Below are 113,166 nucleotides of genomic sequence, written 5' to 3'. Positions count from 1 at the left end.
CGCCGCGCATGACGCTCATCAAACCGCCGCCCGCGTCCGATCCGTCTTCGGACTGACGCTTGGTCTGGGTCACTTCGAACCGTCCGGCAGGCTGATCGCCCCCTTGCGCATCTTCCAACGCCTCGAAGGCGGCCACGATCTCGTCGCGCAGCGCGCGGAACCACTCCGATGCGCGGGTCTTGCGGTCGTCGAACGTGTCTTTCATCTGGTGCCCTCCCCGGATGGTCTGAAATCCGTCCGGCCTGCTTAGCACTCAGGCCAAGCCCCTGTCATCCGGCAAACCGCATTCCCGGAACACGCATGCTTCGCGGCCTATTTCATCATGGATTTCCGAGCGATCTTGGCGTAGGATCATCCAAACGCCGCATCAGACGGCACCCCGAGGCAGAATGAGCAGGCTTCGTGAAAACTGTTAGATTAGCGACCGCCCTCATGGGGCTGATCCTTTGTGTCGTGCTGGGGCTGACCGCGCCCGCACGCGCCGCGCCTTATGCCGCCATGGTGATGGATGCCCGCACCGGCGAGGTGCTGCATTCCCGCAATGCCGACACGCGCCTGCACCCCGCCTCTCTGACCAAGATGATGACGCTCTACATCGCGTTCGAAGCGGTACGCCTGGGCGAGATCGGCCTTGATACCGAGGTGTTGATTTCGGCCAATGCCGATGCCGAACCGCCCTCGCATCTTGGCCTGCGCGCCGGCACGACGATACGGTTTCGCTACCTGATCCGGGCGGCGGCGATCCGATCCGCCAACGACGCCGCAACCGCGATCGCCGAGGCGTTGGAAGGGTCCGAAGCCGCCTTCGCACGCCGCATGAACCGCACCGCGCGAGCGTTGGGCATGACGCGCACCACGTTTCGCAACGCCCACGGCCTGACCAGCGACGGCCACCTGTCGACCGCGCGGGACATGACGATTCTGGGGCGGCGGCTGATTTACGACTATCCGCAGTATTACAACATCTTCTCCCGCCGCGAGGATGACGCCGGGATCGCCACCGTGCGCAACACGAACCGCGCCGTGCTCAACGCCTATGCCGGCGCGGACGGGATCAAGACCGGCTACACGCGCGCGGCGGGCTTCAACCTTGTAGCATCGGCGCAGCGCGGGCAGGAACGGATCATCGCGACGGTGTTCGGCGGTCGCTCGGCCGCATGGCGCAACCAGCGGATCATGGAGCTTCTCGACATGGGATTCGAGCGGGCGCCCAGCCGTGCCACGGTGCGCACGCCGCCCCTTCCCAGCTATCCCGATGCGCCAAGCAGCGGCGGTGTTCGCGCCTCGGGCGCCGTCGCGCGCAGCCTGCGGCCAATTCCCCGGCCTGCCCCTGTCGCCCCGGCCCCCGAACCCTCGCCGGAATTGCTCGCGGCGATTGGAGAGGCCGTGGGAGAAGCGTTGACCGAGATCGAAACGGCGGCAGAAACCGCCCCGCCCGGCGTGCCCCCGACCCCGCGCCCCGAGCCGCAGGCGACCGCCATCGTGCCGCCCCGCCCCGAACCGATCGCGCCCGAGGTTGTCACGCGCGCCTCCTCGACCGGCAGCCGCCTTTATGGCGTTTCGCTGGGGCGTCAGCCGTCCCATCATGCCGCCGAGCGCCTCTTGCTGCGTACCGCCTTGGCCGAGCTTGGCACCTTCGACGACGCCTTGCGCCGCGTGGTGCAACGCTCAGGCGGCTACGAGGCACGGTTTGCCGGCATGACCGAGGATCAGGCCGCGCGCGCCTGCGCCCGGTTGTCGGCCCGCAACCTCGCCTGCGAGACATTCGGGCCGTAACCAGCCGCAAACGGGCGGATGCAGGAATGTCGACTCGGGGCGCGCTCAGTCCTTCGGGTGGTCGTCGTAATCGTCCGACAGGATCCGGTTCGCATCGCCCTCGGGGTCGTCGAACTGGCCGCGCTTCAGCATCCAGAAGAAGAAGCCGAGCCCCAGCAGCCCGAGAAACAGGCTGACCGGGATCAGAAGGCCGAGAATATCCATTCCGCGTTACCTCAACCGCAGCGCGTTGAGCGAGACCGTGATCGAGGAGGACGACATCGCCAGCGCCGCGATCAACGGGGTGGCAAGCCCGGCCACGGCCAGCGGAACCGCCAGCACGTTGTAGACCGTCGCGATGGTGAAATTCTCACGAATCCGCTTGGCGGCCGAGACGGAGGTCGTCACCGCGTCCCCTATGGGCGCAAGGCTGCGGCCCATCAGCACCATGTCCGAGGCCGTGCGCGCGGCATCCAGCGCCGAGGCGGGCGAGATCGAGACATGGGCCGCGGCCAAGGCCGCCGTGTCGTTCAACCCGTCGCCCACCATCAGCACCTTGGCGCCGTCCGCGGCGAGGTCGGCCACCATCGCGGCTTTCTCTTCGGGCAGGGCCTCGGCGATCACCTCGTCGATGCCGATCCGCTGGGCAAAGCGTTCCACCGCGCCGCGCGTATCGCCCGAAATCAGGATCACGCGTTTGCCCCCGGCCTTCAGCGCGGCCACCGTTTCCTCGGCCCCCTCGCGCAGGGTGTCGGTGAAGGGCAGCGTCACGGGCGCATCGTCGCCGATTTTCAGGAAGGTCGCGGTGACATCGGGCGCCTCGGCCCCCAGCCACGCGGCGCGCCCAAGGCGCACGGTCTGCCCCTTCCAGATGGCCTCGACCCCGTAACCCGGCTTCTCGGTCACATCGGTCAGGTTCGCGGGGCGCAGGCCGCGCTGGCGCAGCGCGGTCGAAAGGGCCTCGGCCAGCGGGTGCGACGACGCCTCAGCCAGACCAAGCGCCACGCGCAGATCCGCCTCGCGCAGATCGTCGAGGCCCACAGGCTCCGGCGCACCGGTGGTCAGCGTCCCGGTCTTGTCGAAGACGACCGTATCGGCCTCGGCCAGCCGCTCAAGCGCGGTGCCATTCTTGATTAGCAGACCCTTGCGGAAGAGCCGGCCAGAGGCTGCCGTCGTCACCGCCGGCACCGCAAGGCCAAGGGCACAGGGGCACGTGATGATGAGAACCGCCGCCGCGATGTTCAGCGAGACCCGCAAATCCTGCGTGCCGATGAACCAGCCCACGGCCGCCACCGCCGACAGGATATGCACCCCCGGCGCGTAGAGTTTCGCAGCCTGATCGGCGAGCGAGTTGTAATTCGACCGCCCCGACTCGGCCACGGCGACAAGGTCGGCGATCCGATGCAGCGACGTGTCCCGACCGGCGGCGCGCACCTCGACCATCAGGGGGCCGGTCAGGTTGACCTCGCCCGCGCTGACCTCGCACCCCGGTCCGGCATAAACCGGCAGGCTTTCCCCGGTCATCAACGAACGGTCGAGCTCCGATTGGCCCTCGGTCACGATGCCGTCGACCGGAATGCGGCCGCCCGGCTTCACCCGGACGATATCGCCCACCGCAAGGTCCGAGGCGGCAACGGTTTCCTCGGACCCGTCGGCCAGAACCCGCAACGCGCGCGGCACTTCCAGCGCGGCCAGTTCCTGCGCCGCCGACCGGGCCGAAGCCCGCGTGCGGTGATCGAGGTAGCGCCCCGCCAAAAGGAAGGTGCACAGCGCGATCGCCGCGTCGAAATAGGCGTGTTCACCCGACTGCGTCGTCTCGTACAGCGATGTGCCCACCGCCAGCAGGATCGCCAGCGTGATCGGCACGTCCATGTTCAGCCGCCCGCCCCGCAGCGCGGACCAGGCCGACACGTAGAAAGGACGCCCGGAAAAGATCACGGCGGGAATCGCGATCCCGGCGGAAATCCAGTGCATCATGTCGCGCGTGACGCCTTCGGCCCCGGCCCATACGGCCACGGACAAAAGCATCACGTTCATCATCGCGAAGAACGCGACGGCCAGGCGCATCAGCAGGTCGCGCCCGGCCCGGTCGGCAGCGGTCGTGGCCAGCACGCCGGGGTCGAGCTCATGCGCCTCGTAGCCCGCCGCCTCCAGCACCTGCGTCAGGTCATCCGCCGTCACGCCGGCCTCTGCCTCCACCGCCGCGCGGCGCAGGGTCAGGTTCACGCGAGCGTCCTTGACGCCCGGTGTCGCGCGCAGCGCTTTTTCCACCCCCGAGATACAGCCCGCACAATGGATGCCCGGCAGCGACAGCATCAGAGTCGCATCCTCGGGCAGATCGGCCAGATGCTCGGCGGCGGGCGCGACGTTACAGGCCGGGCAAGCGCCCGGCCGACCCCGTTCCTCGGCATGATCGAAGGTGGCGGTCATCGCCTCCCCTTTCTTCAGTCGCGCAGCGAGAAGGTGATGTTGTGCCGGTACTCGGCCCCGTTGCGGGCCGTTCCCGTCAGCCGCAGGCGCCAGCGTCCCTCGGACACCTCGACCGGGGCCTGCAACACGCCGTTCGGCCCGCGCTCGAAGGCCAGTTGCTGGTCTTCAAGCTGGTTGGTGGGCCGGGTCAGCAGCGCGTCAAGCTCGGCGGGGTAAACCGGACGCCCGGTTTCATCGACAAGCGTGAGGGTCAGGAGGTCGCCCTCCACCTCGACCGAGGCATTCCATCCCAGCTCTTCCTGCGCGAACCGGCGATCGTCAAAGGTCTGGCTGTCGGCATAGCTGGAACTGACCTCCATCCCCGGAAAGGTCGAGATCGCGTTCCAGGCCATGAACAGGTTCACGCCGATGATCAGGCCGAACCCGACGACGAAGATGGCCAGCACCTTGCGCCCGGTCAGCTGGCCCTTGGTGGAGCCGCCCTGGGCCTCGACTTGATCGGTCATTGCGTATCCCTCCCGAAGAACGTGGTGTCTTCAAACGTCCGCGTGTTCGTCGACAGATCCTCGATCCAAAGACGGAAATCCGTGCGTTCGGTCGAGGCCACATCGCTGCCAGCCGGCGCGGTGACATAGACCCGCACGAGTTGCGTCGAGTCGATCGGCACCTCGACAATCCCGGTGTCGGACCCTTCCACCTCGATCTCGAACGGCGCCCCTTCGCCCAGGGTGACGCTGAAATCCGACGTCTCATGGGTCATGTTGCGGATCCGCACGTCATAGGTGTTCCGGATCGATCCATCCGACAATGTCACATATTGCGGGTTTCGCACAGGCGCGACGGTCATGTCGATATCCGTCCGGATGAACAGCAGGACGGTCAGGCCGATCCCGATGGCGGACCACAGCACGGTGTAGATGATCGTGCGAAGCCGGAAGATGTGCTTCCAGACGGAAATCTTTTCCTTGCCGGCGCGTTCGTTGGCCTCGTCCGTCAGGGCCATGTAGTCGATCAGGCCGCGCGGCTTGCCGATCTTGTCCATGATGTCGTCGCAGGCATCGATGCAAAGCGCACAGGTGATGCATTCCAGCTGCTGGCCGTCGCGGATGTCGATCCCGACAGGGCAGACGTTCACGCAGGCCATGCAGTCGATGCAATCGCCCAATTCGGTGTTTTCCTGCCCCTTGCGGTGTTTGCCGCGCGGCTCGCCGCGCCAGTCGCGATAGGCAACGGTAATCGTCTGTTCGTCCATCATTGCGGCCTGGATGCGCGGCCAGGGGCACATGTAGATGCAGACCTGTTCGCGCATGAAGCCACCGAACACGAAGGTCGTGGCCGTCAGGATGCCGATGGTGGCATAGGCGACATACGGTGCCTGGAACGTCACCAGATCGCCCAGAAGGGTCGGCGCATCCGCGAAATAGAAGACCCACGCCCCGCCGGTCGCCACAGCGATCAGAAGCCACGCGATATACTTGGTGATCCGCAGACGGAATTTCTTGAAGTTCCATTCCTGCTTCCACAGCCGCAGGCGTGCGTTGCGGTCGCCCTCGATCCATCGTTCGACGGTGAAGAACAGGTCCGTCCAGACGGTCTGCGGGCAGGTATAGCCGCACCAGACGCGCCCCAGCGCCGAGGTGAATAGGAACAGGCCAAGGCCCGCCATGATCAGAAGGCCCGCGACGAAGTAGAATTCATGCGGCCAGATCTCGATCCAGAAGAAGAAGAAGCGCCGGTTGGCAAGGTCGATCAGAACCGCCTGGTCCGGCAGGCTGGGGCCGCGGTCCCAGCGAATCCATGGCGTCAGGTAATAGATCCCCAGCGTCACGACCATGATGATCCATTTCAGGTTCCGAAAGCGGCCCTTCACACGCTTGGGAAATACTGGCTCACGGGCGGCATAGAGCTTTTGCGGCTCTTCTGTGGCACTCATCTTCGAAATCCTTGGGGTATGGTCGTTCGGTCCTGCGCTTGGCCGGTTCTACTTCCGGTAGTGGCGCGGTCTCCTTGACGTGGATCAAGCATACCTCAGCATACAGGCGAAAAGGTTGGCGAGGCCAACGGATGTTCTGCGACCCATGCGCCCAGTGCGACGAAATGAGCACCAGGCAAACGGGTGCCGCAGGGGGGGCTCGCTCCGAATGTGGCGGTCGCTGCAACGGGCAATCGGGCCGCCCCGAGCCCTCGCTCAGCCGTTGATGGACAACTGAAACGCGCGCGATCCCCTCGCAAACGCGGGGAAATCCGAAAAATCCTAGGAAATGTTTGGAGACGCGCTAATCTCTGGGCTATCCTTGACCCGACTTCGCGCCGGCAATTTGCACAGAACGACCGTGCAGACTGCTGTAGTGTCGGGGAAAAGGGAGGCACCGGTCCCGTAGGAAACGCGCGAACAGGACCGGGACCGGTGCCGATCCGGCGACCGGGAGGGGCCACCGGAACTTGTGGGTGATGGCCTTATTGGCCACCACCGAGAGAGTGGACATACACGGCTACCGAGCGGACCTCGGCCTCGCTCAAGCGCCCCGCCTCGGTCGCATCTTCCGACCAGGTGGGCATGACGCCGAAGCGTGAGTAGCGCACTGTATGTTCGATGGCCTCTTCAGAACCACCGTAAAGCCAGATGGCATCCGTCAGGTTGGGCGCGCCCATGAACTGGTCGCCCGTGCCTTCGTCGGTATGACAGGCGGCACAGTTGTAGAGGAAGACTTCCTCACCGGCAGCGGCCAGCTCAGCGTCATGTTCCTGCCCGGAGATGTTGCGAACATACTGCACCACCTGGGCGATCTCCTCGTCCGAGAGCAGACCCTCGAAGGCCGTCATCTCGGAATACCGTGCGTCTGGGTCATCCTCGTTCCGGATACCATGACTGATCGTGTAGTGAATCTCCTCGATCGTACCGCCCCAGAGCCAGTCGTCGTCCAGGAGGTTCGGGTAACCCGAGGCCTGAACACCGGCAGCACCAGAGCCATGACACTGCGAACACCAAGTCGCGAACGTGGCCGCCCCGCCTTGGATAGCGTAGTTATAGAGGTCGGGATTCGCGGTTGCGTTGATCTCGGTCAAATCGACTTCGGTAATGCGCTGACGAATGTCGGCATTCATCGCGTCGAAACGCTCAATATCCTCGGCGACCTCGGTCCGGGTCGAAAAGCCCAGGATGCCGGGCGTCGCGCCCTGCACCAACGGCCAGGCCGGGTACAGAACGGTGTAGCCGATCCCCCAGACGATGCAGCCATAGAAGGTCCACAGCCACCAGCGCGGCAGGGGATTGTTGAACTCCTTGATACCGTCCCAGGTGTGGCCCGTGGTATCGGGATCACCCTCTTGCAGGATCTGCTCTTCGGGATGTCTGTTCTTGTCTTCGGTCATTGCCGCGCCTCCTCGTAATGGGCGGTGGCTGCCGGGGTCGTGTCACCCGCCGGCCGGTCGTCGTGGCGGAAAGGGATATTCGCGGTGTCGCGATGGATCTTGCGGCTGCCGGGTCGCAGCGTGAACAAGATCACCGCGAGGAAGGCCAGGAGCATGAAGAGCATGCCCCAGGACCCCGCGAAGACCCGCATGATGGTATAGGTATCTTCCATCTACGGGTCCCTCCTCAGCGGCTTGCGTCGGCTTCGAAGGTCGAGAAATCGACCAGCGTGCCGAGCATCTGGAGATAGGCCACCAGCGCGTCCATCTCGGTGACGACAGGGTTGCCGTCGAAATCGCGCTGTTGCGCACCGGGATACCGCTCGACCACACCCGAGTCGCCAAAATCGGTCGCCTGTTCGACGAAGTCCAGTTCGGCCATCTCGATCATCTCGTCGGTGTAGGGCACACCAACGAAACGATGGGTTTCCATCAGGTCCGCGATATAGGTCGGCTCGATCGGCGTCTCGGCGAGGAACGCGTAGGGCGGCATCACCGATTCCGGCACGACCGACTGCGGATCCATCAGGTGATCCACGTGCCATGCATCCGAGTAGCGGCCGCCGACGCGGGCGAGGTCGGGCCCCGTCCGCTTCGAACCCCACTGGAACGGATGGTCGTACTGGCTCTCTGCCGCCAGGGAGTAGTGGCCATAGCGCTCGACCTCGTCCCGCATGGGACGGATCATCTGGCTGTGACACACGTAACAACCCTCGCGGATGTAGATCTCGCGGCCCGCCAGTTCGAGGGGCGAGTAGGGGCGCATGCCCTCCACGTCCTCGATCGTGTTCTCAAGGTAGAACAGCGGTGCGATTTCCACGATCCCCCCGATCGTGACGACCAGAAAGCTGAGCGCCAGAAGGAGGGTCGCGTTGGTTTCAATCTTCTTGTGACCGTCGAATGCAGCCATTGTCTGGTCCCTCCTTATTCAGCCGGTGCCGCAACGGTGGTGTCTTGCTTGGCGACACCTTTCCGAACGGTCATCCACAGGTTGTAGGCCATGATGATTGCACCGGTGAGGTACATCACACCGCCCAGGCCACGCACGACGTACATCGGGAACTTGGCGTCCACGGTGTCGGCGAAGGAGTTCACGAGGAAGCCCTGCGCGTCGACTTCGCGCCACATCAGGCCTTCCATGATCCCCGTCACCCACATCGAGGCCGCGTAGAGCACGATGCCGATGGTGGCGAGCCAGTAGTGCCAGCTGACCATGCGCAGGCTGTAGAGGGCCTGACGGTTCCACAGTTTCGGGAACAGGTAGTAGAGCATCCCGAAGGTGATCATGCCGTTCCAGCCCAGCGCGCCCGAATGCACGTGACCGATCGTCCAGTCGGTGTAGTGCGACAGCGAGTTCACCGCGCGGATCGACATCATCGGACCTTCGAAGGTCGACATGCCGTAGAAGGCGACCGAGGTGACCATCATCCGCAGGACCGGGTCCGTGCGCAGCTTGTCCCAGGCCCCCGACAGCGTCATCAGGCCGTTGATCATGCCGCCCCAGCTGGGCATCCACAGAACGATCGAGAACACCATGCCCAAGGTCGAGGCCCAGTCAGGCAGCGCGGTGTAGTGCAGGTGGTGCGGACCGGCCCAGATATACAGGAAGATCAGCGCCCAGAAGTGGATGATCGACAGCTTGTAGGAATAGACCGGGCGTTCGGCCTGCTTGGGAATGAAGTAATACATCATGCCCAGGAAGCCGGCGGTCAGGAAGAAGCCCACGGCGTTATGGCCGTACCACCACTGCGTCATGGCATCCTGAACGCCCGAGAAGAGCGAGACCGACCGCGACCCGAAGATCGACACCGGCACGGCCAGGTTGTTCACGACATGCAGCATCGCCACGGTGACGATGAAGGACAGGAAGAACCAGTTGGCGACGTAGATATGCGGCTCGCGGCGCTTCATCAGCGTGCCGACGAAGAGCAGCAGGTACGCCACCCAGACAACGACCAGCCACAGGTCGATATACCATTCCGGCTCGGCGTATTCACGCGACTGCGACCCGCCCAGGATGTAGCTGGTGGCCGCGAGCACGATGAAGAACTGGTAGCCCCAGAACACGAACCAGGCGAGCCCGCCGCCCCACATGCGCGCGGCGGAGGTCCGCTGCACCACGTAGAAGGACGCGGCCAGCAGGCCGGTGCCCCCGAAGGCGAAGATCACCGCCGAGGTGTGAAGCGGCCGCAGGCGACCGAAGTTCAGGTAGGGTTGCGCCCAGTCGAAATTGAGCTGCGGAAAGGCCAGCTGGAAGGCGATGAACACCCCCACCAGAAAGCCCACCACGGCCCAGAACGCCGTCATGATGGCCGCGGCCTTGACCGGACCGTCCATGTATTCGTTCTGGTTGACGAACCTGGGTTCGCCCGTGCGGCGCAACTGCCACAAGAAAAGGCCACCGGCGGTGACCATGACCAGGATGGCATGGATCATATAGAGCATGTCCCTGGCGTAGCTGGCCGCGATCGCGGCACAAACCGCGACGAGGCCAAGGATCAGCAGCTTCACATAATCAAGCATTGATCGTCCCTTCGTGATGCCCCGGTTCGGATTCACCTGTAGCGATTCGGCAAAGCCGTCCGGAGCTGTTCCATCTGACCCCCAAATCGCGGATAGGGCGAGTAGGGGCATTGATCCATGTCAATGATAGACCAGACACGCGACGGTTGATGCAGGTCAATGTGGCGCAGCGTATGCAGTCGTATCCCTTTCTCAACTGGAAGCGAGGAGGGTCTGATGGCCTACAAGAGCATTCTCACCGTTTTGACGGATGATACCGAGGTGAACGCGGTTCTGGACGCCGTGATTCCATTTGCCGCCGACGCCAAGGCGCATCTGGACGTTCTGTGCCTCGGGATCGACCGGACGCAGACAGGCTATTATTTTGCTGGCGCTACGGCGCTCATGCATGACGAAACGCTGGCCCAGGCCCAGGCCGAGGCCAAGCGCATTGAGGAGGCCGCGCGCGACCGCCTTGGCCGCTCGGATATTTCCTGGGGCGTCGAGGCGCTGGTCGCGCAATCGGCCTCGGTCACGCCTGTCGTCGCCCGGCGCGCCCGCTTTGCCGATCTCGTGATGCTGCCCAAACCCTACGGCCCTGACCTGCCGTCGGATGCTCCCGTTCTGGTTGAATCAGCCATGTTCCAAGGGCAGGCCCCGGTGATCGTCATCGCGGATGGAAAACCCGCCACGCTCAACCCGAAGAAGATCGTCGTGGCGTGGAACGAATCGAACGAGGCGATGGCCGCGATTCGCCGTGCGATGCCGATGCTGGTGGCGGCCGACCTGGTGAACATTTGCATCATCGCGCCCGAGCGTCACGGGTCCGAAACGACCGATCCGGGCGACGAACTGTCCAAGATGCTCAGCCGCCATGGCGCCACCTGCGAGGTGTCCCTGCTGCCGCAGACCCTGCCCCGTGTGTCCGAGGTGCTGAAGCGCCACGTCGCGGATCAGAACGCCGACCTGCTGGTGATGGGGGCTTACGGCCATTCCCGCTTCCGCGAGGCGATCCTCGGCGGCGCCACCCGCAACATGCTGGAGCATTGCGAGGTGCCGGTGCTGATGGCGCACTGACACCAGCGCCGCACCATTCCGAAACGAAAACGCCCCGCCGATCGGCGGGGCGTTTTTCGTCGCGGATCGAAGAACCGTCGTCAGTCCAGAACGCCACCGTCCGAGTCGTCGCCGGTCTCGTCCATCAGAACCTCGAAATCGGGGATCACGATGTGACGCTTGCCTTCCAGCCGGATCACGCCGTCCCGCTTCAGGCCCGACATCTGGCGGCTTACGGTTTCCAGCGTCAGGCCAAGGTAATCGGCCATCGCCTCGCGGGTCAGCGGCAGGTCGAAGGCGACCTCCCCCACCCCGACGGTATTCTGAAAGCTCGGCTCGCGCCGCGCGATGATCGTCAGGAAGCTGGCGATCTTCTCGCGCGCGGTCTTGCGGCCCAGCAGGAGCATCCATTCCCGCGCCGCGTCCAGTTCGTCCAGCGTCATTTCCAGCAGGCGCTGGCTGACATGCGGCGTTGTGTCCAACATTTCGAGGAAGGGCACCCGACGGAAACAGCACAATTGCACATCCGTCGTCGCGGTCACGTCGTAATGCGCGGCCTCGCGATTCGGTCGCCCGAGAAAGTCCGACGGCAACAGAAGCCCGACCATCTGGCGGCGGCCATCCTCCATCGTCTGCGTCAGCGATGCGACGCCATGCACGACCGAGGCCACGAAATCCATCTTGTCGCCCGCCCAGACGATCGTCTGCCCAGCTTCGTAACTTCTGTAATATTTGATGGACTCAAGCTTTTCGAGTTCATCGCTCTCGCACCGTGCGCATACGGCCCGGTGCCGGATCGGGCACTCGGCGCATTGTTCCTGCGGGAAAGAGATCTGAGGCTTTGACATGGCGGGGTCCTCTCGGACGAGTGAGTAAGCCCGCTTGATCTGCGTCAAGGCGATGGGCGCGTTCCATCCTTACGCGTAGCCTAATGGAACATCTTACGCAACTTCGACGCCTCGGTCTGTTCGATGCTAAGGTGCCGCGCTACACAAGTTATCCGCCGGCGACCAAGTTCTCGAACGATGTCAGCAGCGACGTCTTCCGCAGCTGGGTGGAGAGCATTCCCACCGGCAGCGAGATCTCCGTCTATCTGCATGTCCCCTTCTGCCGCAGGCTGTGCTGGTTCTGCGCCTGCCGCACGCAGGGGGTGCGCAACGACGATCCCGTCATCGCTTATGTGAATACCCTCAAGCAGGAAATCGCGACCGTTGCCTCGATCCTGCCCAAGGGCGTCCGCATCGCGCGGCTGCATTGGGGCGGCGGAACACCGACGCTTCTGTCGGCGGACATGATGACCGATCTGGCCGAAACGCTTCTGTCGCAGATCCCGCTGGCAGAGGGCGCCGAGTTCTCGGTCGAAATCGACCCGAACGAGATCGACAAGCCGCGCATGGCCGCGCTGGCGGCCGCCGGGATGAACCGCGCCTCGATCGGCGTTCAGGATTTCGACCCCGAGATCCAGAAGATCATCGGCCGCATCCAGGGCTACGATGTCACGCGTGAAGCCGTCGAAGGCCTGCGCGAGCATGGCATCCACTCGCTGAACACCGATATCCTCTATGGTCTGCCGCACCAGACGCCCGAGCGAATCTCGGAAAGTGTTCAGATGCTTCTGTCGCTGTCGCCCGACCGGGTGGCGCTTTACGGCTATGCCCACGTCCCGTGGATGGCCAAGCGGCAGGCGATGATCCCGACCGAGGCCCTACCCTCGCCCGAGGAACGGCTGCAACTTTTCGATACCGCCCGCCGCCTGTTCATGTGGGACGGCTATGACGAGATCGGCATCGACCATTTCGCCAAGCCGACCGATTCCATGGGCAAGGCCGCGAAATCCGGCCATCTGCGCCGGAACTTCCAGGGCTACACCGACGATACCTGCGACACCCTGCTTTCGCTGGGCGCCTCGGCCATCTCGCGCTTCCCGCAAGGTTACGCGCAGAACGCCGCCTCGACCGCCGCCTACCAGAAGGCCGTGCGCGCGGGCGAACTTGGCACCGGCCGCGGGCACATCTTCAAGGGTGAAGACACGCTGCGCGCTCGCATGATCGAGATGCTGATGTGCGATTTCCGGATCGACACCGCAGAGCTCGAAGCGGAGTTCGGCCCGGTCGCGGCCAAGGCCGAGAAACTCTACCGCGAAGCCGCGGATGCCTTTGGCAAGATGGTGCGCATCACCGAGGACGGGTTCGAGATCCCGCCCGAGGGACGCCCGTTGTCGCGCATGATCGCGCGCATCTTCGACGAATACGAAATGCGCGCCGAAGGGCACTCCTCGGCCATCTGAGGCGAGACGAGTCTCCACATGAAAGACGCCGGACCAATGGTCCGGCGTTTTCCTTTGCGGCACATAGGTATCGGTCAGGGGCGTCAGGCCGCGCTTTCCGGCAGGTCTCCAAACGCCGCGCGCATCAGGTCGCGCGTGTAGGCCGTCTGCGGGTTCGAGAACAGCGCCTCGGCATCGCCCGCTTCGACCACGTCACCCTGCTTCATCACGATGACCTTGTGGCTCAGCGCGCGCACGACCTTCAGGTCATGGCTGATGAAGAGGTAGGCAAGGTCGTGATCCTTCTGCAACCGCCGCAGCAGGTCCACGATCTGCGTCTGCACCGTCATGTCGAGCGCGCTGGTCGGCTCGTCCAGAACCACCAGCCTGGGCCGCAGGATCATCGCGCGGGCAATCGCGATCCGCTGCCGCTGCCCGCCCGAAAACTCGTGCGGGTAGCGATCCATCATCGACGGGTCGAGCCCCACCTCGGTCAGGATCTCGGCCACCCGGCGGTCCTGTTCGGCCTTGGAGACACCATGCACCGTCAGCCCCTCGGCCACGATCTGCGCGATTGTCATGCGTGGGCTGAGGCTCCCGTAAGGGTCCTGGAAAACCACCTGCATGTTGTGCCGGATGGGCCGCAAATCCCGCGACTTCTGGCCCTGGATATTGCGCCCCATGAACACGACCGGCCCATCGGACGAGATCAGCCGCAGGATCGCCAAGGCCAGCGTCGTCTTGCCGGACCCGCTTTCGCCCACGATGCCCAGCGTCTCGCCCGCGCGCACGCTGATGGTCGCCGCGTTCACCGCCTTCACATGGCCGACCGTCCGGCGCAGAAACCCGCGCTGGATCGGGAACCAGACGCGCAGGTCCTTCGTCTCGACAATCTTCTCGGCGTGTTCGGGCACCGGGTCGGGCGTGCCCGTCGGCTCGGCAGCCAGCAGCTTCTGCGTATAGGGATGCTGCGGGTTGGCGAAGATTTCCTCCGTCCGCCCCTGCTCGACGATCTCGCCGCCCTGCATGACGCAGACCCGGTCCGCGATCCGCCGGACAATGCCAAGGTCATGGGTGATGAACAAAAGGCTCATCCCCATGTCGCGCTTCAGCTCGGCCAGCAGTTCCAGGATCTGCGCCTGGATCGTCACGTCGAGCGCCGTGGTCGGCTCATCCGCCACCAGCAGGTCGGGGCCATTGGCCAGCGCCATGGCGATCATAACGCGCTGCCGCTGCCCACCCGACAGCTGGTGCGGATAGGCGCCCAGCCGGGTTTCCGGGTCGCGGATGCCCACCTTGGTCAGCAACTCGATGATCCGCGCGCGCGCGGCCTCTCCGCTCAGCCCCTGGTGCAGGGCAAGGCTCTCGGCGATCTGCTTTTCCAGCGTGTGCAGCGGGTTCAGCGAGGTCATCGGCTCCTGGAAGATGAAGCTGATATCGTCGCCCCTTATGTCGCGGAGCCGGTCCTCGGGCGCGCCGACCATTTCCTCGCCGTTGTATTTCACCGATCCCGTGATCTCGGCCGAGTCGGGCAGCAGGTCGACCGTGGACAGCGCCGTCACCGACTTGCCAGATCCGCTTTCGCCCACCAGCGCCACCGTCTCGCCCCGGTCGATGCTGAAGGACACGCCCCGCACGGCGCGCGTCTCGGCCTCCCCCTGCCGGAAGGTCACGTTCAGGTTTCGGACGTCCAGCACGCTCATGAAAAGGTCTTCCTCGGGTCGAACGCGTCGCGCACGCCTTCGAAGATGAAGACCAGGAGCGACAGCATGATCGCGAAGGTGAAGAACGCGGTGAAGCCCAGCCACGGCGCGTTCAGGTTGTTCTTGGCCTGAAGCGTCATCTCGCCCAGCGACGGCGCCGAGGACGGCAGCCCGAAGCCAAGGAAATCGAGGCTCGCCAAGCCGCCGATCGTGCCCGTGACGATGAAGGGCAGGAAGGTCAGCGTCGCCACCATCGCGTTGGGCAGGACGTGGCGGAACATGATCGTGCCACTGCCCACGCCCAAAGCGCGCGCCGCGCGAACATATTCGAAATTCCGCGCGCGCAGGAATTCGGCGCGCACCACACCCACCAGCCCCGTCCAGCCGAACAGCACCATCAGGAACACGAGCAGCCAGAAATTCATCGTGAAAATGGCCGATATGATGATGATGATGTAGAGGCTGGGGGTGGAGTTCCAGATCTCGATGATCCGCTGGAACAGCAGGTCCACCACCCCGCCGAAGAACCCCTGCACCGCGCCAGCCGCGATCCCGATGACCGAGGTCAGGAAGGTCACGACCAGCGCGAAACTGACCGACAGGCGGAAGCCATAGATAACGCGGGCCAGCACGTCGCGCGCCGTGTCATCGGTGCCGAGCCAGTGGTTCGCGTCGGGCGGCGAGGGCGCGGCGCGGCCCAGATCGTTCACCGTGTTGTAACTGTACGGGATCAGCGGCCACAGCAGCCATCCCCGCTCCACCGGCTCGCCGGAAAACGCCCCCGTCTCCTGCACTTCCTCGATCACGCCTTCGGGGTCGTCCCAGCAATCCTCAAGCCCGCCAGACACGATCAGGCATTGCACCTCGACATCGCGGTAGACGGCCTCGGTCCGGAAATCGCCGCCGAATTCCGTCTCGGGGTAGAAGTTGAGGATCGGCGTGTAATAGCCGCCGCGGTACTGCACCAGAAGGGGTTTGTCGTTGGCGATCAACTCGGCGAACAGCGACAGGCCATACAGCACGAAAAAGATCATCAGCGACCAATAGGCCCGGCGGTTCGCCTTGAAGTTCTGCCAGCGGCGGCGGTTCAGCGGCGACAGCCACCCCCGGCGCGGGCGCGGCGTCAGCAGCGGCGGCGTCGGCCGCAGCCCCGGCTCGGGATCGAGGCGGGGGCGCGCGGGATCGGGCGGCGGGATATCGTCGGGCATCGCCATCGCTCAGGTCTCCCGCGTCTCGAAGTCGATACGGGGATCGATCCAGACATACATCAGGTCCGACAGGATGTTCACGACCAGCCCGATCAGGCCGAAGACGAACAGGGTGCCGAAGATCACCGGGTAATCCCGGCTGACCGCCGCCTCGAAGGCCAGCCGCCCCAACCCGTCGAGGCTGAAGATCGTCTCAATGATCAGCGAGCCGCCAAAGAACACGCCCACGAACACCGCCGGGAAGCCCGCGATCACGATCAGCATGGCATTGCGGAACACATGGCCATACAGCACCCGCCCCTCGCGCAGGCCCTTGGCCTTGGCGGTCATCACGTATTGCTTCTTGATCTCTTCGAGGAAGGAATTCTTCGTCAGAAGCGTCAGCGTCGCGAAGGCCGAGATGGTCGAGGCCAGCACCGGCAGCGTGATGTGCCAGAAATAGTCGCCCACCTTGCCGATCAGGCTCAGGTCCTCGAAATTGTCAGACGTCAGGCCGCGCAGCGGGAAGATCTGGAAATAGCTCCCCCCGGCCAGCAGCACCAACAGCAGGATGGCGAACAGGAAGCCCGGGATCGCGTAGGCCACGATGATCAACCCGCTGGTCCAGGTGTCGAACTTGGTGCCGTCGCGCACCGCCTTGCGGATGCCCAGCGGGATCGACACGAGATAGGCGATGACGGTCGACCACAGGCCCAGCGTGATCGACACGGGCAGTTTCTCGATCACCAGATCCACCACGCTGATCGACCGGAAATAGCTCTCGCCGAAGTCGAAGCGCATGTAATCCCACATCATCATCACGAAGCGTTCGGGCCACGCGATATCCTCGGCGACGCATTCGGGCGCGGCCACGTCCGGTTCCCCGGCAAAGCCCTCCTCGCAGACCACGCGGGCAAAGTTGAACTGCACCCGCAGATCATCGAGGAATTGTGGCGGCAGGCCCCGCGCGCCCTGGTAATCGCCCTCGACCTCGATGCCGCCCGCCTCGGAGCCACCGCCCGAAATCCCGGCAAAGACATCGCCCTCGCCTTCTAGCTGGGCCAGCACCTGCTCGATCGGGCCGCCCGGCACGAATTGCGTCAGCGCAAAGTTCACCACCATGATCCCGAGCAGTGTCGGGATCATCAGCAGCAGTCGTCTGAGGATATAGGCGCCCATGGGGTCTTAGAACGCGCCCTGCGCGCGCAGGTCCGCCTCTGCCTCGGGGTCGATCCACCAGAAGTCGAGGAAGCCCAGCGAATAGGGCGGCAGTTCCTCGGGGTAGCGGTACATGTCGTAATAGGCGACCCAGTGCTGGTTGTTGTACCATTGCGGCACGCGGATCACGTGGGCGCGCAGCACACGGTCCAGCGCGCGCACGGCGACTTCCATCTCGTCCTGCGTCTCGGCGTTCACGACCACCTCGACCAGTGCATCGACACCGTCGTCGGCCAGCCCCGGCACGTTGAACAGGCTTTCATCCGCACCGATGCTGCCGAAATATTGCCGCAGGCCCGACCCCGGCTCGTAATCCATCGGGAAATGGTCGGTGACGATATCGAAATCGCCGTCGCGCTGCCGCTGGCTGAGCTGGGCATTGTCGACCCGGTTCAGCCGCGCATTCACGCCGATGGCGCGCAGGTTCTCGACATAAGGGTTGATGATCCGGTCAAACAGCGGACCCGAGTTCAGGAACTCCACGTCCAGCGTCTCGCCCGCCGCGTTGCGCAGCAAGCCGTCATCGCCCGGCACCCAGCCCGCCTCTTCTAGAAGCGCCGTGGCCCGGCGCGCCTGACGGCGATCCAGCGTGCGGTCCGGGTTCGACGGCGGCGTGGCAAAGGCCTCCTCGGCGAAGACGCGTTCGGGCAGAAGGTCACGCAGCGGCTCCAGCACGGCCAGTTCCTCGTCGGATGGCAGGCCGGACGCCTCCAGATGCGTGTTCTCCCAGAAACTGTCGATATGGGAATAGAGGCCGTAGAACAGCGTCTGGTTTGTCCATTCGAAATTGAACATCAGCGCGATGGCTTCGCGCACGCGCACATCCTGAAACTGCGGACGGCGCAGGTTGATCATGAAGGACTGGCCGCTGGCGATGGTGCCATCGGGCAATTCCTCGCGCAGGACGATGCCCTGATCGAGCTTGGGGAAGTCGTAATTGTTGGCCCAGGCCTGGCTGCTGCTTTCCTGCCGGAAGGTGTAATTGCCGGCGGTGAAGCCTTCGAAGGCGGCGATCGCGTCACCGTAATACTCGATGCGGATCGAATCGTAGTTGTGGCGGCCCTGGTTTATCCACAGGTCCTCGCCCCAATAGTCGCGGTTGCGCGCGTAGACCACGCGCTGGCCCGGGTCGACCTCGCCCAGCACGTAGGGGCCGGACCCCACCAGCGGCTCCAGCCGGCTGTCTTCGAAATCCAGCCCGCTGGCCTCGTGGCTGGCGCGGCTGAAGATGGGCAGGCCGCCCGCCGCCTCGATCCGCCCGCGCACCGGCGCGTCCGGGTTGAAATCGAACCGGATGCGCCGCTCGTCCAGCACCTCGGCCGAGGCGATGGTCAGGGGCAGCGTCGCGCGGAAACTGGGCAGCCCCTCGTCGCGCAGGATCTCGTAGGAAAACAGCGCATCATCCGCCGTGACCGGCGTGCCGTCCGAAAACCGGGCCTCTTCGCGGATGGTGAAGATCACGTAGGACCGATCCTCGGGGAAGGCCATGCTCTCGCAAAGCAGGCAATAGGACGATCCGATCTCGTCCGCCGTCCCCTCCAGCATCGATTCGAAGAAGACCGAGGACAGAACCGCCGGGCGGCCGATCCGGGTATAGGGATGCAGCGAATCGAACGAGCCGGACGACCAGGCAAAGGACATCTCCCCGCCCTGCGGCGCGTCGGGATTCACGTAATCCAGATGCGCGGCATCGGGGCCATAGCGCAACTCGCCAAAGGTGGACACGCCGTAGGTCTCGGTCACGCCGTCGTCCTGCGCGATGCCGGGCCATGCGGCCAGCGCCCAGATCAGCGCGGCACCGGCCAGGGGCAGCGCCGCGCCCATGCGCAAAACGGCAGAGCCCTGTCCAGGCGTCGTCACGGCGGCATCGGCGGGTCGGCGTCGTTGCATCTGCATCTCCGTTGTCATCGGCTGCTGCCCCCTTGATGTGGGTCGATCAAGGTTAGTGACCACCCCCGACGGGGTTCAAGACGAGAATGCGTGATCTCGGGTGATCACGACAAAAAACAAAGCCGCCCCCAAAAGGGGACGGCTCTGCAAATACAATTCTCGGGCGCTGCTGTTGCCGTTCACTCGGTCGTGGCAAGATAGGCGATCAGGTTCGCACGATCCTCGATATCGCGCATACCGGCATAGGACATGGCCGTTCCCTGCGCATAAGCGCGCGGGTTCGCGATGAAGTTGGAGATGTTTTCCGGTGTCCACGCCCCCTCAAGCGCCAGAAGGGCGTCGGAGTAGTTGAAACCGTCAACGCTGTGCTTGGGCCGGTCGACAACACCGTTCAGGTGCGGACCCACACCATCGGTGCCATTCAACGCGTGGCAGGCTTGGCACTGGCGCCAAAGCCGTTCGCCTGCGGCAGCATCCGCCGTCGCATAAACATCGGCGAAGGCCACTTCGATGACCTCTTCCTCTTCCGCCTCGGAATCAGCGTCCTCGGTGATCAGCACGTAGCCTTGGACCTCGTCGTCGCCGCCCACGTGATACAGGCTTTCAGCAGCCCAGCCGCCCAGCAAAAAGAACAACAGGGCGCCGCAGAGCGCGCCAAAGGCCTTGGTCAGAGTCATCGTGTCGAACATGGATCTTCCCATTCAGGTCGCGGTTTCGGGCGTATGTATGGTGTTTCCTTGGTCCGAGGCAAGGTGTAGGGAGCGCGACGAAACGCCCTTTGCACGAAAAAGACCGGGTTTTGACGCCATGACCAATCGCATCGCCTTCCAGGGAGAGCCCGGAGCCTACTCTCACCAGGCCTGTCATGCCGCGCGCCCCGGTCTCGAAGCCCTGCCCTGCGCCAGTTTCGAAGACGTGATCGATGCCGTGCGCGAGGGCCGCGCCGAACAGGCCATGTTGCCGGTCGAGAACACGACCTATGGCCGCGTCGCCGACATTCATCGCCTGTTGCCCGAATCCGGCCTGCATATCGTGGACGAGGCCTTCGTCCGCGTGCACATCAACCTGCTGGCCGTGCCGGGCGCCGAGGTTTCGGACATCAAGGAGGCGTGGAGCCACCTTGTCCTGCTGCCGCAATGTGCGCGCTTCCTGCGCGATCACGGCATCAAGGGCCGGGTCAGCCCCGACAACGCCCGCGCAGCGCGCGACGTCGCAGATTGGGGCGACAAGTCCAAGGCGGCGCTGGCCTCGGAACTGGCGGGCGAGATATATGGCCTCGACGTGCTGGCCCGTCATATCGAGGATCACGACACCAACACCACGCGCTTCCTGATCATGGCGCGGGAACCCGACATGACACGCCGGGCCGATCACATGATGACGACCTTCGTCTTCCGCGTCCGCAACATCCCCGCCGCGCTTTACAAGGCGATGGGCGGGTTTGCCACGAACGGCGTGAACATGACCAAGCTGGAAAGCTACATGGTCGACGGCTCCTTCACGGCGACGCAGTTCTACGCCGATATCGAGGGACACCCCGACGACCGCAACGTGCAGCTTGCCCTGGAAGAGCTGGAGTATTTCACCTCCATGCTCGAAATCCTCGGCACCTACCCCGCGGACCCGATGCGCGACTGATCGCGCGAGACGCCGAGCAGCGCTGAAAAATTTCCTGTCGTTAAGGAAATCTTGACGCACCCATGCGACACCACCCGTCATGCATCACATGATCGGGCAGGCGAGGGCCGGACGCCCAAGGCGCGCGCTGCACGCCTTGGGGCATCCACCGGACGCGCCCTTGCACAGCGCCCGGTTCAGGCGCACAGATATGGCGCGCAACCGGATTTGCCCCGATGAACCCCCTACGCGGAATTGCCCTCAAGATCGCTTCGGTCTGTGTCTTCGTGACCATGGCCAGCCTCATCAAGGCGGCCTCGGACACGGTGCCGCCGGGCCAGGCGGTGTTCTTCCGCTCGGTCTTTGCGATCCCGGTGATTCTGGTCTGGCTGGCCAGCAGGAGCGAGTTGCCCCGTGGCCTTTATACCAAGAACCCGATGGGCCATTTCTGGCGTGGGCTGGTGGGCACAAGCGCCATGGGCCTGGGCTTTGCCGGTCTCGGCCTTCTGCCCCTGCCCGAGGTGACGGCGATCGGCTATGCCGCGCCGATTCTCGTCGTGGTCTTCGCGGCGATGTTCCTCGGCGAAAAGGTGCGCCTGTTCCGCCTGTCGATGGTCGCGCTGGGGATGAGCGGGGTGCTGATCGTGCTGTCGCCGCGCCTGTCGGTCGATGCGGCCTCGGTCGACCCGTCGCAGACGCTTGGCGCGATCGTGGTTCTGATGGGGGCGGTCTTCGCGGCGCTGGCGCAGGTCTTCGTCCGCAAGCTGGTGCAGACCGAGGGGACGGCCGCCATCGTCTTCTGGTTCTCGGTCACCTCGGCCTGCCTGTCGCTGCTGACCCTGCCCTGGGGCTGGGCATGGCCGACGCCGGGCGTGGCGGCGATGCTGGTCGGCGCAGGGCTGTTCGGCGGCTTGGGCCAGATCCTTCTGACCTCCTCCTACCGCCACGCCGACGCCTCGCTGATCGCGCCGTTCGAATACAGCTCCATGCTGCTTGCGCTGGCCGTGGGCTACACCGTGTTCGGAGAGGTGCCGACCGTGACCATGCTGGCCGGGGCCGCACTGATCGTCACCGCCGGGGTCGCCATCATCCTGCGCGAACGGCACCTGGGCCTGGAACGGGCGCGCCAGCGCAAGGCCAACACGCCCGGCGCGTGAACTCAGGCCTGCTGGCTGCGCTGCATCTTGCGCCAGGTCGCCTCGGCCGCGTTGCCCTGCCGCGCAAGGATCGCCTGCAATTTCTGCATCACCTTGCCCCGCGCCAGCTTCATCGTCTGCAGCAACAGGCGGGCCGACAGCGTATTGGCGGACAGCTCCATGACCGAGGTCACGCGTGTCACCTCGGGCGACAGCGCGACGAAGGTCAGGTCATAGACGCAATCCATGCCCCCGATCTGGCTGGTGACAACACAGGTGTCCTCGGGGTCGAAGGTCGTGATCTCGGCGGCAATCACGCGGGTCTTGCCACGCACCGGCACCTCGCCGCGCCACTTGGCACCCTTCGCAGGCTCGGACCAATCGCCGATCCGGACGAGATCGGCCCCGCGCCCCTTCGCTTCACTCTCGAACTGGAAAAAATCCACGAAGCGAGACCAAACCACCTGCATCGGTGCGTCCACGTCTTCGGAAACCTTGAACTTCATCTGGTCACTCCTTCACCCACCCCGACACACCCCGCCGGGCGCTGTCACGCGTCCTTTTTCGACTGTTCTGCCCACCATGCAACAAGGTCAAGAGGGTCGACCCGTCGCGACGTGCCCGCAGCACCGCTCAATCCAGCCGGTCCGACAGCCAGTGCTCCAGCAGGAAATGCGCGATCGCGCCCTTGCGGGCGGGGGCGATTTCCGGGTGACGCCCCGCGAAGACCTCCAGCATCTCCGAACGGGAGACCCAGCGCGCGTCTTCCAATTCCTCTGGGTCGATCGTGATCTCGCGGCTCAGCGCCTCGCCCCGGCATCCCATCATCAGCGACGCCGGGAACGGCCAAGGCTGGCTCGACAGGTAGGACACCCGCCCCACCTTGATCCCGGCCTCTTCCATCACCTCGCGCCGGACCGCGCCTTCGACGGTCTCGCCCGGTTCGATGAAACCGGCCAGCAGCGAATACATCCGCTCGGGCCAACCGGGAGAGCGGCCAACCAGCACGCGCTCGCCATCGGTGATCAGCATGATGACGACCGGATCGGTGCGCGGGAAATGCCGTGCGCCGCAGCTTGGGCACGCCCTGTGCCATCCGGCCTCGGCCATCTCCGAGGCCGCCCCGCACCGCGAACAGAACGGGTGGGTGCGATGCCATTCCAACAGGCCCCGCGCGGTGGCGACCAGTTCCGCGTCGCGCACCGACAGGCCGGTCATCATGCGGCGCAATTCCGCAAAGCCCGCGCCGGTCTTTTCCTCGGACGGGTGGCGCTGGACGGTGTTGTCGACAAAACCGCCGATCTGGTCTTCATCCACGTCCGCCGGCACCCAACCCGAGATATCGACGGCGAAAAGCGGGCCGGCTGTCTCGTCCCGCCCAAGGAAAACCGGGGCCTCCCTGGCCTTGGCCAGCGTCGGATGGCCCATGGGGCGAAACGCCGGCGAGACCGCGCCCGTCTCGAAATCCCCCTCCAGCATGGGTTTGCCGCGCCAGAGCGGCAGCACACCAGCCCCATCCTTCAGCGCCTTTTTCAGCGCCGCCTCGTCGCGCCGCATCTCGGCTGCCCGGTCCAGGCCCGAGCTTGCAAAAAGAACCGTCTCCGCCCGTTTCATGGCCTGTCCCCGCCCCGCCCACCAGCACCTGACGTTGGGTGTGGCGACAGAGTCACATCATTGAAATTAGACGCCTTTTCCGTCACTTCGCGTCTGGCGGCCCTGTTTTCCACCGGCGCAGCCTCCGCATACTGGCAGAGGGGAAGAACGGGGACAACATGACCCTTCGCTCGAACATATCAGGCGAAGCGACGGACGGCGCGGTGCAGGTGCACCTGCGCGTGCTGGCGACCAGCGACCTGCACGCGCATCTTTTGCCGTTCGATTACTATCGCGACCAGCCCGATCCGGCCGTGGGCCTGATGCGCGTGGCCGAGCGGATCGTGGCCGAGCGCGCGGGGGCCGCGAATACCCTGCTTCTGGACAATGGCGATACGCTCCAAGGCGCGCCATTGGGCGATGCGTGGCTGGATGACCTCCGCCCCACGGGGCGCGCGCATCCCATGTTCGCCGCGATGAACGCGCTGGGATACGACGCTGCGACCTTGGGCAACCACGATTTCGATTTCGGGCTGGAGGCCCTGGAAACCGCCCTTGGCACCGCGGAGTTTCCGGTCATCCTCGCCAATGTCCGTCGCCGTCAGGGCGCAACGCGCTGGCCCACCCGCGTGATCCTGACGCGGGACGTCGCCGATACCGCCGGAAACGCGCACGACCTGCGCATCGGCCTGGTCGGCGTTGCCCCCCCGCAAATCGCGAAATGGGGGCGGGCGCGGCTTGGCGACACGATCGAGGTCACCGACATCGCCGACACCGTCGCGGCCGAGGTTGCGGCGCTGCGCCGGGAGGGCGCGGACCTTGTCATCGTGCTGGCCCATTCCGGCCTTGGTGCGGACCAACCAGAACCCGGCATGGAAAACGCCGCCACGGTCGTCGCCGCCCTGCCCGGCGTCGATGCCGTGATCGCGGGCCACAGCCACCGCGTGTTCCCCGAGATCGAGACCGCCGGCGCGCGCATCGTCCAACCCGGCGCGTTCGGCTCGCATCTGGGCCGCATCGACCTGACCCTGACCCGCCAGAACGGCGCTTGGGCCGTCACCGGCAGCACCGCCCGCACGTTCCCGATCGCGGAGCGCCCCGGCATCGGCCTGCGCGGCGTTTTGCGTCGCCACCCTGGCCTGCGCCCGATCCTGTGGACCGATCATCGCGCCGTCCGGCACTACACCGACCGTCCCCTTGGCCAGACCGCCGTGCCGCTGGAGACCTTCTTCAGCTTTCTCGCGCCCTGCGCCGCGACCCAGATCGTGGCCGACGCCCAACGCCACGCCGCGCAAGAGCTTCTGGCCGACCGGCCCGACCTCTCCGGCCTGCCGCTCCTCTCTGCCGTTGCGCCGTTCAAATCCGGCGGGCGGGGCGGCCCCGGCAATTACACCGACATCCCCGCAGGCCCGCTGCGCCTGCGCAACGCGGCCGACCTCTACATCTACCCCAACCAGCTGTGCATCCTGCGCATGACCGGCGCGGGCATCGTCGCATGGCTGGAACGCACCGCCTCGCTCTTCCGTCAGATCACACCCTTAGGCCCGGACGCCGCGCCGCAACCGATGATCGACCACGCCTTCGCCGGGTACAATTTCGACCGGATCGAGGGGCTTGGCTACCGCTTCGACCTCAGCCAACCGTCCCGCACCAATGCCGAGGGGGACGAGATCTTTGACACGCCCGGACGGGTGCGCGACCTGTGCCATGCCGACGGACGCCCCGTTGTGCCAGAGGACACGTTCCTTGTGGTTACCAATTCCTACCGCGCAGCGGGGGGCGGCCATTTCCCGGTCTGCGCCGAGGCCGAAACGGTCGCCACCTCGCCAGCCACGGTGCGCGACGCGGTGATCGAGGCCATTGCGACGGCCAAGCACCCGATCACCCCGCGCCCGACGGATCACTTCGGCTTCACACCCCTGGGCAACACGCCCGTGCTGTTCGAGACCGGGCCGGACGCCGCCGCCCATGCCGAGCGGGCGCAGGCGCTTGGCCTGACCCCGCTTGGCCTGCAACCCAGCGGATTCTTCGGCTTCCGACTCGGCCTGTAGTCGGCCACATCGCGCATGCATAAAATTTCACCACTCCGCCCAAAATATTTGCAATGGGCGGCGGCATCCTCTTAGCCTTCCCCCTCACATGCCGGTTTCGTTGACGCCGCACCGCGCAGTCGCGTGAGTGAGGACGATTTAACGCCGGGCCGTTCCGGCCATCGAAGGAGGACAGCTTGCTGCACCGTGCCATTCCCGCCCTCGCCGCGACCCTGATCGCCGCGACCCCTGCCCTCGCGCAGGACACCGACATCGCCTTCGCGCTCGACTGGCGCTTCGAAGGGCCCTCCGCGCCCTACTTCCTCGCCATCGACAACGGCTACTTCGCCGAAGAGGGCATGGATGTCGAAATCACCGCGGGCCAGGGCTCGCTCGACGCCATTCCGAAGGTCGCCTCGGGCTCCTTCCCCTTCGGCTTCGCGGACATCAACGCGCTGATCTCGTTCCTCGACCAAAACCCCGGCGCGCCCGTCACCGCGATCTTCATGACCTATGACAGCCCGCCGTTTTCCATCGTGGGCCGCGTCAGCCAGGGCATCTCGGGCATCGAGGATCTCGAAGGCTCCGTCCTCGGCGCACCGCCGCCCGATGGCGCCTGGGCACAGTTCCCGATCCTTGCCGCCGTGAACGATATCGACGTGTCGACCATCACCGTCGAACCCGTCGGCTTCCCGACGCGCGAGCCGATGCTGGCCGAGGGCAACGTGGATGCCGTGACCGGCTTCAACTTCTCGTCCTATCTCTCGGCCCTGCGCCTTGGCGTGCCCGCCGATGACCTGACGACGATCATGTATTCCGATCACGGCGTGGCCCTCTACGGCAACGCGCTGATCGTGAACACCGATTTCGCCGCCGAGAACCCGGAAATGGTCACCGGCTTCATCACCGCCGTCGCGCGCGGCTGGGCCGATGCCATCGCCGATCCGGCCGCGGGCATCGCCGCCGTTCTGGAACGCAACCCGGCGGGTGACGCGGAGCTCGAACAGCAGCGCCTGGAACTGGCCATCGAGGGTAACGTCCTGACCGACTACGTCATCGAGAACGGCATGGGCAACGTTGACCCCGACCGCCTTGCCACGGCGATCGAGCAACTCGCCCTGACCTACGAGTTCCAGAACGAGCCCGACGCGTCGCTCTACTTCACCGACGCCTACCTGCCCGAGGGCGACGTGCTGATGGTTGCGCCCTGAGCGCGCTGACCTGAACACGACCCGCCGGGCCGGGCCATTGCGCGCCCGGCCCGGCGGACCCGCGTATGCACGGGGTGTGTACAGGATGTGTACAGGGTGTGACCCGCGGTTTTCGCCGCCCCTGTTCACCCTGCCCTTGCACAAACCCGAAAAGCGTTGATGCGCCGTTAACCACCCGAAAGCCCTGCCGATGACGTCCACCTCCGCCTCCTCCTACATGATCGAACTGCGCGAGGTGACCCATGCCTACCGCACCAAGGCAGGCCCCCTTCCCGTTCTCGACAACCTGACCGTCAAGATCCCCGAAAACAGCTTCTGCGCCGTGGTCGGCCCCTCGGGCTGCGGAAAATCCACGCTGACGCGGCTGGTGTCGGGCCTGATGCGCCCGAACGAGGGGCAGGTCTGGCTGCACAACAAGCTGGTGACCTCACCACGCCCGACCGTCGGCATGGCGTTCCAGAACCCGGTGCTGCTGGAGTGGCGCACCATCCTGCAAAACATCATGCTGCCCCTCGAAATCGTCAAAAGCCCCATGTCCAAGGCCGATGCGACCGAGCGCGCGCATCACCTGCTAGAATTGGTGGGCCTGACCGGCTTTGCCGACAAGCGGCCTTCCGAGCTGTCGGGCGGGATGCGCCAGCGCGCCAGCCTCTGCCGCTCGATCATCCACAAGCCCGACGTTCTGATCCTCGACGAACCCTTCGGCGCGCTGGATGCCTTCACCCGCGAGGACCTGTGGTGCACCATGCACGACCTGCGCGAGGAAGAGCCCTTCACCTGCCTTCTGATCACGCATGACCTGCGCGAAAGCGTGTTCCTGGCCGACCAGGTGATCGTCCTGTCCGGGCGCCCGGCGCACGCGCAATACGTGCTGGACGTGGATATCGAGGGCAAGCGCACGCTCGAAGATCTCTACACGCCCAAGGCCGTCGACATGCTGGCGATCCTGCGCCACCAGATCCAGGTGGCGCAGGGCCGCGCCGATGCCGCCGATGTTCCCGAGATGACCGCGGAGGCCAGCGCATGAACGACACAGCCCGCAAGATCCTGGCGCCCGTCATCACCATCATCCTCGTGCTCGGCCTGTGGGAATGGGCTGTCTGGTACAACGAGTTGCCGAATTACCGGATGGCCAGCCCCTCGGACCTGATCCCGGCCTTCACCCGCTACTGGGAACTGTTCCTCATCAAGAGTTGGGAGACGCTGTGGCGCACCGTGGTCGGCCTTGGCCTTGCCGTCGTCGTGGGCACGCTGATCGGCATGGTCATGGGCTTTTCCCGCGTTGCGCGCGAAGGGCTCTACCCCATCCTCGTGGGTTTCAACGCGATCCCCAAGGCGACCGTGGTGCCCATCGTCGCGCTGATCTTCGTCGGCCAGCACGACTTCAACACGATCCTGATCGCCTTCATGATCAGCTTCTTTCCCATCGCCGTCTCGGTCTCCATCGGCCTCAGCACCCTCGAACCGGAATATCGCGACATCCTGCGCAGCCTTGGTGCCTCGAACTTCACGATCTTCTGGAAAATCGCGCTTCCCAAAACCCTGCCTGAATTCTTCGGTGCCCTGAAGGTCGCCGTAACCCTCGCCTTCATCGGGACGAACTTGATGGAGATTGTCAGCCCGCATGGGCGTGGGCTGGGGGATTTGTTCGACTCGGGGCGGATCAGCGCGGATTACCCGCTGATGTTCGCGGTGCTCTTCGCGCTCGCCGCTTTGGGGATCTTCCTCTATTACATCGTGGTTTTCCTGGAGAAGATCTTCGCAGGCTGGGCCGAGCGACCGGCAGGGTGACAGCGGCGGGCCAGCGGCCCCTTGCGACTCTGCATCGTTTTCCCTATCTGACGCCTTGAGAGGTTGGCGCGGGCAAGCGCCTCGCCAACCTGGTCAGGTCCGGAAGGAAGCAGCCACAACGAGCCCCGCTTGGGTCGCTGTCCAGCCTCTCACCTCAACGCACCGCGCAAGCGGTGCGCATCGCCCGACAGGGTCGTTTCAAGAAAACGACCCCGCGCGGGCCACCTTCGCCATCAATCTACCGGTGCAGTCACCGGACCCGGCGCCTGATCGTCCGGCGGCGATCCCACGTAGGATGAGATCACCCCGGCGGCGATAAACGTCCCGATCAATGCCAACAAGAGCGCCGCCCACCAGCCGGGAACCCGCGCGATCCAGCGCAGCGCGCTGCCTTTCGGCAAACGGCGCGATGTCAGCCAGAGCGGCAACGCCACGAGCGCGGCGGCCAGTTGCCAGCCGAGAAAACCGGTCACCCGGTTCAAACCCCGCACGAAGCCGTCGCCCGTCGGCTCGGCCATCAGGGCCGACACCGACAGGCCCGCGGAGACAAGCCACACCGCCAAGAGGGCGGCAATGATGATGCGGTCACGGTCCATCGCATGTGACCTCCCGTGCATGATCGTATCAGCCGGGGCGCACTCAGGCGATGCCGTGGTCATCCACCTGCCCCGGATGGCGTTCCCCATGGACGCGGACGGGCGGACGCCCTAGGTTCGGACGACATCAACTCCAAGGGCCAGCATGAGCGACACAGCCGACACCGGTTACCAGGTTCTCGCGCGGAAATACCGCCCCGCGACCTTTGCAGATCTGATCGGTCAGGACGCGATGGTGCGCACGCTGAAAAACGCGTTCGAGGCCGACCGCATCGCGCAGGCCTTCATGCTGACGGGCATCCGGGGCACCGGCAAGACGACGACCGCGCGGATCATCGCAAAGGGGCTGAACTGCATCGGGCCGGACGGCACCGGCGGGCCAACGACCGACCCTTGCGGTGTTTGCGAGAACTGCAAGGCCATCGCCGAGGGCCGGCATGTCGACGTGATGGAGATGGACGCGGCCAGCCACACGGGCGTGCAGAACATCCGCGACGCGATCATCGAGACGGTCAGCTACCGCGCCGCGACCGCGCGCTACAAGATCTTCATCATCGACGAGGTTCACATGCTCTCGACCAGCGCGTTCAACGCGCTGCTCAAGACTTTGGAGGAACCGCCTGCCCACGTGAAATTCCTGTTCGCAACGACCGAGATCCGCAAGGTTCCGGTCACAGTCCTGTCCCGCTGCCAGCGCTTCGACCTGCGGCGGATCGAGCCCGAGGTGATGATCGCGCATCTGAAATCCATCGCGGCCAAGGAAAACGCCGAGATCGCCGAGGATGCGCTCGCACTGATCACGCGGGCCGCCGAAGGCTCGGTGCGCGACGCGATGAGCTTGCTGGACCAGGCGATTGCCCATGGCGCGGGTGAAACCACCGCCGACCAGGTGCGCGCGATGCTGGGGCTGGCCGACCGCGCCCGCGTGCTGGACCTGTTCGAGGCGATCATGGGCGGCGACGCACCCGGCGCGCTGAACGAGTTGGGCGCGCAATATGCCGCCGGGGCCGACCCGCTGGCCGTGCTGCGGGACCTTGCAGAAATCACGCATTGGCTGAGCGTCATCAAGATCACCTCCGAGGCCGCCGAGGACCCGACCCTCTCACCCGAAGAACGCAGCCGCGGCCGGGGCCTGGCCGACAAGCTGCCGATGCGGGTGCTGACGCGGATGTGGCAGATGCTCCTGAAGGCGCTGGACGAGGTGCGCCTTGCGCCCAACGCCATGATGGCCGCCGAGATGGCGATCATCCGCATGACGCATGTGGCCGACCTGCCCACGCCCGGCGATCTGGTCAAGAAACTGTCGGATACGCCGCCCCCCGCGCCCGGTGGTGGCGGCGGAATGCCGGGGGCCGGGCCGACCAATGGCGCCGCGCCTCGGGCGTACCACTCCGCCGCGCCGCAGGGGGGCGGTGTGCAGGCGGCGCTGAACCGCGCGCCCGGTCCGGACTTGTCGCTCTACCCGACCTGGGCAAGCGTCGTGGCCCTGCTGGAACAGGCGCGCGATCTGAAATTGCTGATCGAAGTGAAGACCTGTCTGCGCCTCGTCTCCTACGCGCCCGGACGGATCGAGCTGCAACCGACCGAGAACGCACCGCGCGACCTGATCCCGCGCCTGGGCCGCATGTTGCAGACCGCAACGGGCGCACGCTGGGGGATCTCGGTCGCCAGCGACGGCGGCGGCCCGACCATCGCGGAAGAGGCCGAGGCCGCGCAGCGCGCCATGGAGGCCGAGGTCACCGACCACCCGCTGATGCAGGCCGTTCTGTCGAAATTCCCCACCGCGAAGATTACCCAGATCCGCACCCATGCCGAGATCGCGCAGGCCGCCGCGACCGAGGCCCTGCCCGAGATGCCGGACGAGGACGACACCCCCGATGACTGGGACCCGTTCGAGGACGAATGAACGCAGCGCCCGATCCGCGTGACGCCTTGAGGCGGCACCGGCAAGGGCGTATCTGAAACCGAACCGCAATATGGAGTGTCCGACATGCTGAAGGGATTGGGCCAGCTGGGCGATATGGCCAAGCTGATGAAACAGGCGCAGGAAGTGCAGGGCAAGATGGCCGAGATGCAGGAGCAACTCGCCACCATGACCGTCACCGGCGAATCCGGCGCGGGCCTCGTGAAGGCGACCTCGACCTGCAAGGGCGAGTTGACCGCGCTCGATATCGACCCGTCGATCTTCAACGAGGACGACAAGGAAGTGGTCGAGGACCTGATCCTTGCCGCGATCAAGGACGCGCAGTCCAAGGCGCAGGAAAAGAGCCAGGAAGAAATGTCCAAGCTGACCGAGGGGCTCGGCCTGCCGGCGGACATGAAGATGCCGTTCTGAGGCGCGCTTGACCGACGCCCCCAAGGACATCGAAGCGCTGATCGAGGTGATGGCGCGGCTGCCCGGCCTGGGCCCGCGTTCCGCCCGGCGCGCGGTGCTGCACCTGATCAAGAAGCGCGGGCAGTTGATGCGCCCGTTGGCCGAGGCCATGACACGGGTGGCCGACACCGCCCGCGAATGCCTGAACTGCGGCAATATCGGCACGGCCGACCTTTGCCCGATCTGTTCCGATGAGCGTCGTGCAAACGGGCAGATCTGCGTGGTCGAGGACGTGGCGGACCTGTGGGCGATGGAACGGGGCGGGGCATTTCAGGGGCGTTATCACGTGCTGGGCGGGACACTTTCCGCGCTGGACGATATCGGCCCCGACGACCTTCGTATTCCCAAGCTGATCGACCGCGTGCGGGGCGAAGGCGCGACCGAGGTGATCCTCGCGCTGAACGCCACCGTCGATGGGCAGACGACCGCGCATTACATCGCTGGCGAGATCGAGGGCCTGGGCGTTTCCGTCACGTCTCTGGCACAAGGGGTGCCCATAGGCGGCGAGCTGGATTATCTGGACGACGGCACGATTTCCGCCGCGCTCAAGGCAAGAAAGACACTCTGACATGGACGCACCTTCCGGTTACGTCGCGCTGATGTGCCCCGCTTGTGGCGGCGGGCAGCTCTGGATCAGGGACGGGTTGATGAATTGCCGCCAGTGCGGGCACGAGGTGCGCGCCGAAGGCGGTGTTCATGCCCTCGCCCTTGGCAGCGCGCCACCGGCCGACACGCAGGCCGGCGACGTGGCACGGGCCTTTTTCCCGACCGAGGCGGCCCGGCGCAGCCATTTCCGTGACCTGCAGATGATCATCGAACAGGTCATGGGGCGCAGGCACCTGTCGGACGTGCTGGAGATCGGCGCGACCGGGGGCGCCTGGACAGCGGGCCTGTCGGCGTCGGATCGGGTGCGCAAGCTCTATGCGACGGAAACCTCCGCCGCCGCGCTGAACCACCTTGTGTCCATCGCCGCCGCGCCGGGGACCATCATCCTGCAATCTGGCGCGGAAACGCTCGATTTCGCAGCCGAGTCGCTGGACATGGTCGTGGGGCGCGCGACGCTGTGCCAATTGGGCGATCCCAACGCGATGCTGACCCGCATCCGCGGCTGGCTGAAACCCGGCGGCGCGGCGATCTTCCTCGAACCCTGCTTGCAGGGAAAGATCTGGGCGGCCTTCGCCATGGACCTGATCCGCCGCTTCGAAGAGGCCGGCGGCCCGAGTGACGAGGCGCCAGCCAGCGGGGGGTTCCTTGCGCGAAAACCGGCCGCGAAGAAAGGGCTCAGCCCCTTGGCGATGATGCGGCTTGAAGGCGGCGCGCGGCAGGTCTTGCAAGGCGCACAGGGGATCGGGCGCGGCGAGGATCGCGTGTTCGACATCTCTACACTCTGCGGGGTGGGATACGAGGCGGGCTTTGCCGAGTGTTTCCCGATCGATCAGCCACAGGACGAGGTCACGCCGCTGCGCCGTCTGAAAAACACGCTGGAAGGGCTGCTTGGCCACGAGAAAGGCGCGTTGGAGCGATATGCCCCGGTCTTCGAGGCGCTGGACGCGACGTTCGGCGCGCTGCACGAAACCGCCCCGGTCGCCCCGATGGTCTATTTCGTGTTCCGCGCCTGAGCAAAGGGCGGCGGCGTGCCCTGCGGCTAAGGCTTCAGCGCATGGGGCTGAAGATCGCCTGCTCCAGCGTGCAATCGCGGATCACGTCGTCGCCGCAGACGCGCGGCTCAAGCCCGCGCGTCAGGCAGATGCGCACCTCCTGCACGCGGCCCGCGCGGCAGGTCACGGTCAGCATGTCGGCGCTCAGATCCGGGTTCACTTCCAGGAACGCCTCTTCGATCACGCGGGCGGGCAGGCGCACTTCCCGATCCAGCCGGCGCAGCAGGTCGGGCCGTGTGACGCTGTCATAAGCCAGCCGCGACAGGCGGTAGTAATCCTCGGCATCCAGCCCGGTGCAGACGCCATGCTTGCGCCACTGGTGCCACGCCAGCCCCGAAGACCCCATGATATCGACCATCTCGCCGGTCATGCGGCGGGTGGGCATCGGTTCGACCGTGGGGCAATAGCTGGGCCACCCCGCCTCGTATTGCGGCCAGAGCCCGTGCAGCGTGAACCCGTAGCCCTGCCCCGCGTCGCATTGCGGGCTGCCGCGATCATCGCCCTCGATGGCGCACCAGGACGGGGTCCAGCTGAGCGACAGGACGTAGTAATCGAACTCTCCGGCCGGTTCCCCTTCGGCCCCGGCGGCAACCGGAAGCGCGGCAAGAAGCGCCGCCAACAAAACCCCACGCACGCGCATTCCCTCTTTTCTCTGGCCCGGTCTGGGCCTATATACGCTCCGATTTCCCTGAAATCGAGGAATTGCGGAGGCCCCTCCGCAGCCGCTTCAACGGCCCGTTCCTCGTGTATTCTGTCTCAAGGAGACGATCCGATGAACAAACCCATCATGGCCAAGGCCACCGCCGTCTGGCTCGTCGACAACACCACCCTCAGCTTCAAGCAGATCGGCGATTTCTGCGGCCTGCACGAGTTGGAGGTGCAGGGCATCGCGGATGGTGACGTGGCCACCGGCGTGAAGGGCTTCGACCCGCTGGTGAACAACCAGCTGACCCAGGAAGAGATCGACAAGGGCGAGGCCGACCCGACCTACAAGCTGAAGCTGAAGTTCAACGCCGCCGCCGTGGGCGAGGAAAAGCGCCGCGGCCCGCGCTACACGCCGCTGTCCAAGCGGCAGGACCGCCCGGCCTCGATCCTGTGGCTGGTCAAGTTCCACCCGGAACTGAGCGATGGCCAGATCTCCAAGCTGGTGGGGACGACCAAGCCGACGATCCAGGCGATTCGCGAGCGCACGCACTGGAACATCCAGAACATCCAGCCGATCGACCCGGTGGCGCTTGGCCTGTGCAAGCAGTCCGAACTGGATGCCGCCGTGCAGAAGGCCAACGCCAAGCGCGCCAAGGACGGCGATGTCATGACCGACGACGAGCGCCGCCGCCTGGTCTCGACCGAGCAGAGCCTTGCCGCCGATCCCGACGAGCCCAAGATCCCCAGCGCGATCTCGGGGCTGGAAACCTTCTCGCTCAGCGACAACACGGCCGACGACGAAGAGGACGAGACGGATCGCAAAAGCGCGATGGTGGATGCCGACAGCCTCTTCAACCTGCCCAACAGCAGTGACGACGACGAGGACGAGGACGACGATCAGCGCTGATCGCCTCGTCCCTCGCAGAACGAAAAACCCCCGACACAGTGCCGTGCCGGGGGTTTCTTTTTGGGTCCGGCGCGCGGCGACGACGCCTAGTGCGCGGCGATCGTGACGTTATCGAGCAGGGTGCGCCCGCCATCCACGGTCAGCACCTCGCCCGTGACGAAGCCCGCCCCGTCCGAGGCAAGGAACTGCACCGCGGCCGCGACTTCGCGCGCGCTGCCGATCCGGCCCATCGGCGTGCATTGCTTGATCTCTTCGCGCAGACCGTCGGTTTCGTTCAGGCTTTCTTTCAGGCTGGCCGACATGAGCGAGCCGAACGCCACGCCGTTCACCCGAATGCGGTGAGGGGCCAGTGCGACAGCGAGGCTGCGGGTGGCTTGGTCCAGCGCCGCGCAGGAAATCGAATACCCCATCAGGTCGGGGTGGGTGCGGCGCGCAGCGATGGAGGAGATGTTGATGATGGAGCCGATCGGCCCTTCCTCGACGCCATCGTCTTCGGCCTGCTGGATCATGCGCTTGGCCACTGCCTGGCTGAGGCGCAGCGCGGTGAACATGTTCTGTTCCAGAAGCGCGCCGACCGAACTGTCGGTCGGGTCCAGCGGGTCGGTCGTCAGGACCTGTCGGCTGGCATTGACCAGGATGTCGATCCTGTCGAAGGCGTCGATGGTCGCAGAAAGCAGGTTCGCCACGGTCAGTTTCTCGCGCAGGTCACCGGCGAAGTAGCGCACCTGCCCCTTGTCGTCTTCCACCGCGCCGCATTCATCGGCCAGCCGCGCCTCGTCACGGTCGGCGAACATCACGTTCGCACCGCGGTCGATGAAATGCCGGGCAATGGCCAGCCCGACACCGTTCGCCGCGCCGGTGATGACCGCGGTCTTGCCTTGGATCGAAAGGGACATGGGGTGCTCTCCGCTAGCGGGCCGCGCGCCGTGGCTTGGCGGCCTCGTAGATCTTGTAGCCTTCCAACTCGCCCAGCATCCGGCCCGTGCCGAAGCTGGCTTTCAGCGTATCTTCATAAGGCAGGTGGCGGTTGGCCACCATGAAGAATCGGCCCGAGGGCTTGAGCATCCGTGCAGCCGCGGCAATGAAGGCACGCCCAAGGCCCGGATCGGCCTTTCGCCCGACATGGAAGGGCGGGTTGCACAGGATCGCGTCATAGGGCTCATCGGGCTGGAACCGCGTGGCATCGGCCCAGAAAAAGCGCGCGCGGTCGTCGTCGACATTGACCTCGGCCGCCTCGAGCATCGCATGGTCGGCTTCGATCAGATCGAGACGTTCGATCCCCGCCTGTTCCGCCAGCACCTCGCCCGAGAGATAGCCCCAGCCGGCACCGAGATCGGCCACGCGCCCCTTGAGCGGTGGCACCAGCGCCACCAGAATCTCCGAGCCACGATCCGGTCTGTCCGCCGAGAAGCCCCCCGGCACGGTCAGGTAGCCTTGTTCGGTCTCGGTGGGTTCGGTGATCCAGTCCATCACGGCGTCCGGCAGGGTCTCGGGCCGGGTCAGCCAGACCAGCTTGCCATGCGATTTCGACAGGACACCGTCGATCTCGAGCACCGCGCGAAGCTGTTTCAGGGTTGCCTCGATGCCTTCGTCCTTCTGACCGTCGACCATCAGAACACCGCCGGGCGGCAGGGCGGTCAGCGCCTCGGCAATGGCCCCCAGCGTGGCGGCCCGGGCCTTGACGATCTGCACCAGCGCGGCGGCAAACTGGCGATCCTCGGGCAGATCGACCGCAACCTCCAGGCCGCGCGCGGCAAGACGGTCGTGGTCGGGGGCGAATCCCTGGACGCACACGACGTCGCCCAAGGCGGTGTAGTCAGCATCGCCACGGGCGCGCATGACCAGAACGGGGCCATCGGGCAGAATCACATCGCCTGCCTCGATCGCGAGGGTCCAACGGGGGTCTGTCATGGGGCGGGAAGGACCGGGGTCAGTCCTCTTTCTCCATCGTGCATTGCAGCGGGTGCTGGTTGCGCCGGGCAAAATCCATCACCTGCGCCACCTTGGTTTCCGCAATCTCGTAAGAAAAGACGCCGACGACCGCCACCCCCTTCTTGTGAACGGTCAGCATGATCTCGACAGCCTGGCTGTGACCGATGCCGAAAAACCGCTCGAGAACGTGCACGACGAATTCCATCGGCGTGTAATCATCGTTCAAAAGCAGCACCTTGTACATCGGCGGGCGCTGCGTCTTGGGCTTTGTCTTGGTGATGACTGTGGTCTCGCCGTCGTTCTCGGGCTTGTCCGTCATCATCTGCAAGGGTTGCATATGCTTCACGCCTCGGTCGGTTCATGGCCTGTCGCTTGGCCGCAATATATAAGCCGGTGAGCGATTCAGAAAAGAGGGGCCGAACATGGCATCCCCGCTGACCACCATCGGGTTCGACGCCGACGACACGCTTTGGCAGAACGAGCAGTTCTTTCGCATGACGCAGGCGCGCTTTGCCGACCTGCTGGCGGAGTATGTCGCGCCGGAACACCTGCACGCACGCCTGCTCGAGGCCGAGCGTCGCAACCTCGGCCATTATGGCTTCGGCATCAAGGGGTTCATGCTGTCGATGATCGAAACCGCCATCGAGGTGACCGAAAAACAGGTGCCCGCCAGCGTGATCGCCGAAATCCTCGCCGCCGGGCAGGAGATGCTGAGCCACCCGATCCACCTGTTGCCCCATGCTGAGGACGCCGTGCGCGCCCTGTCCGAGTCGCACCGCATCGTGCTGATCACCAAGGGCGACCTGCTGGACCAGGAGCGCAAGCTGGCGCAATCGGGGCTGGGCGAGATGTTCGACGCGGTCGAGATCGTATCGGACAAGCGCGCCACCACCTATCACGCCATCTTCGCGCGCCATGGCGACGGGGCAGAGCGCGCCATGATGATCGGCAATTCGATGAAATCCGACGTTCTGCCCGCGTTGGAGGTCGGGGCCTGGGGCGTGTTCGTCCCCCACGGCCTGACATGGGAGTTGGAACACGCCAGCGCCCCCGAGGATCACCCGCGCTACGCCGAACGCTCCGATCTGGGCGCCGTGGTGGACCTAGTGCGCGAGATCGAGACGCAAGGGTGAGGCGATGATCGACGCCCGCCTCCTGCCGCTGCAACGGCGGCTGATGGACCCGCCCGCGCGTTGGCTGGCCGCGCAAGGGGTGCGGGCAGACCAGGTCACGCTGGCCGGGTTCGCGGTCGGGCTGCTGGCCGTCGCGGCAGCGGCCTGGGGCCTGTTCTGGCTGGCCTTGCTGGGGCTTTTGCTGAACCGGCTGGCGGACGGGTTGGACGGGGCCATAGCGCGGGCCGGCACGGCGACGGATCGCGGTGCGTTTCTCGATATTACGCTCGATTTCGTGTTCTACGCCCTGTTCCCGCTGGGATTCGCCCTGGCGGACCCGGCGCAAAACGCGCTGCCTGCCGCAATCCTCATCGCCAGCTTCGTGGGCACGGGATCCTCCTTTCTCGCCTTTTCCGTCATCGCGGAACGGCGCGGGCTGACCGCTGCGGATTATCCGTCCAAGGGGATCTACTACCTCGGCGGCTTGACCGAGGGGTTCGAGACCATCGCGATCCTTGTCGCGTTTTGCCTGTTTCCCACGGCCTTCCCGACCCTTGCCTATCTTTTCGCGGCGGCCTGTTTCGTGACCATGGGCACGCGCTGGCTGATGGGCTATCGGCTGTTCTCCAGTGACCCGCAGGACGACGCATGAGCTATTCCATCCATATCGGCCCGAACATCCGCAAATCCCCCTATTTCGAAGCGACCGTTGCCGACGGGGTGCAGTCCTTCTCGGTCTACAACCACATGTTCATCCCCGGCCATTTCGGCGATCCGGCGGGCGAATATGACCGGCTGCTCAACGGTGTGGCGATGTGGGACGTGGCCGCGCAGCGGCAGGTGGAATTGCTGGGGCCGGACGCGGGAAAGCTGGCGCAACTGCTAACCCCGCGCGACCTGTCGAAAACGAAGATCGGGCAAGGGCGCTATGTCCCGCTTTGCGACCATGACGGCTGGCTGATCAACGATCCGGTGCTGCTGCCCTTGGCCGAGGATCGCGTGTGGCTCTCGATCGCCGACAGCGACATCGCGCTGTGGGCCAAGGCCATTGCGCGCGAGCGTGGGCTGGACGTGGAGGTGAGCGAGCCTGACGTTGCACCGCTGGCCATCCAGGGCCCCAAGGCGATGGATGTGGCCGAGGCGCTTTTCGGGGATTGGGTACGCTCCCTGCGGTATTTCCAGTTCCGCGAGACGGATCTCGACGGTATCCCGCTGGTCGTCGCGCGCTCTGGCTGGTCGAAACAGGGCGGGGTCGAGCTGTACCTGCGCGACAGCGCGCAGGGCACGCGGCTGTGGCAGATGGTGAAAGAGGCCGGCGCGCCCTGGGGCATCGGGCCGGGGGCACCGAACGATATCGAACGGCTGGAAAGCGGCCTGATCTCCTACGGCGCTGACATGCGGTGGCAGAGCCTGCCCGCCAACCCGTTCGAGATGGGGTTTGGCGCGATGGTCAACCTTGAGGCAGGGCACGAGTTCATCGGACGCGCGGCGCTGGAGCGGATCAAGGCCGAGGGCGTGACACGCCGTGTAACGGGTGTGGTCATCGATGGCGATCGCGTTACCGGCAACCAGCATCCCCTGCCCCTCATGCGAGACGCACAGCCCGTCGGCCATGTCAGCGAGATCGCCTATTCCCCGCGCCTGGCAAGGAATATTGGTATCGGGCTGGTGCGCGCCGATCTGGGCGACGGCACCGATGGGTTGAGTATTGCTTTGGACGGCGGACCGCGGGCGATCACCCTGACCGCCCTGCCCTTCATCGCGTAAGGCGGCTCACTTCACCTTCAGAACGATCTTGCCGATATGGCCCGAGCTTTCCATGCGGGCATGGGCCTCGGCGGCCTCGTCCAGCGTAAAGGTCGAGTCCATCACCGGCGCGATGCGGCCCGCGTCCAGCAAGGGCCAGACATGTTCGGCCAGTTGCGCGGCGATCTCGGCCTTGGCGGCGTCCGATTGCGGGCGCAGGGTCGATCCGGTGATCGTCAGGCGCTTGACCATGACGAGCGCGAAATTCAGTGCGACCTTCGGCCCTTGCAGGAACGCGATCTGCACGAGGCGTCCATCCTCGGCCAGCGTCTTGACGTTGCGCGGCAGGTAGTCGCCACCCACCATGTCGAGGATCAGGTTCGCGCCGCCCTCGGCCTTCAACACCTCGACGAAATCCTCGTCGCGGTAGTTGATCGCGCGTTCGGCCCCCAGCTTGGTGCAGGCGGCGCATTTCTCGTCCGAGCCAGCGGTCGCGAAGACCCGTGCGCCGAAATGACTGGCCAGTTGGATCGCCGTCGTCCCGATGCCGGAGGAGCCGCCGTGGACAAGGAACCGTTCGCCCGCCTTGAGGCCGCCGCGCATGAAGACGTTGGACCAGACGGTGAAAAAGGTTTCGCACAGCGCCGCCGCCTCGGCCATGCCCATGCCTTCGGGCACCGGCAGGGCGTGATCCTGATGCGTCACGACATATTCGGCATAGCCGCCCCCCGGCAGCAGGGCGCAGACGGCATCGCCCACCTTCCAGCGAGTCACGTCAGGGCCGACGGCGGCGATGCGGCCAGACGCTTCCAAGCCCGGCAAATCGGACGCCCCCGGCGGCGGGGCATATTGGCCCGCGCGTTGCAAGGCGTCGGGGCGGTTGACCCCCGCATGGTCCACCTCGATCAGGATCTGGCCGGCCTGCGGCACCGGGATGGGGCGCGTGCAGGGCTTCAGCACCTCGGGGCCGCCGGCTTCGGTGATTTCGATCGCGCGCATCATGTCGGTCATGTCTGGCCCCTCGCCGTTATCCGTTCCCCCTTTGATGGACGGTGGCGGGCGCGCATGCAATCCCGGCGGGGCGAGATCAACCGACGCGCCATGACATGAGACCGCCCGGCCAAGACCTGACCGGGCGTCTGAATGCAACGACGGGTGGGTTGGGTCAGCTTTCCCGCGCGTCGGGGGCGGTCCAGCTGCCGGGCATGTCGCGGGGCGCCATGCGGCTGGGCGCCTTGATCTGCGACGCAAGCCATTCGGGCCCGGCGAGGAACGGCTTGAGCAGCTTGTTCTCACGCACCTTCTTTTTCATCGTCTCGATCTGCATGACTTCGTCGATGCGGCGGTCAATGAAGGACCAGGTGGCGGAATGATCGACCGACTGGTCGCCCAGCCAGTAGAGAACCGTCGCGGAGTAAACCCCCGAGAGCGTTGCGCGCTTGGTGTACCAGTTCAGATCATCCGAGGAATCGCCAAGCGCGGTCCAGATCGCATCGGCGGTGTCCCAAAGCGCCTTGGCCCCGTCCGCGGCGTGCATCGGCAAGGCAAAGAGCGTCACACCCCGGCGCACGGTTTCCTTGTCGGCCTCGACCAGTTCAAGGCGCAGACGGATGGCATAGGCGACGCGGTCGCGAAAGCGCATGGCCGACAGGTCAGCCGCTTTCAGCGCCTTGACCATCGCGGCGTCGCCCCGCCGATGAAAGGCCAGTGCAAGATCCACCGCGCCGCGCGGAAACAGCGCTTCGGCCTCGGCCTTGTCCACACCGGCATCGGACACGGCGGCGCGGAAACTGGCCTCGGACCAGCCGTCGAAAGGCACGTGCATCAGCGCGGCATCGAGAATTCGGTCGACGGTTTCACTATTCGTGGCGGGCATGACGGGAACCTCTGCGCTGGGACATACGTTTGCTAGACAAGATAGGAGCGCTTTGCTATAGGGCCACCTCCTGCTTCAACATTCAACTTCAACTTAGAAAGGTGGTGACACCACGATGCAGGTCAGTGTTCGCGACAACAATGTCGATCAGGCACTCCGCGCCCTGAAGAAGAAACTTCAGCGCGAGGGCGTTTTTCGTGAAATGAAGCTCAAGCAGCATTACGAAAAGCCGTCGGAGAAGAAAGCACGCGAGAAGGCCGAGGCCATCCGCCGTGCCCGCAAGCTGGCGCGTAAAAAGGCCCAGCGCGAAGGTCTCCTCTGAGGCGATCGACAAGCGAGCCTGTGACGGGTTTTATCCCGTCAGGACAAAGTATAACCCCCGCGGCAAGGCCCCGGGGGTTTTTCATTTTTCAAGCTATGAAGCGCGGTGCGACGCTTACTCGGAGCCTTCCGCGATCTCGCGTGCCTGTTCCAGCCGGGCCGCTTGCGCGGCCTGTGCCTGCAACAGCTCCAGGTTGTCGTCGGAATCGTCATCCACGACGATCGATTCACGCACACCCGGGAGCAGCGCGAAATCGGCCATCAGGCGGGTCGGATACCAGCGGCGGCTGATCGATTCGAACCCCGGTGTCTGAGACAGGATCTCGGAGGTCGCATAGGCGCAGCGGGCCGAGCCGACCTGACCGTAAGCCTCGACCGCGTCGATGAGGTATGCGGCGATCTCGGGCGACACGTCGATTTCCTGCACATAGACATCGACCGTCTCGCGGGCGTGATAGTCCATGTAGAAATCGTAAAGCTGCGGCGTCATTCCATAGAGGACATCATTCCGCTCGGGCACGACGGGGTGATACCACGTGCCCGCCGGGTCGAAGAGCACGCGCTCGCTGGGGCCGTCGATCAGCAAGGCGGTGTGTCCACTGCGACCGGTGTCGTTATACACCATCGTCAGCAGCGTGACCGACGGGTTTCCCGGCGGCACGTATCGCGATTGGCTAACGAATTCCTCGGATGCGTAAACGCCCTCGTTCGCGGGCGCCTCGCACCCGGCAAGAGACGCGACCAAGGCCGAAGCAAGAATGAAACTGGATAAACGGCGCATGGTCTTCTCTCGGATCAGCGGGCGAAAATTGCCAGGAACACGACGATGAGTATCGCCACGATAGCGATGTTCACCGACATTTTCATGAAACCGGCGAAAGTCTTTTCCTGTTCGGTGATGTCCATCTCACCGCGCTTGTAGTCGTTGTCAGCCATATCTTTCTCCTCCCAAGGGCGGGATCCTGTTGCGCTTGTGGTTCGAATTACCGGATTCGAGCAGGCCTGTCAGCCCTGATGCGCCCGTGGTGCGGCGCCTTGCATCAGGATGTGAGGTGCCAAAGCCACGCCCCATCCGCGCGACGCTCGCGGCGCACCTCGCCCTGCGCCTGCAGGTGATTGAGATGGCCCACCGCCTCGACCAGTGCGAGGCCGTAGGTGCCTGCGTCGATCTTGCGTTTGAAAAGGGGCGGAAAACACTCGGCCGCCGTGCGCGGCGCCTCGGCCAGATGGTCGCGCAGGCGGCACAGCGCGCCGTGGTGATTGTCGATCAACTGCCGCATCCGGTCGGGAAGGCCGGTGAAGGGTAGCTTGTGGCCCGGCAACACCAGTTGATCGTCGGTCGCGTGGGGGGCCAGTGCCTCGCACGCAGCCATCCAGTCGCCCACCGGGTCGGCCTCGGGCTCTGTCGCGTAGACGCCGAGATTGGGCGAGATGGACGGCAAAAGCTGGTCGCCGCCGATCACCAGGGTCCCATCGGTAGACCAGAGCGTGGCGTGATCGGGCGCATGGCCCTGACCGAAGCGGATGATCCAGTCACGCCCGCCGAAGGCGAGGGTGTCCCCCTCGCGCAATTGCGTGAAGCCGAGCGGCATCGGGTAGACGATATCGGCGAAATTAAAGGGGCGTTCATTGCGTCGCTGTTCAAGGATCTGTGCATCCATCCCGGCGCCTTCCCAGAACGCGATCTGTTCCGGCGTCGCGCGGTCCTGTTCGTCAAGCGTCAGCATCCGGGCAAACAGCCACGCGGTGCGCGTGGTCAGAAGCTCTGCCCCTTGCTCCTGGAACCAGCCGGCAAGGCCCACGTGGTCGGGATGATGATGGGTCACAAGGACACGGGTGATCGGCGCGCCCTTGAGCGGGCCGGACAGCGCCGCCTGCCACCCGTCGCGGGTTTTCCGCGTGTTCAACCCGGTATCGACGATGGCCCAGCCCCCGTCCTCGCGAAAGGCGAAGACGTTGACATGGTCGAGGGCCATCGGCAGCGGAATGCGTAGCCAGAGAACCCCCTCGGCCAGTTCGATCGCCTCGCCCGGTTCGGGCGGGGTGTCCTGCGGGTACCGGATCACGCGACGAGGTCTTCTGCCGACAGGGCATAGAGGTCCGCGGCGCCCAGCCCTGCCTCGGCCAAAAGGCCCGGAACGGCGGCCATCTGGCGCGCCATGAAGCTTTGCGCCAGCCGCGTGCGCGACCCCTCCCCCTCGGCCAACGCTGCGCGCAAGTGATACAGGCCGCCCAGGGTCAGGGCGAAGGCATGCTGATAGGGCACGGCACCCGCGAACCTGTCGTTGAGGTCGAGCGCAACCATGCGCTCGGTCGCGGCGCGCAACTCGGCGGCGGTGGCGGCAAGGAGCTCTCCGCGCGCGCCGGCGGCTTTCGCCTCGGCCTCGATCTCGTCGATCAAGGCAAAGGCAGCAGCCCCGCCATCCATCATCTTGCGGCCCGTCAGGTCCATGGCCTGGATGCCGTTGGTCCCCTCGTAGATCGCGGCCACGCGTCCGTCGCGGTAGAATTGCGCCGCGCCCGTCTCCTCGATGAAGCCCATGCCGCCGTGCACCTGGATACCGGTATCGGCAACGGAAATGCCCGTGTCGGTGCCATAGGCCTTGCAGATCGGGGTCAGGAACGCGGCGCGGGCGGCCATCGCCCTGTCGCCGGTGGCATTGGCAAGGTCGATAGAAACCGCAAGGTCAAGCGCCAGGGCGCGCACGGCGAAGGTTTCGGCTTTCATCCCCGTCAGCATCCGCCGCACATCGGCGTGGTCGAGAATGGTGCCGGTGCCGTTCTCGATGGGCGAGCGCCCCTGCACGCGGTCGGCAGCATAGGCCAGCGCGTGCTGAGTGGCCGCCTCGGCGATCGAAAGCCCGTGGACCCCCACACCAAGCCGCGCGTTGTTCATCATGGTGAACATGGCCGCGATCCCGCCATGCGGCTCACCCACCAGCCAGCCGGTCGCGCCATCATACTGCATGACGCAGGTCGGGCTGCCATGCAGGCCCAGCTTGTGTTCGAGGCTGACCACCTTCAGCGAATTGGCCACGCCGGGGGTGCCATCGGCCTCGGGGATACGCTTGGGCACAAGGAACAGGCTGATGCCCTTTGTGCCCGGCTTTCCATCGGGCAGGCGTGCAAGGACAAGGTGGCAGACATTCTCGGTGAAATCGTTGTCACCCCAGGAGATGTAGATCTTCTGCCCGGTGATCGCGTAGGTGCCGTCGCCGTTAGGCTCCGCCTTGGTCTTGAGCGCCCCCACGTCGGACCCGGCCTGCGGCTCGGTCAGGTTCATGGTGCCGCACCATTCGCCCGAGGTCAGCTTGGGCAGATACAGCGCCTTGATCTCGTCGCTGGCGTGATGTTCCAGCGCCTCGATCTGGCCTTGGGTCATGAGGGGGTTCAGTTCCAAAGACAGGCAGGCCGAGCCCATCATCTCGTTCACCGCTGTCGCCACCGTCTGCGGCAGGCCAAGGCCGCCATAGGCCGGGTCAGCGGTGATCGCGGCAAACCCTGCCTCGGCAATGGCGCGGTAGCCGTCGGCAAAACCGGGCGACGTGCGCACGACACCGTTTTCCAGCTTGGCGGGGTGCAGATCGCCGGCGCGGTTGAGGGGCGCCAGAACCTCTTCGCAGATGCGGCCAGCTTCGGTCAGCAGGGCCGAGACGGTCTCGGGCGTGGCATCGGCAAAGCGCTCGGTCTCGGTCACGCGGGAATAGCCGACCACGTGATCGAGACAGAATGTGATTTCGGGCACAGGGGCGCGATAGGGCATGGTTCGTGATCCTCCCTCACGAAGTCATCGGTCATTCGGACGCGGGCAGCCTTTGCAGAGGCGTCTGTTTCGCGCTATCTGCCCCCGTCCCTTGGCTCGAGGTAGGGGGCGCAAGACCACCCTTTCAACCAATACGTTACGTCACGGATGAGCGCCAAGACCCCCACAAGATTGGAGCCTGACGAACCCGGCATCGCCGAGGCCGCGCGCCTTTTGCGCGAGGGCGGGCTGGTCGCCTTGCCGACCGAGACGGTCTATGGCCTCGCCGCAGATGCACGGAATGACCATGCGGTGGCGCGGATCTACGAGGCGAAGGGCCGGCCCAGTTTCAACCCGTTGATCGTGCATCTGCCGGATTTGGCGGCCGTCGAACAGATCGCCGAGTTGCCGGGCGCCGCGCGGGACCTTGCGGCCGCGTTCTGGCCGGGGCCGATGACGCTGGTCCTGCCGCTGCGCGAGGGGGCGGGCTTGTCCCCCCTTGTGACGGCGGGATTGCCCACAGTGGCTCTGCGCCTGCCCGCGCATCCAGCGATGCGTGCGGTTCTTGACGCCTTTGGCGGGCCGGTGGCCGCGCCCTCGGCCAATCCCTCGGGGCGGATCAGCGCAACTCGGGCCGAGCATGTGATCGCGGGGCTGGGCAACCGGGTCGACGCGGTGCTGGATGCCGGTCCCTGCGCCGTCGGGGTGGAATCGACCATCCTCGCCCCCGGCGAGACCGGCCTGCGCCTGCTGCGCGAAGGCGGCTTGACCCGCGAGGACGTGGAGGCCGTCGCGGGACCGGTGACCGAGGATGTCACGCCGGGCAAGGTCGAGGCCCCGGGCCAGTTGTCGAGCCACTACGCGCCGGGTGTTCCGGTCAGGTTGGGGGGCAACGCCGAGGCCGGAGAGGTCAGCATCGGGTTCGGCCCCAGCACGGCCGATCTGAACCTGTCGGCAACCGGCGACCTTGTCGAAGCGGCGGCGCGGCTTTTCGACATCCTGCACGAGGCGGATGCGCTGGCCACGGCGCGCGGGGCCGGGGCGATCCGTGTCGCCGATGTACCGGACGAAGGGCTGGGGCGTGCGATCAATGACCGTCTGCGCCGCGCGGCAGCGCCACGGGACTAGCACGAGAGGTCACGCGTGACCGGCCTCGGAGGACAGCATCAGCGGATGGACCCCGAGGCTTTGCAACGCGGCCTCCCATTTGCGGTCGATCGCCGTTGAGAAGATCAGGTCGGGCGTCGCCTCGGCCGTCAACCAACCGTTATCGGCGATCTCGGCTTCCAACTGGCCCGGCCCCCAGCCGGAATATCCCAAGGCCATGAGCGCCTTGAGCGGGCCGCGCCGATGCGCGATATCTTCAAGGATATCGACCGTCGCCGTCATGGCGAAGCGGTGATCCACGACCAGGCTTTCGTTCTTGGCCGAATGATAATCGGAGGTGTGCAGGACGAACCCGCGCCGCATCTCGACCGGGCCACCGAAACAGACCGGCATGTCGGGCGCCCCACCCGGCGGAACGATCTCGAGCTGTTCGAGCATCTCGGCAAAGGTCACCTCGGCCATGCGCTTGTTGACGATCAGACCCATCGCCCCCTCGGGGGAATGGCTGCACATGAAGACGACGCTGCCCGCAAACCGCGGGTCGCCCATGCCGGGCATGGCGATCAGGACCTTGCCGGTCAGATCCTCGGGAACGAGGGCGGGCGTGTTCAAAGGTTCCATATGCAGAGGATGGGGGTGTTGCAGATTCCATTCAAGCGTCGAGGCTTTCGCCAAAACGTGACTTTCCATTTCAGGCGCAACTACCTAGCTCAGGTGTCATGAAAAGATACATCGCCCCCCTTCTTGCCTCGGTCGCCGTTCTCGCCGGCGCCACGCTTGCGCCCCGGCCCGCCGGTGCCGAATTTCTTGGCCGATCCGCGGATGACGTGGTGCAGGTCACGCTGCTGGAGGGGTGGCGGATGGAAGACGGTCGTCACATGGCCGGCATTCGCATCGACCTCGCGCCCGGATGGAAAACCTACTGGCGCGCACCGGGCGAAGGCGGCGTGCCGACCGAATTGCGCCTGACCGAGGCGGACGGGATCACCGGCATGGCGATTCACTGGCCGCGCCCCGAGGTGTTCTTTTCCAACGGCATGCGGTCGATCGGCTATCGCGACGATGTTGTTCTGCCAGTCGAATTCGCGATCGCGGGCGACGGGCCGCACCGGATCGAAGGGCGGCTGGAGTTCGGGGTCTGCCTCGACGTGTGCATGCCTGTGTCGCTGGAGATCGCGGGCCAGTTCGAGGCCGACACCGCGCGCGACCCGATGATCGGCGCGGCCCTGTCCGACCGTCCGCTCACCGCTGGTGAGGCTGGCGCGGGCGCGGTGCGCTGTGATGTGGTGCCGATCTCGGACGGGCTGCGCGTGACGGTGACCGCCCCGCTGCAAGCCACCGGCAATGACGAGACGATGGTCGTGGAACACGCGGACCGGTCCATCTGGGTGTCCGAGGCCGTCACGCAGCGCGAGGGTGGAACCGTCACGGGCGTGGCAGACATCGTGCCCCCCGATCACGGACCCTTCGCGCTGAACCGCTCGGACCTGAGGATCACGGTCATCGGCAGCCGCATGGCGGTCGATCTGGGCGGCTGCACCAGCTAAGCTGCTTCAGGCAGATACCGGTTTGCGCGAGGCGAGCCGGTGCGCAATCGCCGCGCCGATCCACGCCAGAAGGCAAAGCAGCGCCACACCGCCAAGGAAGACCGCCAGCGGCATCATCAACGCCCCCTCGGCGGCCAGACCGGCCAACGGTCCAGCCATCCTGCCGGTGACGATTACCGCCCCCATCGTCGCTGTGAACCAGCCCAGCATCGTCGCAGCCAGCGCCGCCGTGGACAGCGCCAGCAAAGGGCGGCGCGACCCCGCCCCCAAGGCCCGGCGCAGGGCGGTGACCTGCTTGCCCACATCCTGCTGCATCGCAAGGATGGCAGGGACGACCAGCAGCACGATCACCATCCCGAAGCTGAGGCCATAGACCAGCGTGATGACCGTGGGCTTGAGGAATTGCGCGTCCCGCGACGTTTCGTAAAGCAGCGGCGCCAAGCCCAGAACGGTGGTCAGGGTGGTCAGCATCACGGGCCGCAAACGGTCGCAGGCACCGTCGATGATCGCGGGAATCAGGCCCCGTTCCTGGGCGTATTCGTCGACCGTCGTCACCAGCACGATCGAGTCGTTGATGATGATCCCTGTCATGCCAATCAGGCCCACCACGGTGAACATGCTCAGGGGCACATCCCAGTCCAGATGGCCATAGATCGTCCCGACAAGGCCGAAGGGAATGATCGCCATGACGACAAGGGGCCGCGTCCAGCTTGCAAAGATCCAGGCCAGGACAAGGTAAATCCCCACCAGACACAGGATGAAGCCCGTCAGAGCATCGCCAAGGAAATCACGTTCCTGCTCGGCCAGGCCGGACAGTTGCGTGGACACGCCATAATTTTCCTCGACCTCGGGAATGATGACGGTTTCCAACTCGTCCATGATTTCTTCGGCGCGCGCCGGGTCATCCTCGGACAGATCGCCGGTGACCGAGATCAGGCGGATGCCGTTTTCCCGCTGGATGGTCGAAAAGCCCTGCCGCGCGGTAACCGTCACGATATCGGCCAGTGGCACGTATTGCCCCGACGCAGCGCGCAACAGGACGCGGTCGAGGAAATCGGCCGTCAACTCGCCCTCGGGCAATTCCACGCGGATCGCGGCGGTGCGCGGCCCATCGGGATAGGTCGCCGCCTCGATCCCGCCGAGGCGATTGCGCATGACGCGACCCAATTCGCCGATCTCGAAGCCAAGCGCCTCACCCTGCGGGGTCAGTTCGAGGCTCAGTTCCTCGCGGTCATAGGCCATCGAGTCTTCCAGTGCCGAGACCTCGGGATAGATCACAAGTCGTGCCTGCACCGCCTCGGCCGCCTGTTTCAGCGTGGCGGTGTCGGCCCCGAAGATCTGCACGTCGATGGCATCGCCCCCCGGACCGCCGCGCCAACCCCGGAAACTGACGGTTTCGGTCTGGGGCAGTTGGCGCACCTCGTCCTGCAGGTCGGCGACAAACTGGAAGGCGGAGTAAGGGCGGAAATCGGCATCGATCAACTCGATCGCGATGGAGCCGAGAAGATCGGTATCCTTGTTCTCGACCCCCGAAAGGCCACCGCCGGTATTCCCGCCCACCTCGGACAGGACGTAAAGCAGCGGGTTGCGCCCGTATTCTTCTTCGTAGCGGGCGGCCACGGCCTCGGTCGCGCGCTGCATCTCGCGCATCATGGCCATGCTGTCTTCGCGCGTCGCACCATCGAGCATGGCGAAATTGCCGGAAACGGACGACAGTTCCGGTGCGTTGAAGAACCGCCAGGTCACGTCACCGCGCAGAAAGTGCCCCACCTGCGTCGCAAGGACAAGGAAGGTCGCCGCCAGAATCGGGTAACGCGCCCAGACGACGAAACGCATCAGCGGGCGGAAAAGCGTTTCGCGCAGCCACTCGAACCCCGTGTTGATCATCCGGCTGACGCTGTCGATGCCATTTTGCGACATGGCAATGATCGCGCGCTGCTTGCGGGCCTTGGGCAAGAGCGCGAAGCCCCCCCACAGCAGGATGAACCCAAGCGCGGCAGCAAGCCCGAAGAACCCTGCGCCAATCCCGGCAGGCAGGCCGGATGCGGCGGTCTCCAACACGCCGAACCGGGCCAGAACCATCGCGCCGACCAACAGGGCGAACCCGGTCAGCACCATCGTCGTCAGGGTCAGCGCCAAAGCTGCCATGCCCACGCGGAACCGCGAAAACCCGGTGACCTGCCGTTCCTTGAGGGCGTGGGACATATGGTTCGGCAGGATCAGGAAGCATTCGACCAAACTGGCGATCAGGACAACGATCACGGTGAAGGGAATATCCGCGATCATGTCGCCGAAACGGCCGCCAATGGCGGTGAGCGCCGCAAAGGCCAGAACGGTGGTCACGGTCGCGGAAAAGACCGGCGCAGCCATGCGCCGCGCCGCGTTTTCGGCCGCGGTGACCGGGTCTTCGCCAAGCGTTCGCCTGCGGTAATCGGCGTGCTCGCCCACGACGATGGCGTCATCCACGACGATGCCCAGGGTGATGATCAGTGCAAAGAGCGAGATCATGTTGATCGTCAGGCCCGCCACCCACATCAGGGCGATCGCCGCCGTCAGGGCCACCGGGATACCGGCGGCCACCCACAGGGCAGTCCGGGTATTCAGAAACAGGAACAGCAGCCCAACGACCAGCGCAAGCCCGGTGCCCGCATTGTCGAGAAGCGTGTTGAGGCGACCCGAGATCGCCTCGGCCCGCGTGCGGATCAGGTCGATCTCGGTGCCTGCGGGCAGCGTCGCCTCCAGTTCTGCCGCGACATCTTCGACAAGGTGCTGGATGGCAATCGCATCGCCGTCCTCGGAGCGGTCCACGCGAATTGAAATCGCCGGGTTGTCCCCGACGAAATAGGCCCGTTCGCGGTTCACACCGCCCACCTCGATCCGGGCCACATCCCCAATGGTCAAAGACGACCCATCGTCGTTGATCCGCAAGGTCAGGTTGGCGATCTGCTCGGCCGTGCGAGAGGCGGTGCCGGTGCGAATACGCGCATTGGCGCTATCCACATCTCCAGCGGGCGAGGTGTCGGCGGCGGCAGCGATCACGGTCGCAATCTCGGACATCGAGATGTCGTACTGGATCAGGGAGGAGGACGGCACCTCGACCACGGTCTCGGGCGCGGCGACGCCCCGGATGGTCGTGGCCGTCACGCCGACATCGAAAAGGCGGACGACGAATTCATCGGCAAAGCGGCCCAACTGCTCGGGCGCGACGGGGCCGGTGATGACCACATCGGTCACACGGTCCCACCACTGCCCACGGCGCAGGTCCGGCTCATCCGCGTCATCGGGCAGGTCGGTGATCCCGTCGAGCGCGGCCTGAACCTCGTCGGCGGCGCGGGACATGTCCCAGCCGGGCTCGAACTCCAACGCCATCGAGGCACGCCCTTCGGACGACCGCGACTCCGATCCGACGACGCCGGGCACGGCAAGCAGAACGGGTTCCAGAACCGCGACGATCCCCTCGTCCACGTCCTCGGCGCCCGCGCCGTCCCAAGTCACGACGATGTCGATTTCGTCCGAGACAATGTCCGGAAAGAACTGCGCGCGCATCTGCGGGATGGCGGCAAGGCCCGCGACCAGCAAGAGAACGAGAAGAAGGTTCGCCGCCGTCCGATGGCGCGTGAAATAGCTGAGAATGCCCGAGGCCTTGGGGGGGAGTTGGCGCATCGGTCAGCTTCCCATCCGTTCTTCGAGGCGTGCGACCATGCGGGCGGGTACCTCGTCCTGGTTCAACTGGTTCAGCATCCGCTCGCGCACATCGGCGGGAATGAAGCTGTTGGCTTCGACAAAGGCGATCAGGCGCGCGCGGCGTTCGGGGTCGAGGGCGATGGTCTCGGGCGCGGGGGCAGCGGCATCGGCCTCGTCCCCGGCGGGCGCCACGGGGTTGATGCGGATGCCTTCGCCCAGAACCGGCGTGCGGGCGGCCACGACCTGCCGGCCTTCGTAGGCTGGGGGCAGCGAGACGAGCACGTCATCCCCCTGACGGCGCAACAGGCGCACCTCGACCGCCTCGAGGCGGTTCTCGTCATCCAGCACGAGGATCTGCCCGTCCGACCCGTACGCCGTGGCGGGCAGGCGGGCCACCTGGGCCAAGGGCGGCTCGGCAACCTCGACCCGGACGAAATCGCCCACGCGCAGGCCGCGCGGCTCCTCGATCCGGGCAAACAGAAGGCGGCCGGATTGCCCCTCTTCCACCGCGCCGGATTCGCGCGTCAGCCGCGCCTCGGCGGACAGGTCGAGGCCGAACACGTCGAGGATCACGCGCACGGGCACATTCGGCAGGTCCCCGGTCTCGCTGATGAGATTGGCGTATTGCGCGGTCGAAATACGGAAGGACACTTCCAACGCGTCCGGGTCGATCAGGCTGGCCAGCTGTTCGTTGCGACTGACGAGGCGGCCCGCGACGACGGTCACATCCGACAGCACCCCGGAAAATTCGGCGCGCAGCTCGGTCTGGGCGAGGACGCGTTCGGCATCGGCCAAAGCGATGCGACGACGCTCCAGCGCGGTCTCGGCATTGGCGACACGCGCCTCGGCGGTGGCAAGCGCCTGACGACGGGACAGGACAGATTGATCGGCGGTGGCGGCGGCCAGTTCCGCCTCTTCGACCGCGACGGCAGAGCCGACACCGCGGCTCAGAAGATCCTGTTGACGTTCGAAGGCCCGGGCGCGCAGCTCGGCCTGGCGCTGTGCGGCGGCGACATCTTCGCGCGCAAGGTCGAGGGCACGGGTGGCCTCGGCCAACTCGTTCTCGGCATCGCGCAAATCGGCAGCGGCGGTGTCGCGCGCCGATTGCGCCTCGGCCGGGTCGATCCGCAGCAAAAGCTGACCGGCCTCGACCGCGCCGCCATCCTCGAAATTCTCGGCCAGTTCGATCACGGTGCCTTCGGCGGGCGCGCGCAGTTCAAGGGTCCTGCGTGACCGAACCTCACCGAAGGCGGTCAGCACAGGCGTTTCGCGGCCCAATGCGATGGTCGTCACCTCGGCAGAAAAGACGCGTTCACGAACCGGCGGCGTGCGGGTTTCCTGCGCCATGCGATCCTGCATGGCCGTCCAGACGGAGTTTCCGGCCAGGGCCAGGATCGCGACTGTCACGGCCATCAGGAACAGACCCACGAGGGCGCGGCGGAAGAAACGCATTGGAACAGCCTTCACGTGTTGGTTGAAGCAGGAGATAGCCCTGCCCCGCATGCGGTCCAAGTGACTATGTCACAACCCTATCACGATGCAGCGAGTCATTTCCGTCGCATATGTTCGTCGAGACGGGGTAGAATCTCGACGAAGTTGCAGGGGCGGTGCCGGTAATCGAGCTGAAACCGCAGGATTTCATCCCATGCGTCCTTGCAAGCGCCCGATGATCCCGGCAGCGCGAAAAGGTAGGTGCCGTTGGCCACGCCCCCCGTTGCGCGCGACTGCACGGCCGACGTGCCGATCTTCTGCATCGACACCATGGTGAAGACGGTCGCGAAGGCCTCCACCTCTTTTTCGTAGACATCGCGATGCGCCTCGACCGTGACATCGCGCCCCGTCAGGCCGGTGCCGCCCGTGGACAGGATCACGTCGATCTCGGGGTCGTTGCACCAGGCGCGCAACTGGTCGGCGATCGCCGCGCGCTCATCCTTGAGGATCATGCGCGCGGCCAGGTGGTGGCCCGCATCGGTCAGCCGTTGCACCAGCACATCGCCGGATTTGTCCTCGGCCAGCGTGCGCGTGTCCGACACGGCCAGGACGGCGATCCGCAGGGGGATGAATTCCTTGGTTTCGTCGATGCGGGACATCAGGTGCCTTTCAGACGCGACTGGAGAGACAGAAGATCGGACCACGCCAACGCCTTTTCAGAGGGTTGCCGCAACAGGTAGGCGGGATGGAACATTGGAAGGGCGGGACGGCCAAGCACCTCGTCCCACTGTCCGCGCATCCGCTTGATGCCACGCCGCCCCAAAAGGCCCTGGCAGGCCCAGTTGCCCATCAACACGACGATCTCGGGATCGGCCAGTTCGATATGACGCCGCACGAAGGGCAGCAGCATGGCCAGTTCGTCGGGCTTCGGATCACGGTTCTGGGGCGGACGCCAGGGCAGCATGTTGGTGATGTAGAGCGCGGTCGCCGCCTCCTCGCTTTGCCGAGACAGGCCGATGGCCGCGAACATGCGATCAAGAAGCTGCCCGGCGCGCCCGACGAAAGGCTTGCCCTGCCGGTCCTCCTCCCGCCCCGGCGCTTCGCCCACGATCATGACGCGGGCCTCCGGACGACCATCACAGAAGACAAGGTTTCGCGCCCCGCGTTTCAGTTCGCACAGCTCGAACCCCGCAAGCGCGGCATGCAGCGCCGTAAGGTCCTGCGCCTGCGCCGCCAGTTGCCTTGACAGGTCCACCGCCATGCGCGTCGTCTCGGCCTGGTCCGGTTCGGCCGGCGCGATCGGACGGGCCGGCGCGGGCGAACTGTGCAGGGGGCTGGGCTGCGGCTTGGCAGGTTTCGGCGCCTCTGCCGGGATCTCGAAGCGGTTGACGGGCGTATCCTGGATCGCCTCGTCGGCGCCCAGTTCGACCTGCCAGTCCAGCAGTGCCAGCGACTCGTGATAGCCCAGCTCGTCCATGTGCCGAAGCTAAGGCGGCTGGACGCCGGTGGAAAGGCCTGTCACCACTGCGCCATGCCGCGTGAATTGACCGTGACCGTCCGTTATCCGCACGACGCCGACGAGCTGTTTGCCCGGGCACTGAGCTTTGCAGAAATGGCCGAAGCGACCCGGGGCGTCGCGATCTATCGCAACATGCCCGCGGGCGACATGGCTCAAGGCGAAACCTATGTCATCGACGTGCTGGTTTGGCGCGTGATGCACAACCCGCACTACACGGTCCATGTCGAGACGGTGAACCATGCAGAGCGCCGCGTTCAAAGCCGCGAGGAAGGCTGGATGATCCGGAAATGGGACCACACGCTGACGGTTGATCCGCTGGAGGGGGGCGGTTGCCTCTGGACAGACCGTCTGGAGATCGATTGCAGCTGGGCCACCGGCTTCATGACCTGGGTCGCGCGGATCCTGTACCGCACGCGGCATCGCAACAGGCAGGGGACCGCGATCACCGCGCGGGCGCGCCGCATCTGAACACGGCCCGCGCGCGGGTATCCGTCCTTGCCCGCGGGCCGGGCGGCTGAATATAAGCGGCCTAGCCAAGACGGGGTGGCCCATGAGTTTTCGTCAGCAGCATCTTCTGGGGATCGCCCCCCTGCACCCGGACGAGATCCGGACGATCCTTGACCTTGCGGACAGCTATGCCGAGGCCGAACGGGCCGACCGCGCCCATGGCCGCGCGCTGGAGGGGCTGACCCAGATCAACATGTTCTTCGAGGCCTCGACTCGAACGCAGGCCAGCTTCGAGATCGCGGGCAAGCGTCTGGGCGCGGACGTGATGAACATGGCGATGCAGGCGAGTTCGATCAAAAAGGGGGAAACCCTGATCGATACGGCCATGACGCTGAACGCGATGCATCCCGACCTGCTGGTGGTGCGCCACCCCCATTCCGGCGCGGTCGACCTGTTGGCGCAGAAGGTCACCGGCGCGGTTCTGAACGCGGGCGACGGACGGCACGAACACCCGACACAGGCCCTGCTCGACGCGCTGACCATCCGGCGCAAGAAGGGTCGCCTGCACCGGCTGAACATCGCGATCTGCGGCGACATTGCCCATTCGCGCGTGGCGCGCTCGAACATTCACCTGCTCGGCAAGATGGAAAACCGCATCCGCCTTGTCGGCCCGGCGACCCTGATGCCCTCGGCGGCGCGCGAGTGGGGCGTCGAAGTCTATGACGACATGCGCGAGGGGCTGGAAGGCTGCGACGTGGTGATGATGCTGCGCCTTCAGCGCGAGCGGATGGACGGCGCCTTCATTCCGTCGGAGCGGGAATACTACCACCGCTTCGGACTGGACGCCGAGAAACTGGCCTATGCCAAGGACGACGCCATCGTCATGCACCCGGGCCCGATGAACCGCGGCGTCGAGATCGATGGCCTTCTGGCCGACGACATCAACCGGTCCGTCATCCAGGAACAAGTCGAGATGGGCGTCGCCGTCCGCATGGCGGCGATGGACCTTCTGGCGCGCAACCTGCGCGCGCTGCGGAAAAAAGAGGGAGTGATGGTATGAGCGAGCAGCTCCGGATCTACGCGCTGAACGTGGACAGCAAGGCGCGCCACACGAACCTGACGCGGGCCCGCGGCGAGATCTCGGAGATGCCGCCGCTGACCGACTGGCTGGGCGTCGAGACACTCGATCATCGCGAGATCGAGCTGTTCCCGATCGAAGACCTCGGGGACATGCGCCTGTCCGATTACATCCGGAGCGCCTTTGACCCCGCCAAGGCGATCGGAGCGGAAACGGCCCTGCGGCTTGATGCCTTGTCCGGGTCGGTCCTGATCGTGCCGGGCCGCGCGCTGGAGGAAGAGCCGGACCCGGGCAGCGAATTGACCGAGATCGCCGTGATGGAGATCGCCGTGCCGGATCACGAGGCATCCCTGCCCAAGGCCGACCTGACCTCGGCCGTGCCCGCCCCGCAACCCGACGACCTCGGCCCGGAAAAGACGCGGCGTTGGGCCATCGTCTTTCTGCTGACGGCGCTGGTGCTGGCGGGTCTGGTCGTGCTGATCGGGGCGCTTGGCTGATGGACCCGATCTCGACCCGGACGCATTTCACCCCGACCACCGAGTTGGAGGACGGGGAACGCGTGATCGCCTCGTTCCAGGGCGACCGGGGCACCTATTGGCGGGAACATGCCTGGCTGGCGGCCATCGCCATGGCGGCGGGCATGGGCATCCTCTGGGCGATGGGCAATCCGCATGTCTGGACCGGGGCAATTGGCGGACTGATGGCCATCGCGGTGCGGGGCCTCTACCTCGCCTCGGACGAGACCAAGATGCGCTGGGACCTGACCGACCGCCGCCTTCTGGGGCCGGGGCCACGCGTGATCTGGCTGCGCGAGATCGAGGCCGTGCGCTCCATTTTCTCGGCGGTGCAGGTGGTCACGGGAACGGGCGACAAATACCTGCTGAAATACCAGCCCGACACCGCCAGGGTGATCGCCGAGATCGACGGCGCGCGGGCGCGGAGGGGCGCATGAAAGACCAATTGCTTCGGAATGCGCGGCTGATCGACCCCGAGGCCGGAACCGACACGCGCGGCTGGCTGCGGATCGCGGGCGGCGAGATCGTTGAGATGGGCGAAGGCGGGGCCGAGGGTGGCATGGATTGCCACGGAATGTGCCTTGCCCCCGGCATCGTGGACGTGGGCGTGAAGGTCGGCGAACCCGGCGAGCGCCACAAGGAGGGGTTCCGCAGCGCGGGCCGCGCCGCGGCCGCCGGTGGCGTGACGACGATGGTCACACGCCCCGACACGCTGACGCCGATCGACACGCCAGAGGTGCTGGAATTCGTGACGCGCCGTGCGCATGACCGCACGCCCATCCGCGTGCGCCCGATGGCGGCCCTGACCCGTGCCCGCGAGGGGCGCGAGATGACCGAGATCGGGTTCCTGATGGATGCGGGCGCGGTCGCGTTTTCCGATGGTGACGCGGTCTGCGCAGACACCCGCGTGCTGTCGCGCTGCATGACCTATGCCCGCGGCCTTGGCGCGCTGATCGTCGGGCACCCCCAGGACCCGGGCCTGAGCCGGGGTGCGGCGGTGACGGGCGGCAAGTTCGCGGCGCTGCGTGGCCTGCCCTCCGCCCCGCCCATGGCCGAACGCATGGGGCTGGAGCGTGACCTCGCCCTGGTCGAGATGACGGGTGTGGCCTATCACGCCGACCAGATCTCGACCGCGGTCGCCCTGCCTGCCTTGGCGCGCGCCAAGGCATCCGGGCTGAACGTGACGGCGGGTGTCTCGATCCACCACCTGACGCTGAACGAATTGGACGTTGGCGATTTCCGCACCTTCTTCAAACTGAAGCCGCCCCTCAGGTCCGAGGAAGACCGCTTGGCGATGGTCGAGGCCGTCGGCGACGGGACTATCGACATCATCTGTTCGATGCACACGCCGCAAGACGAGGAGTCGAAACGCCTGCCGTTCGAGGCCGCGGCCTCGGGCGCCGTTGGGCTGGAAACGATGCTGCCCGCCGCGATGCGGCTCTACCATGCCGGGCACCTCAGCCTGCCGCAGTTGTTCCGCGCGATGTCCCTGAACCCGGCGCGGCGCTTTGGTCTGCCCGGCGGGCGTCTGGTCAAGGGCGCGCCAGCTGACCTCGTGCTGTTCGACCCCGATGCGCCCTTCATCCTCGACCGGTCCACCCTGCGGTCGAAGTCCAAGAACACGCCCTTCGACCTGACCCGCATGGAGGGGCGCGTCCACCACACATGGGTCGGCGGTGAGACGGTCTTTTCCGAGGAGGGCGCGGCATGATCCCGGTCATCGAAACCTCTGCCCTGTTGCTCGCCATCACCGGTGTGGCGGCCTATCTTCTTGGCTCCGTCCCGTTCGGTATCGTCATGGCGCGGCTCTTCGGGTTGGGGGACCTGCGCAAGATCGGCTCGGGCAATATCGGTGCGACCAATGTCCTGCGCACCGGCAACAAGCTTGCCGCCTTCCTGACGCTGGTTCTGGACGCGGGCAAAGGCGCCATCGCCGTGCTGCTGGCCCGCGCGCTGGTGGGCGAGGATGCGGCGCAACTGGCCGGCTTCGCGGCCTTCTTCGGCCATTGCTTTCCCATCTTCCTTGGCTTCAAGGGGGGCAAGGGGGTTGCCACCTTCATCGGCACGCTGCTGGCATTGGCTTGGCCCGTGGGGCTGGCGGCCTGCGCGACCTGGCTGATCGTGGCCGCCGTGACGCGCTATTCGTCTCTGTCAGCGCTGGTCGCGGCCGTTTTGTCGCCGGTTGCCGCCCTGTTGCTCGGACGGCCCGAACTGGTGCTCTTGTGCATCCTGCTCGCGGTCTTGATCCTGATCCGCCATCGCGAGAACATCACGCGTCTGCTGAACGGGACGGAATCACGGATCGGCAAGAAGTCGGCCTGACATCCGCCCCGACAAAGGGAGGGTGCCCCCATGGACTTCATGACGGCTGTCAAAACCGTTCTTGGCAAATACGCGACCTTCTCGGGGCGCGCGCAGCGATCCGAATTCTGGTGGTTCTACCTTTTCTCGCTCATCGTATCGGCGGTTTTGCAGATGGTGGACCGGGCCCTGTTCGGCACCTTGGTGGGCGGACAGGATGTCGGCATTCTGGCACCGCTGTTCAGCCTCGCGATCCTGCTTCCCGGTCTGGCCGTCGGCGCGCGACGCCTGCATGACACCGACCGCTCTGGCTGGTGGCTGTTGATCGCGCTGATCCCGATCGTGGGCTTCCTCGTGCTGCTCTACTTCTTCGTGCAACGTGGCACCGCCGGACCGAACCAGCACGGAGCCGACCCACTGGCCGGACGCTGACCCAAACCGCTTGAAACCACGCCGAGACAGGCGATCTCGCGGCGGATTTCCTTACCTGACGTCACTTTGCCGTTGCCAAGCCGCGGCGGCTGCCCGCACGCTCGTGACATCGGGCCAAAGGGCATTGCCGCCCACCGGGCCAGCAAACGACCACGGTAATGCATTGGAGACAGCAAATGGATTTCATGACGGCAGTCCGCACTTGCCTGAGCAAGTATGTCGATTTCTCGGGGCGCGCGCAGCGGTCCGAATTCTGGTGGTTCTACCTGTTCAACATCATCGGCTCGGCGGTGGCCAACGTGATCGACACAGCCGTGCTGGGCTTTCCGGCGCTGTCGCTCATCTGGATGCTCGGCCTGATCCTGCCCGGCATCGCCGTCAGCGTGCGCCGCATGCATGACCTCGACAAGTCGGGTTGGTGGATCTTCATCATTCTGATCCCGATCGTCGGTGTGATCCTGTACATTTACTGGTTCGTGCAGCGCGGCACGGTTGGCCCGAACCGCTTCGGCCCCGACCCGCTGGCCGGCGAAGGCACGATGGCCGCCGCCTGATCGCACCTGGCGGACAAGTTCCAAGTTCATCCCGCCCAGCGCCGTCCGGGCGGGTTTTTTCATGCCTGCGCTTGTGAAATTCCGGGCTCGGTCAAATGCGCGCCACGCTAAGGCCATCTTCGACCGGCATCTCGGGGCCGTATCTGGTTATTTGCAGCGAAGGGGGCTGACGCGCCATGGGTCCGCTGAAGGCAATCGCGAGTTGCTACGTCAACATCCTGAATTTCTCGGGCCGTGCCCGTCGCGCTGAATACTGGTGGTTCGCGCTGTTTCTCGCCGTCGCGGCAACGGCAGCGCAGATCGGGCTTGGCTACGTTTTTGCCCGCGACCCCGAGCTTCTGCTCAGGGTGACAGATGCCAGCGCGTCAAAGGCGTTTTTCGACAACAACACCGAGTTGCTCTACTACATCGGCTATTTCTACGCCGGTTACATCGTCCTGGGATGGCTGCCACAGCTTTCCGTAACCGTGCGCCGCCTGCATGACACCGATCGCAGCGGTTGGTTCATCCTGATGCCGACCGCGGTGACGATCCTTGCCCTTGTCGGGGCGGTGTTCCTGATCCCGTTCCTCGGAAGCCCGGAAAGCGCGATGCCGATCATCCTGATGGTTGCGACCGTGCCGCTGATTGCCTCGGTCTGGTTCCTGGTCGTGCTGTGCCTGCCGGGGACACATGGCAACAACCGCTTCGGGCCAGACCCGGCACCGGATCGCAAGCGCCCGCCGCCGGCCCATCCGGCGTTCGTCAAGCAACTGCCAGACGACGTGCGCGAGGCCGTGCAAGCCAAGAACCAGTCGGATTTCGCCGAGTATTACCGCACGCGGGTTGCGCCTGCGATCCAGCAGAACAAGGCCGCGCGCAGCGGCTGATCAGTAGCTGAACTCGTCGTAGATCCGGTCGAGATCGCCCGCCCACTCGCCGTGATACTTCGCCAGAAGCTCATCGGCGGGGACATGGCCGGTCTCGATACTGTCCTTCAACGCCGACAGGAAATGCGTCTCGTCCGGGACCAGCCCGCCAGCCCCGGGCCGGGCGCGGGCCTTCAGACCCGCCTCGGCAATCGCGAGAACCTCGCGCGCAAGATCGTGCATCTTGATGGTGCCAACCTGCGCGTCGAGCGCATCGACCGAGGCCGCAACGCGCAACGCTTCGCGCGTCTCGGCATCCCAGCCTTTCACCAGGTCCCACGCCGCATCCAGCGCGGTCTGATCATAGGTCAGGCCGACCCACAGCGCGGGCAAAGCGCAAAGGCGACGCCACGGGCCGCCATCGGCGCCGCGCATCTCGATGAACTTCTTGATCCGTGCCTCGGGGAAGATGGTGGTCAGGTGATCGGCCCAGTCTGAAAGGGTCGGGATTTCACCCGGCAGGGCAGGCAATTCGCCCTTCAGGAAGTCGCGGAAGGATTGGCCGAGCGCGTCGATGTATTTCCCGTCGCGGTAGACGAAATACATCGGCACATCGAGCGCGTAATCGACCCAGGCCTCGAAGCCGAACCCATCCTCGAACACGAAGGGCAGCGTGCCGGTGCGGTCGGCATCGAGGTCACGCCAGACGCGGCTGCGCCAGGATTTGTGCCCGTTGGGCGCGCCGTCGATGAAGGGCGAGTTGGCAAAGAGCGCGGTGGCCACGGGTTGCAGCGCCAGCGCCACGCGCAGCTTTTGAACCATGTCCGCCTCGGAGGCGAAGTCGAGATTCACCTGCACCGTGCAGGTCCGATACATCATGGTTTTGCCAAGCGTGCCGACCCGGTCCATGTAATCCGTCATCAACCGGTAGCGCCCTTTGGGCATCATCGGCATGTCCTCGTGCCGCCAGATCGGCGCAGCCCCAAGGCCAATGAACCCAACGCCAAGATCGTCGGCCACCGCGCGCACCTCGCGCAGGTGTTCGTTCACCTCGTCGCAGGTCTGGTGGATGGTTTCCAGCGGCGCGCCGGACAGTTCCAACTGCCCGCCCGGTTCCAGGCTGATATTCGCGCCGTTCAGCTCCAAGCCGATGATGTTGTCGCCTTCAAGGATCGGGGACCAGCCAAAGCGGTCACGCAGACCTTCGAGCATTGCCTTGATCGAACGCGGACCGTCATAGGGCAGCGGCGCATGCGTATCCTTGGTGTAGCCGAACTTCTCGTGCTCGGTGCCGATGCGCCAGTCTTCCTTGGGCTTGCAGCCCGAGGCGAGATACTCGGCCAGTTGCTCTGGGCGTTCGATCGGACCGCCGCCGGATTGAGGGATGGACATCTGGGGCGCTCCGGGCCTGTTGCACGCGATTGGATGGCAGAGGTGGCGCGGTGCGCCTACCGTGTCAAGGCCGGAGACTGTGTGCGCTGCCACAGGCGATGTGTGCCGGGATGCGGATTTTCCCGTGCCGCCAGAACCTGTTGCGCCGACAGGCCGGGCAAGGCTGTGAAGGCGTCGAACAGCGCCTCGCCCCCCTTGGCATCGGCGGGAATGGTCAGGACCTGCCCGCCTTCCACCAGAACCCAGGTCAGCTGGCCATCGGGTGTCCGCCGCGCGGAGATCAGCGCCAGTTCATCCAATGCGACCGACCCGCCGTGATGCGGCCCCATGTAAAGGATGCAGCGTTCATCGACCTGCACCACGCCAGGCCCCTCGCCCGAGGCGGCAAACCGCGCGCGGCGAATGGCCGGGATCAACACCGCGAGCGCAAGCAGAGCAAGGATGAGCCCGAACCCGCCAAGGATCGGCCCCGGCTGCTGCGCGATCCAGAGGCCAAGAAGCGCCACGGCAAGCGCCGCGATGACCTCGCGCCAGCGTTTCAGCGTGGCCGCGGCCTCGGGGCGGAGAAATCCGTTCATAGCCAATCGCCCCGCTCGGATTGCCACAGGGTCAAGGCCGCAACCGCCGCCGTATCGGCGCGCAGGATGCGCGGCCCCAGCGAGATCGGGGTGACGAAGGGCAAGGCGCGCAACCGCTCGCGTTCCTGTGGTGAAAACCCGCCTTCGGGGCCGATCAGGATCGCCCATTTCTCGGCCTCCGGCGCGGCGGCCAGGGATTCCCTGGCACCGAGCAGCGACTCATCGGCGAATACCAGGTGCCGATCCTCAGGCCAGTCTGCCAGCAAATCGGACAATTTACGCAAATCATCGACAGGCGGGACGTAAGTCCCGAGGCACTGCTCGCCCGCCTCGACCGCGTGGGCCTGAAGGCGGTCCTGCCGAATCCGCTCGGCATTGGTGAAATCGGTTTGCACCGGGCAAATCCGGGCCGCGCCAAGCTCGACCGCTTTTTCCACGATGAAATCGGTGCGGGCCTTCTTGATCGGCGCGAAGAGCAGCCAAAGATCCGGTGGCCTCTGCTGAGGCGCGGTTTGCTCAACACAGTTGAGGGCGCCCGCGCGCTTGCCAGCCTCGATGACAGTGGCGCGCCATTCCCCTTCGGACCCGTTGAACACCGCCACCTCGGCCCCGACAGACAGGCGCATGACGTTGAACAGGTAATTTGCCTGCTCCCGCGACAGGGGGACCGTTTGCCCCGGACCAAGCGGGTGATCTACAAAGAGGCGTATCTTGGGACGCGACATGGGACGCAGGTTATGAGCGAGGCGACGGAAACGCCAGAGGGCCAGGTGGCCGATGCGGTCAAGGGCAACTGGGTGGACCATTGGGCGCCAGCGCCCACAAGACCCTACCTGCGGCTGAGTCGCGCCGACCGTCCGATCGGCACATGGCTTTTGCTGCTGCCCTGCTGGTGGGGCGTCATGCTGGCCGCCGCCGCCGACCCGGCCGGCCTGAACTGGTTCGACCTTTGGATCGTCCTGGGCTGCGGCATCGGGGCCTTCCTGATGCGCGGCGCGGGCTGCACGTGGAACGATATCACCGACCGGGATTTCGACGCCGCCGTGGCGCGCACGAAATCCCGGCCCATCCCGTCGGGTCAGGTGACACCGAAACTCGCCCTCGCATGGCTGGTGGCGCAATCGCTGGTGGCTTTCCTGATCCTCGTCACCTTCAACGTGAACGCGATCCTGCTGGGCTTGCTGTCGCTTTTGCCAGTGGCGATCTACCCGTTCGCCAAACGCTTCACGTGGTGGCCGCAGGTGTTCCTCGGCCTCGCCTTCAACTGGGGCGCGCTGCTTGCCTGGACCGCGCATACCGGCAGTTTGGGCTGGCCCGCCGTGCTGATGTATCTCGGCGGCATTTCATGGACGCTGTTCTACGACACGATCTATGCCCACCAGGACAAGGAAGACGACGCGCTGATCGGTGTGAAATCGACCGCGCGGCTGTTCGGCGAGCAAACGCGCCAGTGGTTGCGCGGCTTTCTCGCGCTGTCGGTCGCCCTGTTGATGGTTGCGGTTCTGGTCGCCCTCGTGCCGCAGGGCAACGTCCTGTCCCTCGTCATCGCGCTGGCGGGCGTCTGGGCGATGGGCTGGCACATGGCGTGGCAGTTGCAGCGGCTCAAGATCGACGATGGCGAGACCTGCCTGATGCTGTTCAGATCGAACCGCGATGCGGGACTGCTGCCTGCGCTGTTTTTCGCCGTGGCGGCGCTGGTCTGATTGAACACGGTCGCGTCAGGCTGTAGGCCCTGCGCATCCCTATACGGATACGGATGACACGCCGCCCATGAACCGCACACCCCATCTTGTCTCGGCCGCCGCCTTTGCCGCTGCCGGCGTCCTGTCGATCGGGACAGCCATCCTTGCCGCCATCACGATCGAAAATCGATCGGTCGACGCGGTGGAGCAGGCGCTGGAGCAAGAGGGCATGGGCTGGGCCGAAGTGAGCGCGGACGGTCTGCAACTCTTTCTCGACGGAACCGCGCCGGACGAGGCCTCGGCCTTCCGCGCCCTGAGTCGCGCCAGTGCGATCGTCGATGCCGACAGGATCGTGAACCACCTCGAAATCGCGGTGGCCGACACGACGACCGCGCCGCGCTTTTCGCTGGACATGCTGCGCAACGGGGACGGCATCCAGTTGATCGGCCTGGTGCCCCTTACGACCGGCCGGGACACGGTGGTCGAGTCGATCTCGGGCGTGACCGAGGGGGTCGAGGTCATGGACATGGTCGAGACCGCCGACTACCCCGCGCCTGCAACCTGGCAGGCCGCAATGGACTATGGGCTGCAGGCCCTGCGTGAACTGCCGCGGTCCAAGGTGACCGTCTTTGCCGACCGGGTCGAGATCGAAGCCGTCAGCGAAAGTGCCGAGCAACGGGCAGAGTTCATCGAAACGCTTCAGGCCGCCCGCCCGGACGGAGTCGAGGTTGTCCTGGACATCTCGGCGCCCCGTCCGGTCCTGACCCCCTTCGCGCTGCGCATCGTGCGGGACGAGGACGGCACGCGAATGGAAACCTGTTCGGCCGACACGCCCGAAGCCGCCGAGCGCATCATTGCGGCCGCGCAGGCCGCCGGGGTCGAAGACGAGATCGACTGCACCATTGGCCTTGGCGTGCCCACACCGCGTTGGGCCGCTGCCGTGGAGCAGGCCATCGGTACGCTGGCGCAGCTTGAGACCGGAACCCTGACCTTCAGCGATGCCGATGTGACCCTGACGGGCAGCGAAGGCATGGCACAGGATCGGTTCGACCAGTTGGTCGGCGAACTGGACGCCGAACTGCCCGCGGTCTTTTCCTTGACCGGGATCCTGCCCGAAACGCAGAGCGCGACCTCCGCCGGTCTGTCGCGCTTCGTTGCGCGGCTTGACCCTGACACCGGCGTCAGCCTGCGGGGCCGCTTGCCCCAAGGGGCCGTGGGCCGCTCGGTTCAGGCCTTTGCGGTGGCGACCTTCGGGCGTGATCGGACCGACATGGCCACCCGTGCCGTCAGCGACCTGCCCGAGGGGTGGTCGGTGCGGACGATGGCAGGCCTGCGCGCCCTGTCCGCGTTGCACGAAGGGCAGCTCATCCTTGAACCGGACACGCTGAACCTGTCGGGCACCACCGGCGATCCGGACCTTGCCTCGGTTCTGGCTCGGCAACTGGCCGACGAATTGGGTCCCGCCGCCGATTTCCAGCTCGATGTCAGGTATGACGAGGCGCTCGACCCCATCGCCTCCCTGCCGACTGCGGAAGAATGCGTCGCCCAGATCCAGGCTGTGCAGGAAGAGACGAAAATCGTGTTCGATCCCGGCTCGGTCGAAATCAACGAGGCGGCCGGCGAGATCCTCGACCGGATCGCGGAAATCCTGCCCAACTGCATGCATGTCCGCATGGAGATTGGCGGCCATACCGACAGCCAGGGCCGCGAAGAGATGAACCTGAACCTCAGCCAGTCGCGCGCCGACGCGGTTTTGAACGGGCTCCTGGCGCGGGGCGTTCTGGTCTCGAACCTGACGGCACAGGGCTACGGGGAAAGCCAGCCCATCGCCTCGAACGAAACCGAGGAAGGGCGCGAGCTCAACCGGCGTATCGAGTTCCGCCTGCTGGCCGCCGGGACAGAAGACGCGGACGGCGAGGAGGCGGGCGAAGGGGAGGACGCGCCCGAAGCCTCCGAGGATTATGAATTCGAGATCCGGCCCCAGCCGCGCCCTGACAGCATAATCGAGGCCGCCGAAGCCGCGGAAGAAGAGGAGTAAGGCGCATGAACCGCCTGCAATTCATCATCGCCATCGCGATCATCCTGTTCGTGGCCTTTGCCCTTGGTTGGCTGGCGCGGTGGCTGGTCAACCGTTTCAGCCAGGTGTCGAGCGCAGACCTGGGCGAGATGGAAGAACTCGCACGCGCCCTCCACGATGCCGAGGAAACGCGCGACCAGGCGATCGCCTATCTTCAACAGCGCGAAAACGAGCTGACCAACCAGCTTAGCCAGACCGAGGCAGAGTTGCGCGCGGCGATGGAGGGTCTGCGCGAGGCACGGGCCGAGACCGAAGAACTGCGCAGCTACATCGAGCAGATGAACCAGGGCGCGCAGTAGCGCCGCGTCCCCCTACCAACGACTGAGGGCGTCTTCGTCCTCGTCGCGCGCGGCGACCCATTTTGCGCCCTGGGCGGTGATCTCTTTCTTCCAGAAGGGCGCGCGGGATTTCAGGTAGTCCATGAGGAACTCGGCGCCCTGGAAGGCATCCGCGCGATGGCGTGCAGCGGTTACCACCATCATGATCGGCTCCCCCGGCTCCATCCGGCCATGGCGGTGCAGGATCATGGCATCAGACAGCTTGAAGCGTTCGATCGCCTCGTCCCGGATCTTGGCCAGCGCCTTTTCGGTCATTCCGGGGTAATGCTCGATCTCCATCGCATCCAGATCGCCTGTTGCGATGTCGCGCGTGAGGCCCGAAAAACTGACCACGGCGCCCGCGTTCTTCTTCGCCATCGCGGCGGCGAAGGCGTTCAACTCGGCCCCCATGTCGAACAGGTCGGATTGAACGCGCACGGTCTCCATAACGCTCAGCCCCCGGTCATGGGCGGAAAGAACGCCACCTCGCGGGCATCGCCCAGGGGCGTGTCGAGCTCGACCAAGTCCTGATCCAGCGCGGCCCGGATTGCGGCGGTGTCGGAAAAGGCAAAAGCATAAGCCTCATCCCGTTGCCGCAACTCTTCGATCAGGTCCGCAACGGTTGCGGCCTCGGTCTCGATGCTCTCATGCCCGGTGCCGATCCGCTCGCGCAGCCAGGCGAAATAGCGCAGATCGCGTTTCATGGATGATCCCTCAGGTATGGCAGCGCCTTGCGGAAATAGTCGAACCCGGTGATCAGGGTCAGGGCGGCGGCCAGCCACAACAACACGAGGCCGCCGTAGGACACCGCCATCAGCCCTTGATATTTCCATGTCAGGCCAACGGAATCCTCGATCTCACCGGCAAGGATGCCGCTGACGATCTCTCCGTTCATGCCGAAGGTCTGCATGAGGAAGTAGTGGTCGAACAGGCCCCAGGCGAACAGCAGCGTGATCGCCACCATCTGAACCATCGTCTTCCACTTGGCGAGCTTGGTCACCTTGAGCGTCCCCGCCGTATCGCCCAGGAACTCGCGCAGACCCGAGACGAAGACCTCGCGGAACAGGATCGCGGTGACAGGCACCAGCGTCCACGCCGTGATGCCGTGAAGGCCAAGGATGACCGCCAGCGCGATCACCACCATCGCCTTGTCGGCGATCGGGTCCAGCATGGCGCCGAATTTCGACACCTGGTTCCACGACCGCGCCATCCAGCCATCCACGTAGTCGGTCAACGAGGCCACGACGAAAAGGATCATCGCCACCCAATCCGCGGCTGGACGTGGCAGAAACAGAAAGATCAGCCCCACCATAGGCGCAGCGATCAGGCGGAACACGGTGAGGATGTTTGGCAAGGTCCAGTTCATGGGCGAAGACTTATCCTGTCAGCCGCGCTCATGGAAGAAGGCGTAGATCGTCTCGGCCATCTGATCGGAAATTCCTTCGACCGCCTTCAGGTCGGCGAGGTTTGCGCGGGACACGGCCTTGGCGCTGCCGAAATGGTTCAAGAGCGCGCGTTTGCGGGTCGCGCCGACGCCGGGCACCTCGTCGAGCGGCGTGGCGGACACCGCCTTGGCGCGTTTCTGGCGATGGGCGCCGATGGCGAACCGGTGCGCCTCGTCCCGCATCCGCTGGATGAAGTAGAGGACCGGATCGTTTCTTTTCAGCGCGAAGGCCGGCTTGCCGGGGCGGTAGAATTCCTCCTTGCCCTGGTCGCGGTCGATCCCTTTGGCGACCCCGATGAAGGGCACATCGTCAATCCCGAGCTCTTCCATGATCTCGGCCACGGCGCTGACCTGACCCGCACCGCCGTCGATCAACAACAGATCCGGCCACGCTTCGGACTCCCGGTCGGGGTCTTCCTTGAGAAGGCGTTGAAAGCGGCGGGTCAGAACCTCTTTCATCATGCCGAAATCGTCGCCCGGGGTCAGGCTGTCACCGCGGATGTTGAACTTGCGGTATTGCGATTTCATGAACCCCTCGGGGCCGGCGACAATCATCGCACCGACGGCATGCGCCCCCTGGATGTGCGAGTTGTCATAGACCTCGATCCGAGATGGGCGCCCGTCGAGGTCGAACGCCTCGGCCAGACCGTCGAGCAGCTTGGCTTGCGCCTGCCCCTCGGCCATGCGGCGGCCAAGGCTTTCGCGGGCATTGCGCAGGGCGCTATCGACGAGTTCGGCCTTCTCACCACGTTGGGGCACCACGATCTCGACCTTGCGGCCACGTTTCTGCGACAGGGCATCGGCCATCAGGTCGGTATTCTCGACCGGGTGCGAGAGGATCACCTGACGCGGTGGTTCTTTCTGGTCGTAGAACTGGCCAAGGAAGGCCTCCAGCACCTCGGGCTCGTCGATATCGGGGCCCACGCGCGGATAGAAATCGCGGTTGCCCCAGTTCTGGTTGGCCCGGATGAAGAAGACCTGCACACAGGCCTGCCCCCCCTCCATGTGCAGCGCGATCACGTCCGCCTCGGTCACGCCGCGCGGGTTGATGCCTTGCGCAGACTGAACAGCGGTCAACGCCCGGATGCGGTCACGAAGCGCTGCGGCGCGTTCGAATTCCATGGCCGCCGAGGCCTCCTGCATCTGCGCTGCCAGGCGCTCCTGCAAATCCTTCGAGTCGCCCTTGAGGAACCGTTCCGCATCGCGGACGGAGGCCGCGTAATCGGCTTCGGAAATATACCCGACACAGGGCGCCGAGCACCGTTTGATCTGGTAGAGCAGGCAAGGTCGCGTGCGGCTTTCGAAACTGGCATCGGTGCAGTTGCGCAGCAGAAAAACCTTTTGCAGTTGGTTCAGCGTTCGGTTCACGGCCCCCGCACTTGCGAAAGGGCCGAAATAGCTGCCCTTCTGCTTCTTCGCGCCGCGATGCTTCTTGATCTGAGGAAAGGGGTGATCCTTGGCGACGAGGATATTCGGAAAGCTCTTGTCGTCCCGCAGCAGCACGTTGTAGCGCGGCTTGAGCTGCTTGATCAGGTTCTGTTCCAGCAGCAGCGCCTCGGTTTCCGTGCGCGTGGTCAGGAACATCATCGAGGCGGTTTCGCGGATCATGCGCGCGATGCGCGGGCTATGACCGGAGGGCTTTGCGTAGTTCGAAACGCGCCGCTTGAGCGCCCGCGCCTTGCCGACGTAAAGCACGCGCGATTGCGCATCGAGCATGCGATAGACACCCGGCGAATTGTCGAGCTTGCGCACGTAGGCCTGGATCACCTCGTGCCCGGTTTGCGGTTGGTTTTCGACCATTTCCGACATCGTTCAGGGCCTAAGTCGATTCCTTTCCGGGCTGCACCGGTCTGAGGCCGGATGCAAGCCTTGGAATATCCCCCAATCCTGTGGATAAGCTTCCGGATAAAACTTGGGGATAGAGATTTTTCCCTTATTTTTGGCCACCTTCTGCAGTTTGCACAATTTTTAGGCGGCTAAATATGTCTTTGTTTTAAAAAGATATTTTTTCTCCTAGCCGCGCCAGTCTTGCATTTGTCACGTAGGCGTTACCGTAACGTCACATCATCACTCACGGTGGAGAAGTTTGGTCGCATCAACTGCAACGATCACTCCACCCCAAGCACATCGGGCGTTTTCCAGGCCAGGTGTTGGCCCCCATCAACGCAGATCAACTGCCCCGTTACGGCGCGCGCGCTCAGAAAATACCGCAGCGCCTCGCAGATGGCTTGAGGGTCCGCGCCGCGCTCCAGGACGGTGGCCGCCCGCTGGTTCGCGAAATGCTCGTCCGACTGCCGCGCGCCCTGCATCGTAGGCCCCGGCCCGATCGCGTTGACGCGGACATGGGGGGCCAGCGCCTGCGCCGCCGTGCGGGTGAAGGCCCAGAGGCCCATCTTGGCAATCGTGTAGGTCATGAATTCCGGCGTCAGCTTGCGCACGCGCTGGTCGATCATGTTGATGACAAGGCCCTGCGCCTGAGGCTCGCCATTCTCGTCCGGCTGCGCGGGAGGCATCTGCGCCGCCAGTGCCTGCGTTAGAACGAAGGGCGCGCGCAGGTTGGATTCGAGGTGGCGATCCCAACTTTCACGCGTCGCTGTTTCGATATTGTCGTAGTCGAAGATCGAGGCATTGTTGATCAAGACGGTGATAGGCTGCCCAAGCGCTTCGGATGCCTTTGGCAACAGCGCTTGTACCGCGCCCTCGTCCAGCAGATCGGCCTCCACAGTCACGGCGTTGCGGCCGATCATGCGGATCTCGGCCGCGGTTTCCTCGGCCGCGTCGGCACTGGAATTGTAATGAACCGCCACGTCATGGCCCGCCCGGGCCAGTTCCAGCGCCATTGCCTTGCCCAAACGCTTGCCCGCGCCTGTCACCAGTGCCGTCATGAAAGCCTCTTTTCCGCTCAAGTCAGGAGAACGAGGATATAGGTCACGTAAAGGGCAGAGAAACCCAGCCCGACCAAACGGCCCATTTGCAGCCCGAGGAACACGAAGGGCGCAAGCACCAGCGAGGCCGCCAGCATCACCCACAGATCGAAACTCAGGAATTCCGGGTCGACCGGGATCGGCCCAACCAGCGCCGCCACCCCGATGATGGCCAGCAAGTTGAACATGTTGGACCCGATGACATTGCCGAGCGCCACATCGGCATGTTTGCGGATCGCCGCCATGACCGTTGTCGCAAGCTCGGGCAAAGAGGTGCCAACGGCCACGAGCGTCAGACCGATCACCGTATCGGACACGCCATAGGCCGAGGCGATGGCGATGGAGCTGTCCACCAGTAGATCGGCCCCCAACGGCAAGCCGATCAGGCCCAGCAGGACATACAGACCGATCTGCCACCACGGCATGTCTGGATCGGCCTCTTCCAGTTCCTCGATGCCTGCGATCTCGGCAGCCTCTTCGGCGCTGGCGCCATTCGCCTCGCGCCGATGCGCGCGGGCGGACCGCACCGCGTCAAGCAGGACAAGCGAAAGGATGCCCAGCAGGATGATCGAATGCCACCACGTGATCGGCCCGGCAAAGGCAAGGCCGATGAAAATCAGCGTCGAGACGATCATCACCATGTAGGTGCGCTGCGTGTCGCTCCCGGCGCGCAGGCCGGAGATCAGCGCCGGGATGCCGAGAACCAGAAGAATGTTCGCGGTGTTCGAGCCAACGACATTGCCAAGCGCGAGGCCCGGCACGCCATCGAGGACAGATTTTATACTGATCAGCAGTTCCGGCGCGGATGTTCCGAAGGCCACGACCGTCAGGCTCACGATCAGGGCGGGGATGCCCAGGCGCAGGCTGAGATTGACGGCGCCCTTGACCAGCACATCCCCTGCAAGAAGCAGGATGACGAGGCCGAGCCCCGCCAGCGCGAACTCCATCCACATGCCGTCAGTCCCGCCTTTCCGTGCAGTGCGGGCAATCGCCGCCGCGCAGGTTGTATCGTCCGCATTCCGGGCAAAGGCGCGGTTTCGGCAGGCCCTTTCCGCGCTTGAGGCCCGGCAGGCGCAGGCGGCCAAACATGGCGAGCACGATCATGAAGATCAGGAACAGGGTGACGATCTTGACCATCAGGACAGCCCGTAGCGGGCCCAAAGCGCCTGCTCCTCAAGTCCTCGGCCGAAATCCTGCGCGATCTGCGCGCCGAAGCGCTGCCAAAGGCTGTGCTTCGGGCCGTAAACGGCAAAGCGCGTCTTGTCGCCATGCAGGTCCTTCATTTTCGGAACGAGATGCGCGATCCCGTCCGCAAGGCCCAATTCGACCGCCTTGGCACCGGTCCAGAACGCGCCGGTGAACAAATCCTTGTCGCCGCTCAGGCGGTCCCCCCGGCGCGATGCGACATGCGCCTTGAACGCGTCGTGGATGTCGGACTGAAGATCTTTCAGGCGGTCGACGTCCTCGGCGCGTTCGGGGCGGAAGGGGTCGAGGATCGACTTGTCTTCACCGGCGGTATGAACGCGGCGTTCGACACCGATTTTTTGCATCGCCTCGTGGAACCCGAACCCGGCCGAGATCACCCCGATGGAGCCGAGGATCGAGCTGTGGTCGGCCCAGATGTGATCGGCCGCGCAGGCCAGCCAGTAGCCGCCCGATGCGGCCACGTCCTCGACAAAGGCGTGAACCGGAACCTCCTTTTCCTCGGACAGCCGGCGGATGCGCGCGGCGATGAGCGAGGATTGAACCGGGCTGCCACCGGGCGAATTGATCGAGAGTGCCACGGCCGCCGGTTTGCCCTTGCGAAACGCGCGTTCGATCGCGGGGGCCAAAGCGGCATCGGACAGACCGCCCCGCGGGGAGGCCATGATCGCACCGTTCAGCCGGATCACGGCGACCACCGGATCGGATTTCACGAAAGGGATGAAGCGTTTCATGGAATGCGATGTAGAGTGCCGATTGCGCGGCAACAAGGCGCGGCCAGCGGATTTGCCCGGTCTTGTGGCCCCGCCTCCCTACTGTGCCGTCCAGCCGCCATCGATGGGAATGGCCGTGCCGGTGACATTGTGCGCGATGGGCGCGCACAGCCAAAGCGCCAGCGCCCCGATCTCGGACGGGTCCGAGGTGCGCTGCGAGGGCTGCTTCTCGGCCAACAAATCGGCGATACCCAGATCCCGGTCACCGCCATGCAAACCCGCCCGCGCCTGGATCTGCGGCTCGATAATCGCGGTTTCCGTCCAGCCTGGGCAGATGCAGTTGACGGTCACGCCCCCTTTTTTCTTGTCGCCCGAGGCCGCGTATTCCAGCGCGGCCACCCGGCTGAGCCCCACCAGCCCGAACTTTGCCGCGACGTAGGGCGACTTGTCCTTCGACGCGACAAGACCATGGACCGAGGCGATGTTGATTACGCGCCCATAGCCGCGTTCGGCCATGCGCGGCAGGGCCTTCTGCATGGTCGAGAAGGCAGACGAAAGGTTGATCTGCAGGATCGCATCCCATGTCTCGCGCGGCATCTCGGCGATGGGGGCGGTATGCTGGATGCCGGCGTTGTTCACGAGGATATCCGCCCCGCCCCAGGCGGCAACGGCGTCCATCAGCGCGTCGATGCGGTCAGGGTCGCGCAGGTCGCCCGGGAAAAACTCGGCCTGCGGCGCGCCCTTGTCGCGCAGGTGATTGCAGACCTCCTCGATTTGCGCATCGCCTGCGATGCCATGCACCGCGATCCGCGCGCCCGCCTCGGCCAGCGCCTCGGCAATGGCAAGGCCGATCCCCTGGACAGAGCCGGTAACAAGGGCGGTTTTTCCAGACAGGTCGGTCATGTCGCGTCCTCCTCCAGACGTTTGCGCAGCTCGGTCTTGAGGACCTTGCCGTAGTTGTTCTTGGGCAACTCGGTCAAAGCGAAATAGGCCTTTGGCCGTTTGAACCGCGCCATGTTGTCGAGGCAATGGGCATCGAGCGCCGCCTGATCGCATGTCGTGCCGGGAACCGTGACCACGAAGGCCACGACATCCTCGCCCCACTCTTCGGATGGGCGGCCGACGACGGAAACCTCATGCACCGAAGGATGCGTCAGAAGCACCTCCTCGACCTCGCGCGGGTAGATGTTGGTGCCGCCGGAAATGATGACGTCTTTCGATCGGTCGGCAAGCGTCAGGTAACCGTCTTCGTCCAGCCGCCCCATGTCACCGGTCATGAGCCAGCCTTTGCGCAGCGTCTTTGCCGTCGCCTCGGGGTTCTGCCAGTACCCCGGCATCACCGGCGCACCCCGCACCATGATCTCGCCGATCTCGCCCGGCGGCAGGAAAGCCCCCTCTCCGTCGCCGATGGCGATCTCGACCCGCGACTGCGCCCGTCCAACCGAGGACAGGCGCGCGCGCCACCGCGGATGGCTTCGATCGGCGACGTCGGCCCGGGACAGCGCGCTGATCGCCATCGGGCATTCCCCCTGCCCGTAGATCTGCACGAATTTCGGACCGAACCACTCGACCGCCTCCTCGATATCGGCGTTGTACATCGGGCCGCCGCCATAAACGATCGTTCGGATACCATCGCCGCGCAGGTCCAGCGCCTTGGCGGCATCGGCCAGACGACGCACCATGGTCGGCGCCATGAACATCGAGGTCGGACCATGCGCGGCGGATAGGGCCAGCACCTCGCCCGCGTCATACCCACCCGAGACCGGCACGATATGCCGCGCGCCCATGCGGACATGGATGGGGGCGTAGATGCCCGCGCCGTGACTCATCGGGGCGGCATAAAGCGCCGCGTCGTCGGATGTGACCGGGTCCACGTCGATGGGATAGCAAAGCGACGTTGCCGCCAGCATGCCATGGGTGATCTGCACGCCCTTGGGCTTCCCAGTGGTACCCGAGGTGTAGAACAGCCACGCCAGATCGGTATCGTCACGCTGAACCAGCGGCGCTGCGGGTCCGCTGGTCATAGTGGCGAAGTCCTTGCCGGCCACGTCGATCAGGCTGAATTCGGTCTGGCCGGCAAGACCGGCACCCAGATCCTCGGTCACGAAACAAAGTTTTGCATCGCCATCGGACAGGATCCAGGCCGCCTCCTTTGGGTGAAGCTTGGCATTGATCGGCACGGCCGCGGCACCTGCCATCCAGATGCCGTAGAAACAGACGAGGTAGTCGGGACAGTTCTTGGCGAAGATGCCGACCCGGTCGCCAGGCAGGATGCCGTTTTCCTGCAAAACCGCAGCCAGCGACGCCGCGCGGGCATGAAAGCCAGCGTAATCGGCCACGACCGTGTCGCCCAGCATCAAGGCGGGGGTCCCGCCCGCCACCTTGGCAATACGTTCAAGCCAGATCGCGATGTTCATCAGATGTGCCCTCCCCCGCACAGATCAGCACGGGGCGCGCAGAGGGGCAAGATGTCAGAGCGTCAGCCCCATCTCGGTCAGACAGGCATGGGCGTGGTCGTGATGGCGTGTCGGCATTCGCCCCCAGAAATCTTCAAGGATCGCGGCCCATTGCGGGGCCTGCTCCAAGAAGGCCGCGCGATGATAATGCAGGATCTCGACATCCGGTGTCTGGCTGTAATCCTTGCGCCGGGTGAGCGAATAGTTCCACGTCTCGCCCAGCACTTCGGTGGCGTAGCCGAACCGCGCCAAGGTCAGCGGGAGGGTGATCTGGTCGAGCCAGGGCCGCTTGTTGCCGATGGCGCAGTTGTGGTCGAAATCGAGCGCCGTTTCGAGCCAGTGATCGGCAAACCGCTTGCCATCCTGCGTGGTAGATCGTTCGGGAAAGCAGACGAACCCGGCATTGAAATAGGGCACATATTCCAGCTTCCGCCCGCGCAGAAGCCGCAACCGTTCCTTTGGCATGGGCAGGCCGAAATGGGCGTAGGCGCGCTCCCAGCGATCATTTTCCTTGCCCCAGGTCGGCAATCCTTCCGGCGCGGCGGCGACCGTATGCGCTGGCAGGTCGGCCATGGGCGTCAGGGGCTTGGCACAGACCATGTCGGTATCGAGAAAGATCGCCCGCGCCCCGTCTCGCCGGTCGCTGGCTGCGACCAGCTTGTTGCCATGCGGATAGTCACCACGCCAGTTCGGCGTATCCGGCAAGGGTCGTAGTTCGACGCCGCAGACCTCGTACAGGTCGCGCGTTGCCGCATGGACCTCGGGCAAATACCCCTCGCTCGCGTAGGCATAGAGGCGCACGTCATCCCGTCCGTGATGCGCGCGCGCCAGCGATGATGCCAGAAGCCAGCTTTGCCATTCCAGCCGCACGCCGTCAGCGACGAAGAAGATCGACAGCGTCTCTGTGCTCATCTCGGGGCTGGTCCTGCGCATTCGGGTTTTCTGCTCGCGGCGCAGTTTGCCCGGAAAGGGTGCGCGGGGCCAGCCTCGCCCTCAGCTTTCGAGATCGGCGACGAAGATCCCATCATGCCCGCCGCAGGAATTCGCCACGAGGATTTCACCGGCGCGGATATGTTCAGGGTGGCGTTCGTAGGCGAGATGCGCGTCGCGATCCGTAAAGGTCACGGTGAAGCCATAGGCGTAGCGCGACGACTTGCCCTCGAAATCGCGGTTGGGACCATGGTGAAAGGCCACCATGCCCGGCACCTCGCCGACGAGATTGGCAAGGATCGAACAGGCCTCGCGCAAGTGGTCGGCGGCCTCGGCATTGGCGGGGTCCAGCAGGACGATGTGATGTAGCATGACCTAGCCTTCGATCAGGATTGCGCGGAAGTCGTTGACATTGGTCAATGTCGGGCCGGGGACAACCTGATCGTGGATGGCGGCGAAAAAGCTGTGCGCGTCGTTTCTGGCCAGCGCATCGGAGGGGTCCACCCCTGCGGCGCGCGCCTTGTTCAGCGTATCAGGGCCGATGATGGCCCCGGCCACCTCGGCGGCGCCGTCGACGCCATCGGTATCACAGGCAATGGCGTGGATGCCGCGCGCGCCCTGCAACGCAACGGCGAGCGCCAGAGCATATTCCGCGTTCGGGCCGCCGATGCCGTCGCCGCGACGCGTGACGGTCAGTTCGCCACCTGAGAGCAGAAGTTGTGGCCCCTTGGCGGCACGGGCCAGTTCTGCATGTTCTGCGGCAACTTCACGTGCCTCACCTTCCAGCGCATCGCCGAGGATTTCGACCGCGTAGCCCGCAGCGGCAGCAATCTCGGCAGCGGCTTCAAGTGACTGGGACGGGGCCGCGTAGATTGCGTTTTCGACCTTCGACAGACGCGGATCGCCCGGGGCGATCACCCCCGTTTCGCCGGCAAGAACGGCATGAACGCTCGGGGCGGCTTCGATATTCCAGCGGTCCAGAATGGCGCGGGCATCGGCCGGCGTGCTGGCGTCGCCCACGGTCGGGCCGGACCCGATCAACGCGGGATCGTCCCCCGGCACGTCCGAGATCATCAGCGACAGCATGCGCGCGGGATAAGCGGCAGCCGCAAGCTGCCCGCCCTTCACCCGGCTGAGATGCTTGCGCAGGATGTTCATCTGCCCGATGGGGGTCCCCGAGGCGAGCAGCCCGGCATTGACCGCCTGTTTCTCGGCCAAGGTGATGTCACCGGCAGGCGCGGTCAGCAGCGCCGAGGCCCCGCCCGATATCAGTGCGAGAACGAAGTCATCCTCACCCAGCCCTTCCAGCAAGGCGAGCATGCGCAGGGTCGCGTCCGCTCCGGCCTGATCGGGGACGGGATGCGCAGCCTCGACAATCTCGATCCCCTTGCAGGGGCGGGCATACCCGTAGCGCGTGATCACCAACCCCTCGCACGGGCCCCATTCGGCCTCGACCGCCTCGGCCATCCGGGCGCTTGCCTTGCCCGCGCCGACGACCACGACGCGGCCCTCGGGTTTCGGAGGCAGCACGCGCGCAAGAGATTGCATCGGGTCGGCCACCTCGACCGCTTTGTCGAACATGCGGCGGAGCAGGGAGTCAGGGGTCATTCGGTTTCTCCAAGGCTTGACGCACGCGCCACCAGATGAACGGGCGCGCGCCGCTCGGGTGGTGGGACACGTCCCTCTTTCATCCATGTCAGAAGGGTGCCCGCCGTCTCTCTCGCGAAATCCGCGATGTCGCAAGACACAGAGGAAAGCTGCGGCCAGACCTGTGCGCATTCCTCGATATCGTCGAACCCGACGAGGCGGAAATCGCGGCCCGGCTGCCGTCCGGCACGGGCAAACCCGGCCATAAGGCCCATCGCGACCAGATCGTTGAAACAGATGGCCGCATCGCAATCGGGATGGTCCGCCAGAAGATGATCCGCCATTTCGATCCCGAAGGCCCGCGTGGCGCGCCCCTGCACCTGAAGCGCAGGAAGACCGGCACGATCCAGTTCGGCGAGATAGCCCGACATGCGTTCAACGGTAATGGCCCGCCCCTCCAGCCCGCCGACAAAGGCGATGCGGCGTGCGCCTTGCGCGATCAGATGGCGGGCCGCCTCGGCGCTGCCGGTCGCATAATCGAAACTCGAGAAGGGGAAGAGGTCGAGGCGGTCGTCGATCTGGCGCAGGACCTGGAGCACCGGGATGCCCGCCCGCGCCAGTTGATCGAAGGTCGCGGGCCCGTCCCCGTAGGCGGGCGATATGACGACGGCGTTCACCCCATGCTCGATCATCGACGCAACGAGCTTGGCCTGCAGCGCAGGGTCTTCGTCGGAGTTGGAGATCACGGTGGCATACCCCTCGGCCGCCAGGGCCATTTGCAGGGTCGTCGCGAACTCCGTGAAGAAGGGGTTGCGCAGATCGTTGATGACAAGGCCCACCAGCCCGACCGACGAGCCGCGCAACGTGGCCGCCGCGCGGTTGTAGACATAGCCCAGCTCGGCCATGGCTTGGCGCACAAGGTCACGCGTTTCCGCCCGCACCTGCTTGGACCCTTGCAGGACAAGGCTGACCGTGGATTTTGATACGCCAGCGCGGGCGGCGACATCCATGATGGTGGGGCGGCGTTTCATGCGGCCTGTTTAGCCGTCGATCCCGTGCAGGGCCAGAAGGGTGCGCATCCGCGCCTCGGCAAGATCGGGGCGCGAGAGGAGCCGCGCTTGATCGGCGAGGCGATAGACCTGAGCATAATGGGTAATCTCGCGCGACGATTGGAACCCGGCCGGCATGATGAAATGGCGCTGCGTCCCGTTGAGCCATGACAGGAACGCGATGCCCGCCTTGTAGAACTGCGTGGGCGCCTTGAAGATCTCGCGGCTGAGCGGAACAGTGGGCGCGAAAAGCGCGTGGTAGGTTTCACGGTCCCCTTTCGCGAGCGCCTCCAGCGCCTGGCTGGCGGCGGGGGCGATGGCCGCGAAAATGCCGAGCAGCGCATGCGAATAATGCGTGCCGTCGCCTTCGATCAGATCGGCGTAGTTGAAGTCATCGCCAGTGTAGAGGCGCACACCATCGGGCAGCCGGGCGCGGAAGGCTTCCTCATGCGCCTGGTCCAGCAGGCTGATCTTGATGCCATCGATTTTCGCCGCGTGGCGGGTGATAAGGTCGAGCACGATCTCGGTCGCCTGGGCCACATCGGCACTTCCCCAGTAGCCGGTCAAGGCCGGGTCGAACATGTCACCCAGCCAATGCAGGATGACCGGCTCTGCCGCCTGCTCGATCAGGCGATCATAGACCGATGCGTAGATCTCGGGCCCCGCCTTGATCGCAGGCAGCGCGCGGGTCGCCATCAGGATCAATTGCCCGCCAGCGGCCTCGATCGCCTCCATCTGCTCGGCATAGGCGGCGATGATCGCCTCTGCATCGGTCAGCTCCGACAGCGGCTTGTGATCGGTCCCTGCCCCGCACGCGACGCGGGGCTTGAGCGGGTGTGCCTTGGCGTCCCGCATCGTGCGGTCAATCAACTCCCGCGCCGTGGCCCAATCGACACCCATCCCGCGCTGCGCCGTGTCCATCGCCTCGGCAAGGCCAAGGCCCTGATCCCAAAGCGTGCGCCGAAAGTTCAGCGTCGCGTCCCAATCGACGGCGGGGCGGCCAAGCCACGGGTCCCGCTCGGCCATCGGGTCCGAGATGACATGCGCGGCGGCAAAGGCCGTGCGGGTCAGGGCCACGCCCGGAGCACGCGGCGAAAGCGGATCCCCTGTCAGGGCATAATCTTGAAGCGTTCCGTCATAGGTGGGCAGGCGCAACATGGTTCAGATCCCGTGGTCTTCGCGGATCATGTCAGACGCTTTTTCGCCAATCATGATCGCAGCAGCATTGGTGTTGGAGGAGATGACGGTGGGCATGACCGAATTGTCCACGATCCTCAGCCCCTCGATCCCGTTGAAACGCAGGCGGGGGTCAACGACCGCGCCGGGGTCGATACCCATCCGGCAGGTGCCCGCGCAATGATGCGAGGTCTTGGAGTGTTCGCAGATGAAGGCGAAATACTCTTCATCGGTCTTCACGTCCGGCCCCGGCAAACGCTCGGCCTTGATGAACGGCTTCAGGGGGTCTTGTGCAAGAATTTGCTGCGTCAGCTTCAACCCGCGGATCGACATTTCGCGATCCAGCGGATCCGCGCAGTAATTCGGGTCGATGAGCGGTGCTTTCGCAGGATCGGCGCTGGCCAGACGCACGGTGCCGCGTGACCGTGGGCGCAAATAGCAGGAATTCAGCGTGACGCCGCCATCCGGCATCGCGGCGACGCCCGCCTCGATCCCGGTGCCAAGACCCAAGTGAAACTGCAGGTCGGGCGAGCGGGCATTTGGATCGGCATACCAGAACCCCCCGGTCTCGAAGAGCGATGAGGCCACCGGCCCGGTGCGGGTCAGCAGATACTGAAGCCCGGCCAGCACCGACATATGCGGCTTGGCATAGCGGTCGTAGGTGTGCGGGCCAGACACCTCGCAAATGCAGTAAAGGTCGAGATGGTCTTGCAGGTTCTCCCCCACGTTGGGTTGGTCGAACACCACGTCGATCCAATGCCCCGCCAGATGATCGGCAGGCCCGATGCCCGAAAGCTGCAACAGGCGCGGCGACCCGATGGCGCCGGAGGACAGGATCACTTCGCCCTCGGCGGTCAGCCGCGTCCCGTCCATCAACGCGACACCGGTGGCGCGGCCATTCTCGATGATCAAACGTCGGACCTGGGCATTATATCGGATGGTGAGGTTCGCCCGGTTCCGGTTCGGCGCCAGGTAGGCCATCGCGGCGGAGGAGCGTCGCGCATGTCGCTGGGTGAGCTGGTAGTACGCGGTGCCGTCCTGTTTCTCGCCGTTCACGTCCTCGTTGTGCGGAATGCCGAGGGCCTTCGCGGCCTCGAAATACGCCTCGCAAATCGGCAGGGGCGCGGCGGGTTGCGATACGCCCAAGGGCCCGCCTTTGCCGTGGTACCGGTTGTCGTAGGTGTCGTTGTCCTCGGCCCGCCGGAAATAGGGCAGGACATCCTCGTAACCCCAGCCCTCGCAGCCCATCTGCCGCCAGTCGTCGTAATCCTGCGCGTTGCCGCGCGTGTAGATCTGCGCGTTGATGGCGGACCCGCCGCCGATCACCTTGGCCTGCGTGTAGGTAAAGACCTTACCGCCCATGTGGCGTTGCGGGACCGTGTTCCACCCCCAGGACGCGATGCCCTTGGTCATCTTGGCGAACCCGGCAGGCAAGTGGAAAAAGGGGTGAAGGTCGCGACCGCCCGCCTCTAGCAGGCAGACGCGCGTATCGGGGTTTTCGGTCAGGCGGGCGGCCAGGACGCTCCCGGCGCTGCCGCCACCGATGATGATGAAATCAAAGCCTTCGGACATCCCTGCCCCCTTACAGACGATGGATCGAAAGGCCGCCATCCACCGGGATGACGGCGCCGGTTGCGAAATCGAAACGCCCTTCGGCCAGCGGCACCACGACCGCGCCGATATCTGCGGGTTGCCCCCAACGGCCAGCGGGAACGAGACCGCCCGCGATGCGGTCATCGTATCGTTCGGCGACAGGCGCGGTCATGGGCGTGGCGATGATGCCGGGGCGCAGCTCGAACACGCCGATCCCCTCTGGCGCGAGGCGGGCGGCGAAGCTTTGCGCCATCATCGAGGCCCCGGCCTTGGAGATGCAGTATTCCGCACGGTCGGCTGAGACCATGGACGCGCTAACCGAGGTGACGAAATGGATCGAGCGGTAAGGACCGCTCGTGGCCCTGAGCATCCGCCTTGCAACTTCTTGTGCAAGAAAGAACGCGCCGCGCAGGTTCACATCCATGCAGCGATCGAAACTTTCGGGCGTCATCTCCAAAAGGTCACCGCGCTGCATCGCTGGCACGCCGGCATTCGATACGAAAGTGGTGATGGGTCCATGCGCCTGTTCGACGGCGTCGATCAGGCCTGATCCGTCCTCGATCTGTCGCAGGTCGTGCTGGTGGTAACTGGCCGCCTCTCCAAGCTCTGCAAGAGCCGCCCGGACCGCCTCGGCAGCGTCCGCCAATTCAGCCGCCAGCGCCACGCGCCAGCCTGCGTCCACCAGGGCGCGCGCGACCCCAAGGCCGATCCCTTGTTGCCCCCCGGTGATGAGTGCCATGCGCGTCATGCCGCGATCTCCTTCTTGATGGTCTCCGCCGCACGCAGCGCCAGCGCGGCCACGGTCAGCGACGGGTTAACCGCCGCCGAGGTCGGCAAGGCCCCTGCATCTGCAACAAAAAGGTTCGGATGATCCCAGGATCGGCACTGCGGATCGACGACCGAGTTCTGCGGATCGCCCCCCAAGCGAACCGTGCCGCATTGATGCGACGGCACCCGGCCGTCGAAAAGGCGCGAAAGAACGATGGGGAACCCTGCCTTCTTCATCGTCTCTTTCGTTTTGGCGACCAACCCCTTATGCGCGGCCATGTTCGAACGGCGCCAAAGCAGTTGCACCTTGCCCCCGTTCAGAACGACGCGGCTTTCGGGGTCCGGCAGGTCCTCGGAAATCAGGTAGAGGTCGATGGCGTGGCCCGACACCCACCGGGCCAGCGGCATGGGCAAACGCGGCACCTGCGTCTTGAGAATATCCGGCGTGACACGGCCCAAAAGCTGGACGTTGCCCAAGGGCGGGCCGCCTGCGCCATCGGAGTGATACCAGGCGTTGATACCCCAGGTTTTCTGATAGATCGCATCATTCCGGAACCGCGGGTCGATGGCGATCATCGCGGTTGCGTTGTGGTTCATGAAACAGCGCCCAACCCGGTCCGAGCTGTTCGCGATGCCCGAGCGCAGTAGCAACGCGGCAGACTGCACTGCCCCGGCACAAAGCGCCACGAGGGCCGGTCGCAAGCGATGTTCCTCACCGTCTTTCCGGTAGATGACCTCGCCGATCCGCTTGTTATCCGCGCCCACGGTCAACCCCATCACTTCGGCCCCGGTGATCAACTCGACAGTCTCGTGCCGCAGGGCTTCGGCGAGGCCGCAGGTCTCGGCATCCATCTTGCCGCATCGCGTATCCGGGTAGCCATCCCAGCCGGTCGCACCGCCCGCCAGCCAGCGGTTCAGATCGACGCCAAGCGGCAGGGTGAAGGGCCGAACGCCCACGCGTTCGAGGCGCGCGCGCACCTCCGCCACGGCCGGTTCATCCGGGATGGGGGGATACGGGTAGGGCTGGCCATGCGGCGGCTCGGTCGCGTCGCTACTCGCATCGCCGCGCACTTGGTACAGTTGCTCGGCCCGGTCATACCACGGCGCCAGTTCATCGTAGCGAAATGGCCACGCTGGCGAGAGGCCGCCTGCGTGGTGCTGTTCTTCGAAGTCCTCGGCGCGGTAGCGGATCAGCACCCCGCCATAGAGCTTCGTGTTACCCCCGACATTGTAGTAATTCCCCGGCTCGAATGGGCGCCCGGCCTCGTCCAGCCATGTCTCGTCCGACCGGAAGGCCGAATTCACATAGATGCGCCACGGGTCACGGGCCGGCGCATCGTCGGGGATCTGGTGGCCACGTTCGAGAATCGTGATCCGCGCACCGGTTGGGGCCAGTGCCGCCGCCAGCGTGGCGCCCCCCATTCCCGATCCGATGATGACCACGTCGGTCACGCGCCGACCTCCCAATCTGCATGCTTATTGGATCGTTCCAATAGCAAATCAAACCGCCCCCGGAAAGGGGCGGCAGTCTTTATCCGATACGATTTTCGGTTTCGGGATCGAACAGCACGGCCTTGTCCATGTTCACCGCGAATTCGAAGGGCCGGCCCGGATGAACATCCGCGTCTGCACGCATCCGCGCGATGCAATCCCGTTTCGAAACATGCATGGTCACGAAGGTATCGGCCCCGGCAGGTTCCGTTACGCCAACGATATTCGTCAGCGATTGGATATTCCGGGCGTTGCGGTCCGCACCTTCGGGATCGGTGATCGCCTCGGGGCGAATGCCAAGCAGCACCTCGCGCCCCTTGTAGGCCCCGTAAGCCGCGGGCGCGTCGTCGATCCGCAAGATGACCTCCTGCCCCTCGGCCCCGCTCAGCACCGCGTGAAGCGCGCCGTTCCGATCCTCAAGCTTTGTCGGAAGGACGTTCATCGCGGGCGATCCCATGAATGTCGCGACGAAGACATTGGCGGGGTTGTCATAGATCTCCTTCGGAGTGCCGAGCTGCTGCACATACCCCTTGTTCATCACAGCGATCCGCGTCGACAGGGTCATGGCCTCGATCTGGTCATGGGTGACGTAGACGATCGTGGTGCCCAGCTTCTGGTGCAGCTTCTTGATCTCGGTCCGCATGTCGACACGCAGCTTGGCGTCGAGGTTCGACAGCGGCTCGTCGAACAGGAACACGTCCGGGTCCCGCACAAGCGCCCGGCCCATCGCAACCCGCTGACGTTGACCGCCCGAGAGCTGCCCCGGCTTGCGGTCGAGGAGGTTCTCGATCTGCAGGAGTTGCGACACCTCGCGCATCTTGCGCTCGCGCTCCTCCTTGGGGGTGCCATGCATTTCCAGCCCGAAGGTGATGTTCTGGCCCACCGTCATGTTCGGGTAGAGCGCGTAGGACTGGAACACCATCGCGATGTTGCGCTTGGACGGGTGAACCCCGTTCATCACGGTATCCTTGATCGAGATATCGCCCGAGGTGATCCCCTCCAGCCCCGCGATCATGTTGAGGAGCGTGGACTTGCCACAGCCCGACGGGCCGACGAGCACCAGGAACTCGCCCTCATCGACCGAGATGTCGACATGGTGCAGAACCTCGACCGCCCCGTAAGCCTTGGTGACGCCATTGATATCCAGAAAACCCATGGTTGCTTATCCCTTGACCGAGCCAGCCATGAGGCCGCGCACGAAGTAGCGACCGGCGACGATGTAAACGAGGAGCGTGGGACCGGCGGCCATGATCGCGCCGGCAAAGTGGACGTTGTATTCCGCCACGCCCGTGGACGAGTTGACGAGGTTGTTGAGCGCGACCGTCATCGGCGCCGCCCCGCCGCTGGCGAACGACGCCCCGAAAAGGAAGTCGTTCCAGATGTTGGTGAACTGCCAGATCACGCAGACCACGATGATCGGCCCGGAACTGGGCAACAGGATGCGCCAGAAAATCTGGAAGAACCCGGCCCCGTCGATCTGCGCCGCCCGCACCAACTCGGTCGGGAAGGCGGCGTAGTAGTTGCGGAAATAGAGGGTCGAGAAGCCGAGGCCATAGACCACGTGCACGAGGATCAGCCCCGTGGTCGTGCCCGCGATGCCAAGCTCGCCCAGGATACGCGCCATGGGGATCAGCACGATCTGGAACGGGATGAAGCAGGCAAACAGCATCAGGCCGAACAGGATCGTGTCGAAGCGGAAGCGCCATTTGGTCAGGACATAACCGTTCAGCGCGCCGAGGACCGTCGAGATGGCGACCGCCGGCACGACCATCTTGATCGAGTTCCAGAAATACGGGCGCAGGCCCGTCGGCTCGACCCCGATCTGCGCCGTCGACCATGCCGACAGCCAAGGCGCGATCGTCCAGTCCTGCGGCAGCGCGATCATGTTGCCGCTGGTGATTTCCTCCAGCGGCTTCAGCGAGTTCAGCACCATCACCAGGAACGGCAGCAGGTAGAACAGCGCAAAGACGAGCAGGAAAACGTAGATGAAGGTGCGGGTGACGCGCCCGGTGCGGATCGCGGTGTCTTGCGTGGCGACGGACATCACTTCTTCTCCCGCAGTTCGGCGTAGAGATAGGGGATCATGATCGCCGCGATCGTCATCAGCATGATGACGGCGGAAGACGCACCGATCCCCATCTGGTTGCGCGTGAAGGTGTAGGAATACATGAAGGTCGCCGGCAATTCGGTCGCGCGCCCCGGCCCGCCATCGGTCATCGCGATGACAAGGTCATAAGACTTGATGGCGAGGTGGGAGAGGATCACGAAGGCCGACAGGAAGGCCGGACGCAGTTGCGGGATGATGATCCGACGATAGAGGCTCCAGTTCGAGGCCCCGTCCATCTGCGCAGCTTTCAGGATCTCGTTGTCGATGCCGCGCAGCCCCGCAAGGAACATCGCCATGACGAAGCCGCTGGTTTGCCAGACGGCGGCGATGACGATGGTGTAGATCGCCATGTCGCGATCCTTGATCCAGTTGAAGGTGAATTCCGTGAACCCCCAGGTCTGCATCGTGGCCTCGATCCCGATGCCCGGGTCGAGCAGCCATTTCCATGCCGTACCCGTCACGATGAAGCTGAGCGCCATCGGATAAAGGTAGATCGGGCGCAGAAACCCTTCGCCGCGGATCTTCTGGTCGAGGAAAATCGCCAGCGACAGGCCGATCAGCGTGCAGATGATGATGTAGAGCGAGGCGAAGATGCCAAGGTTCGTGATCGCGATTTCCCAATGGGACAGGCGAAACAGGTTTTCGTAATTGCGCAGACCCACCCAGTCATAGGACGGCAACATGCGGCTGCCGGTGAAGCTCAGGTAAATCGTGTAGAAGATGAACCCGTAGACGAAGATCAGCATCAGCGTCACGGACGGCGCGAGCACGATCTTCGGAAGCCAGTTCTGCATACGCGTCCGGAAATCCGCGCGTGTGTCGGCTGCGGCCATCGCGGCCCCCTCCCCTGTCTGTCGGATGGCGTCGGGCAAACGGCCCGGTGTCGGGCCGGCCCATACTCGGGGCCGGCCCTGAGATCGCCAGGATTACTGGGCGATCTCGACGGCAGTCACCAGTTCTTCGGCAGCAGTGGCCGCATCATACTCGCCGTTGAAATGGGCGGTGATGACGTCGTACATCGCGTTCTGCACGGACGGGTTGTTGGCGTGACCATGCGCCATCGACCCGAAGAGCGCACCGTTCGCAGCAGCTTCGGCCAGCTGCGCCATGCCCATCTGGCCACAAGCGTCGAACTGATCCGACGGGATGTCGGTACGCGCCGGGACCGAGCCCTTGACGAGGTTGAAGGCGATCTGGAACTCGGGGCTCATCACGGCCGAGGCCATGGCAAGCTGCGCGGCCTGCGCGTCGGCATCTTCCACCGCGAACATGGCGAACTGGTCCGAGTTGAAGGTCACGGTGCCTTCGGTGCCGGGCACGCGGAAACACTGGAATTCGTCGCCAGCGGTCTGACCCGCATTCACGAATTCACCCTTGGCCCAGTCGCCCATGATCTGGAAGAGCGCTTCGCCATTGACCACCATCGCGGTGGCGAGGTTCCAGTCACGGCCCGAGAAGTTGTCATCGACGAAACCACGCAAGGTCGCCATGCGCTCGAAGGCTTCGACCATCGTTTCGGAGCCGAGCGCCTCGGGGTCGAGATCGACCATCGAGGCTTGATAGAAGTCGGGGCCACCGACGCCCATGACCATCGAGTCGAAGATGGTCGCGTCCTGCCAGGCCTGACCACCATGGGCGAGCGCCGTGTAGCCGGCATCCTGCGCGGTCTGCATTGCGGCGACGAACTCTTCCCAAGTGGTGGGTTGTTCGATGCCAAGCTCTTCCATCAGCGCGGTGTTGGCCCAGACCCAGTTTGTGGAGTGGACGTTGACCGGCGCCGCAACCCAGCTGCCGTCATAGGTCGAGAAGCGCTGCAGCGCCTCGGGCACGACCTCGCCCCAGTTCTGTTCGGCGGCCAGCTCGTCGAGATTGGCAAGCACGCCCTCGGCGGCCCAGTCCTGAATGGAGAAGCCGAGCATCTGCACGGCGGTCGGCGGGTTGCCCGAGGTGACGCGGGCACGCAGCACGGTCATGGCGTCCGAGCCGCCGCCACCGGCAACCGGCATGTCCATCCATTCGACGCCCTGCCCGGACAGGTCTTCTCGCAGGACGTTGAGGGCTGCCGCTTCACCGCCCGAGGTCCACCAGTGCAGCACCTCGACCTCTTGCGCTGCCACCGCGGTGGTGGACAACGCAACAGCGGCCGCCGTGAATTGAAGTTGCTTGAGCATGGTCATCGTGTTCCTCCCTGTTGACCAAGGTCCGATTTAGGACTGACGGATTGAAACGTTATAATTTGGGGCCAAGTCAACCGAAAATTGTTTCGGTGGATTCCCCGGAATAGTTGTCATAGGCCTATAATCATTACGGATTTCTGCAGCGCGGCAATGCGAACGCAGCGCAGATGGTCTATTGAAACGTTTGAATTCCCCTGCATTATGGCGGCCGAACCACGCAGAGCGCGAGCCACCCGCATGACCCGTCCGCCAGAGACGCAAACGCTGCCCATCGAGGCGCCGACCGAACGACCGACTCTGCGGACTGTTGCGCAGGCGACCGGGTTTTCCGTGGCAACGGTGTCGCGCGCGCTGTCCGACGATCCGCGAATCGCGCTGAAAACCCGCAAGACGGTTGCCGAAGCCGCCGAACGCCTTGGCTATGTGCCGGACAGGGCCGCCCGCCGCCTGCGGACGGGCCGCACGCAGGTCGTGTCGCTGTTGCTCAATACCGAACATGAATTTCTTGGCTTCACCCACGAGTTTCTCAGCGGGATCACCGAGGTTCTGCGCGGCACGGGATATTCCGTCACCGTCGTGCCCGACGACATCGGTGAAGACCGTCTCGACCTTGTCCGCAACATCATGCGCAACAATCTTGCCGACGGCATCCTGTTCACGCGAACGGAATGCTTCGACCCGCGCGCGCGCCTGTTGATGGAGAGCGGTTTTCCCTTCGTCAGCCATGGCCGAACGGATTTCACCACGCCCCATGCCTGGGTCGATTTCGACAACGAAGCCTTTGCCCGGCAGGCCGTCGAACGCCTCGTCACGAAAGGTCGGCGACGGCTGAGCCTGATCCTGCCCGAGGATCGGTTCAGCTTTACCCAGCATTTGCGCTACGGGTTCCTGTCGGCGGCACGCGCCGCGGGGATCGAGCATGAAATCGTCGCTGGGGTCACCCTCGACAGCCCGACGCCCGAAATTGCCGAGGCCCTGCGCGAAAGCCGACGCGGCCCGACCCCACCCGATGGCTACATTTGCGTGGGCGAAGTGACCGCGCTGGTCACGATGGCGGCCCTGGTCGACACCGGCGCGACGCCGGGCATCGACGCCGATGTCGTGGCCAAGCGCGCCTCGCCCATCTTCGACAACATCCGCCCGCGCATCGAAACCGTCTTCGAAGACCTCAGGGCCACAGGTCGCGCCATGGCCGAAATGCTGTTGCGCCGCATGGCCGGAGAGCCGCCCGAGGATCTTCATATCCTCTTCAAGCCGGGTCAGCCCGACTGGAATGGCGGCGCGTAGGGTCACTCGGCCACCCATTTTGCCCGAGTATCCCCGATCCGAAGCTGCACGGTTTTCGCTTCAAGGAATTCCTCGAGACCGTAACGCCCCAGTTCGCGCCCCTGCCCGGACTGCTTGACGCCCCCGAAGGGCAGTTCCGCATATCCGTCCATCCAGGTGTTCGACCAGACCGTACCAGCCTCGACGCGACGGGCAAAGTCGAGGCAGGTCGAAACGTCACGGCTCCAGACGCCGGCCGACAATCCGTAGGAGGCCGAATTTGCCAGCGCGATCGCTTCATCTGCGGTCTTGAAGGTCAGCACCGAAAGAACGGGGCCAAAGACTTCGTCCAACGCGATCGGCATATCCGGCGTTACGCCGGTGACGACGGTGGGCTGGTAGAATTGGCCATCCAGACCGTCGATGCGCAGGACACCACCGCCCAGCGCGATCCCGGCGCCGGATTTGGCCGCCTCCTGCACGTAGCCATCAATCTTGTCGAGGTGATCGGTCGAAATGATCGCACCAACCTGCGTCCGCGGGTCAAGCGGATCGCCAAACGGCACCTTCCGCGACAGGGCGACGACCTTTTCGACAAGCTGTTCGGCGACGTCTTCATGCACGATGATGCGACTGCCCGAATTGCAGCATTCGCCTGCATTGAAGTAGACGCCGAACGTGATGGCATCGGCGGCTTGGTCGAGGTCGGCATCGGGGAAGATGACCTGCGGGTTCTTGCCCCCCAGTTCGAGCGAGACCTTTTTCAGCGTGTCGCTGGCAGCGGCCACGATGCGCTTACCCACGGCGGTGGACCCGGTGAAGGAAACCATGTCCACATCCCGATGCGTCGACAGCATCGCCCCCACGGGATCGCCATAGCCAAGCACGATGTTGACGACACCGGTGGGCAGGCCAGCCTCCACCAGCAATTCACCGAGGATGACCGTGCTCGATGGCGTGAGTTCCGAAGGCTTCACAACCGCCGTGCACCCCGCCGCCAGGGCGAAGGGCAGTTTCTGGCTGACGATCAGGAACGGGAAATTCCAGGGGCAGATTATGCCCGCAACCCCGATCGGCTCTTTCAGGACAAGGCCCAGCATGTCTGGTCCAAGCGAGTTGTGGCTTTCGCCGCTCATCGTGCGGGCCAGCGACGCCGCGTAGCGCCACAGGTCGATGGCGATCTCTATCTCGGCCTTGGCTTGGCTGATCGGCTTGCCGGCTTCCAGCGTCTCGATCAGGGCGATCCGGTCAATATCACGCGCGATCAGGTCCGCCCCTTTCAGAAGCAGCGTCGCCCGGTCCTTGCCGGAGGAGCGCGACCAGTTTCCGTTGTCAAAGGCTCGGCGCGCAGCCGAGATCGCGGCTTCGGTTTCCGCCGCGCCGCCCTTGGCCGCGACACTGACCAGCACGTTATGCGCAGGCGAGTAACGGTCCGAGGTCGCGCCATCGGCGCTATCCGTCCACGCGCCATCGATCAGATGCCGCCCCTTGAACGGGTCAGCAGGAAGGTGCGCTTGCGCGGCGGGGATCAGGGTCAGGTCGGTCATGTCTCAACGTCCGGAAAAATCTGGTTTGCGTTTCTCGGCAAAGGCGGCGGCGCCCTCGGCCTTGTCGTCCGTCGCGCCGATCATGCCGCCGCCCAACGCCTCGATCATCGCGGCGGCGTCTTCTCCGACACCGGCGTGGATCTGGTATTTCGCAACCTCATGCGCGCGGGGCGAGGCCTTGAGCAGGCCGTCGGCGATGGCCTGCGCCGTGGCCATCGGGTCGTCCGAAACCTCGGCCACGAAGCCCAAGGACAGGGCGCGCTCCGCAGACAACCGCCTGCCGAAGAGCGCCATCTCTTTCAGCACGGGTTCCGGCAAAAGACGGGCCAGCCGTTGCGTGCCGGACCAGCCGGGCACGATACCCACCTGCGCCTCGGGCAGGGCCAAGGTCGCACCGGGTGCCATGACGCGGATATCGCAAGCGATCGCCAGTTCCAGCCCGCCGCCGAACGCATGGGCCTGGATCACGGCAATCGTCGGTTTCGACAGACGCGCCAGGCGGTCGAACACCCGATGCCCCTCGCGCACCCAAAGCCGGGCGAAATCGGTGGGCGACAACGCGGCCCAGGCCTTGATGTCCGCCCCGGCGCAGAACGCGCGCCCCCCCTCGGAACACAGGATGACGCCGCGCACCGACAGGTCCCGTTCCAGGGTGGCGCAATGCGCCTCCAGCTGGTTCAGCATCTCGACCGTGAAGGCGTTCAGCTTGGCGGGGTTGTCGATCACGATCCGCGCGATCGGCCCGTCAATAAATAGATGCACGGCGCTCAAAGCGACAACCCCATCGGCGCATCGCGCAACAAGGACAGCGGCATGGTCGTGGCATCTTCGGCCACCGCGATACGGCCCTCGCTGGCCGTGACGATATCGCGGTCGGGGTCGATGCCCGGCATGATCTCGGTCGCGACAAGGCCGTTTTCGGTCAGACGCATCACGCAACGTTCGGTGACATAAAGCACGTCCTGCCCCGTCCGCAGCGCGCGCTGGCCCGCGAAGGTCACGTGCTCCACCGCCTCGACCATCTTGGTGAACTTGCCGGGTTTTCCGACACACAGCCCGTCGTCGGACAATTCAAGTTGCGCGCCCGCTTCGAAATACCCCGAGAAGACGATCTTCCGGGCGTGGGCCGTGATATCGACAAACCCACCGCAGCCCGCCGTCAGGTAGGGCTTTTTCCCGAGCTTCGAGACATTGACGTTCCCCTCCACGTCCACCTCGAGGAAGGACAGGAAGGACATGTCAAAGCCGCCCCCCTGGAAATAGCTGAACTGGTTGGGGCTGGGTACGAAGGCATCCGCGTTCGACGCACATCCGAAGGCGAAGCCGGTGAGCGGCATGCCCCCGACGGCGCCCTGCTCGATGGCCCATGTCACTGCCTGTTCATGGCCTTCCTCCAAAAGGATACGCGGCACCATCGCCGAGATACCGAAGCCGAGATTGGCGGTCATGCCCCGCCGCAACTCCATCGCGGCACGCCGCGCGATCACCTTCTCGACGCCATGTTCGGCGAGGCTGAAACTTGCCCAGGGGCGCATGATCTCACCCGAGATCGCGGGGTCGTACTCCGTCTCGGTCGTTTGTTTCTGGTCGGGCGCCACCACGATCAGATCGACAAGGTGACCCGGCACATGCACGTCATGCGGGCGCAGGCTGCCCGCCGCGGTCACGCGTTTGACCTGCGCGATGACCAGGCCGCCGTAGTTGCGTGTGGCAATCGCCTGATCGAGCGCGCCGAGATATGCCCCTTCGTGTTCATAGGTCAGGTTGCCCGTTTCATCCGCCGTCGTCGCCCGGATGATCGCCACATCCGGCACGATGTTGGGAAAGTGCAGCCAAGTCTCGCCGCCGAACTCGACGCGCGCCACGATGGGGCGCGCGGCCGCGGTGTCATTCATGGCGCAACCTTCGCGGATCGGATCGACAAAAGTCTCCAACCCGACCTTGGTCAACACGCCGGGCCGGCGCGCGGCCACGTCGCGATGCATGTCGAACATGATGCCCGACGGCACGTTATAGGCCGCAACGCGATCTTCGGTGACCATCTTCCAGATCTCGGGCATCGGCAGCGAGGACGGCCCGGACGGGTAGCTGCCCCCGATGACCGTGGACAGAAGACCATCCTTGGCAATGTGATCGACCCCTTTGACCCCGTACATGTCGCCTGCGGCAATCGGGTGCAGCGTGGTCAGGTTGCGCGGATGCCCCTCGGCATCGAACCGGTCGCCGATGGCCTTGAGCATCGCGTCGGGACAGCCCAGCGCCGAGGATGAGGACACGGTGACAACCGCGTCGTCCGGAATGCGCGCGGCTGCATCTGACAGGCTGACCAGCTTGCCCATGCCTCAGACCCCCAGGTAATCGACGGGCGTGCGCTGCCCGCTCTTGGCCGCTTTGGCCACGGCAGCGGCCACGGCCAGAGATTTCACACCATCGACCCCATCGGCAGAGGGCCGCCCCTTGCCGTTGGCCGCGTCATGGAAAAGGCCAAGGGATCGCGCGTAAAGGTTGTGCGTCTCGAAAGGGACAGCCTCTTCGCCCGCCTCGGTCCGCAGGGTGATCTCGCCAACGGGTCGCTGCGTCATGACGTTCTTCGCAACGATCGAGCCCTTGGTGCCATGCACCTCGAAACCCGAGCTGGCGAAGCGGTGGGTGAAACTTTCATGCGTCAGCACCTGCACACCGGACGGCATCGCCCAGACGGACATCACGCTGTCTTCCACCCCCTGCCCGAGGCCGCTTGCGGTCTGCATCGCGACGACCTCGGCCGGGTCCTCGCCCAGATGGAACCGGACGGTATCGGCGTCATGGACCACGATATCGGGGATCACGCCGCCCCCGGCCTCGGGATTGTCGATGCGCCAGCCCTGCAGGTGCGGCGGCAGGTGGACAGCGTGGAACACCCGAACCGACAGAACATCGCCGATGCGGCCCGATTGCACGAGGTCCCGCATCGCCAGATGGCTGCCGGCGTTGCGCAGATGGTGGTTCGTGCCAAAGGTCAGGCCCGCATCCGCGGCAGCACGCACCATCGTCGCCGCGTCGGCCACCGTCATCGCCAGCGGCTTTTCACACAGCACATGCTTGCCCGCCGCAATCGCGGCCATGGCCTGCGCGAAATGCTTTTCATTGGTGGTCGAGATGTAGACCGCGTCGATATCGCCATCGAGCAGCGCGTCTAGGTCGGTCACCCCCACGGGAATATCATGCTCGGCGGCGTAGCTTTCGGCGCGGTCGGCACTGGAACTCAGGACAGAGGCCACCTCGCCACCAGCGGCGCGCATGGCACCGATCATGTGTTCAGATGCGATTGTACTAGCACCGATCAAACCCCAGCGCATGGCGTCCTCCGTTCCGGGTGGATAATTGGATCGTTCCAATTTGCTGGCTTTTTGGATCGTTCCAAATTCATTGTCAAGCCGCGCGTGATGTGCCGGCATCTACCTTCGGGTGGCCATGGCGCTGACGTGTTCAGCCGCCTCCCTGTATGTCAGGTCACATATGCCCCGCATTTCGTCAGCCGCGCCTCGAAATCCGCGATTCGTCCACGCGCCCCCTTCGAGGTGGAGACCATGCGGGCGATCAGCGCCTCGGCCAATGCGAAATAGGCAAGCAAACTCGGCAAGGCCTGGGGGCCATCCATCTTCGGGGTCAGGACGATCTCGGCGCCGTCCGCCAAGGGCGACGAATAAAAATCGGTAATGGCCAGAATGCGTGCACCGCGCGACTTCGCGATCTCATGGGCGCGAACGGCCTCGGCGGAATAGAGCGAGTAGGAAATCGGCACCACGACGTCGTTCGGCCCGGTCGCGGTCAACGTGTCGGCGATCGCGCCGGGCTCGGACGGGGTCGGGGCAAAATTGGCAAAGGCCATTCGGCCCGTATAGGACAGGTAATGCGCAATCGAGTAGCAGCTGCGCACCCCGACGCAATGGATCTGCCGCGCCGATAGCAGCAGGCTTGCGGCCTGGTCCACGCGCTCAACCGTCTCGGGATCGAACAGCGCACCGAGGTTCGATTGCGCCGCCCCGGCCAAGGCATCGAACAGCGCCCCCTTCTCGGTGTCTCGCAGGCGGGCGGCGCGGTCGGCATAGCTGTCCTCTCCACCTCGCAAAGCCTGTTGAAACGCCAGGCGGCAAGCCTCGTAGCCATCAAAGCCCAAGGCACGCGCAAGCCGGAACACCGTGTTCGGGTTCACATCAGCGAATTCGGCCAGGCCACGCACGGAATGAAAGGCCATTTCTTCCGGGTGCTTCTGCGCCCATTTTGCCAACTCGGCCACGCGGGGTGACGCGCCCCTTGCGATCTCCGCCAGCGCGCGGCGCAACGTGTCCATCGATGTGTGGCTTTCCGTGACGGCTTGAACGGTCAAGCGCTATCCCTCCCGCTTCCGCGACTCCCATCGCTGGTGAAACAGTTGATTGCAGATCTTGACCTCAGACAACCATTTGTTTCACTGTCCGCAGGTCTCGTGGCCCGGTGGGCCGCGCAATCGACAGGGAGAGTACTCATGAAAAAGCACGTTCTCGGTGGCCTCGTGGCCATCGCCGGCGCAGTTGCGGCCGGTGGCGCCACGGCCCAGGAAACCTTCATCACCATCGGCACCGGTGGCGTGACCGGGGTATACTACCCCACCGGCGGCGCGATCTGCCGCCTCGTGAACCGTGGCCGGTCCGAGCACGGCATCCGCTGCGGCGTCGAATCGACCGCAGGCTCGGTGTTCAACATCAACGCCATCCGCGGCGGTGAACTGGAATTCGGCGTGGCCCAGTCCGACTGGCAGTACCACGCGTTCAACGGCACCTCGCGCTTTGAAGAGCAGGGTCCGTTCGAAGAGCTTCGCGCCGTCTTCTCGGTGCACCCGGAGCCCTTCACGGTTGTCGCCCGCGCCGATGCCGGCATCGAGAACTTCGAAGACCTGCAGGGCATGCGCGTGAACGTCGGCAACCCCGGCTCGGGTCAGCGCGGCACGATGGAAGTGCTGATGGCCGAATTGGGCTGGACGATGGACGACTTCTCGGTCGCGTCCGAACTGCAAGCCGCCGAGCAGAGCCAGGCGCTGTGCGACAACAACATCGACGCGATGATCTACACCGTCGGCCACCCCTCCGGGTCGATCCAGGAAGCCACCACCGCCTGTGACAGCGTTCTGGTGAACGTCACCGGCGAAGCAGTCGACGCCCTGGTCGAAGCCAACCCGTTCTACCGCACCGCCACGATCCCCGGCGGCATGTATCGCGGCAATGACGAAGACACGACGACCTTCGGCGTCGGCGCGACCTTCGTCACCTCGGCGGACGTGCCCGAAGAGGTCGTCTACCAGGTCGTTCGCGCGATCTTCGAGGACATCGACCAGTTCCGCGGCCTGCACCCGGCCTTCGCCAACCTCGATCCGGCGGAAATGGCCAATGACGGCCTGTCGGCCCCGCTGCACCCGGGCGCCGAGCGTTACTATCGCGAAGCTGGCCTGATCGAATGATCTGCGGCAGTCTCGCCTAAGGGTATTGCCCGGAGCCGCACACGCGGCTCCGGGCTTTTTGTTTCGAAACGATCGGCCGGTATCCAGACCGGCAACCGGGGGAACGCGCATGACGAACGGCAACGAACAGCAGCAGGCCGGTGGCCGCCAGTTCAGCGACGAAGAACTTCAGGATCTCGTCGCCTCCAGCGATAGCGGCGCGCGCGAGCCGGACAATCGCGGTGTTGCGTTGCTGATCGCCGGATTGGCGCTGGCCTGGTCGCTGTTCCAGCTATGGATCGCGCAGCCGCAGCTTTGGTTCGCCGAGTATATCCCCGCGCTCAACTCGTCGCAGACGCGGCCCATCCACCTGACCTTCGCGATCGTTCTGGCGTTCCTCGCCTATCCGGCCTTCAAATCCTCGCCCCGCCACCGCATCCCGATCGCCGACTGGGTTCTTGCGATCGTCGGCGGTGGTGCGGCCTTCTACGTTTTCCTTTTCTCCGACACGCTGGCCCTGACCGCGCGCTCCGGCCTGCCGACGCAGACGCAGGTCATCATCGGCGCGATCGGCCTTCTGGTGCTGCTGGAGGCCAGCCGCCGCGCCCTTGGCCCGGCGCTGACGATCGTCGGCTCGATCTTCCTGCTGTATGCCTACATGGGCACCGGCTGGCTGATCCCCGAACTGATCGAGCATGAAGGTCTAAGCTTCACCGCGCTGATGAACGCTCAATGGCTGGATACCGCGGGCGTCTTCGGCATTCCCTTGGGCGTCTCCACGGCGTTTGTGTTCCTTTTCGTTCTTTTTGGCTCGCTCCTCGATAAGGCAGGCGCGGGCAATTACTTCATCAAGCTCGCCTTCGCGGGGCTCGGCCATCTGCGCGGCGGCCCGGCCAAGGCAGCGGTTGTCGGCTCGGCCATGACCGGCCTGATCTCGGGATCCTCCATCGCCAACGTGGTCACGACCGGCACCTTCACGATCCCGCTGATGAAACGTGTCGGCTTCACCAATGAACAGGCCGGCTCGGTCGAGGTGGCAAGCTCCGTGAACGGCCAGATCATGCCGCCCGTCATGGGCGCCGCGGCCTTCCTGATGGTCGAATTCATCGGCATTTCCTACGTCGAGGTCATCAAGCACGCCTTCATTCCGGCGGTGATTTCCTACATCGCGCTGGTCTACATCGTGCATCTCGAAGCCCTGAAGAAGGATATGCCTGCCCTGGGTGAGGCCAAGAGCTTCATCGGCATGCTGGTCAAGTTCTTCATCGGTTTCGCCGTCGCGGGCGCCGCCTTCACCGCGCTGATCTACGGCGTCGGAGCCTTGCGCGCCGTCGCCCCGGCGCTGGCCGGCCCGGTGATGATGGCGGTTCTGCTTGGCGTCTATGCCTTGCTCGTCGCCGTTGCAGCCCGCCGTCCGGACCTCGAAGTCGATGACCCGAACGATCCCGAGATCAAGCTGCCGACCGTGAAAGAGGTCTATGCCACGGGCCTGCACTACATCCTGCCCATCGTGGTGCTGGTCTGGTTCCTGATGGTCGAACGCCAGAGCCCGGCGAAGTCGGCCTTTTACGCGACCGCCCTCATGCTGCTGATCATCGTCACCCAGCGCCCGCTCAAGGCCATCTTCCGCGGGCAAGGCGGGCAGATGGTGTCCGAGTTCAAGGGCGGCCTTGCCGATCTGCTGGACGGGCTGATCGCGGGTGCACGCAACATGATCGGCATTGGCGTGGCCACGGCTGCCGCCGGTATCATCGTCGCGACGGTCACGAAGACGCCCATCGGCACGGAACTGGCCGGGCTGGTAGAACAGCTTTCGGGCGGCGTGCTGATCGTGATGCTGATGCTCGTCGGCCTGTTCTCCCTGATCCTCGGGATGGGGCTGCCGACCACGGCCAACTACATCGTGGTGTCGTCCCTGATGGCCTCGGTCGTGGTTTCGCTCGGTGCGCAAGAAGGGCTGATCGTCCCGCTCATCGCGGCGCACCTCTTCGTCTTCTATTTCGGCATCATGGCCGACGTGACGCCACCCGTCGGGCTGGCGAGTTTCGCGGCGGCCGCCGTGTCGGGGGGCGATCCGATCCGGACGGGCTTTACCGCCTTCTTCTACAGCCTGCGAACCGTCGCACTGCCGTTCCTGTTCATCTTCAACCCGACGCTGATCCTTTACGGCGTGGACCTGGGCACGACGGCGGGCATCCTTCAGGCCGTCTCGGTCTTCGTGATCGCGACCTTCGCCATGCTGCTTTTCGCGGCAGCAACCCAAGGGTACTTCCTGGCCCGGTCGCGTATCTACGAAAGCGCGGCACTCTTGCTGGTGGCCTTTACCCTGTTCGTGCCGAATGTGTGGTTGAACATGGTGCAGCCACCCTTCCGTGACGTGCCCCCCATCCAGTTCGAAGAGGCCCTCGCTGATGCGACGGAGGGCAGCCGCCTGCGGGTCGAGGTTCAAGGCCCCGATTTCGACACCGGGGAAACCACCTCGCTCACCCTGCCCATCGACATCGCAGCCGGAAGCGCGGCCGAGCGGCTTGACGCCACCGGCCTTCTGCTCTTCCCCGATGGCGAGGTGATGCGCCTCGATGAGCCGATGTTCGGAACCGACGCCGCCGAGGCGCTGGCCGATTTCGATTTCTACGCTGACGACCCGGTAACGCTGGCCTCGGTTCTTGTGCCGCGTGACCGGATGCCGGCGCAGATCTTCTACATTCCTGCGTTGCTGCTGCTGGGTCTGGTGATCCTGTTGCAGCGGCGGCGCCAGACCAAACCGGCCTTCTGAAGGAGGGGCGCGCATGTACAAGAAAATCCTGTTGCCCGTGGACCTGTCCGCGGAACATTCATGGGCCAAGGCCCTGCCGACCGCGCTCCGACTGGCCGGCCCGGAAGACGGCGTTCTGCATGTCGTGACGGTGGTTCCCGATTTCGGGATGTCGGTTGTCGGCACGTTTTTCGAGAAAGGCTACGAGGACAAGGCGCTTACCCATGTGGGCGAGGAACTGAAGGCTTGGGTCGCCCAGCATGTCCCCGCGGATGTCGAGGTGCACCCCCATGTCCTTCTGGGCCGCGTGTATGACGAGGTCATCTCGGCGGCGAACCGGCTCGACGTGGATGCCATCGTGCTGGCCTCCCATCGGCCTGAACTGAGTGACTATCTGATCGGCCCGAATGCGGCGCGCATCGTGCGCCACGCCAGGCAATCCGTTTTCGTGGTACGGGAGGGCTGACGCGATGGCCAACCATGTGTTCGGGCGCGGCTCCGGCGCATTGCCGACCGCGACACGGGGCGAAGGCTGCTACATCTATGACGAAACGGGCCGCGCCTATCTGGATGGATCGGGCGGGGCCGCCGTGTCCTGCCTTGGCCATTCCGATGAGACCGTGCGCGCGGCGATCCATGCACAGCTTGACCAGATCGCCTTTGCCCATACCGGGTTCTTCACGTCCGAACCGGCCGAGGCCCTGGCCGACAAACTGATCGCCCACGCGCCCGAGGGGATCGACCGTGTTTACCTGCTGTCCGGCGGGTCCGAAGCGGTCGAAGCCGCGATCAAGCTGGCGCGCCAGTATGCATTGGAGATTGGACAACCAGGCCGCCATCGCATCATCGCAAGGCGGCAAAGCTATCACGGCAACACGCTGGGGGCGCTTGCCGCAGGCGGCAACGCCTGGCGGCGCGAGAAATACGCCCCGCTCCTGATGGAGACGTATCACATCGATCCGTGCTTCGAGTATCACCACCGCCACGACGGGGAGAGCCTTGAGGATTACGGCCAGCGCGCGGCACAGGCCCTGGAGGATGAGATCCAGCGCCTCGGCCCCGAGACGGTGCTGGCCTTCATCGCCGAACCGGTCGTCGGCGCGACGGCTGGCGCCGTGCCGTCGGAGGGTGATTATTTCAAACATATCCGCGAGATCTGCGACCGGAACGGTGTGCTTCTGATCCTCGACGAGGTCATGTGCGGCATGGGACGGACGGGCACCTTCTTCGCTTGCGAGCAGGACGGCGTCGCGCCCGATATCGTGACCATCGCCAAAGGTCTTGGCGCGGGCTATGCGCCGATCGGCGCGATGCTGTCCTCGGCGCGGATCTTCGATGCAATCGCCCAAGGGTCCGGCAGCTTCCAGCATGGCCACACCTATCACGGCCACCCGCTGGCCGCCGCCGCCGGGAACGCTGTGGTCAGCCGCATCCTCGACGATGGGCTGTTGCCGCAGGTGCGAGCGCGGGGCGACACCCTCGAAGCGGCCTTGCGGCAGCGGTTCGGCCAACATCCCCATGTTGGCGATATCCGCGGGCGCGGCCTGTTCCGCGGGATCGAACTGGTCGAGGATCGCGATACGAAACAGAGTTTCGATCCAAGCCGCAAACTGAACGCAAAGGTCAAGAAGGCCGCCATGGACGAAGGCCTGATCTGTTACCCGGCGGGCGGAACGGTGGATGGACGCGTCGGGGATCACGTCCTGCTCGCGCCGCCCTTCATCATCAGCGAAGATCAGATCGGAGAACTGGTCGACAAACTGTCCAATGCCCTCGATCGGGCGCTGGCCGCGTAGTCGACGAAACCCATCTGCCAGAGACACGCAGGGACATACCGATGAGTCGCCTCGACGAAACACGCGCGATTCTGCGTGACCTGATCGCCTTTCCGACCGTGTCGGCCGATCCGAATGTCGAGATTACGGTGTATCTCGCCGACCGCCTCTCGGCGCTTGGCGCGCATGTGGAGCTGGTGACAGATCGCACCGGCCACAAGGCCAGCCTGTTCGCGCGTCTGGGCCCCGAGGTTGCGGGCGGCCTGCTGCTCTCGGGTCATACGGACGTGGTTCCGGTGACCGATCAGGCGTGGTCCAGCGACCCCTTCACTTTGCGTGAAGAGGACGGCCTGCTCTACGGGCGGGGCACTTGCGACATGAAAGGCTTCGTTGCCGCCTGCCTCGCCCATGCCGGCAGCGTCGACCCGGATGATCTGGAAACCCCACTCTATTTCGCCTTCACCTATGACGAAGAAGTGGGCTGCCTCGGCGCCCGTCAATTGGTGGACCACCTGAAAGGGCGCGCCCTTCTTCCCAGGCTTGCGGTCATTGGCGAACCGACCGAGATGCGCGTGATCGAAGGGCACAAGGGCTGCTGCGAATACACCACCGTGTTTTCCGGCCTCGAAGGGCACGGCTCGGCGCCCGACCTGGGCGTGAACGCCATCGAGTTCGCGACGCGATACGCGGCGAAACTCCTTGAACTCCGCGAAGAGCTCAAGGCGCGCGCGCCGACCTCCTGCCCGTTCGATCCGCCGTGGACGACCATTAACCTTGGCAGGCTGAGTGGCGGCACCGTCCACAACATCATCGCGAACCACGCCGAACTGGACTGGGAAATGCGCCCCGTCCAAGTCGAGGACGAAGCCTACGTGAAGGCCACGCTGACCAGCTTTGCGGAAACCGAGCTTCTGCCCGCCATGCGCGCCATCCATCCGGGCGCGACGATCGAAACAACGGTCATTGGCGAGGTGGCCGGTCTGGAACCGGACAAAGGCAACCGGACCCGGGATATCCTGCTGGAGCTGACCGGCGCCAATCGCGCCGAAACGGTGCCCTTCGGAACCGAAGCGGGCCTCTTCCAATCGCTCGGCATGGAAACCGTCGTCTGTGGCCCCGGCTCGATCGAGCAGGCCCACAAGGCGGATGAGTTCATCTCCCTCAGCCAGTTGCAGGCCTGCCTTGACCTTTTGGACCGCCTGGTGCCGCGCGCGACACGGTCAGCCTGAACGTGAAACTTTCGTGACAGCGCCGATCTCGGCTTGTCCGCCCCCATTAATTCGATATTTTCCGAATTATGGAAAATTTGATTCCCGACCGCCTGACGATCCTGGGCCATCCGCAGCGGCTGGCGATCTTTCGCCTCTTGATGCGCCGTTACCCCGACCGGGTTTCGGCCGGTGAGATCGCCGAGGTGCTCGATATCAAGCCGAGCACGCTTTCCGGTTATCTCGCCTCGCTCGTCCACGCTGCCCTGGTCACACAGGACCGGGTCAGCCGGTCACTGCTTTACGCCATCAACATGACAGAGGTGCGAAAGACGCTCGACTACCTGGTAACGGATTGTTGCCGGGGACGGGCCGACCTCTGCCTGCCTCCACTTTCGTCCCCTGAGCCACAGGAGCCCGCCATGTCGGCCCGCAAATTTAACGTCCTGTTCATTTGCACTGGAAATTCAGCCCGTTCAATCTTTGCCGAAGCCCTGCTGCGCGCCGAGGCGGGTGGCCGGTTCAACGCCTACTCCGCCGGCACGAAACCCTATTCGGAACTGAACCCCTTCGCCTTGCAAGTTTTGGCCGACAAGGGCCACGACACCTCGGTTCTTCGGTCCAAGAACATCGCGGAGTTTCAGGGCGATGACGCGCCGGTGTTGGACTTCGTCTTCACAGTCTGCAACCAGGCTGCAAACGAGGACTGCCCGGCTTGGCAGGGCCAACCCGTCAGCGCCCATTGGGGCATGACCGACCCGGTCAAGGCCGAGGGCACCGACGCCCAGAAATCGCTGGCCTTCCAACAGGCCTATGGCGCGCTTCGCAACCGCATCCGCGCTTTCGCCGCTCTGCCGGTCGATGCGCTGGACCGGATTTCGCTACAAAAAGCGGTGGACGATATCGGCCGCACGACCGAGGAGACCTCCGCATGACTGTCTACGCGCTGAACGGCCTCGGCCGGATCGGGAAGCTTGCCCTGAAGCCGCTGCTGGCCAGCGGTGCCGAGATTGCATGGATCAACGACGCCGTCGGCGACCCGGCCATGCATGCGCACCTGCTTGAGTTCGACACGGTGCATGGCCGATGGGACGCCGCCTTTTCGCATGACGACAGCAGCGTCACGATCGACGGCAATCGCCTGCCCTTCATCGGCACGCGCGACCTCGGCGCACTGCCGCTCGACGGGGTGGATGTCGTCATCGATTGCACCGGCGCCTTCAAATCCCAGGCCAAGCTCGCCCCCTACTTCGAAGCCGGCGTGAAAAAGGTCGTCGTGTCCGCCCCGGTCAAGGACGGGCCGACAGCCAACATCGTATACGGCGTCAATCACGACATCTACGACCCCGCACAGCACCACATCGTCACCGCCGCCAGTTGCACCACCAATTGCCTCGCGCCCGTGGTGAAGGTCATCCACGAAAATATCGGCATCAAGCACGGCTCGATCACCACGATCCACGACGTGACCAACACCCAGACCATCGTTGACCGGCCTGCGAAGGACCTGCGCCGCGCGCGTTCGGCGCTGAATTCCCTGATCCCCACGACGACCGGCAGCGCCACCGCGATCACGCTGATCTATCCCGAACTCAAGGGTCGCCTGAACGGCCATGCCGTGCGGGTGCCTCTGCTGAATGCGTCGATCACGGACTGCGTTTTCGAGGTCGAGCGCCACACCACCGTCGAAGAGGTGAACGCCTTGTTCGAAGCGGCTGCGACGGGGGAGTTGTCGGGGATCCTCGGCTACGAGGAACGGCCACTGGTCTCTGCTGACTACACGAATGATACCCGCTCTGGCATCGTCGACGCGCCCTCGACCATGGTGGTGAACGGAACCCAGGTGAAAGTCTACGTCTGGTACGACAATGAAATGGGCTACGCGCATCGCCTGGTTGATGTCGCCCGCATGGTCGGGGCATCGCTGTGAGCGCACAGGCCAAGGACCGCCCCGAGGGTCTGTCGGCCTATATCGCCGTGACCGCCGCCTATTGGGCCTTCATGCTGACCGATGGCGCCTTGCGTATGCTGGTGCTGCTGCATTTCCACACGCTTGGCTTCAGCCCGATCCAACTCGCCTATCTTTTCGTGCTCTACGAGATCGCGGGGATGGTGACGAACCTCTCGGCCGGGTGGCTGGCGGCGCGGTTTGGCCTGACCTCGACCCTCTATGCAGGGCTTGGCATCCAGGTTGTCGCTTTGCTGGCGCTGGCGCAGCTCAATCCCGGTTGGGCGGTCACGCTTTCCGTCGCTTATGTCATGGTCGTCCAAGGCGCGTCCGGCGTGGCGAAGGACCTTGCGAAGATGTCCTCGAAATCCGCCGTCAAGCTTTTGGCGCCCAAGGAAGACGGCGGGCTGTTTCGCTGGGTCGCCGTTCTGACGGGCTCGAAGAACGCGGTCAAAGGTCTTGGGTTCCTGCTTGGTGCGGCGCTTCTCGCGACCATGGGCTTCGTCTGGGCCACCCTGGTCATGGCGGCTGTCCTTGCCGTGATCCTTGTCACCATCGTCGTGACCATGCCCAGTGGCCTGCCCAAGGGCCGCAAGGGCGCCAAGTTTTCCGAGGTGTTTTCAAAATCGGCCAACGTGAACTGGCTGAGCGCGGCGCGTGTGTTTCTTTTCGGCGCGCGGGATGTGTGGTTCGTCGTCGGCATCCCGATCTATTTCTACGCCGTTCTCTCGGACGGCAGCGAAGAGCAGAACCGCGCGGCATTCTTCATGATCGGCACCTTCATGGCCGTCTGGATCATCCTCTATGGCATCGTGCAGGCAAATGCCCCGCGCGTCTTGCGGGCCAAGGACCGGTCGGAAAGCGCCTTGATCGGCGCAGCAAAAGCGTGGGCCTGGGGCTTGTTCCTCGTTCCCTTTGCCCTGAGCGCCGCAGCATTGGCTTCGCCTGAGCCGCAGCCTTGGCTGACGGTCACGCTGGTTGCGGGGCTCTTGTTGTTCGGGGCGCTCTTTGCCGTGAACTCGGCGCTGCATTCCTACCTGATCCTCGCGTTCACGCGGGACGAACGTGTAACGATGGATGTCGGGTTCTACTACATGGCGAATGCCGGAGGGCGGCTGATCGGGACCGTTTTGTCGGGCCTGACCTATCAGGTCGGGGGGCTCGCACTGACCCTCGGCACCGCGGCGGGGATGGTCGCGTTGTCAGCCCTGACCGCGGCGCGGCTGAAAGCGCCCGACAGGACCGAAGCCGTCGCGTGATCCCGGCACCGAGGGTCACAAGACAGCTTTGAATTTAGTTCGATTATCCATGTCGCGGATCGCACAGAACTGAGCACGCCTCATAATCATCCGTAGAAACATTCAATTCAACTCATGTTCGGCAGGCCCTATATAGCGGTTCAATCCAAGGATCGGACCGACGCCCATGTTGAACTTCTCCCTGCCCGACAGCCCCGTGCTTGCCACCCTTCGTGCGCTTGCCGCCGAACGTATTCTGGTGCTCGACGGCGCGATGGGCACCATGATCCAGACACTCAACATGACGGAAGAGGATTTCACCGGGAACGGTCACATCCATGGCCCCGGCTGCCGACACCACTACGACGCCGAGCATCCGCAGCAGGGCAACAACGACCTGTTGGTGCTGACCCAGCCACAGGCGGTCGAGGACATCCAGTTCGAGTTCGCCATGGCGGGTGCCGATATCCTGGAGACCAACACGTTTTCAGCCACGACCATCGCCCAGGCCGATTACGGAATGGAGGCTGCGGTGCACGACCTGAACGTCGCCGGTGCGCAGGTTGCGCGCCGCGCGGCGGATCGCGCCACGGCCCAGGATGGCCGCCCGCGCTTTGTCGCCGGGGCGGTCGGGCCGACGAACCGCACCGCCTCGATCAGCCCGGACGTGAATGACCCGGGCTACCGGGCCGTGACCTTCGACGAGTTGCGGATCGCCTACGGTCAACAGATCGACGGGTTGATCGAGGGCGGCGCCGACCTGATCTTGATCGAGACGATCTTTGACACGCTCAACGCAAAGGCCGCGATCTTTGCCGCGCATGAGAGTTTCGCCCGCGCCGGGCGGCGTCTGCCCATCATGATCTCCGGCACGATTACCGACGCCTCCGGGCGGACCTTGTCGGGCCAGACGCCGACTGCCTTCTGGCATTCGGTCGCCCATGCGAGGCCCTTCAGCGTCGGGCTGAATTGCGCGCTCGGGGCGGCGGCGATGCGCCCGCACATGGCCGAAATCGCCACTGTGGCCACGACCCATACCTGCGCCTATCCCAATGCCGGGCTGCCGAATGCCTTTGGCGCCTATGACGAAAGCCCGGATCAAACCGCCGCGCAGGTGGCGGAGTTCGCCCGCGACGGAATCGTCAACGTGGTCGGCGGCTGCTGCGGGACCACACCCGATCATATTCGCGCCATCGCCGACGCGGTGGCCCCCTTCGCCCCCAGAAAGGTGCCGGCATGACCGAGAGATACCTTCGCCTTTCGGGTCTCGAGCCCTTTGTCCTGACGCCGGACATTCCCTTCGTGAATATCGGCGAGCGCACGAACGTGACCGGCTCGGCCCGCTTCCGCAAACTGATCGTCAACCGCGACTATGCCGCAGCACTGGACGTCGCCCGCGACCAGGTGGAGAACGGCGCCCAGGTTATCGACGTCAACATGGACGAGGGGCTGATCGACAGCAAACAGGCGATGATCGAGTTCCTGAACCTCATCGCCTCCGAGCCTGATATCGCCCGCGTGCCGATCATGATCGACAGCTCGAAGTGGGAGGTGATCGAAGCCGGCCTGCAATGCGTACAGGGCAAGCCGGTGGTGAACTCCATCAGCCTGAAAGAAGGCGAAGAGGCGTTCCGCCATCACGCCGGTCTCTGCATGGGCTATGGCGCAGCCGTCGTGGTCATGGCCTTTGACGAGGCCGGGCAGGCCGACACCTTCGAGCGCAAGACCGAGATCTGCGCCCGCGCCTACCGCATCCTGGTGGACGAGATGGGCTTTCCGCCCGAAGACATCATCTTCGACCCCAATGTCTTTGCCGTCGCCACCGGCATCGAGGACCACGACAACTATGGCGTCGATTTCATCGAGGCCACGCGCTGGATCCGGCAGAACCTGCCGCATGCCCACGTGTCGGGCGGTGTGTCGAACCTCTCGTTCAGCTTCCGCGGCAACGAACCGGTGCGCGAGGCGATGCACGCGGTCTTCCTCTACCACGCCATCAAGGCAGGCATGGACATGGGGATCGTCAACGCGGGACAGCTGGCGGTCTATGACCAGATCGACCCAGAGCTGCGCGAGGCGTGCGAGGACGTCGTCCTGAACCGCCAGCCCAAGGCAGGCGGCACGGCCACCGAAAACCTCCTCGACATTGCAGACCGCTTCAAGGGCGGCAAGCGCGAGGAAAAGGTGCGCGACCTCGCATGGCGCGACTGGCCGGTGGAAAAGCGGCTGGAGCATGCGCTGGTCAACGGCATCACCGAATTCATCGAGGAAGACACCGAGGCCGCGCGAGGCGCTGCCGAGCGCCCCCTTCACGTCATCGAAGGCCCGCTGATGGCCGGGATGAACGTGGTGGGCGACCTCTTCGGTGCAGGCAAGATGTTCCTGCCGCAGGTGGTCAAATCCGCGCGCGTGATGAAGCAGGCCGTCGCGGTTCTGCTCCCCTACATGGAAGAGGAAAAGCGCCTGTCGGGCGGCGACGGGCGTCAATCGGCGGGCAAGGTCCTGATGGCGACCGTCAAGGGCGACGTGCACGACATTGGCAAGAACATCGTCGGCGTCGTCCTTGCCTGCAACAACTACGAGATCGTGGACCTTGGCGTGATGGTCCCGCCGCAGAAGATCCTGCAGGTCGCCCGAGAAGAGAATGTGGATATCATCGGCCTTTCCGGCCTCATCACCCCGTCGCTTGACGAGATGGTGCACCTCGCCTCCGAGATGGAGCGCGAAGGTTTCGACATTCCGTTGCTGATCGGCGGCGCGACAACCTCGAAGGTGCACACGGCCGTCAAGATCGCGCCGCGCTATACGCGCGGGCAGGCCGTCTACGTCACCGATACCAGCCGCGCGGTCGGCGTTGTCGGCGCGCTGCTCAGCCCCACGCAGAAGGAGCAGTACGTTTCGGGCATCCAAGCGGACTATGCCGAGGTCGCCGAGAAACACGAGCGCGGCGAGCGCGCCAAGCAGCGCGTGCCGCTGGCCGCGGCACGGGCCAACGCGCTCAAGCTTGACTGGGATGCCTACGCGCCGCAGGCCCCATCCTTTACCGGCACGCAGGTGGTCGAGGATTGGGACCTGGCCGAGATCGCCCGCTACATCGATTGGACGCCGTTTTTCCACACATGGGAGATGCGCGGCGTCTATCCCAAGATCCTCGATGATGAGAAACAGGGCGAGGCCGCGCGCGCCCTTTTCGCCGATGCGCAGGACATGCTGAACCGTATCATCGACGAACGCTGGTTCACGCCGCGCGCCGTGGTGGGGTTTTGGCCCGCCAACGCGGTCGGCGACGACATCCACCTGTTTTCCGGCGCGGATCGGACCGAGACACTCGCCACGTTCCACACGCTGCGCCAGCAGACGGCCAAGCGTGGTGACCGACGCAATCTGGCCTTGTCGGATTTCGTGGCGCCCGAGGGCAAAGGCGCAGATCACATCGGCGGGTTCGTCGTGACGGCAGGCCCCGAAGAGATCGAGATCGCCGAGCGGCTGGACAAGGCCAACGACAATTACGGCGCAATCCTTGTGAAGGCGCTGGCCGACCGGATCGCCGAAGCCATGGCCGAGATGCTGCACGAACGCGTGCGCCGCGAGTTCTGGGGCTACGCAGCGGAGGAAGCCTTCGACCCGCAGCAATTGATCGGCGAACCCTATGATGGCATCCGTCCCGCGGCCGGCTATCCCGCGCAGCCCGACCACACCGAGAAGCGGACCCTGTTCCAGCTTCTCGACGCCGAGGAGGCAACCGGGGTTCGCTTGACTGAAAGCATGGCAATGTGGCCCGGATCCTCCGTCTCGGGCCTCTATATCGGCCACCCCGACAGCTACTATTTCGGCGTTGGCAAGGTCGAACGCGACCAGGTCGAGGATTATGCGCGGCGCAAAGGGATTGACGTGGAGGAGGCCGAGCGCTGGCTTGCGCCGGTGCTGAACTACGTGCCTGGATCGGTGTCAAATCGCTCCGCCGCCTGATGGATGCGGAAATTTGAAAGACCGTGGGACGGGAGGTCAGCCTGCCTGGTCTTGGCGATGTGCCCCATGCTTGATGAGAGTTTGGAGGCTTGAAGCTGGACCTTTTCCTTCGTCACAACCACGCGCAGATTGTTCCCATGCCACTGATCCGGGAGGCTCATAATAGGACACCCAGAACGAGAGGGCGCTTGATCGTGGTGCTTGCACTTGCAAATGCTTTCAAATTCGCAGCCACGGTGGCGAAGTCGACTGCAAAACGAGGGAAGTGGCGGAGGCCAGGTCAACCACGGTGGCGCCTTCCCAACCGGAGCCTACTTGATCCGCAAGCCGGATCAGGCGTAAGGGCATACCAATTGCATGAGCTTCTCGTAGCCTCAGGGCTGTGGACGTCCCAATCGGAGCGTGACCGCCGCAGAAGTCGGCCGACGCCTCGGCACAAATAGAGCAGTCAAGGACAGTTCCTTTGCGTAAGTCGATTCTGGTAATCGTGAAAGGCCCGCCTTCCGACGACAAGGCAAAGGCCGGGCTTTTTCCCGTCACCATCCGGCAGTTCTGCACCATCTTCGAGACGGTGTATGTTTTCTCCATCAAGGATCAAAAGGGCGAGAAGGCCGAGACGCTCAACAATCTTGGCGACGCCATTTACATCAACCCACTCATGGCACCCGGCACGTTTCTTGGAGACATGCCGGTCAACGCCGTCAATTCGCAGCTGATCGCCTCAGCTGTCGCCTCCTTCTGCAATGGGAAAGACATCGACCTTGTCCTGTCCCTGCAAAGCGCACCGGATTCCGGCAAGTTCGCCAAGCAGGTTGCCAACCGTCTGGGCCGTCCCTTTGGAAGCTGGGAGCATCTCACGTCTTACGAACGCAAACGCTTCATAGGGCAGCGACGGAGGCTCAAGGATTTTTTCCGCAAGGCCGACGGGATAGCGGCTGTGTCTGAGCCAGTTCTTTCGCACATCCAAAGTAATTTTGGGGTGACCCTGAAGAACTCCGTCGCGATCCCTAACCCGGCCCCCGAAGATATCGAAAGCTCGGAGCCGGTAGATACCACTTCCTTTGAGAGTTACCGAAAAAGCGGGCCAATGATCGGCGCATGGACAAAATGGCGCAAGATCAAACGCTTGGATATTCTGATCGACGCTTTCTTGATGACACTGGAAAGGTTCCCAGACGCGCAACTCTTGGTGGCTGGTCGCGTGATGCATGAACCGGGACCCAAGGCTCAGCACCCGAATATCCATTTCCTCGGACACCTTTCGCGCGACCAAGTTCGTAGCCTGGCACATGCGGTCGATTTTTGTTGTGTGCCAAGTGATTATGAAACTTTCGGTCTGCCAATCGTCGAAGCGCTTGCAGCAGGAAAGCCGGTCGTGGCCACGAATTCGGACGGCCCCAAGAGTATCATGACCGAAGACTACCTTGGGGAGTTAACCCCCACGGGCGACTTGAACAGCTTCGCAGACGCGATGGTGCAAACAGTTGAGCGGCTTCAAGACTACGACGCGCATGAGATACGACAGTTTGCGATATCACGTTACGGGAAGCAGGCGCAGATTGACCGCTGGGCCGCGTTCTTCGACACGATGACCGGCTGAGTGCGCGACTGGTTCAAAGCTGTAGACAGGTTTTTGTAAGGGTGCTCGCGGACCCAAGAACAAGGCCTTGACCCAGCAGCGCCGGCAAGCCCGCAGCCCATCGAGCGCGACAGCAGGCGTCAAGCGCCGCCTGTTCGTGTTTTCTCGAATTGCAGCATTCGTTCAGCGGCGATTTCCTTGTTCCGCTTCTTACGGCGCCAGCGCAACAAGGGTTCGTTCCACCGCTTCTTGAATGTCTTTCTTCTGCCCCCCGAAGCCTCGATGTCGCTTTCCAGACCCTCCTGCGTCACGGGCGACGGCCAGACCACAAGACCAGTCCCGCTCCTGATCATGTCCTCGCTCAACTGTTTGTCGACCGGCATCAAGATCTTGCGGTAGCGTTGCACAAATCGCTCCGCTCCCGGTCGCGTCCAGAGGATGGCGTGCATTCGGATAGGGAAAAAATGCCCAATACAAATCTCGTGCCCGGCGAACGCCGCGACACGGCTTGACATCTGATTGATGTTCAGTGCGCCGAAATGGACAACATCCCATTCCAGATCGATGCCATCCAGAGTTTGGATGATACCCTCCACCAGTTGAGCGAGCTTCTCCGGTACGAGAGCATCATCCTCGAAAATGATCGCATGATCTGCGTCGGACGACAGGAAGGCGTCGAGACTTGCAAGGTGGCTTTGATAACAAGCAACCTCCGATGCGAGCAGCGACCGCCCTATCGTCGCTGCAGTGTCCTTGTCGGAGTAAGCGTCGAACGATGCCAGGTCCAGTTCTTGGCCGTCACAGGCCTCGATGCGCTGCCAATTCTTGAAACCGGCATCCCGGAGCCGAGCCTCCATCGCTGCCCGCCGTCTTTCGCTACGCAAAAGGTTAATGTAGAGAACGAGCGGTTCCTTCATGACAGTCGTGCGCCTCTAATTATCCCGAACAGTGCATCACTACGGTGCCCAAGGTGTCGTTGAACCGGTTCGTTCACCGCAATAGCTCGGCTTCGTGCCCCAAGCCCGCGTGAAACTTCTCGAGACCCGCTACTCGGTCGTCAATCCGGCAGTCTCGTGAAACGCTCAAAGCTTTTGGACAGCGCCTCGAACCGCGATCTTTCCCAACGATTTATCGACGATCTGCGGTTATGGGAAGAACCTCGAGATAGTCTTCTGGTCCTGGGACGCATTGAAGAACTCGTTCTATCTATCGAAGGAAACCCGTCGTTTTCATTGCCGTGTTTCGATCGCAACGCCCCAAAGCATCGGCTGCACCTCTGGCAGCTGCCGGCGCGAACTGCAGGCGAGTTAGATGCGGATCAGAGACCTTTACAGGGATAAGATGCAACGGTTTCTGTTGCCGTTTTTCAGGCGGCTTTTACTGGACGCGCGTGCGGACAGGGCCCGGACACGTGTTTCGCGTGGGATGCTACGCCATCTGACGAGCTTTTAAGAGTTTGTTATGGTTTATGTTTTTGGTTGCGGGGGTAGGATTTGAACCTACGACCTTCAGGTTATGAGCCTGACGAGCTACCGGGCTGCTCCACCCCGCGCCAAGTCCTCGGAGGGACCTATTTTTGGTGATCCGAGGTATG

The 113,166-nt window shown here is 64.7% G+C and carries 105 protein-coding genes, 1 tRNA gene, 1 other RNA gene and 2 pseudogenes (1 of these 109 only partly in view); 44 read left to right on the top strand and 65 right to left on the bottom strand.

Translation table 11 applies throughout. The features are described 5' to 3' along the window. Positions 1-205, bottom strand: partial view of an oxygen-dependent coproporphyrinogen oxidase gene (gene hemF / locus KUV65_RS14980; RefSeq protein ID WP_222191533.1) — the 5' end (the start) only. The gene continues 677 nt to the left of window position 1, outside the view; only the first 205 of its 882 coding nucleotides appear in the window; the start codon lies at positions 203-205; its stop codon lies beyond the left edge, outside the window. Positions 206-432: 227 nt separating this feature from the next. Here hemF and KUV65_RS14975 point away from each other — a divergent pair, with 227 nt between their 5' ends. Then, positions 433-1,776 carry a D-alanyl-D-alanine carboxypeptidase family protein gene (locus KUV65_RS14975; RefSeq protein ID WP_222191532.1) on the top strand — a complete coding sequence of 448 codons (1,344 nt, stop codon included), beginning with the start codon at positions 433-435 and terminating at the stop codon, positions 1,774-1,776. 45 nt (positions 1,777-1,821) lie between these two features. Here KUV65_RS14975 and ccoS read toward each other — a convergent pair whose 3' ends face one another. The 8 genes from ccoS to ccoN form a co-directional block, all read right to left on the bottom strand. Next, positions 1,822-1,980: a cbb3-type cytochrome oxidase assembly protein CcoS gene (gene ccoS / locus KUV65_RS14970; RefSeq protein ID WP_222191531.1), complete on the bottom strand. Its 159-nt coding sequence runs from the start codon at positions 1,978-1,980 to the stop codon at positions 1,822-1,824. Positions 1,981-1,986: 6 nt separating this feature from the next. After that, on the bottom strand, positions 1,987-4,185 hold the full coding sequence (locus tag KUV65_RS14965) for a heavy metal translocating P-type ATPase (protein ID WP_222191530.1): 2,199 nt from the start codon (positions 4,183-4,185) through the stop codon (positions 1,987-1,989). A gap of 14 nt (positions 4,186-4,199) precedes the next feature. Then, positions 4,200-4,691 carry a FixH family protein gene (locus KUV65_RS14960; protein ID WP_222191529.1) on the bottom strand — a complete coding sequence of 164 codons (492 nt, stop codon included), beginning with the start codon at positions 4,689-4,691 and terminating at the stop codon, positions 4,200-4,202. Further along, entirely contained in the window at positions 4,688-6,118 is a 1,431-nt protein-coding gene (gene ccoG, locus KUV65_RS14955; RefSeq protein WP_222191528.1) for a cytochrome c oxidase accessory protein CcoG, read from the bottom strand. Before ccoG ends, KUV65_RS14960 begins: the two co-directional genes overlap by 4 nt. Before the next feature lie 524 nt (positions 6,119-6,642). Next, complete coding sequence (gene ccoP / locus KUV65_RS14950; protein WP_222191527.1) at positions 6,643-7,557, bottom strand: cytochrome-c oxidase, cbb3-type subunit III; 915 nt, start codon at positions 7,555-7,557, stop codon at positions 6,643-6,645. Further along, a complete protein-coding gene (locus KUV65_RS14945) occupies positions 7,554-7,769 on the bottom strand; it encodes a cbb3-type cytochrome c oxidase subunit 3 (protein WP_222191526.1) in 216 nt (71 codons plus the stop codon). The genes ccoP and KUV65_RS14945 overlap by 4 nt, the downstream gene beginning before the upstream one ends. A gap of 14 nt (positions 7,770-7,783) precedes the next feature. Continuing rightward, on the bottom strand, positions 7,784-8,506 hold the full coding sequence (gene ccoO / locus KUV65_RS14940) for a cytochrome-c oxidase, cbb3-type subunit II (RefSeq protein ID WP_222191525.1): 723 nt from the start codon (positions 8,504-8,506) through the stop codon (positions 7,784-7,786). Between the two features lie 14 nt (positions 8,507-8,520). Continuing rightward, positions 8,521-10,119, bottom strand: a complete 1,599-nt coding sequence (gene ccoN / locus KUV65_RS14935; RefSeq protein WP_222191524.1) for a cytochrome-c oxidase, cbb3-type subunit I — start codon at positions 10,117-10,119, stop codon at positions 8,521-8,523. A 216-nt stretch (positions 10,120-10,335) separates the two neighbouring features. On the opposite strand from ccoN, the gene KUV65_RS14930 reads away from it, so the two are divergent. Then, entirely contained in the window at positions 10,336-11,175 is an 840-nt protein-coding gene (locus KUV65_RS14930; protein ID WP_222191523.1) for a universal stress protein, read from the top strand. Positions 11,176-11,255: 80 nt separating this feature from the next. Here the strand turns inward: KUV65_RS14930 and fnrL are convergent, their stop codons facing one another. Further along, entirely contained in the window at positions 11,256-12,002 is a 747-nt protein-coding gene (fnrL, locus tag KUV65_RS14925) for a transcriptional regulator FnrL (RefSeq protein WP_222191522.1), read from the bottom strand. Positions 12,003-12,085: 83 nt separating this feature from the next. Between fnrL and hemN the strand changes: the two genes are divergently transcribed. Next, positions 12,086-13,441, top strand: coding sequence for an oxygen-independent coproporphyrinogen III oxidase (hemN, locus tag KUV65_RS14920; RefSeq protein WP_222191521.1), 1,356 nt, complete (start codon positions 12,086-12,088; stop codon positions 13,439-13,441). Between the two features lie 83 nt (positions 13,442-13,524). On the opposite strand, the gene KUV65_RS14915 is transcribed toward hemN, so the two are convergent. The 5 genes from KUV65_RS14915 to KUV65_RS14895 all read right to left on the bottom strand — a co-directional run bounded on the left by KUV65_RS14915 (position 13,525) and on the right by KUV65_RS14895 (position 20,107). Next, positions 13,525-15,123: an ABC transporter ATP-binding protein gene (locus KUV65_RS14915; RefSeq protein ID WP_222191520.1), complete on the bottom strand. Its 1,599-nt coding sequence runs from the start codon at positions 15,121-15,123 to the stop codon at positions 13,525-13,527. Further along, a complete protein-coding gene (locus KUV65_RS14910; RefSeq protein WP_261331824.1) occupies positions 15,120-16,337 on the bottom strand; it encodes an ABC transporter permease in 1,218 nt (405 codons plus the stop codon). Before KUV65_RS14910 ends, KUV65_RS14915 begins: the two co-directional genes overlap by 4 nt. Before the next feature lie 3 nt (positions 16,338-16,340). After that, positions 16,341-17,489 (bottom strand): microcin C ABC transporter permease YejB, encoded by a 1,149-nt coding sequence (locus tag KUV65_RS14905; protein ID WP_222191519.1) that lies wholly within the window; start codon positions 17,487-17,489, stop codon positions 16,341-16,343. Between the two features lie 6 nt (positions 17,490-17,495). Further along, a complete protein-coding gene (locus KUV65_RS14900) occupies positions 17,496-19,418 on the bottom strand; it encodes an extracellular solute-binding protein (RefSeq protein WP_222191518.1) in 1,923 nt (640 codons plus the stop codon). 179 nt (positions 19,419-19,597) lie between these two features. Then, positions 19,598-20,107: a c-type cytochrome gene (locus tag KUV65_RS14895; protein WP_222191517.1), complete on the bottom strand. Its 510-nt coding sequence runs from the start codon at positions 20,105-20,107 to the stop codon at positions 19,598-19,600. Positions 20,108-20,225: 118 nt separating this feature from the next. Here KUV65_RS14895 and KUV65_RS14890 point away from each other — a divergent pair, with 118 nt between their 5' ends. Together KUV65_RS14890 and KUV65_RS14885 are read left to right on the top strand one after the other, a co-directional pair. Next, positions 20,226-21,056 (top strand): prephenate dehydratase, encoded by an 831-nt coding sequence (locus KUV65_RS14890; protein WP_222191516.1) that lies wholly within the window; start codon positions 20,226-20,228, stop codon positions 21,054-21,056. A 215-nt stretch (positions 21,057-21,271) separates the two neighbouring features. Beyond that, positions 21,272-22,192: a DMT family transporter gene (locus KUV65_RS14885; RefSeq protein ID WP_222191515.1), complete on the top strand. Its 921-nt coding sequence runs from the start codon at positions 21,272-21,274 to the stop codon at positions 22,190-22,192. Between the two features lie 2 nt (positions 22,193-22,194). Here KUV65_RS14885 and KUV65_RS14880 read toward each other — a convergent pair whose 3' ends face one another. Both KUV65_RS14880 and nudC read right to left on the bottom strand, forming a co-directional pair. After that, entirely contained in the window at positions 22,195-22,677 is a 483-nt protein-coding gene (locus tag KUV65_RS14880) for an SRPBCC family protein (RefSeq protein ID WP_222191514.1), read from the bottom strand. A gap of 127 nt (positions 22,678-22,804) precedes the next feature. After that, positions 22,805-23,785: an NAD(+) diphosphatase gene (gene nudC / locus KUV65_RS14875; RefSeq protein WP_222191513.1), complete on the bottom strand. Its 981-nt coding sequence runs from the start codon at positions 23,783-23,785 to the stop codon at positions 22,805-22,807. A gap of 158 nt (positions 23,786-23,943) precedes the next feature. On the opposite strand from nudC, the gene KUV65_RS14870 reads away from it, so the two are divergent. The 5 genes from KUV65_RS14870 to ffs all read left to right on the top strand — a co-directional run bounded on the left by KUV65_RS14870 (position 23,944) and on the right by ffs (position 28,950). Then, entirely contained in the window at positions 23,944-25,815 is a 1,872-nt protein-coding gene (locus tag KUV65_RS14870; RefSeq protein WP_222191512.1) for a bifunctional 2',3'-cyclic-nucleotide 2'-phosphodiesterase/3'-nucleotidase, read from the top strand. A 176-nt stretch (positions 25,816-25,991) separates the two neighbouring features. Further along, positions 25,992-27,005: an ABC transporter substrate-binding protein gene (locus KUV65_RS14865; protein WP_222191511.1), complete on the top strand. Its 1,014-nt coding sequence runs from the start codon at positions 25,992-25,994 to the stop codon at positions 27,003-27,005. 190 nt (positions 27,006-27,195) lie between these two features. Next, on the top strand, positions 27,196-28,032 hold the full coding sequence (locus tag KUV65_RS14860; RefSeq protein ID WP_261331823.1) for an ABC transporter ATP-binding protein: 837 nt from the start codon (positions 27,196-27,198) through the stop codon (positions 28,030-28,032). After that, positions 28,029-28,796, top strand: coding sequence for an ABC transporter permease (locus tag KUV65_RS14855; RefSeq protein WP_222191510.1), 768 nt, complete (start codon positions 28,029-28,031; stop codon positions 28,794-28,796). The genes KUV65_RS14860 and KUV65_RS14855 overlap by 4 nt, the downstream gene beginning before the upstream one ends. Before the next feature lie 57 nt (positions 28,797-28,853). After that, positions 28,854-28,950, top strand: an RNA gene (gene ffs, locus KUV65_RS14850) — signal recognition particle sRNA small type. A 79-nt stretch (positions 28,951-29,029) separates the two neighbouring features. On the opposite strand, the gene KUV65_RS14845 is transcribed toward ffs, so the two are convergent. After that, entirely contained in the window at positions 29,030-29,392 is a 363-nt protein-coding gene (locus KUV65_RS14845; protein WP_222191509.1) for a hypothetical protein, read from the bottom strand. A gap of 145 nt (positions 29,393-29,537) precedes the next feature. Between KUV65_RS14845 and KUV65_RS14840 the strand changes: the two genes are divergently transcribed. The 4 genes from KUV65_RS14840 (at position 29,538) to KUV65_RS14825 (ending at position 33,385) form a co-directional block, all read left to right on the top strand. Further along, the gene (locus tag KUV65_RS14840) at positions 29,538-31,298 is read left to right on the top strand and encodes a DNA polymerase III subunit gamma/tau (RefSeq protein WP_222191508.1); all 1,761 of its coding nucleotides are present in this window, start codon (positions 29,538-29,540) and stop codon (positions 31,296-31,298) included. Between the two features lie 84 nt (positions 31,299-31,382). Then, a complete protein-coding gene (locus KUV65_RS14835; RefSeq protein WP_222191507.1) occupies positions 31,383-31,727 on the top strand; it encodes a YbaB/EbfC family nucleoid-associated protein in 345 nt (114 codons plus the stop codon). A 7-nt stretch (positions 31,728-31,734) separates the two neighbouring features. After that, complete coding sequence (recR, locus tag KUV65_RS14830; protein WP_261331822.1) at positions 31,735-32,334, top strand: recombination mediator RecR; 600 nt, start codon at positions 31,735-31,737, stop codon at positions 32,332-32,334. A 1-nt stretch (position 32,335) separates the two neighbouring features. Then, positions 32,336-33,385: a class I SAM-dependent methyltransferase gene (locus KUV65_RS14825; protein WP_222191506.1), complete on the top strand. Its 1,050-nt coding sequence runs from the start codon at positions 32,336-32,338 to the stop codon at positions 33,383-33,385. Between the two features lie 34 nt (positions 33,386-33,419). On the opposite strand, the gene KUV65_RS14820 is transcribed toward KUV65_RS14825, so the two are convergent. Beyond that, a complete protein-coding gene (locus KUV65_RS14820; protein WP_222191505.1) occupies positions 33,420-34,058 on the bottom strand; it encodes a ribonuclease T2 in 639 nt (212 codons plus the stop codon). A 138-nt stretch (positions 34,059-34,196) separates the two neighbouring features. Here KUV65_RS14820 and KUV65_RS14815 point away from each other — a divergent pair, with 138 nt between their 5' ends. After that, positions 34,197-34,976, top strand: a complete 780-nt coding sequence (locus tag KUV65_RS14815) for a DUF1013 domain-containing protein (RefSeq protein ID WP_222191504.1) — start codon at positions 34,197-34,199, stop codon at positions 34,974-34,976. A gap of 86 nt (positions 34,977-35,062) precedes the next feature. Here the strand turns inward: KUV65_RS14815 and KUV65_RS14810 are convergent, their stop codons facing one another. Genes KUV65_RS14810 through clpS form a run of 3 tightly spaced genes read right to left on the bottom strand, consistent with a single transcriptional unit; the run spans position 35,063 to position 37,245 of the window. Further along, positions 35,063-35,872, bottom strand: a complete 810-nt coding sequence (locus KUV65_RS14810; protein ID WP_222191503.1) for an SDR family NAD(P)-dependent oxidoreductase — start codon at positions 35,870-35,872, stop codon at positions 35,063-35,065. Between the two features lie 13 nt (positions 35,873-35,885). Continuing rightward, entirely contained in the window at positions 35,886-36,887 is a 1,002-nt protein-coding gene (locus tag KUV65_RS14805) for a class I SAM-dependent methyltransferase (protein WP_222191502.1), read from the bottom strand. Between the two features lie 19 nt (positions 36,888-36,906). After that, complete coding sequence (gene clpS / locus KUV65_RS14800; RefSeq protein WP_222191708.1) at positions 36,907-37,245, bottom strand: ATP-dependent Clp protease adapter ClpS; 339 nt, start codon at positions 37,243-37,245, stop codon at positions 36,907-36,909. Positions 37,246-37,330: 85 nt separating this feature from the next. On the opposite strand from clpS, the gene KUV65_RS14795 reads away from it, so the two are divergent. Genes KUV65_RS14795 through KUV65_RS14785 form a run of 3 tightly spaced genes read left to right on the top strand, consistent with a single transcriptional unit; the run spans position 37,331 to position 39,787 of the window. Beyond that, on the top strand, positions 37,331-38,041 hold the full coding sequence (locus KUV65_RS14795) for an HAD family hydrolase (protein WP_222191501.1): 711 nt from the start codon (positions 37,331-37,333) through the stop codon (positions 38,039-38,041). 4 nt (positions 38,042-38,045) lie between these two features. Further along, positions 38,046-38,672 carry a CDP-alcohol phosphatidyltransferase family protein gene (locus KUV65_RS14790; protein WP_222191500.1) on the top strand — a complete coding sequence of 209 codons (627 nt, stop codon included), beginning with the start codon at positions 38,046-38,048 and terminating at the stop codon, positions 38,670-38,672. Beyond that, entirely contained in the window at positions 38,669-39,787 is a 1,119-nt protein-coding gene (locus KUV65_RS14785; protein ID WP_222191499.1) for a glycine cleavage T C-terminal barrel domain-containing protein, read from the top strand. Before KUV65_RS14790 ends, KUV65_RS14785 begins: the two co-directional genes overlap by 4 nt. A gap of 6 nt (positions 39,788-39,793) precedes the next feature. Here KUV65_RS14785 and KUV65_RS14780 read toward each other — a convergent pair whose 3' ends face one another. Further along, a complete protein-coding gene (locus tag KUV65_RS14780; RefSeq protein ID WP_261331821.1) occupies positions 39,794-40,777 on the bottom strand; it encodes an NAD(P)H-quinone oxidoreductase in 984 nt (327 codons plus the stop codon). A gap of 154 nt (positions 40,778-40,931) precedes the next feature. Then, complete coding sequence (locus KUV65_RS14775; RefSeq protein ID WP_222191498.1) at positions 40,932-41,642, bottom strand: COQ9 family protein; 711 nt, start codon at positions 41,640-41,642, stop codon at positions 40,932-40,934. Between the two features lie 115 nt (positions 41,643-41,757). Between KUV65_RS14775 and rpsU the strand changes: the two are divergent. Next, positions 41,758-41,961 (top strand): annotated as a pseudogene (gene rpsU / locus KUV65_RS14770) (30S ribosomal protein S21); the annotation flags it as partial. 117 nt (positions 41,962-42,078) lie between these two features. Here rpsU and KUV65_RS14765 read toward each other — a convergent pair. The 4 genes from KUV65_RS14765 to KUV65_RS14750 form a co-directional block, all read right to left on the bottom strand. Continuing rightward, complete coding sequence (locus KUV65_RS14765) at positions 42,079-42,744, bottom strand: hypothetical protein (protein WP_222191497.1); 666 nt, start codon at positions 42,742-42,744, stop codon at positions 42,079-42,081. 14 nt (positions 42,745-42,758) lie between these two features. Further along, positions 42,759-42,899, bottom strand: a complete 141-nt coding sequence (locus KUV65_RS14760) for an aa3-type cytochrome c oxidase subunit IV (protein WP_222191496.1) — start codon at positions 42,897-42,899, stop codon at positions 42,759-42,761. Positions 42,900-43,003: 104 nt separating this feature from the next. Continuing rightward, complete coding sequence (locus KUV65_RS14755; protein WP_222191495.1) at positions 43,004-44,029, bottom strand: MBL fold metallo-hydrolase; 1,026 nt, start codon at positions 44,027-44,029, stop codon at positions 43,004-43,006. Then, complete coding sequence (locus KUV65_RS14750) at positions 44,026-45,726, bottom strand: acyl-CoA dehydrogenase (RefSeq protein ID WP_222191494.1); 1,701 nt, start codon at positions 45,724-45,726, stop codon at positions 44,026-44,028. The genes KUV65_RS14755 and KUV65_RS14750 overlap by 4 nt, the downstream gene beginning before the upstream one ends. Before the next feature lie 147 nt (positions 45,727-45,873). On the opposite strand from KUV65_RS14750, the gene KUV65_RS14745 reads away from it, so the two are divergent. After that, positions 45,874-46,833, top strand: coding sequence for an L-threonylcarbamoyladenylate synthase (locus KUV65_RS14745; RefSeq protein ID WP_222191493.1), 960 nt, complete (start codon positions 45,874-45,876; stop codon positions 46,831-46,833). 9 nt (positions 46,834-46,842) lie between these two features. On the opposite strand, the gene KUV65_RS14740 is transcribed toward KUV65_RS14745, so the two are convergent. Continuing rightward, a complete protein-coding gene (locus KUV65_RS14740) occupies positions 46,843-47,433 on the bottom strand; it encodes a YqgE/AlgH family protein (RefSeq protein WP_222191492.1) in 591 nt (196 codons plus the stop codon). 98 nt (positions 47,434-47,531) lie between these two features. Between KUV65_RS14740 and KUV65_RS14735 the strand changes: the two genes are divergently transcribed. Continuing rightward, the gene (locus KUV65_RS14735; protein WP_222191491.1) at positions 47,532-48,359 is read left to right on the top strand and encodes a protein-disulfide reductase DsbD domain-containing protein; all 828 of its coding nucleotides are present in this window, start codon (positions 47,532-47,534) and stop codon (positions 48,357-48,359) included. 6 nt (positions 48,360-48,365) lie between these two features. Here KUV65_RS14735 and KUV65_RS14730 read toward each other — a convergent pair whose 3' ends face one another. The 4 genes from KUV65_RS14730 to KUV65_RS14715 all read right to left on the bottom strand — a co-directional run bounded on the left by KUV65_RS14730 (position 48,366) and on the right by KUV65_RS14715 (position 54,951). Further along, positions 48,366-52,022: an efflux RND transporter permease subunit gene (locus tag KUV65_RS14730; protein WP_222191490.1), complete on the bottom strand. Its 3,657-nt coding sequence runs from the start codon at positions 52,020-52,022 to the stop codon at positions 48,366-48,368. Positions 52,023-52,025: 3 nt separating this feature from the next. Next, positions 52,026-53,495, bottom strand: a complete 1,470-nt coding sequence (locus tag KUV65_RS14725) for an efflux RND transporter periplasmic adaptor subunit (protein ID WP_222191489.1) — start codon at positions 53,493-53,495, stop codon at positions 52,026-52,028. A gap of 95 nt (positions 53,496-53,590) precedes the next feature. Continuing rightward, entirely contained in the window at positions 53,591-54,133 is a 543-nt protein-coding gene (moaB, locus tag KUV65_RS14720; RefSeq protein ID WP_222191488.1) for a molybdenum cofactor biosynthesis protein B, read from the bottom strand. Next, positions 54,133-54,951, bottom strand: a complete 819-nt coding sequence (locus KUV65_RS14715) for a uracil-DNA glycosylase (RefSeq protein ID WP_222191487.1) — start codon at positions 54,949-54,951, stop codon at positions 54,133-54,135. The genes moaB and KUV65_RS14715 overlap by 1 nt, the downstream gene beginning before the upstream one ends. 54 nt (positions 54,952-55,005) lie before the next feature. On the opposite strand from KUV65_RS14715, the gene KUV65_RS14710 reads away from it, so the two are divergent. From KUV65_RS14710 to KUV65_RS14670, 9 genes are all read left to right on the top strand, one after another. Then, positions 55,006-55,461 (top strand): hypothetical protein, encoded by a 456-nt coding sequence (locus KUV65_RS14710; protein ID WP_222191486.1) that lies wholly within the window; start codon positions 55,006-55,008, stop codon positions 55,459-55,461. A gap of 82 nt (positions 55,462-55,543) precedes the next feature. Continuing rightward, a complete protein-coding gene (locus tag KUV65_RS14705) occupies positions 55,544-56,500 on the top strand; it encodes an aspartate carbamoyltransferase catalytic subunit (protein ID WP_222191485.1) in 957 nt (318 codons plus the stop codon). Continuing rightward, positions 56,497-57,015: a hypothetical protein gene (locus KUV65_RS14700; protein WP_222191484.1), complete on the top strand. Its 519-nt coding sequence runs from the start codon at positions 56,497-56,499 to the stop codon at positions 57,013-57,015. The genes KUV65_RS14705 and KUV65_RS14700 overlap by 4 nt, the downstream gene beginning before the upstream one ends. Then, entirely contained in the window at positions 57,015-57,470 is a 456-nt protein-coding gene (locus KUV65_RS14695; protein WP_222191483.1) for a hypothetical protein, read from the top strand. The genes KUV65_RS14700 and KUV65_RS14695 overlap by 1 nt, the downstream gene beginning before the upstream one ends. Continuing rightward, complete coding sequence (gene pyrC / locus KUV65_RS14690) at positions 57,467-58,744, top strand: dihydroorotase (RefSeq protein WP_222191482.1); 1,278 nt, start codon at positions 57,467-57,469, stop codon at positions 58,742-58,744. The genes KUV65_RS14695 and pyrC overlap by 4 nt, the downstream gene beginning before the upstream one ends. Continuing rightward, the gene (plsY, locus tag KUV65_RS14685; RefSeq protein ID WP_222191481.1) at positions 58,741-59,355 is read left to right on the top strand and encodes a glycerol-3-phosphate 1-O-acyltransferase PlsY; all 615 of its coding nucleotides are present in this window, start codon (positions 58,741-58,743) and stop codon (positions 59,353-59,355) included. Before pyrC ends, plsY begins: the two co-directional genes overlap by 4 nt. A gap of 30 nt (positions 59,356-59,385) precedes the next feature. Further along, complete coding sequence (locus tag KUV65_RS14680) at positions 59,386-59,766, top strand: DUF805 domain-containing protein (RefSeq protein WP_222191480.1); 381 nt, start codon at positions 59,386-59,388, stop codon at positions 59,764-59,766. A 176-nt stretch (positions 59,767-59,942) separates the two neighbouring features. Next, on the top strand, positions 59,943-60,320 hold the full coding sequence (locus KUV65_RS14675; RefSeq protein ID WP_222191479.1) for a DUF805 domain-containing protein: 378 nt from the start codon (positions 59,943-59,945) through the stop codon (positions 60,318-60,320). A gap of 176 nt (positions 60,321-60,496) precedes the next feature. Continuing rightward, positions 60,497-61,189, top strand: coding sequence for a DUF805 domain-containing protein (locus tag KUV65_RS14670; protein WP_222191478.1), 693 nt, complete (start codon positions 60,497-60,499; stop codon positions 61,187-61,189). Here KUV65_RS14670 and KUV65_RS14665 read toward each other — a convergent pair whose 3' ends face one another. From KUV65_RS14665 to KUV65_RS14655, 3 genes are read right to left on the bottom strand one after another with little or no spacing between them, the layout of a single operon-like run. After that, complete coding sequence (locus KUV65_RS14665) at positions 61,190-62,560, bottom strand: glutamate--cysteine ligase (RefSeq protein ID WP_222191477.1); 1,371 nt, start codon at positions 62,558-62,560, stop codon at positions 61,190-61,192. It abuts the gene before it with no gap. 56 nt (positions 62,561-62,616) lie between these two features. Then, a complete protein-coding gene (locus KUV65_RS14660; protein WP_222191476.1) occupies positions 62,617-63,138 on the bottom strand; it encodes a hypothetical protein in 522 nt (173 codons plus the stop codon). After that, positions 63,135-63,863 (bottom strand): 16S rRNA (uracil(1498)-N(3))-methyltransferase, encoded by a 729-nt coding sequence (locus KUV65_RS14655; RefSeq protein WP_308124691.1) that lies wholly within the window; start codon positions 63,861-63,863, stop codon positions 63,135-63,137. Before KUV65_RS14655 ends, KUV65_RS14660 begins: the two co-directional genes overlap by 4 nt. 12 nt (positions 63,864-63,875) lie before the next feature. Here KUV65_RS14655 and ubiA point away from each other — a divergent pair, with 12 nt between their 5' ends. The 3 genes from ubiA to KUV65_RS14640 all read left to right on the top strand — a co-directional run bounded on the left by ubiA (position 63,876) and on the right by KUV65_RS14640 (position 67,196). Continuing rightward, positions 63,876-64,841 carry a 4-hydroxybenzoate octaprenyltransferase gene (gene ubiA, locus KUV65_RS14650; RefSeq protein ID WP_222191475.1) on the top strand — a complete coding sequence of 322 codons (966 nt, stop codon included), beginning with the start codon at positions 63,876-63,878 and terminating at the stop codon, positions 64,839-64,841. A 67-nt stretch (positions 64,842-64,908) separates the two neighbouring features. Next, on the top strand, positions 64,909-66,858 hold the full coding sequence (locus KUV65_RS14645) for an OmpA family protein (protein WP_222191474.1): 1,950 nt from the start codon (positions 64,909-64,911) through the stop codon (positions 66,856-66,858). A 5-nt stretch (positions 66,859-66,863) separates the two neighbouring features. After that, positions 66,864-67,196, top strand: a complete 333-nt coding sequence (locus tag KUV65_RS14640) for a hypothetical protein (protein WP_222191473.1) — start codon at positions 66,864-66,866, stop codon at positions 67,194-67,196. A 12-nt stretch (positions 67,197-67,208) separates the two neighbouring features. Here KUV65_RS14640 and KUV65_RS14635 read toward each other — a convergent pair whose 3' ends face one another. The 22 genes from KUV65_RS14635 to KUV65_RS14530 all read right to left on the bottom strand — a co-directional run bounded on the left by KUV65_RS14635 (position 67,209) and on the right by KUV65_RS14530 (position 88,826). Continuing rightward, positions 67,209-67,670 carry a molybdenum cofactor biosynthesis protein MoaE gene (locus tag KUV65_RS14635; RefSeq protein WP_222191705.1) on the bottom strand — a complete coding sequence of 154 codons (462 nt, stop codon included), beginning with the start codon at positions 67,668-67,670 and terminating at the stop codon, positions 67,209-67,211. After that, complete coding sequence (gene moaD, locus KUV65_RS14630) at positions 67,667-67,918, bottom strand: molybdopterin converting factor subunit 1 (RefSeq protein ID WP_222191472.1); 252 nt, start codon at positions 67,916-67,918, stop codon at positions 67,667-67,669. The genes KUV65_RS14635 and moaD overlap by 4 nt, the downstream gene beginning before the upstream one ends. Then, positions 67,915-68,580: a CDP-diacylglycerol--glycerol-3-phosphate 3-phosphatidyltransferase gene (pgsA, locus tag KUV65_RS14625; protein WP_222191471.1), complete on the bottom strand. Its 666-nt coding sequence runs from the start codon at positions 68,578-68,580 to the stop codon at positions 67,915-67,917. Before pgsA ends, moaD begins: the two co-directional genes overlap by 4 nt. Positions 68,581-68,598: 18 nt before the next feature. Continuing rightward, positions 68,599-70,467, bottom strand: coding sequence for an excinuclease ABC subunit UvrC (uvrC, locus tag KUV65_RS14620; RefSeq protein ID WP_222191470.1), 1,869 nt, complete (start codon positions 70,465-70,467; stop codon positions 68,599-68,601). Between the two features lie 299 nt (positions 70,468-70,766). Then, the gene (locus KUV65_RS14615) at positions 70,767-71,543 is read right to left on the bottom strand and encodes an SDR family oxidoreductase (RefSeq protein ID WP_222191469.1); all 777 of its coding nucleotides are present in this window, start codon (positions 71,541-71,543) and stop codon (positions 70,767-70,769) included. Positions 71,544-71,560: 17 nt separating this feature from the next. After that, positions 71,561-72,535 carry a calcium/sodium antiporter gene (locus KUV65_RS14610; protein ID WP_222191468.1) on the bottom strand — a complete coding sequence of 325 codons (975 nt, stop codon included), beginning with the start codon at positions 72,533-72,535 and terminating at the stop codon, positions 71,561-71,563. A gap of 4 nt (positions 72,536-72,539) precedes the next feature. Then, a complete protein-coding gene (locus KUV65_RS14605; RefSeq protein ID WP_222191467.1) occupies positions 72,540-72,719 on the bottom strand; it encodes a hypothetical protein in 180 nt (59 codons plus the stop codon). Further along, positions 72,719-73,519: a S49 family peptidase gene (locus KUV65_RS14600; protein WP_222191466.1), complete on the bottom strand. Its 801-nt coding sequence runs from the start codon at positions 73,517-73,519 to the stop codon at positions 72,719-72,721. The genes KUV65_RS14605 and KUV65_RS14600 overlap by 1 nt, the downstream gene beginning before the upstream one ends. A gap of 78 nt (positions 73,520-73,597) precedes the next feature. Further along, positions 73,598-74,401, bottom strand: a complete 804-nt coding sequence (locus KUV65_RS14595) for a 3-hydroxybutyrate dehydrogenase (protein WP_222191465.1) — start codon at positions 74,399-74,401, stop codon at positions 73,598-73,600. Next, positions 74,398-75,915 (bottom strand): class I adenylate-forming enzyme family protein, encoded by a 1,518-nt coding sequence (locus KUV65_RS14590; protein WP_222191464.1) that lies wholly within the window; start codon positions 75,913-75,915, stop codon positions 74,398-74,400. The genes KUV65_RS14595 and KUV65_RS14590 overlap by 4 nt, the downstream gene beginning before the upstream one ends. 54 nt (positions 75,916-75,969) lie before the next feature. Continuing rightward, positions 75,970-76,887 carry a hypothetical protein gene (locus KUV65_RS14585; protein WP_222191463.1) on the bottom strand — a complete coding sequence of 306 codons (918 nt, stop codon included), beginning with the start codon at positions 76,885-76,887 and terminating at the stop codon, positions 75,970-75,972. A gap of 60 nt (positions 76,888-76,947) precedes the next feature. After that, positions 76,948-77,256 carry a Dabb family protein gene (locus KUV65_RS14580; protein WP_222191462.1) on the bottom strand — a complete coding sequence of 103 codons (309 nt, stop codon included), beginning with the start codon at positions 77,254-77,256 and terminating at the stop codon, positions 76,948-76,950. A gap of 3 nt (positions 77,257-77,259) precedes the next feature. After that, positions 77,260-78,492 carry a glycerate kinase type-2 family protein gene (locus tag KUV65_RS14575; RefSeq protein ID WP_222191461.1) on the bottom strand — a complete coding sequence of 411 codons (1,233 nt, stop codon included), beginning with the start codon at positions 78,490-78,492 and terminating at the stop codon, positions 77,260-77,262. Beyond that, positions 78,489-79,502: a LacI family DNA-binding transcriptional regulator gene (locus tag KUV65_RS14570; RefSeq protein ID WP_222191460.1), complete on the bottom strand. Its 1,014-nt coding sequence runs from the start codon at positions 79,500-79,502 to the stop codon at positions 78,489-78,491. The genes KUV65_RS14575 and KUV65_RS14570 overlap by 4 nt, the downstream gene beginning before the upstream one ends. 9 nt (positions 79,503-79,511) lie before the next feature. Further along, positions 79,512-80,678, bottom strand: a complete 1,167-nt coding sequence (locus tag KUV65_RS14565) for a dihydrodipicolinate synthase family protein (protein WP_222191459.1) — start codon at positions 80,676-80,678, stop codon at positions 79,512-79,514. Between the two features lie 3 nt (positions 80,679-80,681). After that, a complete protein-coding gene (locus tag KUV65_RS14560; protein ID WP_222191458.1) occupies positions 80,682-82,268 on the bottom strand; it encodes a GMC family oxidoreductase in 1,587 nt (528 codons plus the stop codon). A gap of 10 nt (positions 82,269-82,278) precedes the next feature. Next, positions 82,279-83,037 carry a 3-ketoacyl-ACP reductase gene (locus tag KUV65_RS14555; RefSeq protein WP_222191457.1) on the bottom strand — a complete coding sequence of 253 codons (759 nt, stop codon included), beginning with the start codon at positions 83,035-83,037 and terminating at the stop codon, positions 82,279-82,281. Next, on the bottom strand, positions 83,034-84,524 hold the full coding sequence (locus tag KUV65_RS14550) for a GMC oxidoreductase (RefSeq protein ID WP_222191456.1): 1,491 nt from the start codon (positions 84,522-84,524) through the stop codon (positions 83,034-83,036). The genes KUV65_RS14555 and KUV65_RS14550 overlap by 4 nt, the downstream gene beginning before the upstream one ends. Before the next feature lie 64 nt (positions 84,525-84,588). Continuing rightward, the gene (locus KUV65_RS14545; RefSeq protein WP_222191455.1) at positions 84,589-85,704 is read right to left on the bottom strand and encodes an ABC transporter ATP-binding protein; all 1,116 of its coding nucleotides are present in this window, start codon (positions 85,702-85,704) and stop codon (positions 84,589-84,591) included. Positions 85,705-85,710: 6 nt separating this feature from the next. Continuing rightward, positions 85,711-86,592 (bottom strand): carbohydrate ABC transporter permease, encoded by an 882-nt coding sequence (locus KUV65_RS14540; RefSeq protein ID WP_222191454.1) that lies wholly within the window; start codon positions 86,590-86,592, stop codon positions 85,711-85,713. Beyond that, positions 86,592-87,488, bottom strand: a complete 897-nt coding sequence (locus tag KUV65_RS14535; protein ID WP_222191453.1) for a carbohydrate ABC transporter permease — start codon at positions 87,486-87,488, stop codon at positions 86,592-86,594. The genes KUV65_RS14540 and KUV65_RS14535 overlap by 1 nt, the downstream gene beginning before the upstream one ends. Positions 87,489-87,581: 93 nt before the next feature. Beyond that, positions 87,582-88,826 carry an ABC transporter substrate-binding protein gene (locus KUV65_RS14530; RefSeq protein WP_222191704.1) on the bottom strand — a complete coding sequence of 415 codons (1,245 nt, stop codon included), beginning with the start codon at positions 88,824-88,826 and terminating at the stop codon, positions 87,582-87,584. Positions 88,827-89,069: 243 nt separating this feature from the next. Between KUV65_RS14530 and KUV65_RS14525 the strand changes: the two genes are divergently transcribed. Continuing rightward, positions 89,070-90,119: a LacI family transcriptional regulator gene (locus KUV65_RS14525; protein WP_222191452.1), complete on the top strand. Its 1,050-nt coding sequence runs from the start codon at positions 89,070-89,072 to the stop codon at positions 90,117-90,119. Between the two features lie 2 nt (positions 90,120-90,121). Here KUV65_RS14525 and KUV65_RS14520 read toward each other — a convergent pair whose 3' ends face one another. The 5 genes from KUV65_RS14520 to KUV65_RS14500 all read right to left on the bottom strand — a co-directional run bounded on the left by KUV65_RS14520 (position 90,122) and on the right by KUV65_RS14500 (position 96,014). Beyond that, complete coding sequence (locus KUV65_RS14520) at positions 90,122-91,645, bottom strand: aldehyde dehydrogenase family protein (protein WP_222191451.1); 1,524 nt, start codon at positions 91,643-91,645, stop codon at positions 90,122-90,124. A 3-nt stretch (positions 91,646-91,648) separates the two neighbouring features. Further along, entirely contained in the window at positions 91,649-92,407 is a 759-nt protein-coding gene (locus KUV65_RS14515) for an enoyl-CoA hydratase/isomerase family protein (RefSeq protein WP_308124690.1), read from the bottom strand. A gap of 5 nt (positions 92,408-92,412) precedes the next feature. Next, entirely contained in the window at positions 92,413-93,984 is a 1,572-nt protein-coding gene (locus KUV65_RS14510) for an acyl CoA:acetate/3-ketoacid CoA transferase (RefSeq protein ID WP_222191449.1), read from the bottom strand. 3 nt (positions 93,985-93,987) lie between these two features. Next, positions 93,988-94,983: a Gfo/Idh/MocA family protein gene (locus tag KUV65_RS14505; RefSeq protein WP_222191448.1), complete on the bottom strand. Its 996-nt coding sequence runs from the start codon at positions 94,981-94,983 to the stop codon at positions 93,988-93,990. A gap of 149 nt (positions 94,984-95,132) precedes the next feature. Next, positions 95,133-96,014: a MurR/RpiR family transcriptional regulator gene (locus KUV65_RS14500; protein ID WP_222191447.1), complete on the bottom strand. Its 882-nt coding sequence runs from the start codon at positions 96,012-96,014 to the stop codon at positions 95,133-95,135. 138 nt (positions 96,015-96,152) lie between these two features. Here KUV65_RS14500 and KUV65_RS14495 point away from each other — a divergent pair, with 138 nt between their 5' ends. From KUV65_RS14495 to KUV65_RS14450, 10 genes and pseudogenes are all read left to right on the top strand, one after another. Then, positions 96,153-97,121 (top strand): TAXI family TRAP transporter solute-binding subunit, encoded by a 969-nt coding sequence (locus KUV65_RS14495; RefSeq protein ID WP_222191446.1) that lies wholly within the window; start codon positions 96,153-96,155, stop codon positions 97,119-97,121. Between the two features lie 109 nt (positions 97,122-97,230). Then, complete coding sequence (locus tag KUV65_RS14490) at positions 97,231-99,876, top strand: TRAP transporter permease (RefSeq protein WP_222191445.1); 2,646 nt, start codon at positions 97,231-97,233, stop codon at positions 99,874-99,876. 13 nt (positions 99,877-99,889) lie between these two features. Then, entirely contained in the window at positions 99,890-100,321 is a 432-nt protein-coding gene (locus KUV65_RS14485; RefSeq protein ID WP_222191444.1) for a universal stress protein, read from the top strand. 4 nt (positions 100,322-100,325) lie between these two features. After that, complete coding sequence (locus KUV65_RS14480) at positions 100,326-101,651, top strand: aspartate aminotransferase family protein (protein WP_222191443.1); 1,326 nt, start codon at positions 100,326-100,328, stop codon at positions 101,649-101,651. A gap of 41 nt (positions 101,652-101,692) precedes the next feature. Next, positions 101,693-102,859 (top strand): acetylornithine deacetylase, encoded by a 1,167-nt coding sequence (gene argE / locus KUV65_RS14475; RefSeq protein ID WP_222191442.1) that lies wholly within the window; start codon positions 101,693-101,695, stop codon positions 102,857-102,859. 68 nt (positions 102,860-102,927) lie between these two features. Next, positions 102,928-103,773, top strand: a complete 846-nt coding sequence (locus KUV65_RS14470; RefSeq protein WP_222191441.1) for an arsenate reductase/protein-tyrosine-phosphatase family protein — start codon at positions 102,928-102,930, stop codon at positions 103,771-103,773. Then, positions 103,770-104,768 carry an ArsJ-associated glyceraldehyde-3-phosphate dehydrogenase gene (locus KUV65_RS14465; protein ID WP_222191440.1) on the top strand — a complete coding sequence of 333 codons (999 nt, stop codon included), beginning with the start codon at positions 103,770-103,772 and terminating at the stop codon, positions 104,766-104,768. Before KUV65_RS14470 ends, KUV65_RS14465 begins: the two co-directional genes overlap by 4 nt. Then, positions 104,765-106,045, top strand: a complete 1,281-nt coding sequence (gene arsJ, locus KUV65_RS14460; RefSeq protein WP_222191439.1) for an organoarsenical effux MFS transporter ArsJ — start codon at positions 104,765-104,767, stop codon at positions 106,043-106,045. The genes KUV65_RS14465 and arsJ overlap by 4 nt, the downstream gene beginning before the upstream one ends. Positions 106,046-106,211: 166 nt before the next feature. Beyond that, positions 106,212-109,993: pseudogene (gene metH, locus KUV65_RS14455) on the top strand (methionine synthase). Positions 109,994-110,456: 463 nt separating this feature from the next. Next, entirely contained in the window at positions 110,457-111,593 is a 1,137-nt protein-coding gene (locus KUV65_RS14450; protein WP_222191438.1) for a glycosyltransferase family 4 protein, read from the top strand. 119 nt (positions 111,594-111,712) lie between these two features. On the opposite strand, the gene KUV65_RS14445 is transcribed toward KUV65_RS14450, so the two are convergent. After that, a complete protein-coding gene (locus KUV65_RS14445; RefSeq protein ID WP_222191437.1) occupies positions 111,713-112,489 on the bottom strand; it encodes a glycosyltransferase family 25 protein in 777 nt (258 codons plus the stop codon). A 558-nt stretch (positions 112,490-113,047) separates the two neighbouring features. After that, positions 113,048-113,124: transfer RNA gene (locus tag KUV65_RS14440), tRNA-Met, on the bottom strand. Positions 113,125-113,166 lie beyond the last annotated feature (42 nt).

The organism is Maritalea mobilis, from assembly GCF_019800885.1.
Lineage (GTDB): Bacteria > Pseudomonadota > Alphaproteobacteria > Rhodobacterales > Rhodobacteraceae > Roseibacterium > Roseibacterium beibuensis.
Note: the sequence above shows the minus strand (reverse complement) of the source record. Positions and strands in the feature narration are given on the sequence as shown.

Bases quoted from the DNA above. Each gene is read 5' to 3' on its own strand.
- KUV65_RS14975 (WP_222191532.1), top strand. From the start codon at position 433: ATGGGGCTGATCCTTTGTGTCGTGCTGGGGCTGACCGCGCCCGCACGC.
- ccoS (WP_222191531.1), bottom strand. From the start codon at position 1,980: ATGGATATTCTCGGCCTTCTGATCCCGGTCAGCCTGTTTCTCGGGCTG.
- KUV65_RS14965 (WP_222191530.1), bottom strand. From the start codon at position 4,185: ATGACCGCCACCTTCGATCATGCCGAGGAACGGGGTCGGCCGGGCGCT.
- KUV65_RS14960 (WP_222191529.1), bottom strand. From the start codon at position 4,691: ATGACCGATCAAGTCGAGGCCCAGGGCGGCTCCACCAAGGGCCAGCTG.
- ccoG (WP_222191528.1), bottom strand. From the start codon at position 6,118: ATGAGTGCCACAGAAGAGCCGCAAAAGCTCTATGCCGCCCGTGAGCCA.
- ccoP (WP_222191527.1), bottom strand. From the start codon at position 7,557: ATGACCGAAGACAAGAACAGACATCCCGAAGAGCAGATCCTGCAAGAG.
- KUV65_RS14945 (WP_222191526.1), bottom strand. From the start codon at position 7,769: ATGGAAGATACCTATACCATCATGCGGGTCTTCGCGGGGTCCTGGGGC.
- ccoO (WP_222191525.1), bottom strand. From the start codon at position 8,506: ATGGCTGCATTCGACGGTCACAAGAAGATTGAAACCAACGCGACCCTC.
- ccoN (WP_222191524.1), bottom strand. From the start codon at position 10,119: ATGCTTGATTATGTGAAGCTGCTGATCCTTGGCCTCGTCGCGGTTTGT.
- KUV65_RS14930 (WP_222191523.1), top strand. From the start codon at position 10,336: ATGGCCTACAAGAGCATTCTCACCGTTTTGACGGATGATACCGAGGTG.
- fnrL (WP_222191522.1), bottom strand. From the start codon at position 12,002: ATGTCAAAGCCTCAGATCTCTTTCCCGCAGGAACAATGCGCCGAGTGC.
- hemN (WP_222191521.1), top strand. From the start codon at position 12,086: ATGGAACATCTTACGCAACTTCGACGCCTCGGTCTGTTCGATGCTAAG.
- KUV65_RS14915 (WP_222191520.1), bottom strand. From the start codon at position 15,123: ATGAGCGTGCTGGACGTCCGAAACCTGAACGTGACCTTCCGGCAGGGG.
- KUV65_RS14910 (WP_261331824.1), bottom strand. From the start codon at position 16,337: ATGGCGATGCCCGACGATATCCCGCCGCCCGATCCCGCGCGCCCCCGC.
- KUV65_RS14905 (WP_222191519.1), bottom strand. From the start codon at position 17,489: ATGGGCGCCTATATCCTCAGACGACTGCTGCTGATGATCCCGACACTG.
- KUV65_RS14900 (WP_222191518.1), bottom strand. From the start codon at position 19,418: ATGCAACGACGCCGACCCGCCGATGCCGCCGTGACGACGCCTGGACAG.
- KUV65_RS14895 (WP_222191517.1), bottom strand. From the start codon at position 20,107: ATGTTCGACACGATGACTCTGACCAAGGCCTTTGGCGCGCTCTGCGGC.
- KUV65_RS14890 (WP_222191516.1), top strand. From the start codon at position 20,226: ATGACCAATCGCATCGCCTTCCAGGGAGAGCCCGGAGCCTACTCTCAC.
- KUV65_RS14885 (WP_222191515.1), top strand. From the start codon at position 21,272: ATGAACCCCCTACGCGGAATTGCCCTCAAGATCGCTTCGGTCTGTGTC.
- KUV65_RS14880 (WP_222191514.1), bottom strand. From the start codon at position 22,677: ATGAAGTTCAAGGTTTCCGAAGACGTGGACGCACCGATGCAGGTGGTT.
- nudC (WP_222191513.1), bottom strand. From the start codon at position 23,785: ATGAAACGGGCGGAGACGGTTCTTTTTGCAAGCTCGGGCCTGGACCGG.
- KUV65_RS14870 (WP_222191512.1), top strand. From the start codon at position 23,944: ATGACCCTTCGCTCGAACATATCAGGCGAAGCGACGGACGGCGCGGTG.
- KUV65_RS14860 (WP_261331823.1), top strand. From the start codon at position 27,196: ATGACGTCCACCTCCGCCTCCTCCTACATGATCGAACTGCGCGAGGTG.
- KUV65_RS14855 (WP_222191510.1), top strand. From the start codon at position 28,029: ATGAACGACACAGCCCGCAAGATCCTGGCGCCCGTCATCACCATCATC.
- KUV65_RS14845 (WP_222191509.1), bottom strand. From the start codon at position 29,392: ATGGACCGTGACCGCATCATCATTGCCGCCCTCTTGGCGGTGTGGCTT.
- KUV65_RS14840 (WP_222191508.1), top strand. From the start codon at position 29,538: ATGAGCGACACAGCCGACACCGGTTACCAGGTTCTCGCGCGGAAATAC.
- KUV65_RS14835 (WP_222191507.1), top strand. From the start codon at position 31,383: ATGCTGAAGGGATTGGGCCAGCTGGGCGATATGGCCAAGCTGATGAAA.
- KUV65_RS14825 (WP_222191506.1), top strand. From the start codon at position 32,336: ATGGACGCACCTTCCGGTTACGTCGCGCTGATGTGCCCCGCTTGTGGC.
- KUV65_RS14815 (WP_222191504.1), top strand. From the start codon at position 34,197: ATGAACAAACCCATCATGGCCAAGGCCACCGCCGTCTGGCTCGTCGAC.
- KUV65_RS14810 (WP_222191503.1), bottom strand. From the start codon at position 35,872: ATGTCCCTTTCGATCCAAGGCAAGACCGCGGTCATCACCGGCGCGGCG.
- KUV65_RS14805 (WP_222191502.1), bottom strand. From the start codon at position 36,887: ATGACAGACCCCCGTTGGACCCTCGCGATCGAGGCAGGCGATGTGATT.
- clpS (WP_222191708.1), bottom strand. From the start codon at position 37,245: ATGCAACCCTTGCAGATGATGACGGACAAGCCCGAGAACGACGGCGAG.
- KUV65_RS14795 (WP_222191501.1), top strand. From the start codon at position 37,331: ATGGCATCCCCGCTGACCACCATCGGGTTCGACGCCGACGACACGCTT.
- KUV65_RS14790 (WP_222191500.1), top strand. From the start codon at position 38,046: ATGATCGACGCCCGCCTCCTGCCGCTGCAACGGCGGCTGATGGACCCG.
- KUV65_RS14785 (WP_222191499.1), top strand. From the start codon at position 38,669: ATGAGCTATTCCATCCATATCGGCCCGAACATCCGCAAATCCCCCTAT.
- KUV65_RS14780 (WP_261331821.1), bottom strand. From the start codon at position 40,777: ATGACCGACATGATGCGCGCGATCGAAATCACCGAAGCCGGCGGCCCC.
- KUV65_RS14775 (WP_222191498.1), bottom strand. From the start codon at position 41,642: ATGCCCGCCACGAATAGTGAAACCGTCGACCGAATTCTCGATGCCGCG.
- KUV65_RS14765 (WP_222191497.1), bottom strand. From the start codon at position 42,744: ATGCGCCGTTTATCCAGTTTCATTCTTGCTTCGGCCTTGGTCGCGTCT.
- KUV65_RS14760 (WP_222191496.1), bottom strand. From the start codon at position 42,899: ATGGCTGACAACGACTACAAGCGCGGTGAGATGGACATCACCGAACAG.
- KUV65_RS14750 (WP_222191494.1), bottom strand. From the start codon at position 45,726: ATGCCCTATCGCGCCCCTGTGCCCGAAATCACATTCTGTCTCGATCAC.
- KUV65_RS14745 (WP_222191493.1), top strand. From the start codon at position 45,874: ATGAGCGCCAAGACCCCCACAAGATTGGAGCCTGACGAACCCGGCATC.
- KUV65_RS14740 (WP_222191492.1), bottom strand. From the start codon at position 47,433: ATGGAACCTTTGAACACGCCCGCCCTCGTTCCCGAGGATCTGACCGGC.
- KUV65_RS14735 (WP_222191491.1), top strand. From the start codon at position 47,532: ATGAAAAGATACATCGCCCCCCTTCTTGCCTCGGTCGCCGTTCTCGCC.
- KUV65_RS14730 (WP_222191490.1), bottom strand. From the start codon at position 52,022: ATGCGCCAACTCCCCCCCAAGGCCTCGGGCATTCTCAGCTATTTCACG.
- KUV65_RS14725 (WP_222191489.1), bottom strand. From the start codon at position 53,495: ATGCGTTTCTTCCGCCGCGCCCTCGTGGGTCTGTTCCTGATGGCCGTG.
- moaB (WP_222191488.1), bottom strand. From the start codon at position 54,133: ATGTCCCGCATCGACGAAACCAAGGAATTCATCCCCCTGCGGATCGCC.
- KUV65_RS14715 (WP_222191487.1), bottom strand. From the start codon at position 54,951: ATGGACGAGCTGGGCTATCACGAGTCGCTGGCACTGCTGGACTGGCAG.
- KUV65_RS14710 (WP_222191486.1), top strand. From the start codon at position 55,006: ATGCCGCGTGAATTGACCGTGACCGTCCGTTATCCGCACGACGCCGAC.
- KUV65_RS14705 (WP_222191485.1), top strand. From the start codon at position 55,544: ATGAGTTTTCGTCAGCAGCATCTTCTGGGGATCGCCCCCCTGCACCCG.
- KUV65_RS14700 (WP_222191484.1), top strand. From the start codon at position 56,497: ATGAGCGAGCAGCTCCGGATCTACGCGCTGAACGTGGACAGCAAGGCG.
- KUV65_RS14695 (WP_222191483.1), top strand. From the start codon at position 57,015: ATGGACCCGATCTCGACCCGGACGCATTTCACCCCGACCACCGAGTTG.
- pyrC (WP_222191482.1), top strand. From the start codon at position 57,467: ATGAAAGACCAATTGCTTCGGAATGCGCGGCTGATCGACCCCGAGGCC.
- plsY (WP_222191481.1), top strand. From the start codon at position 58,741: ATGATCCCGGTCATCGAAACCTCTGCCCTGTTGCTCGCCATCACCGGT.
- KUV65_RS14680 (WP_222191480.1), top strand. From the start codon at position 59,386: ATGGACTTCATGACGGCTGTCAAAACCGTTCTTGGCAAATACGCGACC.
- KUV65_RS14675 (WP_222191479.1), top strand. From the start codon at position 59,943: ATGGATTTCATGACGGCAGTCCGCACTTGCCTGAGCAAGTATGTCGAT.
- KUV65_RS14670 (WP_222191478.1), top strand. From the start codon at position 60,497: ATGGGTCCGCTGAAGGCAATCGCGAGTTGCTACGTCAACATCCTGAAT.
- KUV65_RS14665 (WP_222191477.1), bottom strand. From the start codon at position 62,560: ATGTCCATCCCTCAATCCGGCGGCGGTCCGATCGAACGCCCAGAGCAA.
- KUV65_RS14660 (WP_222191476.1), bottom strand. From the start codon at position 63,138: ATGAACGGATTTCTCCGCCCCGAGGCCGCGGCCACGCTGAAACGCTGG.
- KUV65_RS14655 (WP_308124691.1), bottom strand. From the start codon at position 63,863: ATGTCGCGTCCCAAGATACGCCTCTTTGTAGATCACCCGCTTGGTCCG.
- ubiA (WP_222191475.1), top strand. From the start codon at position 63,876: ATGAGCGAGGCGACGGAAACGCCAGAGGGCCAGGTGGCCGATGCGGTC.
- KUV65_RS14645 (WP_222191474.1), top strand. From the start codon at position 64,909: ATGAACCGCACACCCCATCTTGTCTCGGCCGCCGCCTTTGCCGCTGCC.
- KUV65_RS14640 (WP_222191473.1), top strand. From the start codon at position 66,864: ATGAACCGCCTGCAATTCATCATCGCCATCGCGATCATCCTGTTCGTG.
- moaD (WP_222191472.1), bottom strand. From the start codon at position 67,918: ATGAAACGCGATCTGCGCTATTTCGCCTGGCTGCGCGAGCGGATCGGC.
- pgsA (WP_222191471.1), bottom strand. From the start codon at position 68,580: ATGAACTGGACCTTGCCAAACATCCTCACCGTGTTCCGCCTGATCGCT.
- uvrC (WP_222191470.1), bottom strand. From the start codon at position 70,467: ATGTCGGAAATGGTCGAAAACCAACCGCAAACCGGGCACGAGGTGATC.
- KUV65_RS14615 (WP_222191469.1), bottom strand. From the start codon at position 71,543: ATGACGGCACTGGTGACAGGCGCGGGCAAGCGTTTGGGCAAGGCAATG.
- KUV65_RS14610 (WP_222191468.1), bottom strand. From the start codon at position 72,535: ATGTGGATGGAGTTCGCGCTGGCGGGGCTCGGCCTCGTCATCCTGCTT.
- KUV65_RS14605 (WP_222191467.1), bottom strand. From the start codon at position 72,719: ATGGTCAAGATCGTCACCCTGTTCCTGATCTTCATGATCGTGCTCGCC.
- KUV65_RS14600 (WP_222191466.1), bottom strand. From the start codon at position 73,519: ATGAAACGCTTCATCCCTTTCGTGAAATCCGATCCGGTGGTCGCCGTG.
- KUV65_RS14595 (WP_222191465.1), bottom strand. From the start codon at position 74,401: ATGACCGACCTGTCTGGAAAAACCGCCCTTGTTACCGGCTCTGTCCAG.
- KUV65_RS14590 (WP_222191464.1), bottom strand. From the start codon at position 75,915: ATGAACATCGCGATCTGGCTTGAACGTATTGCCAAGGTGGCGGGCGGG.
- KUV65_RS14585 (WP_222191463.1), bottom strand. From the start codon at position 76,887: ATGCGCAGGACCAGCCCCGAGATGAGCACAGAGACGCTGTCGATCTTC.
- KUV65_RS14580 (WP_222191462.1), bottom strand. From the start codon at position 77,256: ATGCTACATCACATCGTCCTGCTGGACCCCGCCAATGCCGAGGCCGCC.
- KUV65_RS14575 (WP_222191461.1), bottom strand. From the start codon at position 78,492: ATGACCCCTGACTCCCTGCTCCGCCGCATGTTCGACAAAGCGGTCGAG.
- KUV65_RS14570 (WP_222191460.1), bottom strand. From the start codon at position 79,502: ATGAAACGCCGCCCCACCATCATGGATGTCGCCGCCCGCGCTGGCGTA.
- KUV65_RS14565 (WP_222191459.1), bottom strand. From the start codon at position 80,678: ATGTTGCGCCTGCCCACCTATGACGGAACGCTTCAAGATTATGCCCTG.
- KUV65_RS14560 (WP_222191458.1), bottom strand. From the start codon at position 82,268: ATGTCCGAAGGCTTTGATTTCATCATCATCGGTGGCGGCAGCGCCGGG.
- KUV65_RS14555 (WP_222191457.1), bottom strand. From the start codon at position 83,037: ATGACGCGCATGGCACTCATCACCGGGGGGCAACAAGGGATCGGCCTT.
- KUV65_RS14545 (WP_222191455.1), bottom strand. From the start codon at position 85,704: ATGGGTTTTCTGGATATCAATGGCGTCACCAAGGCTTACGGGGCGGTC.
- KUV65_RS14540 (WP_222191454.1), bottom strand. From the start codon at position 86,592: ATGTCCGTCGCCACGCAAGACACCGCGATCCGCACCGGGCGCGTCACC.
- KUV65_RS14535 (WP_222191453.1), bottom strand. From the start codon at position 87,488: ATGGCCGCAGCCGACACACGCGCGGATTTCCGGACGCGTATGCAGAAC.
- KUV65_RS14530 (WP_222191704.1), bottom strand. From the start codon at position 88,826: ATGCTCAAGCAACTTCAATTCACGGCGGCCGCTGTTGCGTTGTCCACC.
- KUV65_RS14525 (WP_222191452.1), top strand. From the start codon at position 89,070: ATGACCCGTCCGCCAGAGACGCAAACGCTGCCCATCGAGGCGCCGACC.
- KUV65_RS14520 (WP_222191451.1), bottom strand. From the start codon at position 91,645: ATGACCGACCTGACCCTGATCCCCGCCGCGCAAGCGCACCTTCCTGCT.
- KUV65_RS14510 (WP_222191449.1), bottom strand. From the start codon at position 93,984: ATGGGCAAGCTGGTCAGCCTGTCAGATGCAGCCGCGCGCATTCCGGAC.
- KUV65_RS14505 (WP_222191448.1), bottom strand. From the start codon at position 94,983: ATGCGCTGGGGTTTGATCGGTGCTAGTACAATCGCATCTGAACACATG.
- KUV65_RS14495 (WP_222191446.1), top strand. From the start codon at position 96,153: ATGAAAAAGCACGTTCTCGGTGGCCTCGTGGCCATCGCCGGCGCAGTT.
- KUV65_RS14490 (WP_222191445.1), top strand. From the start codon at position 97,231: ATGACGAACGGCAACGAACAGCAGCAGGCCGGTGGCCGCCAGTTCAGC.
- KUV65_RS14485 (WP_222191444.1), top strand. From the start codon at position 99,890: ATGTACAAGAAAATCCTGTTGCCCGTGGACCTGTCCGCGGAACATTCA.
- KUV65_RS14480 (WP_222191443.1), top strand. From the start codon at position 100,326: ATGGCCAACCATGTGTTCGGGCGCGGCTCCGGCGCATTGCCGACCGCG.
- argE (WP_222191442.1), top strand. From the start codon at position 101,693: ATGAGTCGCCTCGACGAAACACGCGCGATTCTGCGTGACCTGATCGCC.
- KUV65_RS14470 (WP_222191441.1), top strand. From the start codon at position 102,928: ATGGAAAATTTGATTCCCGACCGCCTGACGATCCTGGGCCATCCGCAG.
- KUV65_RS14465 (WP_222191440.1), top strand. From the start codon at position 103,770: ATGACTGTCTACGCGCTGAACGGCCTCGGCCGGATCGGGAAGCTTGCC.
- KUV65_RS14445 (WP_222191437.1), bottom strand. From the start codon at position 112,489: ATGAAGGAACCGCTCGTTCTCTACATTAACCTTTTGCGTAGCGAAAGA.